Consider the following 115343-nt stretch of genomic DNA (forward strand, 5'->3'; position numbering starts at 1 on the left):
ACCTTGTCCGGCAGGCCAAAGGAGCCGGAATTTTCCATTTTAGACCGGTACTGATTTCGGGGGCGGGTCAGGAGCCGGAATTTTCCATTTTAGACCGGTACTGATTTCGGGGGCGGGTCAATTGAGTTGACGCATAGGTTCTCATATCAACTATTTAAGGGGCCTATCCCGGACGGAATGTTTGTCTGTCACACATGCGACAACCCATCCTGCGTTAACCCCTCTCACTTGTTTGTCGGAACGCACAATGATAACGCGGCTGATATGGCGCAAAAAGGGCGCGCAGCATGGAAGAATAGGTCAATACCGCGTGAGGTTAGAAATAGAATTGGAGAAACAAGAAAGGCAAGCGGTTGGAAGCCGTCTCGTGAGCAAATAGAGGCTTCTATAGCAGCAAGAGCAAAAAAAATGGCCGATCTCGAATGGCGAGAGGCCGTGTGTTCAAAGATGCGCGGTAAGAATAATCCAAATTACGGGAAGAGTTGGACTGATGAGCAACGCGCCAAAATCAGGAAACACTTGGATGCCAATGGAGGAAGCATGAAAGGCAAAAAGCATTCCGAAGAAACAAAGGAAAAAATGCGTGCAGCAGCGCTTGCAAGAATACAGCAAGCGAATAAATTGGAATCATGATCACAATGATTGCACAGATCAACGCTCTCTCGCGAGCGTTTTTTATTGACCATTCGGCGCGAAGCAGAATACCGGCAGTGCTTGACTCGCCGACTAGCTGCGAGATAAAAGGCATGGTTTCCGGGGGATGGCTTATTTAAAAATGATTGCCGGATACCGCAAAGTGATAAAGATGCTCACTTCCCTAGGATACACAGGAGTGAAGCTGGAAGTATTCAAAGATGACGGCACGTCATCCATCTGGGTAGACGGAAAGCGTCAATCTGCATAAAAACTCAGCGATTCTAAGGCGTTCTAAGCGATTATTTTACAAGCGTTAAGGATAACCATAGGCCGCAATAGCGGCTTTTTTGTTGCCTATCGTCTATTTATGCTGAATGACTGAAATAATTTATAAAACATACGAGAAATGAATCAGGTTATGGAATATCTGACCTCGGACATTCTGACCGGGTTAGTCGGCGTAACGATTATCGTCGGGCTCGCTGCTTATGCGCTGGATACGCTCATCCTCTGGATGGCAACTTTGTTTGGGGATAAAGAATAGTGGCAGCTTTCCGCATTGCTGGTTTCTCCGGTCTTGTGCCACGGCTGGCAAAGCATTTGCTCAACTCGAACCAGGCGCAAACAGCGACCAATTGCAACCTTGCCGCTGGCGATTTGCGGCCCCGAAACGCCCCGCTACTTATGTTTTCTCCACAGATAGATGGGGAAATTCGGTCGATGTTCAGGATGGAAAAGGATGGAAACGAGAAGTGGCTCGCCTGGAGCAAGGATGTGGATGTAGCACGTTCGCCTGTTGCAGGGGATACGCGGCAGCGGTTCTACTACACCGGTGACGGAGAACCACGCACCTCCAACTTTGAAATGGCAACAGCGGGCGCCAATGCTTATCCGTCCACCTGCTATGTACTTGGGGTTACACCCCCGGTTAGCGAGCCACTAGTGATGACGTCAGGTGGAAGTGGAGCAGTGACTTCCCGCGCCTATGTCTACACATTTGTCACGCAATGGGGAGAAGAGTCGCGGCCTTCTCCCGCTTCGATAGTGACCAGTGGAAAGATAGACGCAAGCTGGATAATTTCAAATCTGGACGCAGCACCCCCCAACTCCGGGGCAATTATTGCTGTTTTCAAGAATTCTCCAGTTGCCGGCCAGGCGGAAATCAGCCTTGATACCGTCTTCGGCTTAAGAGCGGATGAGGAAATCAGGTTTGAATCAGTATCAGGCATGACCGATTTGAACGGCCTATTTACCCTGATAAGCGTAGACCCGATAACGAAAAAAGTGGTCGTACCCCTCTCTACAGACCAGGTCTATACCGGGGGCGGGAGGTGGAAGCGCCAAGCGCCACACAATATCGAGGGGATGAGCAAGCGCATCTATCGGACGCTCACCACTTCGTCGGGGACCGAGTATCGCTATGTCGCAACACTTTCTGGGATTATAGAAAGTTACAGCGATACTGTTCCTGATACGGTTATTGCATCGGGAGAAATATTGCCCTCCACAAGCTGGGAAATGCCCCCGGCAAACATGAGAGGCATTGTTGTACTTGCGAATGGAATTGCCGCAGGATTCACGGGTAATGAGGTACTTTTCTCAGAACCGTTCAAACCTTACGCCTGGCCCACTTCGTATCGGCAAACATACGACCAGGAAATTGTAGCTATCGCTGCGATGGGCACAACATTGGTTGGGATGACCAAGGGCAACCCCTTCACCATAACCGGGGTTGAGCCTGCGACCATGGGCGGGGGAATGGAGAAATTGGGGGTGGCGTGGCCTTGCATGTCGAAACGAGGGGTGGCGAATTTTGCATTTGGCGTTGGATATCCCGCTCCGCAAGGGATGGTAATGATCGGAGCAAGCAGCGATATTGTCACAAAAGACCTGTTTACCCAGAAGGAATGGTCCGAACTGAATCCTGACACCTTTATCGCTACCTCTGCCGATAACCGCTACTACTGCGGCTATTCGGCTGGAGATAGCTCCCTCATGTTTGTGATCGATAAGGCGGAGAACGCATCCTTTTCAAAAATCAACCAGAACATCAGTTGCATCTGGACAGATCCCATAACTGGCAAGCTTTACATTGCCACAAACAAGAAAATCTACGAATGGGAAGGGGATACGGGAACCAAGCTTTTCTATGAATGGAAAAGTAAACGGTTCGTTACTGCGCCACCAGTTAATTATGGTGCAGGGAAGATTGATGCCGATTTTGAAATGACGGAAGAAGAAAGAGCAGCGGCACAATCCTCCTATAACGAGACTATCGCTGCCAACCAGACACTGATCAGTTCTTATTCCATGAACGACGGACTGGCAGATACATGCCTTGGTGAATACGAGATTGGGGGCGATGCGACACAGGATATTCCTCTCTTATCCATGGATTCCCTGCAATTTCAATTATGGGCCAATGGCCTGCCGAAATTTACCAAACAGGTCAAGAATAACAGGGCGTTTCGGCTTCCCAGCGGCTATAAGGCTGATAACGTCGAGTTTGTATTATCCGGCAATGTGAAAGTAAACAGCGTCGTCCTGGCTGAAACAATGGATGGATTGAAGCAGGCATAACTGCCATAAGCCTCAATTGAACGGCCGGATTGGCACTCTCGGTTAGATCTCTCGAACCGCTCAAGGTATTTCAAGCAGCTTTCTTCTTCCTGGTTTTTGTCACTCAAACGTGAGCCCCTCCTATTCGGGCGGCTTTTTTACTTTAAAAAGGAATTTTGTATGGCGAAATACGTTCATTCCGACGTTCTGGATGGTGGATTGAATTCGATAAAGAACAATGCGAGCCGCATGCTGCTGTTGAAGGCATATTCCTTTGCTGACAGCTATGCAACCGTTAATGCTAATGCAATTTGTGCGGTTGCAATGGCACCCGGAGACTATGCACTGTCAGGCGCTGACGGCGCAGCTCGCATTCTGACTGTCGCGGCCCGCAGTGGAACAGCCTCAGCCAATTCTGGCGCCGCTCCCGATCTTCATATTGCCTTCACGGACAACGCGAGCAAAGTTTTGCTGGTGACTGATGAAACCACCGACCAGGTGGTAACGAGCGGCAATACGGTCAATTTCCCGAGCCTGACTTACACGAGTTCCCAGCCCACCTAACCAGCCAACTGGCGATATTCCGGAAATTAAATTATGGCAACATTTACCCAAGCGCAGGGTGCGCGCAGCGCGTCCGTGCTCAGTCTGGGAACGCTGGCAAGCGGCGCCTACATAACTTCGTCAGCCATTGATCTCGGATCTGCCATTCCGCTGGACGTTACTTTAGAGGTTGAATGCGATCCTAACGGAACTCCAACCGGTAGCCGCCAACTCATATTATTCGCAAAACTATCGCTCGATAATGTGAATTTTGGGAGTGGACCGGAAAGCGGAACCGACGCCACCAATGAGGCTGACCTGCATTGGATCGGCACATTGGCGTGCAATGACACAAACGTGCACCGAAAATTTTTCAGCCTGCAAGGGCTGCCTGTCAGCCGTTACCTGAAGCTGGTCGTAAAAAATGAGATGGGTGTAGCGCTCAGTTCAGGGAGCGTTTACAGGGCAGATATTACTGGCCTTTCCACTTGACCTGATTCGCTGACATGTCCTCGATCATCCTGCGAAACAGGTTTGTAAGGCAACCTCAGCACGCTGCGCCCATTGATTATGCCGGCCTTGCCAAAGGGATACGAATATTGTGGAATCCCGCCGTTGGGCCGGTCGATCTGGTTACCGGGCGAATCTGGACAGCAGGCGGCGATGCGGCAATTGTTCCGGCACAAAATGGCAAGGTATTTTCGTTCGATGGCATCGACGACTATTACGCCTATACCGGCTACCCGGAGCTGACAGGCAATGTCGGCACCTTCTTTATGTGGTGTCCGATTGTAGGTCGCCCTGATACATATGGCCACGTTTCCTTCGGAGTTTCTTCTCCCAACGTTTGCGGATACCAGATTTATCCTGATCTAAAGGTAGCTATTGGGTCCAACAGCCCAAGTACCGGCACCCTTGCTTCCTGGTTCAACACAAAAAACCGCAGTATTGTTTTTGTATCCGGGGGTACCGCAGCGACCTGTAAAGTTTTTCTTGATGGGAAGGAAACCGGGCTGACCTGGACAGATCCGCCAAAAGCGTGGGGACCGGGAAACAAGAATTTCAACCTTGGACGGTACGTAGGTGGAAATCTATGGGAGTTTGATGGCGCCATATTGATAGCCGGTTTTTCTGATGCAGTCTGGGGAGCGGCTGAATCACGAGCCTTTCATGAGAACCCATGGCAACTATTCAAGGCGCCTGCAAGAAAGCTGTGGCCCGGCGGTACAAGGCTTGGATTAAGCGGTGTAGCTGCAATACAGGTAAATAGCGGCAGCGCGGTAGAAATTGCTCAACACCACGCGCTTGCTGTTGCGGGATCAACACAGGCAGGTGGCGTCAATACAGTCAAGGTCGAACAGAATCAAATCCTTGCGACGGCTGCTCCCGTTCAATCCAACCTTGGTAGCGCGGCTGGCATTACCAGAAGTATTGCCCTGGCGAGTGCCGTAATTGCGCCAGGCAGAACATTGAGCTCGGGGAAAGTAAGTCAGGCGCATATACTCGGTGGAAAGGGGTGGATACAGGGGAAGCCCCTCCCACGCGCGGCAATCACGCAAATTCACACCCTGGTTGAAGCCAGCCTGGCGCAGTTTAATGCGGGTAGCGTCCTCCCCATATCCGTTGGCAGTGGCACGCTTGGTGGCACGCCCTCCGCCCAAGCCAATGCTGGTGCAACGGGCATTGTTACCCAGATACACCTTCTTATCGCTACCTTTTGCAGCCAGATCAATAAAGCAAGCGCCAAAGCGATAAGTGATGGGGTTGTGATTGAATCCGCGCTTCTCAGCAAACCTGCCGAAGCAATCCATATCAAGAAGCCCGGCATCCCGGTTGGAACACCTCCCTGGCTGAAAATCATGCTTGAGATACTGACCGGGCGGCGTGGAAACCGAATAACGCTTCCCGCCTTTCGCACACTTACATTCTCAGCTCCTCCTACCCAGGCTGAATGCGAGGCGTTGTATGCGTACATAAATTCTGTTCGCGATTCTCTCGAACAGCTTATTTCACGTATGGATGGATGATGAATATTGAACTGATTTCGCTGCTCAAGGCAAATGTAGGCTCGACCCTGACATCTGATCTGGCCGCTGATATCTGCGTTGCCGCCAACCGCATGGAGACACTTGCGCAGCTGAGAGATATTGCACAGATCAAGCCTCGATATAACGGCCACCTGGTATTTGCTGTAGAGCGTGTCGAGAACATTACAGAAGAAATAAAGCATTTGCATCGCGCCCATTGGAATGAAACCGAGGGACACAGGCATCGGCTACCGTTTCAGCCGGATTACGAGACTTTTATCCGGTATGAGCGGGCAGGCCGCTACCTTCTTTTTACCGTAAGGAGCGAAGGGAAGTTATTGGGCAATTGCGCCATGTATCTGGACAAGAGCGCTCACACGCAAACACTTATTGCCACGGAAGACACGCTGTATCTTTTGCCCGAGGCACGACGCGGCACCATTGCCAAGCGTTTTGTAAGGTATGTCGAGAATGCCATGAAATTGCTTGGCGTTCGAGAAATCAATATTACCGTAAAGACAGTTAATAAGGCCGCACGATTTTTCCAATTGCTAGGCTACAGGCACGTAGAAAATGGATTGACCAAAATATTGGAGATTGAAAATGTGTAGTTCGAAGCCACCAAGACCGGATCCGCTCATTGGGCAGGCGGCAAAACAACAGGCTGGTATCGCCCAGCAACAACTGGATGTAGCAAAACAGCAGTTTGAATGGGAGAAGGAGAGAGCCAGAGTGCAGGACCCGCTGATCCAGAAAATTGTTGATCAGCAGATTGCGGCAAGCGAAGCCAATGCAGCGAGGGCCGAATCGCAATGGCAAGCCTACCGCAACCTGTTTGCGCCGGTAGAAGAGCGCATGGTAAGAGAGGCCAGCGAATTCGACTCAACCGAACGTAAAGAGCGGATGGCGGCCGAGGCGGGAGCGGATATCACAAAAAATTATGAGAGCGCCTTGGATTCGAGCCAGCGAGCAATGGCACGTATGGGGGTCAATCCCAATTCAGGCAAGTTTCAAGGCCTGGCCCACGAGATCAGCCTTGGGCTTGCCAAAGACACAGCGGGAGCAATGAATAAGGCCCGACGCGAGGCGGAATTACAGGGCATGGCCATGCGACAAGGCATGGCCCAATTTGGACGTAATATGCCCACTATGGGAATAGCTACCGATGCGGCAGCGCTCAATGCAGGTAACGCCGCCACTGACAATCTGGCAACGAAAGCCGGCTTGCATACCAATGGCATGAATGCAGCGCAACACTGGTATGACGGCGCTCTCGGCGCGAACAACTCTGGCGGCAACCTGATGCTGAACCAGTATCAGGGCCAATTGAATGCATGGCAGCAACAGCAGCAGAATAAAGTGGGAGGACTCGGCGGATTAGGCAATCTGATTGGCACTGTGGGCGGAGCTTACCTCATGAGGACACCCGGGTTGCGAACAGGCGGTGTTATCAGGAACTATAATGCCTATGGTTTATCCACATTGAAGCGCGAAGGCTATGCGGATGGTGGCATAGTACAAGGCCCCGGTACCGGCACCAGCGACTCCATTCCAGCTTCGATTGAGGGTATGCAACCCATCCGGTTATCCAACGGCGAAGCGGTGCTCAACAGGAAAGCGGTGGAACTGGTAGGAGAGGATTTCATTCACCGGCTCAATGGTGCATCAGAGTTGATGAAGCGCAAGGCGACAGTGAATAAACACAGCAGGGAGGGAGATGATGCTTGAAAGTTTGGGTGCATTTGCTGGCGGCCTTGCACAAGGTGTGCGCACAGGGCAGGATATGAAGCTGCGGCAGCAGGATGCCAACCGGCTGAAAAAGGTGGAGGAGCGCGAGGCGGAGTTGCATCAGGCGAGGATCGACAAGGCAGATTTTAACTGGGAAAAACGTGAGCGGCTTCGTGCCGCCAACGATGAGATAGCGATTCCATGGCAGCAGGATAGGCAGAAGCCATCTACTCCTGGTTACGCGGTGCCCGGCCTGGGTGCGGAAGTGGCGAAGGTACCTGCTGTCGTAGAAACTGGTGTTGGGGGACTTTCCAGTCTGAGCAAACCCGCAATACAAATTCCATCGGATGAAATGATCGCCAAGCGCATGTTGACTGGCAACCTGCTTGAAGATGCGGATGAACTGACGCGCATGGCGAACATTTACAAGAAATATGGCCTTCTGGAAGAAATGGCGCCCTGGATGAACAAAGCTTATGCAGCGAAGAAAAGGGGAATTCCTGATGCCCTGAACTCCCTGTTAACAGGGAACGCGAGTAAAGCCAGGGAAATCCTTGAAAAAGGCGGATTGGCGCTTGCAGATGATCCTTTGCGACTGGACTCAGACGAGCAACAGAACGTGTGGAGATTCCGATTCATGGATGGCGGCGAGACGGAAATCGATCTGAAGGAATTTGCGAGAAGGTTTTTTCCTTCGTCAATACTTCCTCCAACAACTCAACAGCGATCCCGATAAAAGTCTATGGGTTGGAATTACAGTCTGCATACTCTCGTCTGAACATCATCACTACAATAATCCCAAATGCATCAGCCCCAAGAAAATAAGCTTTCAGTTTTTCAAATACTGGTTTTTTCCAGCCTTGTCGTGTTCGCACTTTTTCTATGGCAGGGGCATAAAGGATTCTCACTATGGGATGAAGGTTTTCTTTGGTATGGGGTTCAACGTGTGATGCTAGGTGAGGTACCCATACGCGATTTCATGTCCTACGACCCCGGCCGTTACTACTGGTCCGCTACACTTATGAGGCTGTGGGGAGACAATGGCATAGTGGCCTTAAGGGGCAGCGTGGCAATTTTTCAGGTGATGGGATTATTCGTCGCTCTACTGTTAATTGCTCGAAATGCAAGAACGCCAAATTTTCCTTATTTACTTCTTTCAACCATCACATTGGTGGCCTGGATGTATCCACGCCACAAATTATTTGATATTTCCTTATCTATTCTGCTGATCGGAGTATTGGCCTTCCTCGTGCAGAACCCTACAAGGAGACGTTACTTTTTCACCGGTCTATGTGTAGGTTTGGTAGCTGTTTTTGGCCGTAACCATGGTGTGTATGGTGTCTTGGGCAGCCTTGGGGTTATGATATGGCTGACCATCAGGCAAGCGGATAAGCCTGAATTTATCAAGCGAGCTATGCTGTGGGCAATAGGGGTAGCAATTGGTTATGTCCCGATACTTCTCATGGTATTGCTGGTACCAGGCTTTGCTTCCGCCTTCTGGGAAAGTTTGCTCTTTTTCCTTGAAATTAAAGCAACTAATCTTACTCTACCAGTTCCTTGGCCTTGGCGTTTGGATTTTGATTCCATATCTGTGGGCAAGACGATTCGTGGGGTGCTGGTTGGTTTGTTTTTCATTGCTATAGTCGTTTTTGGCATACTTGCTACCATATGGGTTACTCAGCAGAAGTTTCACAAGAGAGCTGTTCCATCGGCGTTGGTTGCAGCTGCGTTCTTGGCACTGCCCTATGCACATTATGCTTATTCCAGAGCCGATGTAAGTCACCTTGCTAAAAGCATTTTTCCTCTATTAATCGGTTGCCTGGTGCTACTGGCCACAAAACCAGCGAAGATCAAATGGCCGCTGGCACTTGTGTTATGTGGTTCAAGTTTGTTAGTGATGGTGCATTTTCATCCCGCTTGGCAATGCCGGGCTAGCAAACAATGTGTGAACATCGTAATTTCCGACACCGAAGTGAGCGTTGATGCTCGCACAGCAAGTGAGATCGCTCTATTAAAGAAGCTGGCTGCTAAATATGCACCCGATGGTCAAAGTTTCATCACAACTCCTTTCTGGCCGGGGGCTTATCCGCTGTTCGAAAGAAAGTCTCCTATGTGGGAGATATACGCCTTGTTCTCGCGAAGTGAAAGCTTTCAACAGCTAGAAATTGAACGGATCAAGGTGGCAAACCCGGGTTTTATCCTGATATTCGATTTCCCCCTTGATGGACGGGAGGAGTTACGCTTCCACAATACACATGCCCTAATTCATAGATACATCTTGGATAACTTCGAGATGCTGCCCGATTCGCCAAACCCTACCTATCAAATATATACGGTCAAGAAGACAACCCAATCAAAGCATTTTGGATCCCGCTAAGTGTTGCTGCTGGGGGTACGCCTTAAAAACTCCCAAATTCCCTAAGTGTTTAGTCCCGTTTTGACATTGCTGGGGCTTCTTCAGGGTAGAGTTAGCGTAACAAATCTTTCCAAAAACTGACGGCCCCGAATGCGTATCGATGATAACGGAAGGCAGCAAGTTCACTTAGAGCTATGGGTAATCTCTGCCAGGGACTTTGAGGTAAAGCGGCGCGGTTTCGCAAAAAAATAAGCAATTCCTCAATCTTTTCTAGTTTCTGCTTAGCGACTGGAAAGCGCTTCATGTGCGTGAGGAGACGCACTCGGGTTAATTCATAGCGGAGAACTTGTGGTCCATATATTTCTGCGCAAGTCTTGCTGCGATTTCTACCTCTACGCGGAATTCCGAGTTGGTTAGAGTTATGCTGCCGGTAGGCGATCAACGGTGTTGGCAATGCCACAAGGCATGAAGTTGCTCCAATAAGTAGAGCAATCCAGGCATCGTGCCATGTATCGGGTAAAGGCAGAATAAGGTCCCGATAAATGGAACGAAAGGCCATTGTCGCACCTGTTACTACCGGATGCTTGAACAGAACTTCCAGTGCATCGCAATCATTAACTTGTGCCTGTTCTTTTGAATTGAATTTAAAAGCTTCCCAAAGACGTAGTCCAGATGGATTTAAGTTTTCGTCAACTACATCTGCATCGGTAAAAACGGCACCTGCGTCAGGATTATCGATAAAACCCGCTTCAATAAGTGCAATCTTATTTGGATACCAAACATCGTCCTGATCACATAAAAATATAATGCCATCATTACAGGCGCCTATAGCTGCTTGAAAGTTACGTGTGGAACCAAGACGTTCAGGATTCTGGAGGAGTCGCACGGGGAATGGTGCGTGACGTGCAAATTTCAATACGATATCGGTGGTGCTATCAGTGGAGGCATCATCCGAAATGACGAGTTCATCAGGTAGTCTACGCTGCTGAGCTATACTTTCCAGTTGCTCAGCAATATAGTGTTCTCCGTTAAAGCTTGTTAACGCGACAGACAGTAGCGACGGTCCTTTCATTCCCTTGAAATTTATCCCGGGTTAGTATCGCATCATCCACCCCCATAACTGCCAGTATCACTCAAGGGGTAATATATTTTGTAGAGTACAGCCGCTCCGATGTTTTGTGACAGGTAATACCAATAGCGGTGATTACAAGAAGCAGGTAAAAAGTTTGTCGAAAAAAAACCAGAGTGTCTGTTAAGCCGGACAGAAAAATAAAACAAAGTAAAGCCGCTGCAAGAACTACCAGTTGACGTCTCTTTAGCGTTTGAAACCAACTCCATAAAAAGAAAGCATAAGTCACTACCCCAAGCAATCCTAACTGCATTCCAATTTCAATCCAATCGTTGTGATAATGATAAGTATCTTGAAATTCTGGCAAATCCCGGTAAATACCTCCTTTATACGTCTCAACAGTTTTCTCGAAATACCTTGCTGCCGTTCCCGTGCCGTGACCGGCAAAGGGATGTTCGGCTATCCCATGGAGGCCGACATCCCACATAGCCAAGCGATACCCCAAGCTGGTCGTATATTTTCCTGCCCAGGATAATTGAATATCACTCTTCGCTCGCATTAATCTTTCTTGAAAACTCGTACTATTAGAAGCGAACAATGTGATTACTGTGATCATCAGCGCTATCACGATCAGAAGGGTTTTAGTCTTTGTCTTATACAGCAAAAACAGCAGAAGCAACGATGAAAAAAGCGTTGCTAAAAGTGCTCCCCTAGCGTCTTGATTAAACTGAATGAACAATAGAAAGGCAGAGAGAAACCACAAAAATAGTCGGACTCCATTATTTCTGCTTGTTTTTATAATATAGAGAGTCAGTAATACTCCAATTCCCAGTATTGAAGAAAAACTAGTGTAAGGCATCCCCAAAGCCGGGATACCTTGTACACCCATCACCATCCACTGATATAAACCGATAAACAGTGCACCAAAATAACCCACAAGCGCTCCACTGATTGCCCAAAGCAGACGTTCTTTATTTAAAAGACCCAGATAGGGGATAAAAACGAGAAAGGCAAAGTATCTTCGCCAGACCTTGAAGCCAAGATCAGGGCGATCGCTCCAAAGTATGCCAAGGGCGAGGACAAAGCATAACAGAAGCATGCCCATTACCAGAGGTTCCCTGGCTGTTTTTCCAAAGCGGCCCAGTCCTCCATCTATCACCCAGGCGAGCGGCAGCAGATAATAGGCATAAAAGCTCAACCCTTTGTACCAGAGCGCTATGCCAAAAAAGAATAGCACGGACTTTGCCAGCACATCGCGCCAGGCATTTGCAGTGGATTGCATAAGGCTGAGGGGATGGGCGGATGTTGACACGACTCGTACTTACCGTTTGCAAACTGGCTATATTAGCCTATAAGATGCTGGCGTATGTTCTTCAATTGTCAACTGACTGCAGCGATATCAGCAGGAATATAAGTTGCTCGCTTTACACATTCTCTGACTTGCCGCAACCTTTCCGATCCGTTCGGGCGAAAGAAGGAATTATGGCTGAGCCGGTACAATCACATTCTGTCAATCACGGGAGGCGCTATATGAGTCGAGTCATTTATATTTCAGTATCAGTTGCACTACTCATTACCGCGTTTGCCGCAAACGCGGGGACCTTCGAAAAAGGTGCCTGGTCCGCCAGCGGCTGCGGCGCGATGCCTGAAACGCCAGTGGTGGATTCAAGCAGTGTTGATACCTTCAACCGGAGTGTGGGGAAGATCAATGAATGGCAGAAACAGATACAGACTTACCATGACTGTATGATCAAGGAGGCTAATGCCGATAACGCCGCCATCAACAGGTCAGCCACTTCCGAGCAGTCCCGTATAAATGAGGCGGTAGAAAAAGTTAATAAAGAAGCAGCGGCGGGAAAGCAGAAGGTGGAACAGACTTCCTCCCGTTCATCGTCAGATTCTTCTTTTCCCTCTTTAGTTCCCCCTCCTGGGGGTGGCATGGGTGGTCAGCCGGGCTATTAAAAATAAGGATGATTCCCGTTTGATCTGGATTTGTTGATTAGCAGGAGAAGCTCAGTCAGCCTCTCGCTGCTTCTTCAATTGCCCGATGTCCCGACGGAAAGCAAAAACCGTTGAAAATCCTGAACCTTACGCTCGTTGCTATCGGGACTGGCTTGCCTAATCTCGTGCTTGCGTCGGATTCGCCTTCTATACAATCCAAGACTCCGACTAATACCGCGGCCGAGGCACAGCCAGTCGAATCATCAGGGAAGTCTTTGCCAGTTCTCAATCCAGTCGTTATTACCGGCACCCGCACTGAACAATCGAGTTTCTCCTTGCCGATGTCTATCGATGTAGTGGAGACAAAGGTTATTCAGGAGGCTCAGCCCCGGGTTAATCTTTCTGAGGCTCTCTCTCGCGTTCCAGGTCTCGTCATTCAGAATCGTCAGAATTACGCACAGGATCTGCAAGTATCCAGCCGTGGCTTTGGCGCGCGCTCCACTTTCGGCATTCGTGGCATACGCATATTCGTCGATGATATTCCTGCCACCATGCCGGATGGTCAAGGCCAGGCGGCGAATATCAACCTCGGTTCAACTAAACGCATCGAGGTATTGCGGGGCCCTTTCTCTGCCATCTACGGCAATGCCTCAGGTGGGGTAATACAGGCATTTACAGAGGATGGCCCAAACGAAACCACGTTATCCGGAACCCTTCTCGGTGGAAGCTATGGCACCTCTCGCGGCGAGATCAAGCTGGGAGGTACATTGGGTGGAACGGATGTTACAGCTGGTCCATTCAACTATGTGGTCGATCTTTCCCGCTTTCAGACAAGCGGCTACCGCGACCACAGTGGGGCAACGCGTTACCAGGCCAGCGCAAAGGCTACGTACAGGTTTGACCACGACGCGACACTCACTCTCGTAGCCAATGAACTGTATCAGAGCAGCACGAAGGATCCGCTCGGGCTCACGCATGCTCAGGTTATCGAGAATCCCCGCCAGGCGGATATCAGCGCTCACACCTTCAACACCCGCAAGAGCATCGACAATACTCAGGGCGGTGCGGTTTATGAACACAGATTCTCTGCTTCGAACAAGATCAAGCTGATTGGTTATGCAGGAACCCGGCAGATAGAGCAGTTTCTTGCTGTGCCACGTGGCGCGCAGATTCCTGCAACCAGTTCGGGCGGTGTGGTCGATCTTGATCGGCAATTCGGGGGAGCAGGCTTGCGATGGACTTATCGGAGCACGGGAGAACGTCCGTTCACGTTGACCGCAGGTATCGAGTACGAAATTTTCAAGGAGCGCCGCAAGGGGTTCGAGAATTTCTCTGGCGCGATCCTTGGCGTGCGTGGAGATTTGCGCCGTAATGAAAATAATACGGTCAGCAGTCTTAGTCAATACGGCCAGGCGGAATGGCATTTTACGCAGTCATGGGCGCTTTCGGCCGCGGTGCGTTACACTGATGTGAAATTCAAGTCTGAGGATTTTTTTGTCCGCCCCGGCAATGGCAATGATAGCGGCAGCTTGGCTTTTCGTAACGTGAATCCGGTGCTGGGTTTGTTATACAAGGCGACACCGACGCTCAACCTGTACGCCAGCGGCGGATGGGGGTTCGAGACACCCACCTTTACAGAGCTTGCCTATCGGCCGGATGGTGCCTCCGGCCTCAATTTCTCTCTTCGGCCCAGCGTGAGTCGCAATATCGAGGCGGGGGTCAAGTGGCTGGCTACGGATAATACACGCATCAATCTCGCGCTCTTTGAGAGTGTGGTTACCAATGAGATTCTGCCGGCAACCAATATTGGGGGTAGAGCTACTTTTCAGAATGCGAGCGATACCAGGAGGCGAGGCATAGAGCTTGCCGGGGTCCACCGCTTCGGTGCGGATCTTTCTGCATATTTGTCTTATACCTTTCTTGATGCCAGGTTTCGCGATTCCTATACCTATCAGCCACGAGCTGGCATTCCTTTCGTAACTGTAGCGGACGGCAACTTCGTTCCCGGTATACCGCGCAATACCGTCTATGCCGAGTTGGCCTGGCGGCGCGGCCTGCCAGGATTTTCGGCAATGATCGAGGCAATCTATCGTGATAGGGTTTACGCCAACGATACCAATACGGAAGCTGCAAAACAGTACGCCATGGCAAACATCCGCTTCGCCTATTCACATCAGTTGGGCCGTTTGAAACTCAGCGAATTCATCCGAATAGACAATGTAAGTGGCGCAAAATATGTCGGTGCGGTAATTGTGAATGAAGGCAACGGGCGTTTTTACGAACCATCGCCGGGGCGGAACGTAATAGTGGGCTTGAATACAAGTTATGTGTTCTAGGATAGACGGAGGAAGAGGCGGTGCAGGAGAATGAATTGTTCTATTCAGCAGGCATTATGGTGGGAAGCGAATAACCGCTATTTCTACGTTATTTCCTTGAGGGATCCTTGGAGAAGTATATTCATTAGCATTTTTAGCATATTGCTATAGCTCATTGCTGTGTGCCACCGTACGGACGAGTGTGAGGAAATATGCAATATTCTTAAATGGATATATTCCATTCGAAAGGGACGGTATGAAGAGATTGAGCGGGCATTTTTTAATTATTTCGGGTTTTGCTTTACTGGCAAGCACCGGGCTGCTTAACCCTGTGCAAGAGGTGTTCGCCCAGGAGTCCTCGGGACCCCATGCCAACCCAGGAGGTGAGGCAAAAACGCTCAAAACGAAAATTCTGGAAGCAGGCGCAAGGCTGTTGCAGAGCGGTTCTCCCTTGAAATCATTCGACATCTATCTGGTCGGTTTCCATCCAATGAAGGATTCCCCGGAAGATCAGATGGAGGCTCATCACTATTGCCAGCAGGTAAACGAGGATTTTGCGCAGTGCGCGTTATTCGATGGCAACACGGAGGATGCAAATCTGAACGGCATTGAATTCATTATCTCGGAAAAGCTTTTCAACACGCTACCCGAAGGGGAAAAAAAGTACTGGCATCCGCATAACGGCGAAATTCTTTCCGCGCAGCTTGTAGCTCCCAACATCCCCGGCATTGCGGAAAAAGAGTTGATGAAAGGCAAGATGAATAGCTATGGCAAGACCTGGCACGTCTGGAACACGGGCTACGAAGGTAAGCTCGGGGATGCGCTACCCCTCGGTCAGCCGATGCTGGGTTGGTCTTTTAATCATGAAGGAGAAGCAGCGCCTGGATTGGTCGAAAAGCGAGACAAGAATATGAAAATAGACAGCGGGGAAAAGCGCAGACAGCGTGCAGATTTAAAACAACTTGCCAAACCGCAGGCGGGCGTTGATGATCTTAAAGGCCGGTTTGCTCGGCCGACGAAGGATATACCCGGTGTAATCGACAACAAAGCTCAAGAAAAAAATCAATAGGCAGTATTCCTTTCAGAATTCATATTTTTATTGTAACCGCTCCAGTTCCGATTCAGAGGCAATTTCCAATGCGACAAATTGGGTGAATTGCATTCTGGAGAAATTGTTGTCAGCTACCAGCAAGATAGTGCGTTTGCCCTTGAATTCGGGACCAAAGGTGATGCCTTCTATGTTACCAATAGCCAGAGCCGAGCCATCCGTATTTTTCAGGTCTGACATATCCAGCAGGAGAACTTTTCTTAATGGAGAGATGCTTTTGCCCGCGATCGATTCCATTCCGGAAATGTTGGTGGCGTTCCTTGCATCGGCATAATAAAGCTGGACGGTATATCCTGTGTTAATACGGCCCGGCGTGATTGTGCCAAGGGATAAGGCGCGCTCGATAGTGATGAATTGGCGGTCACCGATGGCGAGGAAGTCGCTCACTCCGATGATAGCGAAACTGCTGAGCAAGGATGGTACGGGCGTAACAGGCTCAACATCGTAAGCATACTCCGCAACTGGTTTCCCAGTGGCAATGTCGAAGGCAAGGATACGTGCGCGTGAGCCTCTATAGGCGTTGGCAGGGGGAGAATCCTGAACCAGGCCATTTTCGGTAGCCGTATACAGAGTTGTACCGTCGGTGGAGATTGCCAGGCTCTCAAACCCCAAATTGTCGTAAACGCCCTTACTACCGGTAAATGTCCACACACGGGAGCCGCTGGGAGAGTAGTAAAGGGGAACAACGAAATCGCGAGAATGGCTGCCATCAGCATTCATTTCGCGTACCGCAGGGCTGCGGAAACCCGATATCTCCCGGCGGCCTTCTTCGCTCCAATAAACCTTGTTGCGGTTGCCGTCAAAGCGGAGACCTTCCGGATCAACAGAGTTTTTCTCGAACGCCCCCCCACCGGATTGCTGGATCGTGGTTACGGCATGAAAGGTCACGCCAGTCATCCCTGGCTCGGCCGAGCGCTGGAATTTAGCCAGATCCAGGGATAATTCGTAAAATCGCGCTGGATTCGTTCTGCTGCGATCATCGCTAATGGACAGGTAACGGGCAGTGCTTGCGTTGTAGTCCAGAGACGACAACCCGCCGACGGTCGTCCCTTTGAATTTTGTCTGATGGGGTACGATTTGCTGACCAATATAATTGAGAATAAAACTTGCGGAGTCAGCGGCGCGAAGTGGAGGGGTAAAGCTTATTTGCAGGACGGCAAGGGCAGCAAGGAGGAGTATTCTCATGAGAATCAGATACTTGAGGAAGATCGGGGAAAGCGCATATTATGCGCAGCCTGCAAAAATGCGTTCACCATGGCATAACTGCTTTTTGTCGCCAAGTCTCGAAATATACAAAACTCTCTGTTTTCCCAGCTAAGATAAAGGAATAACACATCGCTCCCGATAGAGCTACAGAATATGTGATGAACCGTTCTCTTGATGTCAACGTGATTGGTATACGCGGAAGCTTCTGGACAGCATTCGGCATATTCCTGCTTGTATCTTTTGTTTCCGGATGTGCCAGTTTCAGGGAAGTGAAAGTTTTTGCCGCTCTTTCTTCAGATGCGGCAAGTTATGACGCGCTTACGAGGGACTATGTGGCCGCACTTGATCGCCGCAAACAATACCAGCCAGAGAAATTCCACGGCGAGCTGGAAGCACAGAAAATACGACGGGAGGCGCAGCGAGCCAGCCTGGATCTGCTCCAGCAAACCGTGACAGACTATATGCAAGGTTTAGGCAACCTGGCCGCCGGTAACGCTCATGCCTATGATAAATCACTAAAAGAATTGAGTACAAATCTCAGCAGGGCAACACTGCTGACTTCCGAAGAGAAAGAGGCGGTGGGAGCACTATCTACGCTGCTCGCACGCGCCGCAACTGCGGGTTATCGACTCCATGAACTCAGGAAACTGGTCCGTGATGCAAATCAGCCGCTTCAGCATGTAATTCAGGCTACGCGAAAAATCGTGGAGAAGGGCATGATTGCCGATTTACAGGTAGAAACGGCGCTGCTCGGTAGATATTATGACAATTTCATGTATATGCCCGGTAATCCCATGGAACCTGTGGCAATGGCGCTTGCAAGAGAGGCGAAGGCCGAATCGCTGGGCCGTGTAAATACCCGGATCAGGGGTGCGCAGGGTTATATTGCTGTGCTGGATAAAATCGCTAATGCGCATCAGTATCTGTATGAGCACCACAAAAAGATCGGCAGTAATGAGTTGGACAAGCAATTCAAACCCTATGTCGCAGATCTTCGCATGGCTTACCGGGGTTTACTCGATGTTTCGCATTAAAAGCGACTAACGAAGAAAGAGAATAAACGCATGGACAATCTTTCGTCCGATGACGCTTTCGAATTGGGCAACCAGTTCCGGGATGCAGCAATTGCGCTCGGGGACTGGCGCATCCAGCATCGTGCCAGCTTGAGCAAGGCAGAGTGGGATGAGCTCGATAGTCAGGAGATTTTACTTCTGAATACCGCCTCCAGCCTTTATACCAGTGCAATAGGGCTGGTATTGGCAGATAGCCAGCTAGCGTTTGAGCGACTGCAGTCGAGCGTCAAGGAGGCAAAAGCAGCAGTAAAGCATATCACCACCCTGAAGCAGGCACTTGATCTGGCATCCGCACTGGTTCTTCTGGCTGGCGCAGTTTATTCAGGCAACGCGGCGTCACTTCCTTCCGCAATCGTTGCCCTGGAAGATGCGGCTGAAGCTATCGTTGACGGTACTGATTCGCGGACCGGCTGATCGTCCAAACAGGAGTTTTTGCGTCGGCAACCGTGCGGTTTCCATGCAGTCATCCGCTTCAGTAAAGTAGCGTAACCGCATCTGACATCATCGGTGAATAAAAAATTCGTCCTTATAGGAATAGCAGCAGTGCTTGCCCTGATTTTGGTGGGAACGGTAAGCTGGTTTTTAACCCATAAGGAAAGCAATGGCGAGTTCCTGACACTCTTTGGCAATGTGGATATCCGCCAGGTTTCTCTCGCCTTCAACGGAAACGATCGGATCGCTGAAATGCGCGTGGAGGAGGGAGATCGGGTTCAGACAGGACAGGTTCTCGCAACGTTGGATACCCGGATTCTCACGTTGCAAATCGCGCAAGCTGAAGCCCAGGTCGCCACCCAGAAGCAGGCCCTGTTACGGCTTGAGAATGGCACCCGCCCCGAGGAAATAGCACAGGCGCGGACTGAGGTTGCTTCCGTTCAGGCCGATGCCGACCTCGCCAAACAGTTTCTCGGCCGCTTGATGGAGATTGAAAGTGACTCGGATGCTGCCGTCAGCAAGCAGGATCTCGACAATGCCAGGTCTCGCCATCGAGTGGCTGTGGCGCAACTCGAAAATCGCAAAAAGGCACTGCAACTGGCATTGATCGGGCCGCGCAAGGAAGATATTGCGCAGGCGGAGGCGCAGTTGAACGTTTTTCGTGCTGAGCTGGCCTTGCTGCGGCACCAGCTTGACCTGGCCGAATTGAAATCCCCTATTGATGCTGTCATACGCTCACGTCTTCTCGAACCGGGAGACATGGCTTCGCCACAACGTCCGGTTTATGCGCTGGCCATAACCGATCCGAAATGGGTTCGAGCCTACGTATCCGAGATTGATCTGGGCCGCATCCAGCTTGGCATGAACGCAGAGGTTGTTACCGACAGTCATCCGGAGGAGCCCGTTCATGGTCGTATCGGCTATATCTCGTCGGTTGCCGAGTTCACCCCAAAGCCTGTACAAACCGAGGTGCTGCGCACCAGCCTTGTCTATGAGATACGAGTGTATGTGGAAGACGCGGAGGACAGGTTGCGGCTGGGCATGCCCGCTACCGTGCATATCGCTCTCGGAAATAATGGAAATTCCAGTGAAGTGAAGCATTGATGGAGCAAACGCAGCCCGCACTGGTAGCAAATGATATTTACAAGCGCTTTCCGGTCAAAAAAACCGGCCAGATCGTGCAGGCTGTCGCAGGCGTTTCCATGGAAGTGTCTCCAGGTTCGCTTACTGCGCTGGTCGGGCCGGATGGAGCAGGCAAGACTACTCTCTTGCGTATGTTCGCGGGTTTGATAAAGCCGGATGACGGACACCTCCAGGTATTGGATGTGAATGTCGTAACGGACCCGCAAACAGTGCAGGATCGCATAAGTTATATGCCGCAGCGCTTCGGCCTGTATGAGGACTTGAGCGTTCAGGAGAATCTCGATCTTTATGCAGACCTGCATGGAGTGCCGCAGGAGGTACGCGGGCAACGTTATCGTCGACTGTTGGAAATGACCGATCTCATCCGCTTCACAGGGCGCCCCGTGGGAAAACTGTCAGGAGGCATGAAACAGAAGCTGGGTTTGGCCTGTACGCTCGTGCGTTCTCCCGAGCTACTGCTGCTTGATGAGCCAACAGTGGGTGTCGATCCGTTGTCGCGACGGGAGTTGTGGGAGATCATCGGGCAATTGATCGATGAGGAGCAACTGACGGTGTTGATTACCACGGCCTACCTCGATGAAGCAGAGCGTTGCACCAGGATTCATGTGCTGGAGGAGGGCAAGCTGCTTGCCGAAGGCCCACCTGACGAGATACGGCAGCACGCACGCGATCTTTGCTTTGTCACTGCCCCACACCAGGGTCAGCCTTCACGAGTTCTGCAGGCACAACTTCTGGATGATTCCAGAAACATCATAGATGCCGTGCCCCAAAGTGGGGCAGTGCGTTTTATCCGCCGCCCTCATGCACGGCAGCAGGATATTGATGCGCTGTTGAGCGATATTGAAGTTATTCCGGTGGAAGCACGTCTTGAAGACGGATTTATGGTACTGCTGCGTGAACAGCACCAGATGATTCCGCCAGATACTCTCCCATTCGAGAGGCCGGCACTGTCTGCAACTACCTCCGGAGAAAACCGGCAGTCCGATGAAAAGATCATTGAGGTACGCGATCTGGTACGAAAATTCGGAGATTTTATCGCTGTCGATCATGTGTCCTTCTCGGTGCGGCGCGGTGAAATCTTCGGGTTACTGGGGCCGAATGGAGCGGGCAAGACCACGACCTTCCGCATGCTTTGCGGCCTTCTGCCTGCAAGCAGCGGTTTTCTCCAGGTGGCGGGGGTCAACCTTCGGTATGCACGGGCTCCGGCGCGCCGAAGGATAGGATATGTTGCGCAGAAGTTTGCACTTTACGGCGATTTGACCGTGAGGGAAAACCTGGAGTTTTTCGGCAATGCCTATGGTCTGTTCGGCGAACGGTTACATGAGCGTATTCAGGTTGTCATCCAGCAATTCGATCTTGCAGGGAGGGAACAATCTCCGAGCGGGCAATTACCCGGCGGCTTCCGGCAGAGGCTCGCAATGGCAGTTGGCCTGCTGCATGAACCTGAAATCCTGTTTCTGGACGAACCTACCAGCGGAATCGATCCGCTCAGACGAAGGGGATTCTGGCGTCACATCACCGCACTGTCGGAAATGGGAACGACAATCATCATCACAACCCATTTCATGGAAGAGGCTGAGTATTGCGATCGTATTGTAATCCAGGACAATGGCAGGTTAGTGGCCATGGGGACGCCACACGAGGTTCGCGGGCAAGCCGGGGGGAAGGAGGCCATGCTGACGATGGAAGAGGCATTCATTCGTATCGTTACCCGCGAGCGGGAACGAGATAAATCGACTGAAAGAGCACCGAGCTTATGAGTGGAAAAAACAGCCAATCAGGCCAGCAGGGTTATTCAGGCTTTCAACTACGGCTCATTTCCCTGATTCGAAAGGAAATACGTCAACTGTTGCGAGACAAAAGCAATCTTGCAGTTGGAATTGGTCTCCCCATAATATTGATCCTCATTTTCGGGTATGGCCTGTCACTCGATGTGAGGAATGCGCACATTGCAATCGTACTGGAAGATGCGTCCCCCACTTCGGTCGACGTTGTCTCAGGCCTGGAACTCTCCCCGTATATTTCACCTGTAAGAGTTCCATCCATGCAGGAGGCAGAGCGTTTGATGCGGGTGCGCGAAGTAGAGGGAATCTTCCGGATACCAAGCGATTTTTCCCGGCGATTGGGAGAAGGCAAAGCACAAGTCCAGTTTCTGGCCTATGGAACAGATTCCACCCGCGCAACAATCATTCGAAGCTACATCAACAGTATTGTTGGCCAGTGGACATTGCGGCAGGCGGAGCGAAAAGCAGCTTTGCAAGCCCCGACCGGGGGTGGAATCACGTTGGTGGAACGTTTGTGGTTTAACTCTGCCAACTCCAGTACATGGTATCTGGTTCCAGGCTTGATCGTTCTGATCATGACACTCATCGGAGCCTTTCTCACCGCTATGGTGATGGCGCGCGAGTGGGAGCGCGGTACCCTGGAAGCATTGTTCGTCTCGCCCGTGCGCCCCACGGAAATCCTGCTGGCGAAAATTATTCCCTATTTTCTGGTTGGTATGGCGGGTCTCGGGGTATGCTTGGCCGCGGCGCATTTTCTGTTCGAGGTGCCCATGCGCGGCTCCCTGCTGATCCTGCTGGGTGGCTCGATGCTCTATCTATTGGTGGCCCTGGGTTTCGGCCTGGTCATCTCGTCCATTACCAAAAACCAGTTCACTGCCAGTCAAATCGCAATTATTACCAGCTTCATGCCGGCACTCATGCTTTCCGGTTTTCTCTTTGACTTGCGCAACGTGCCTGTTGTCATTCAGCTGGTTGGAAAGATTCTACCGGCCACTTATTTCATGGAACTGATCAGGACGCTGTATCTCGCCGGCAATGTATGGCCGGTGATAATACGGAATTATGCGATTCTCACGGGCTATGCAGTGTTGCTGCTAGGTCTTGCGCGCTTTGTCACCCGCAAGAAACTGGATTGACCCATGCTCGACCTCGCGCGCCGCATTATCAGCCTGTGCCGCAAGGAGTTTCTGGCGATCCTGAAGGATCCTGCCAATCGTGTCATTCTTGTCGTCCCGTCGCTGGTGGAAAGCTTTTTATTCGGCTACGCTGCCACTTTTGATCTCGTCAATGTTCCCTATGCCTTGCTTGATCAGAGCCGCGGTGCTGCCTCCGTTGAATTGATAGCGCGTCTGGATGGAACCGGTGTTTTTCAGCGTGTCGCAACCTTGCAAACACAGCGGGATATCGCGGGAGTGATCGATTCGCAGCAGGTCCTGATGGTGATACAGATCGGACCACGCTTCGAGCAGCAAGTGAATGCGGGCGAACTTGCCCCGGTACAACTGATTCTCGATGCGCGCAACTCCAACAGCGCCGGCTCTGCTGCAGGGTATGTCGCCTCAATTATCGAATCATATAACACGACGTTAGGTGGCAACGCAAGGCAGCCCCTTACGGTTGAGGCACGCGCCTGGTACAACCCCAATCTGGAGACCCGGTGGAATATGATGCCGGGCTTGATCGCCTCGCTCAGCATGATACAGACAATGTTGCTGGCCGCGCTCACTGTCGCCGGTGAGCGCGAGAACGGCACGTTCGATCAGTTACTGGTAACACCGTTTTCACCCATGGAAATCATGGTAGGCAAGGTGATTCCAATCGTTGCAATAGGCCTGCTGCAATCCACCATCGTCCTCCTGGTGTCGCTCTACTGGTTCGAAGTGCCGCTTGCCGGCTCGCTGGCAACACTCTATACCGGTTTGACGTTGTTCACGATTGCCAGCGTAGGGCTGGGTCTGGCAATTTCAGCAGTTTGTACCACTATGCAGCAGGCCATGCTCTATACTTTCATGCTGGTGATGCCGCTCATAATGCTTTCAGGCCTAGCGACGCCGGTGCGCAACATGCCGGAATTTCTTCAGACTATTACTCTGGCCAATCCCCTCCGCTTTGCTGTTGACCTGATGCAGCGCGTATATCTGGAAGGGGCTGACTTGATGATGGTCGGCTATGATCTGATTCCGCTCCTGATCATGTCGACAGTTACGCTGCCTTTCGCCGCATGGCTGTTTCGCAACCGGTTGCTGTAACCCGAAATCAAGTGCGCTGCAGGCGCTGTGAGCAGAACACCTTTTCCTCTTCCAGTATGGCTCCTTCCGATGACCATTGTTCTGTGAAAGGTTATACAGACAATGCGAACGTGGTTGTTATTTTACTTTCCTTGGCTATAAAGAATGGCAGTAGCACAAACCGAGGCATTGCTGCCGCAGAGCGCTCCACTCATTTCAAATGACGGGGGAAGTCAAAAATGGAAAAAATTCTGGAAGTTCTTGATGTTGAGTTATTTGTTCTGGAAAATCATCCGCCTAAATTGCGAATTAGCGCGTCAGGAAATATACCTGGCGAGGGTTGGACAAATCCGCGGTTAGAACCTTTTGTCCTCATTCAGCCGCCGCCAGACGGCATTTATGATTTTGATTTTGTCGCTGATCCACCGCATCAGGAACCTGCCACAGACGCAATTACGCCTATCGGTGTCGTTCACCTCTGGGACCCCCTGCCTCCCGATGCCAGGGGAGTTCGGATACACGTCAAACACGATTCAAAAAAGGCATTGCTGGGCAATTCCGAACATTCGGAGAGAAATCCCAGCCTGGGCAATTCGGAACACCCGAAGAGAAATCCCAGCCGTTTTACATTTGTTGATCAGGAAGGTGTAAAACGCGTCGTTTTTTTTCCTCAAGCACTGGACCCGTTGGGTGCGAAAGAAAAGCCACAAGAAACCTCCTTCGAATATACCGGCCCGGAAGGCCATTTCGTATTTCGCGGAGCACAGATTACTCAGCAGCAAACAGTAGTGGGGACGCTTATCTCAGTAAATTTCAGGTCCGGCGCTGCGGATGAACCTTCTATAGATTTCGCGCTGGTTCTGCCGCCGGTCGAGCTGGGAGAAGAGTTGCGGCAGACCTTCAAGACAATGGGCATCCTGATTCACGGCCGTGGCTTTGTCGTAGATCACACCGGAGCCCAACTCACCTACGAAACCGTGAATCTTGAAGGTATCGCAGAATATATCCCCGTTCTTTGAATAAACTTGAAAGTCGTGCCAGCTGAAGATGGGCGTTCAAACGTTCATCTTCATTGTCATAGTTAAGGTTTAATCTGACACTGATTCGATACGCTTCCATCAAATTCGGAGTCTTGAGTCTCTAAAAATCATCTCTTGCTGGAGAGAAAATCATGAAAATTACCCGTAGCGAGAGGCCTGTCTTCAGGGTCGAACGGATGTTCAGCCGGGCCCTTTTGGCAAGATCAGGAGATGGCTTATCGAAAGATGCGAATATCGCTTGTATGGGATATATGCCGGCCATCATTTGACTTCGTGCTTGAACCCTGTCGAAAACGGTTTTCCCCGCGATCTGATCTATGATGAAAGCGGGCCCTGGAAGAAGCGAGGGGACAGCAAAACCATAAGTGTCACACCTTGGCTTGATTTTAAGGGGATATATGGAGCTGTACAGATGGGGCAGAAGCGGAAGACAGATATCATTTCATGCAGAGAGGCCCAGACGCTGGCAGGACTTTTTGCCATTCGGGTCAAACGTACCCCGCGATTGATAGCTTACCGGCAGTTTGATGCCGAGAGTGGGAAATGGCGGGGATACAGCTGGCAGGAAATCGATGGGCGGGTAGCGCGCTGGAAGCGGGCGCTGATGCGAGAGAAACTTGAACCAGGTGATCGTGTTGCGATCCTGTTGCGCAATTCCATTGAATGGGTCTGCTTTGATCAGGCTGCACTCGCTATCGGGCTCGTGGTGGTGCCTCTGTACCCCTCTGACGCGTCGGATAATATTGCTTACATTCTCGAGGATTCCGGAACCCGGTTACTCGTGGTAGGCACTCAAAAGCGCTGGGAAACGCTTGCTCCCCGGTGCAAAGATCTTGCTGGATTAGGCAAGATACTATGCGTTGAACACACGGCAGCCGATGGTAGCGAGGGCAGGATCCTGCAGGGTGTGGATGAATGGCTGAAGGAAGCAGATGAGCACGCCAGCGATCAGGAGGATAGGGGCAACTCTGGCAACAAGGATAATTTTCAACCGTCCGATCCTCACGCGCTTGCCACACTTGTTTACACTTCCGGAACCACCGGCAAGCCCAAGGGTGTCATGCTTTCACACTTCAATGTGCTTTGGGATGCGGAGGCAACGCTACAGGCTATATCCGGCTATCCGGAAGACGTCTATCTCTCGCTCCTGCCGCTCTCGCATATGCTCGAGCGCACTGTTGGCTATTACGTTCCCCTCATGGCGGGGAGCAGCGTAGCCTATGCCCGTTCACTGAAAGATTTGCCAGAGGATTTGAAATCCGTACGGCCTGGGATACTCGTTGCCGTGCCGCAGGTTTATGCGGGTATTCGCAATAAAATGAACCAGCAGGTGCAGGAAAGAGGACGGGTTGGCAGGTTGTTGTTCGATTGGACTGTTGCACTTGGCTGGAAACGCTTTACCGTCGTGCAAGGGCAGGAGAAGGAGAGACTATGGCACCGCGTTGCGTGGCCTATTCTGCGTCAATTGGTGGCTGACAAGGTGCTGGCCGCATTTGGAGGGAGGCTCCGGCTAGCCATAAGCGGAGGTGGCCCGCTCCATGCGGATATTTCCAGGTATTTCATCGGGCTGGGTTTGCCGCTTCTGCAGGGGTATGGATTGACCGAAGCTTCCCCCGTTCTGACAGCCAATCGCCTGCAGGACAATCTCCCGGAATCAACGGGGAGTGCATTGCCTGGCGTAGAGCTTCGTATAGGCGAGCAGGATGAACTATTGACCCGAAGTCCCGGCGTCATGCTGGGTTACTGGAACAGACCCGAAGAAACCCGCGCTGCGATTGATGCAGAGGGTTGGCTGCATACCGGTGATCAGGCACGTATTTCTGACAATCATGTTTTTATCAGCGGACGGATCAAGGAGATTCTGGTCACGTCCAGCGGTGAAAAAGTACCGCCTGCAGATCTGGAGATGGCTATCGTTCAGGAACCCTTGTTTGACCAGGTAATGGTGGTAGGCGAGGGAAGGTCCTATCTGGCAGCCTTGGTTGTAGTGGACAAGGGGGAGTGGCAGAACCTTGCCTCCACCCTCGGCCTGAAAGCGGACGAGCCCCAATCACTGGCACATTCAACTGCCCGAGCAGCCGCTTTGAAAAGGATCAAGGCAACCTTGCGCGGTTTCCCCAAATACGCTCGAATTCGGGCAGTACATCTCTCGCAGGAACCCTGGAAGGTGGAAGACGGCCTGCTGACACCCACCCTGAAACTGAAACGTTCAGAAATCGAAAAATGCTTTGCGAGCCAGATTACCGAGCTGTACGAAAAGGGATAACCCTGGTTAACGGCAGTTGAGTGCCGTTAACCAGGGTTAACCGTTATAACCATTATTTCTGCTCGCGCAGGCGATCGGCTTGATCTTCCAACTGGTCGGCACGATACTCAGAGGATTCACGTGCAGCGTCGGCGGCTCGATCCGTGCTCCTGGAATCCATACCAGGATCTTGCCTTTCGATCCTGTCCGCGGCTGCCTCCCCCTCCTTCCGCATCACATCCGCCTTATCTTCCTTTGTATCGGCCTTCTGTTCCAATGATTGTTCCCGCGCTGCTTCCTGTTTGGATTTACAAGCGGGAAGTCCCAGCGCTAGCGCCAGCACCGTTGCGGTAAGAACAGGTTTCAGATAGCTCATGATGATTACCTCCTCCGGTTATTTTCAAGGTGTCACTATAATCGCTACCGTTGTCGTTTTTCTGTACGGTGGCGCACGCGATTGAGTAAAAAGACAGATTATTTCACTCCTCCCCTATTTCATACCGGCATTTGCTTCCTTGAAGAGTACCGTATCATGAACGTGATAAGGCCGAGGCCCGCCAGCAGCAGAGCATAGGATTCGGGCTCCGGGATAGAAGGAACTTCGGAGACATAAGAAGCGCCGACTGAGGCGGAACTGACATTCGAAATATCCAGCGCCCAATGTGGATCACGACCGCTGAAGTTCACAGCAGCAGTGCCCTGGAAGCCATCAGCTAACAAGGGTCCATTGGCAAAGCTGTTATATTGAGTGACGGTCGCAGTATAATTTCCAGCCGAGAGATCGCGTGTCAGCAAAGAGTCCCAAGCATTTCCGCTGACGGAATCTGTCACCAGACCGCTGTCATCATTCTCACCAAGTAAATTTCCTGATGCATCAAATAGTGTGACGATGGGATCGAATCCTCCTCGGGCAACCTCCGCTCCAGCGGCGTTTGTTCCTCCCGCGTAAGACCAGGTACGCAAGGTAACGTCAGACGTCGGTGCGGTCACGGTAAAGTTGAACTCCTGTACCTCGTCATCGTGTTCAAAATTTCCGATAAAAGAAAAATCGGCCGCGTTTACGCTACCAGTAACGAATCCCACAGCAAGAACGGCAGCATGAATTGTTTTCATTTTTATTTCTCCTCAGGAAAGCAGCGGTGAATAACCAGATCTGAACCGGCAAGGGCGGTGTTAGCGTCAAAAAACGCCTAATAACCTCATCGGTGTTTTTAAATGTATAACAGAATTTAGACTTTTCAAGTTGTATGAGCCATTTGGACTATCGTTATCTCCGCTCAGAATCGCAAATAATTCGGGATTCATAACGAATAGGCGGCCAATTAACCGCCCAAGTTAAAATACCTCCATCCTCTCCCTGAATACTATGTTCGATAGCGCACCGAGCCGCGCAGAGATAGAGTGTATTTGTGCCCGTCTATAATCTCGTCTCGGATAAGCAATTCGCCAGGTCGCTGGATTGATGGGTTCGTGTCCGCGGCAATACCAACATCAGGATAAGTCCTTCCTTCACTTTGGACCACAACGATTCCGGGAAGCACATTTTGTTTTTATAACCGGAAAGAGCAAACGATTCGCGCAGTCTGGCGAGGCAGTGGAATAGAAGTTTTTTCGGATTTCTTTCAATTGCAGCAGTGCAGCCGGGCCTATTGGAAGGCTCATTTTCAGCCCTAGAGGAGGAGCGTATGCCGAAATGCGACGGATGCGGGAACGACTACGATAAAGCTTTTCAGGTAGTCTTTTCGAATAAAACCTATACGTTCGACAGCTTCGAATGTGCCATCAACCAGCTTGCGCCCACCTGCACGCACTGCGGTGTTCGAATCATTGGGCACGGCCTGGAGAAAAGCGGGGCAATGTTCTGCTGCAATCATTGTGCAGAAAAAGAAGGTGTGACGGAACTGCGCGACCGCTCATAGAAAACCTCCTTCTTTCATTCTTGCTCCATTTTTATCCGCGGCCTTTTGGCTCTCTTGGTTTGGGGCAAAGTGAGTTCTGCCAGCACGATCTGTTCGCTGCAATGCCTTAAATCCGGGAGGGTGCGGGATACGGGTGTGGCAGAATAGCAAAAGGAATTCGATCGCATCCCCGGATTAGAAATCATAAATGATACGTGAGGTCAATAGCCACTCGGTTCGCTCGCTGTTCAACTGCGATGGTCCGCCGCCCACCTGAATAATCGAGTGCTTGTTGAAGACGTATTGAAGCTGGGGAGTCAATCGATAGCGCCAGCGTCGTTCTTCTATTTCACTGTTCAACTCTATACCCAGGGCGAGATGTTTTGAATAACTGTAAAACAGGCTGTTATTGAGCAAGCCGACGAACTCACCGGATTTACCCAAAGCCGTGTGCCGTACTCCGAGCATGTTCATCATGCTCCACGTGTCAGAAAATTTATAATCATTCAAATAGAGGATTTCAGCCGCGAACACTTTTTCATCGTTTTTCCGTCGGCCGATAACCTGCCACCCATGCAGCATGCGACCTTGGGCTAATTTACCGAGAGAGCCTTGCAGGGAAACTTTATATTGCTGCAAAAAATCGTTCTCGATCGGTAGTTCCAACTCGATCGAGTGACCATCCATGTAGGTGTATTCAATCTCGGGCGACCAGCGTAACTGTTCCTCCCGCGGCGAAAGATTCAGCAAGGCATTGATCTCGAGTTCACCCTTCTTTGCGTCGATCGGATCGACCAGGTCAAAGACCATTGGCTCAGGTCTTCGGCTTTGGGAACTCTCAGACGCATCGTTGTCTTCGCAACGCACATCCTGCATGAGGATAAACCCCGCCAGAGTCGCGGGCAAAATGTGCCTCACACCTTGGTTGCCGTGGAATTGGCCGAAAAAAACTCTTCCACTTCAGCCAGATTGCGTGTGCGCTTCATGGGTGGCAGGCTCTGCCAGATTTTTCTGCCATAGGGCCTGCTGATCAGGCGTGGATCGCAAATCATCAGTACACCACGATCAGTCTCATCCCGGATCAATCTGCCGGCTCCCTGTTTCAGATTGATCACGGCGTGCGGCAATTGATACTCCATGAAGGCATTACGGCCTTCCTTGTTGATTTTTTCGATACGTGCGGCAAGCACCGGGTCATCGGGAGGAGCGAAAGGAAGTTTGTCGATCACCACCAGGGATAATGCTTCCCCACGCACATCCACGCCCTCCCAGAAGGATTGACTGCCGATCAGAATCGCATTGCCCATCTTCCGGAAGCGCTCCAGCATGTGGGAGCGCGAACCCCGGCCCTGCAGCAGCAGAGGGTAGTCGAGTCTTTCCTGCCTGAGTGCCTCCAGCAGCAGTTCATATGTCTTTTGCATGGCACGCAGGCTGGTGCACAGGAAAAATGCCCGCCCCCGGCTGGCCTTCAATACCGGCAGCGCTGTCTTCACCACTTCTTCTGTATATCTGCTGCTGTTCGGTTCCGGGATGCCTGTTGGAACATAGAGCAAAGCCTGATGGGCAAAATCAAAAGGACTCTCCCAGCACGCGGAATGCGAAGGGATGGTTCCCGTATTCAGCCCCATTTGATCATTGTAATGAGAGAAGTCACCCTTGACTGAAAGGGTTGCGGAAGTAAATATCCACGCACGCGGAGATCCGGCTAATTGCTTGTTGAATATCTCCGCAATGGAAAGCGGGGTGGCATTGAGTTGCAATGCCTGGCTGAATACTTCAATCCACCGCACGAAGCCTTCGGCTTCAGCCTGTTCTTGCCAGCGTTTTATGCAGCTGGCGATTTCCCGCGAACGCTGCCAGCAATTTTCCAGGCCATCCGAGCGTTCAGCCTGCTTTTCGAGCAGATCGACCAGATTACCCAGTTTTTCCTGCAAATCACTCAGCGCGCCAGCAAATTTTGCGTTTGCCTTGATTGCAGCCATGGGCAGGCGCGTATTCTCACCTTCCACAGTCAAGCGGAAATCGCGTGCGGCCTTTTCCATTGCCGCAATAGCAGGGGGTAGGGGAGCAAAATCTTTTGCGCTCCGCAGCGCTTCAGCCTCGCTGTCACGGGCCAACTCCAGCAATTGGCTGGTGCTGACCGATTCCCCAAAGAATAGACTGGCTGTTTCCGGTAACTGGTGAGCCTCATCAAATATTACTGTATTGCAGGCGGGGAGCAATTCCGATAGCCCTTCATCACGTAGCATGACGTCGGCAAAGAACAAATGGTGGTTTACCACCACCACATCGGCTGACAGGGCGTGTTTGCGTGCTTCCATGACAAAGCAGTCCTTGTAGTGCGGGCAATTCGAACCTAGGCAATTGTCGCGGGTGGAGGTGACGTACTGCCAGACGGACGCATTTTCTGGTACTTCACTCAGACCGCTCTTGTCCCCGCTCTTGCTGACCTTGGCATAGCGTTCAATCAAGTTCAGATACTTCACCTCTTCGCGGCTGGCGAGGGCAGGGCGGCTTTCCTGGAAGGTACGTTCCAGATGATAGTGACAAACATAATTTGCCCGCCCCTTCAATAAAGCCACGGTAACGGGAACCTCGAGCGCGCTGCGCACGGTAGGAATGTCACGGTTGAACAACTGGTCTTGCAGGGTTTTTGTCCCGGTGGAAATAATCACCTTTCCACCTGTCAGCAAGGCGGGCACCAGATAGGCGAAGGTTTTGCCTGTGCCCGTTCCAGCCTCGGCTATCAGGATCGTGTTGGAGGCAATGGTATCGGCAATTGCCTGAGCCATTTTACTCTGCTGTGAGCGCACTGTATAACCTGGCACACTACGGGCCAGAGCACCGTCGGCAGAGAAAAAAGAATTGATATCAGGCATGGAAGGTATCAATCGACCTTTCACCATGATATCGCAGTGTCAGGAATAAGGCATCCTGGCCTATGGGTATTGCAAGGGCAGGGGGCTATAACTGGAATGATTTATGAGAAGGCAGATCAAGGCAGGCTGAGGCAAACTAAATGACCCGCTGTAGAGAAGCAGGCGCACTCCCGCAGTGTTTCCTTATTGATCCGGCCAGAAAACACTATGAATCTCGTCATTCCGGGCCGACTCGAATCCAGCAAACCGGGATCCAGCCCAAACCAATAATGACGCTTTAAACGTGCTGCCTCCCGGCTTCCACCGGTATGACGCTTGTACTGTTTGCTCGCCGATTAATAGGTACGCCGCTTACAGTTATTTTATACTGTTGTTGACCTTGGTTCCGAATGGTTTGGGAAAATATTCAGGTCTGTGCGATAAGAGTCCCGCTTTTCATGAAAGCGCCCTTTCCTGATTACCTCAGGTTTTTCCGGTGCTCTTTCATGACGAGCATCCGGAGTGCCCTGATGGGTTTTATCCCAAAACGTCCAGCACAACGGATCGCTGTAGAAATCTCTTTTCTGCGCCATATTGCTCGCCAGCCGGTTAAGCGTTCCAATGCTGAGCAGCGCAAAGATAACCAGAATTATCAGCGGGAACCACCTTTTTAACAATGATACCTCCATGGCTATGCTGGACTGTTTTTATATCATCGATTGAAGGCCGGAGGATAGGATAGCACACAGGACTTCGTCACCGGGCCTTATTTCCTGCGAGTTACTCGCATACACAAAGGCAATGCCAAAAGATGCCTTGCGGTACCTCAATTACTCCAGTTATTGGTTTGTTGTGGATTGGAAATTCTACCGACTGCCTGGTGTGAGGATACAACGTAACCCTCCTGTTCGAGCCTTGCCGCTATTTGACGATGCAGGGCCGCTTTGCCAAGGCTTGCCTTGGCTGCATGCTCGTACCTCTGCATCAACGCCCAGGTATGCGATTGCTGATCCTGCGCCAATCGTCCGTATAGATAGCTTTTTTCCTGATAATGATCGAGCAGTTTTCGTTGCTCGTTTGCTCTCGCGCGCATCTCTTCAGCCAGATTCTCAAAGTGCTTTGTCAAAGCGTAATGATCCTTATATGTTCTGGCCTCCTTCACCGTTTTCAGGAGAGCAGGACTGTTGACCGCTTCATATGGACTCATGGGGGCGCATGAAGACAATAGCACGAGCAGGAATACAATCGCTGGAAAACTTCTTATTGTCATACGGACGCCTGATCTGAAGCTGAGTTGAACCGGGCAAGTGCGCGATACGGACGTTCTGCTTATGGAACAGGGTATCAATCGAAGGGTACTTTGTCAACTTCTTTATGTCTAAAGTGTCTCAACCCTCAAGGAAGATGTAAAGTAGAGGGGGCGGGTGAAACAAAAATAAAGACGAGCATTAAAGCCAGAACCCAGCATAGCTTTTGAAAGTCATAACTTGTTTATTGCGCGGGATATGCCCCTATAGAATGAGGGCAGTCAGACTGCGCAAATGAATGCGGTGGCGTCTCAAGGTCTTGAGAAGGCAGGGAGTGATTCCGCTGGTATTGCATCTGACGGGAGGAGATGCATCCCGGCCCCCTTTAACGGATCATGACGGAGAGACGCCGCCGCTCCCATTTGATGAACTCCCGGAGGGAGCAGCCCGATTGAAATGAAAGTGTTTCCTGAAAGGCTATGCGTACAATAAAACAGTACGCCTATGTCGCCAGCAGACCTTCCTCTATGAATGAGGCGGTAAATGTTGAGATGATTTGCGGATCCGGCAAAATCAGGTGCTCGTTCTTGTCTTTGTAATCCAGTCGGCTGAGCATGTCCTTGATAACATTCAGCCGGGTCAGTTGCTTGTCGTCCGCATGCACGATGATCCAGGGCGTAATCAAATTATGCGTATGCGTCAGCATCTTGTCGCGTGCTAATGTATATTCATCCCATTTTTCGAGAGCAAACTCGTCGAGCGCGCTGATTTTCCATTGCGCCAGAGGATCCTTTCTGCGCTGGCTCAGCCTTTTTTCCTGTTCAGGTTTACTGATATCGAGATAATACTTGAGGAGTTTGATACCGGAGCGTCTGAGCATGAGCTCGAACTCGACCACTGAACCCATGAATTCTTCATACTCGGTATCGGTACAAAAACCCATTACCTTCTCCACACCCGCCCGGTTGTACCAGCTGCGGTTAAACAGCACAAGCTCCTGCGCTGCGGGAAGGTGCTGGACATAACGCTGGAAATACCAGGTGTTGCGGTCGCGGTCCGAGGGTTTGCCGAGTGCGACAACGCGTGTTTCACGCGGACTCAGGTGTTCCGTGATCCGCTTGATCGTGCCGTCCTTGCCGGCGGCATCCCGCCCTTCCATGATGATCAGAATCTTGTCATCGCATTCGATGAGGTGCCGTTGAAGCTTGACAAGTTCAATCTGGAGTTTATATAGCGTGTCCTCGTAGTCTTCCTTGGATATTTCGGGCGCACGTGCTTCTTTTTCCTTCTTGTCCTCCTTCTTGCCTTCTTTTTTGCTCATGGTCAGGTATTTCTCCGTACAAAATCCGATCGCCAGAGGAAGCGAAGACACCGAATGCCGATAGGATAAAGTTCAAGTTGAATTTATCCAATCTTCTACTATGATAGATCAACAGTTGTTGAAGAATTGGAATGGCAGGACATGGATTTTCCTTTATAACACGTAACGCTTGTTCTGACAGGATAGATGCCTCATACTGGATAATAAGATGCTGCGCGTGCGCACATTCCTATCGATTCTGATCATATTCTCGCTGCCCCTGCAGAGTGCCTTAGCCGCTATCATGCCGCTATGCGCTCAAGCCAGAAATATATCTGTATCTGGGGGGCCTGAAAATCAAATTGATCATAAAGTCCCATCCATAGCTTGCCCCTTGCATGACAGTAGCGATCACAAACAGCCGGATAGACAGCCGGGTGGTGATAACGCAGAGGGTGGGGCGGATTTGACCCTTTCCTGCGATGGAGTCGTTTGCCACATAAGCGGTAATGGTCTGCCACCTGCGGCGTCTGCACTCAATCTTCCTGGTAGATTTTCTTACGCCATCTTGCCCATTTTTCGCCTTTCCTCGTTGGTCCTTCAGCAGCCGCAACGACCTCCTCTAGTTTAATCTCTTACTCGTATTACACCAGCAGCCCGACGGCAGGTCTTTTGCTGCTCAGCGTTTTTGTATGGGTCATTTGCACCTGACGAAAATTCCGCGGGCTAATTTTCTATTGCTGAATCGGTAAACCGCGGGGGTTATATGTTTTCAAGGAAGTCAGGATGATTACGCCACTCTTCGCTGTACTGCAACTGGCGCCAATACTTGCGTGCCTATCTGCCGAGGCACTTGGGGGTGGAGCCGCTCAAACCGCTCCGATTGATTCCAGGCAAATTGCCCTTTCGATGATGTATGAGCCCGTATTGTTTAACGATCGGCTATTGCACAAGCAGAACTTTGAACCGGCGAAAGACAAAAAAACAATAGTTGCGAGTGCGTCCGAGGCTACAAAGACAGCTACACCTGCGAATCTTGTTCCAAGCAGGGGAATAGTAGTGAAGATTGATCGGATCAATGCCCTCGTCAGCATAAACCATGATCCTATCCCCACCCTGGATTGGCCCAGAATGACAATGTCTTTTCGCCTGAGGGAGAGCGCTTTGGCTGAACAGGTCAAGGAAGGCGATGTAGTGGAATTCTTCCTCGAAAAATCAGGTTCAGATTACATCATCGTCAAATGGCGGAAGCTAGCTCAAACAGGACCGGTGAGCTCGCGATGATTCCGGTGGGAATCATCGCCCCCGTGCTTGCCGCTGTCATGGTTTCTACATTGGCCCACTCGGAAGTTTCATCCCGGGCAGATAGAGGAGCGTCTACACAGGCTGCTCCAGAACAATTTGCGGGAGCCTTTACGGCGGCAAATCCCCAAAACTCGGCTTCGCCGGATACCCTTCCTACCCTGTCTACCCTGATTGCGGAAGCTCTGGAGAATAATCCGGAAATCCAGGCCGCGCTGCGGGAACGGGAAGCAGCCCAGCAGAGAATCTCGCCCGCGGAAGCGCTGGATGACCCCGTTCTGGAAGCAGGGGTGATCAATGCCCCGTTAGCATCTTCCACTTTTAACCGTGAGGACATGACCATGAAAATGATTGGTCTGTCCCAGCGATTCCCTTTTCCAGGGAAACGTGGTTTGCGTAAAGATGTCGCCGCCAGAGATGCAGAGGCTATCGAATATGGGTATCAGGAGACTGTGAACCGTGTCGTGCGCGATATCAAGGTCACGTATCTCGATCTGGGCCTCACCTTTGAAATGACCCGTCTGGTCGAAAAAAACAAGCTCATCCTGGAAGAGCTTCTCCACATTGCTGAAGATCACTACGCGGTAGGGCGAGGAAACCAGGCCGATGTGCTAAAGGCCCAGACGCAGGTATCCAGAATGGGGGATGAACTGCTGAAGCTTGGAGGAGAAAGAACGGTAATCGAAGCCGAGCTGATACGTGCGCTCGGCTGGGTCGGGAATAGGCCGCTGCCAGTGCCCGCACCCCCGCAATTGCGCGAGGAAACCCTGAACCTGGAATCGTTGCTTGCGACCGCCCTGACCCAACGCCCGCAATTGCTGGCACTGCAAAGTCTCGTTGCCCGCAACGACAAAGCCCTTGAACTTACGCGCAAAAATTATTATCCCGATTTCGATGTGCGCATGTCTTATGGGCAGCGTGACAACATGCTGGACAACAGCCGGCGGCCGGACATGGTGAGTGTGACGGTGGCAATGAATCTTCCCGTGTGGCGTGCCAGCAAACTCGAGCCACGCGAAGCGGAGTCGCTGGCGATGCGTGATCAGGCGCTGAACACTTATGAAGCGCAACGCAATGAGGTGGCAGCAAGACTGCGCCAGCAGACAGCGCTGGCCGAGCAAAGCCTGAAGTCCGCGCGGCTCTATCAGACAGCCATCCTGCCACAGGCCCGGCTTACCGTGGAATCCACCCTGGCGGCTTATCGGGTTAACCGGGTTGATTTCATGACACTGCTCGACAGCCAGATGACAGTATTCAACTCCGAAATCAGCTTGGTGACGACCGTGGCAAGTTACAACAAGGCGCTTGCGGAGATCGATCTGCTCACTGGTAGATTACCAGACAACTTATTACCTATCCCCCGGGAGCTCATGTCAAAGGAGCGCATGTGAAGCTCGCCGTCAAATTAATAGCTTTTGTCGCCCTGGCTGCAGCCTTACTTGTCGCCGGGTACTGGTGGGGCGCAACCTGCCCTTTGACTTTTGCCACTAAGGCTTCGAGTGTGGTTTCAGCCGACGGTAAGCCTGAGAGGAGGATTCTCTATTATCGCAACCCCATGGGACTGCCGGACACTTCGCCGATACCCAAAAAAGATCCCATGGGTATGGACTATATGCCTGTTTACGAAGGTGAAGAATCTGCTTCCGCCAATGCGGCAGTCAAGATCAGCATCGACAGGATACAAAAACTGGGGGTAAGAACTGAGCAAGTCGGCATGCGCGCACTCACCCGCACCGTAAGGGCAGTAGCGACAGTGCAGGCGGACGAACGGCGGTTGCATATCGTGGCGCCCAGGTTCGAGGGATGGATCGAGCGGCTCCATGTCAATACGACGGGACAAGCGGTTAGAAAGGGTGATCCGTTGATGGACGTGTACAGCCCCGACCTGATCACAGCACAGCACGAATATCTCATCGCCCGGAGAGGAACAAGGGACGTGGAGGATGGCGGCCTTGAGGTCCAGGCGGGGATGGAACGGCTGACTGAGAGTGCCTTGCAGAGACTGCGCAACTGGAGCATATCGGAGGTTGAGCTACAGACACTCCGGCAAGAAGGTCATATTAGACAATATCTCACATTGCGTTCCCCAGTGAACGGCATTGTGTTGGATAAGTCCGTTATTCAGGGACAGCGCTTCATGGCGGGAGAGATGTTGTATCAGATTGCGGATCTCTCCAGAGTATGGGTGCTCGCAGACGTGTTTGAGCAGGATCTTGCCACGATACATCGGAGCCAGACTGCCACCATCCAGATTGAGGCCTATCCGGACAAGGTGTTCCGAGGCGAGGTGACGTTCATATACCCCACGATTAATCCGGAAACCCGCACTGCCAGTGTGCGCATCGAGTTGCCCAATCCGCAAGGGCTGCTGAAACCGGCGATGTATGGGAAAGTGGAGTTCGTTTCAACCCAAGGTAAAGACAGGGTGCTCGCCGTCCCCGAGTCGGCCGTACTCGATGCCGGTACCACACAGTCTGTGCTGATGGATCTCGGCGAGGGCCGCTTTGAACCGAGGCTCGTGAAGCTGGGCAAGCACGCGAACGACTATGTGGAAGTTCTGGATGGACTGAAGGCGGGGGAAATGGTTGTGGTGAAAGCCAATTTTCTCATCGATGCCGAAAGCAACCTCAAGGCTGCACTGAGCGGTTTTGCCCGGAGCAGTCAGGATTTAGTGTTTGGCGAAGCGGGGGAGAGAGGGCGGATCGCCTCTGGCTCATCCGGAATTGTACCTTTATCCCCGTCTCCCTCTTCATCGAGCCATCGCGGAGAAGGCATCATCGAAGCGATCGATGTGGCCAACACAACCGTGACTCTTGCCCACCGCCCGATCGCAAGCCTCGCGTGGCCGGCGATGGTGATGGATTTCAAGGTTCTGGACCCCGCATTATTACGAATATTGAAACCCGGCCAGAAGGTTGCTTTCGAGATAACGGAAGCATCGCCAGGCGAGTACGTTATTGTGCGTATACAGCCCCAGGCTGGGGCTGCCGCCGATCACGGAAAGAAGCACTGAGATGGTCGGCAATATCATCGAATGGTCGGTACGGCACCTCTTCCTGGTGCTGGTCGGGACATTCTTCGTAATAGTCGGGGGCGTATATTCGGTATGGAAGACACCGGTCGATGCGATTCCGGATCTTTCGGACGTGCAGGTCATCATTTATACGGAATATCCGGGCCAGGCGCCCCAGGTCGTCGAAGACCAGGTTACCTATCCGCTCACCACTGCCATGCTGAGTGTGCCGAAATCCAGGGTAGTGCGTGGTCTCTCCGGTTTTGGCGTGTCATTCGTATACGTCATCTTCGAGGATGGCACAGACATCTATTGGGCACGTTCGCGCGTATTGGAGTACTTAAGTTTTGCAGCTGCTCGCCTGCCCGGGAATATAAAGCCTTCACTTGGTCCGGATGCCACCGGAGTAGGCTGGGTTTATCAATATGCCGTGACCGCAAAGAATCGTACCCTCGACGAGTTGCGCGCCATCCAGGACTGGTTCTTGCGTTATCAGCTAACCGCGGCGGAGGGCGTGGCGGAAGTAGCCAGCGTAGGCGGGTTTGTAAGAAGCTATCAGGTTACGGTGAATCCGCAGCAGCTACAGGCTTACGGCATCCCGTTAAAGAACGTATCCCAGGTTATCGCTGCCAGCAATCGCGATGTGGGAGGGCGTGTGATCGAGCTCGCGGAGACAGAATATGTGGTGCGCGGCAAAGGCTATTTGCGCGGGATAGACGATCTCGAAAAACTCGTCGTCAAGGCGGAGAAGGGCACGCCGGTGCTGTTGCGCGACATTGCCCGGGTGGAACTAGTTCCTGAGGAACGTCGCGGCATAGCTGAGCTTGACGGCGAAGGAGAAGCTGTTTCGGGTATTGCGGTGGCGCGGCATGGCGAACATGCTCTCGATATCACACGCAATCTCGAAAAGAAGCTCGCCGAGATCATGCCGGCCCTGCCGGAAGGTGTTTCAATCCGGTCCCTCTACGATCGTTCGGATCTGATCCACCGCGCCATCACGACGCTGCGTGAAGTGTTGATCGAGCAGATCATTATTGTGGCGCTGGTTTGCGCAGTCTTCCTCATGCATGTGCGGAGCGCCCTGGTGGCGAGCATCATGCTTCCCATCGGCGTACTCATCGCTTTCATCGCAATGCGGTTCCTCGGCATCAATTCCAATATCATGAGCCTTGCGGGCATCGCTCTAGCGATTGCGGAAATGACCGATGCGGCGATCGTCATGATCGAGAATGCACACAAACATCTTGCGCGCGTTGGTCCGGAAGTTTCAAGTGCAGCACGCAAAGATGCCGTCATTGACGCCTGTAAGGAAGTTGGTCCATCGCTGTTCTTCAGCCTGTTGATCATCACGGTATCGTTTCTGCCTGTATTTACTCTTGAAGCGCAGGAAGGGCGCATGTTTCAGCCACTGGCCTATACCAAGACTTTCGCCATGGCAGGTGCCGCCTTGCTTTCGATCACCCTGGTTCCAGCCTTGATCCTGCTTCTGATCCGCGGTCGCATTCCGCGTGAGCAGGATAATCTGCTGAGCCGTTTCATGATCCGGGCCTATCATCCGGTAGTGGGCCGGGTGATGCATTGGAAAAAGACAATCATTCTGGCAGCGCTTGCTGTGCTTGGGATAACCGTTTATCCCGCACTCAAGCTGGGCACGGAGTTCATGCCGACATTGAACGAAGGCACGCTTCTTTACATGCCAGTGACCTTGCCGGGTATTTCCGTGACGAAAGCGGCTGAGATATTGCAGACGCAGGACAGGATCATCAAAAGCTTTCCGGAGGTGGCATCAGTGCTGGGCAAAGCGGGGCGGGCCAATACTGCAACCGACCCCGCGCCGCTGGAGATGGCTGAAACCATCATCAACCTGAAACCGGAGGCCGAATGGCGCTCCGGGATGACCGTGGATAAATTGATCGCTGAAATGGACCAGGCGCTCCAGATACCCGGGGTCAGCAATGCCTGGACCATGCCGATCAAGAACCGGATCGACATGCTTGCCACAGGCATACGCACGCCCATTGGCGTCAAAGTGTTCGGCAAGGATCTGGATGAAATCGAAATCCTTGCCCGACAAATCGAGACAACGGTAAAAACTGTGCCTGGAACGACGAGTGCCTATGCGGAACGCATTACCGGCGGCTATTACCTCGATATCGAGCCGGACCGCATGGCGCTCGCGCGCCATGGGCTGGCCGTAGGGGACTTGCTGGACGTAATCTCGGTGGCGCTGGGCGGCGAAACGGTAACCACCACCGTGGAAGGACGGGAACGCTTCGCTGTCACCGTGCGCTATCCGCGTGCATTGCGCAGTGATCCCCAGGCAATCGCTGCGCAAGTGCTGATACCTACCATGGATCAGACAATGATCCCGCTCGGGCAACTTGCGCAGGTGAAACTCCTCCAAGGCCCGCCGAGTATCCGCACGGAGAACGCGCTGCTGTCGGCTTACATCTTCGTCGATATCCGTGACCGCGACATCGGCAGCTATGTCGCGGAAGCCCAGCAAGCAGTACGTGAGCAGGTGCGGTTTCCGCCGGGATATTACGCAACCTGGAGTGGCCAGTTCGAATACATGGAACGTGCGGTCGAAAAGCTGAAGGTAGTCGTGCCGCTCACGATCCTGATCGTATTCCTGCTTGTATATCTGAACTTCCATCGACTCACCGAGACGCTGATCGTCATGCTTTCGGTTCCTTTTTCCCTGGTCGGCGGTATCTGGCTCATGTATCTGCTCGGCTACAACATGAGCATCGCAGCGGCGATTGGCTTTATCGGGCTCATCGGTATCGCGACTGAAACAGGAATGGTCATGCTCACTTTCCTCGATCGGGCGTTGGCGAGTATCACGGCGACGCGGGCAGCCGCAGGCGAAAAAGTTACCGTTGAAGATCTTTACGAGGCAGTGATCCAGGGCGCGGTATACCGGATACGTCCGGTGATGATGACCATCTCGGGAAGCGTCGTTGGATTGCTTCCCGTCATGTTCAGCACAGGGACGGGATCCGAGCTGACACGGCACATAGCCACTCCCATGGTTGGCGGAATGATTTCCACTACAGTACTGACGCTGGTCGTATTTCCGGCCGTCTTTGCTCTGGTCAAGGGAATCATTGTACGAGGCGACAGCAAAAGACACGCGCTTATGCGCGCAAGAACACAAAAGGGAACTCGAAGAATATAAAACACGTCCCTATTCCCTATTATTAGGCAAGCCCGGATCTCAAGGTGCATTGCCAAAGATTGATAAGCAGCTATGAGCAGGCTGCGGAGGCAAACCCTGGATATGACAAAGGATCACAGAAAGATGGCGGAGGAAATGAAACAAACATTGACGATGACGGGCGACGGTATCAATGATGCACCAGCGTTGACGCAGGCGTTTTATATCCAGCATTCAGACTTCTGCTATCACCCATGTTTGCCGGCGCCCCGAGAGTGATGAATCCTCTGTCTGTCGTCAGCAATCTTTACGGTTGAACCGTATTCAACTCTCAAATGAGTCTGGGCAGGAGTCTTAGGTACTACTGTACGGACCTTGGTTACGCCCCTTACAATGAGACCGAGAAGGGGCAAGCCCCGGATTCGTTCACCAGGGAGAGATGTCATGGAAAAGCCATTCTCGTGCAGCTTGATCGCTTTTGCTTTCCTCGCAGGATGTTCTACGATGGATTATGCTACAGATGAACATGAGGACAAGTCGCTTCAGGAATTGCGGCTGGCAGTCAGAAGCGCTGAAAATGAGGACTCAGGAGGCGTTATCACCCATACTGAAAAAGCGAAGAAACACCTGATCGAGGAAAACCACGAACATCCTTATACTCATCCGTTCATATCGATATATGGACAGTCTCCGAAAGCGGAACATGATATGGAGACATTCGAAGAAATGGATAAGGCGATCGGGGAAGCGAAAAAAGGGAACTTTACAAGAGCCGCGGAGGCTGCCAGAAGAGCTTCTGTTCATCTGAAACAGAAAGTCCGGTCGAAATAGCATGGAACGAGAAGAAGATCCGCTCTGGTACAAGGACGCCATCATCTATGAATTGCACGTCAAGACATTCTTCGACAGTAATGGCGACGGTATAGGAGATTTTTCGGGCCTGATCTCCAAGCTCGACTATCTGGCGGAACTGGGCGTCACCGCGCTCTGGCTTCTTCCATTCTATCCGTCTCCGGGACGGGATGACGGTTACGATATTTCCGATTATCACAGTGTCCACCCCGGTGTCGGTACCTTGGAGGACTTTCACCGGTTTATCGCGGAAGCTCATGGTCGAGGTTTGCGGGTAATCACGGAACTGGTGCTGAATCATACTTCCGATCAGCATCCATGGTTTCAGGCAGCCCGCCGCGCCCCGTCGGGGTCCGTCAAGCGCGACTATTACGTATGGAGCGACGACAACACCAAGTACAGCGGTGCGCGCAGTATTTTCACGGACACAGAGGGATCCAACTGGGAATGGGATGATGTAGCCAAAGCCTATTACTGGCACCGCTTTTTTTTCCATCAACCAGACTTGAATTTTGACAACCCCCATGTCTTTAACGCCATGATGCATGTGATGCAGTTCTGGCTGGATGCGGGTGTCGATGGTATGCGCTTGGATGCCATGCCCTATCTGTGCGAGCGCGAGGGGACCAACTGCGAAAACCTGCCGGAAACTCATACGGTGATCAAACGCATGCGTTCCGAACTGGATAAACACTACCGCAACCGGATGTTCCTGGCTGAGGCGAACCAGTGGCCGGAGGATGTACGCGAGTATTTTGGCGATGGCGACGAATGCCATATGGCTTTCCATTTTCCACTCATGCCGCGAATGTACATGGCTATTGCGCGCGAAGATCGTCACCCCATTGTAGAGATCATGGAGCAGACACCAGACATCCCCGAGAATTGTCAGTGGGCAGTGTTTCTGCGTAACCACGACGAACTGACATTGGAGATGGTCACCGATCGCGAGCGGGACTATCTTCACCAGACATATGCAATCGACCCTCAGGCCCGCCTGCATCTCGGTATTCGACGGCGTCTGGCGCCCCTGATGGACAATGACCGGCACCGAATTGAACTGATGAATCTGCTGCTCATGACCATGCCGGGGTCGCCCGTGCTCTACTATGGAGATGAGATCGGGATGGGTGATGACCTTCTCCTCGGTGATCGCAATGGGGTACGCACACCCATGCAGTGGTCAGGTGCAGTTAACGGCGGGTTTTCAACGGCTGATTCTCAACAGCTTTTCCTGCCGACCATTATCGATCCCGTATATGGGTTTGGTGCAGTGAACGTGGATTCACAGAGACGTAATTCGTCATCCCTGCTCAACTGGATGAAGCGCCTGATTGCGATGCGCAAGGCGCACCGAACCTTTGGTCGGGGCACGTTGCGTTTTTTGCGGCCTGGCAATCGCAAGATTCTTGCTTATCTGCGTGAGCATGAGGATGAAACGATTCTGTGCGTGGCTAATCTGTCCCGCGTCGCGCAGCCAGTAGAACTGGATTTAAGCCAATTCAGGGGACGGGTACCGGTTGAGTTGATGGGGCGCACGCCATTCCCGCCCGTGGGTGAGCTGCCGTATCTCCTTACCTTGAGCGCTCATGGCTTTTATGCTTTTCGCCTGACAGCCGACGTGGCCGCCCCTGCCTGGCATGAGGAGCGACAGGTATCGCCGGATCTGCCTGTCCTTGTGCTTGTGGAGTCGGGTTGGGGCACCCTGTTGAACCGGGGCGATGGTAACGGGGGCATGAAAGACCTGATGGCTCGTCGTGCCCGCCAGCAGCTCGAGGGGCAGATCATGCCCCGCTTCTTTTATTCCCAACCCTGGTTTTTGATGCGGAACCTTCCCGTCAGAAAATTTGAGCTTGGAGAAATGCACGAGTGGTCGACGGAGCAGGGAAGCTGGCTGCTGGTCACCGTCGTTTTAACGCTGGCCAATGATGAGTCTTATCGCTTTGCCGTGCCTCTGGCACTCGTGTGGGAGGAAGAGGATGAGGGGGTTGTGAGCACGCTGCTGCATGCCACGCTTGCTAAGGTTCGTCGCCGGGAGCGGACCGGTGTGCTGTTCGACGCATTTTGGGATGACAGCTTCTGTCGCGCCATAGTCTCCAGCATGCATGATGGTTCTGCACTCCTGTTTAAGCGTGGGCAAGTGTCTTTCCATGCAACCACCGCTTTTCCCGGTCCGGTGGTTTCAGGCGCATCAACAACGGTGACGCGGACAGTTTCGGAGAGAGGGCGATTGTTCGTGAACATGGGCGACCGGCTGGTACTGAAAGGATACCGCTGGCTTCTTCCCGGCGTGCATCCCGAGCTGGAGATGTCGCGTTTTTTGACGGAGACAGCAAAATTTACCCACATGGCGCAATTGGCGGGCACCGTGGAGTACACGGACGGTGAGGGATGCAATTCCACTCTGGCAATCCTCGAGCACTACGCCGAGAATCAGGGTAGCGCCTGGGCTTATACGCAGGACTATCTGCAACGCTACCTGGATGAGTGCCGCACACAACAAAAGCGTCCCATTGATTCGCGGCATATTGCCTACATGCCCCTCATCAATACGCTGGGATTGCGTACGGCTGAATTTCACCGGGCACTTGCGCAGGATGATGCAGATGGGGCTTTCGGCGTCGAGCCCATTACCCCCGAAGATCTTGCGGAGTGGGTGAACACTGCGCGCGCCCAGATGGATGAAATGTACAAATTGCTGGAAGTGAAATGGCCCGATGTGCCCAAGTCCGCGCAAGGGGCCGCCAATGATCTTTTATCAGCCCGGTCGAAATTCTACCGTCGTATCACCCGCCTGGCAGCCATACATCCCGAGGCCTTGAAGGCGCGCTGCCATGGGGATTACAGCCTGCGGCAGGTGTGGCTCTCGAACAATGATTTTCTGATTACGAATTACGGCGGCGGTCCCGAACGCGCATGGCGTGAGCGCCGCTGGAAACAGAGCCCCCTCCGCGATGTGGCAGGCATGCTGTTCTCGTTTTCCGAGGTGGCGGTAGCGGCACTGGAGCATGTTACGGATGAATATCCGGAATCAACCGTTATGCTTGCACAACAAGCTGATAAATGGCGGGCGCTTGCCAGCGCGGATTTCCTCAAAAGCTATCGCAGGGCGATGGAGGGAAATTCCCTGTTCCCCGCTGATACTGGAGTAATCGATGCTTTGGTTACGCTCTTCATGGTGGAGAAAGCTGTTGCCAGCGTGAGTAACGCACTCGCGCAACAGTCGAAGTCAGTCGATGGAACCATGCAGCGACTGATACGGCTGATGCAACGTAGAAGGTAGAATAAGGGGAAGAGGGAAAGGCATGCTGACACGACTTCATGACATGCCCTATGGCGCGCAAATTACGGATGGCGGAGTGCGCTTCCGTCTTTGGGCACCTGGGTGCAAACAGGTGGGATTGTACCTTGCAGACGGGCGGACGAATGAGCAACACGAACTGATACTCCCCATGACTCCTCGCGCAGGGGGATGGTTCGAGTCGACTGTAGCGGAAGCAGGCACAGGAATGCGCTATGGTTTCGACGTAAACGGTGTCCGCGTTCCCGATCCCGCCTCGCGCTTCAATCCGGATGATGTGCATGGTTTAAGTGAGGTGATCGATCCTTCTGCCTTCGCCTGGCGGGATGCGAAATGGCGTGGACGGCCATGGGAAGAAACCGTCATCTATGAGTTGCATGTAGGCACATTCTCACCCGAGGGAACCTTCAACGGCGTATCCCAGAGACTGGACTATCTGGTCGAACTCGGCGTGACCGCCATCGAACTCATGCCGGTTGCCGATTTTCCAGGCTCACGAAACTGGGGCTATGATGGTGTCCTGCTTTATGCGCCCGATAGCCGTTACGGACGTCCGGAGGATCTCAAGGAACTGGTTCAGGCTGCACATGAACGGGGCATCATGGTTCTGCTCGATGTCGTCTACAATCACTTCGGGCCGGAAGGAAACTATCTTCACCTTTATGCGAAAGAATTCTTTACCGAGCGCCATCACACTCCATGGGGCGCGGCAATAAATTTCGACGGGCCCGCAAGTCAGGAGGTACGCAATTTCTTCATCCACAACGCGTTGTATTGGCTGCAAGAGTATCACTTCGATGGCCTGCGGCTCGATGCGGTACATGCAATCATCGACCATTCCAGCCCGCACATCCTTATCGAGATCGCGGAGCGTGTACGTGCTGAGGTCGATGCAGAGCGCCACGTGCACCTGATCCTGGAAAACGATGCCAACAATGCACGTTACCTGACGAACGGCTGGTACGACGCCCAGTGGAACGACGATATTCACCACGCTCTGCATGTGCTTTCTACCCAAGAGTGCGATGGATACTATGTTGATTATGCCGACAATCCGGTACGCCATCTCGGGCGTTGCCTGGCGCAAGGGTTTGCCTATCAGGGAGAGATATCGGTTTATCGCGACGACGCGAAGCGTGGAGAGACTAGCATTCATCTGCCGCCCCAGGCTTTCATTTCCTTTCTGCAATCCCACGATCAGGCGGGCAACCGTGCATTTGGCGAGCGTATTAGCCATATTGGCGAGGAAGCGTTGACACATGCGGTGGCAGCCATCTATTTGCTGGCTCCTAGCATTCCGATGCTGTTCATGGGTGAGGAATTTGCCGCAAAATCGCCTTTCCTGTTTTTCTGCGACTTTGGAGGGGATCTGCGCGAAGCTGTGACACAGGGCCGCCGCAGGGAGTTCGCCCGCTTTGCGCATTTTGGACAAGGCATGACCGAGACAGCGATACCGGACCCGAATGCTGTTCAGACTTTTCTTATCTCGAAAATCGACTGGGGTTTACTCAGGGATGAAGCGCACCTTGCCTGGCTGGAGTATTACCGCAACCTGATGAAACTTCGCAGCGAAATTATCGTACCGCGCCTTCGCGGAATGAAGGGTAATTCGGCACATTTTGAGGTATTCGCCCCCAAATGCCTCCGGGTCCGCTGGCAGTTGGGGGACGATTCCACTTTGCGGCTATTGGCGAATTTTTCTGATACGAACGTGGCGGCTCCCGAGTCCGCCGGGCAGCTCGTGTTTGCATCCCCAAGTGCAATACCCACATCTTCCGGAACAACGAAAAGTATCTTGGCGAAAAATATCCTGACGCCTCGTTCGGTAGTTTGGATGCTCGAACCGGCTGCCGATAAAAGTAAAAGCAGTTTTACCTGATAACAGCCGCCGAAGCTGGAATGAAGGGAAAGCATAAGGGAATTCCTAGGGAGAAGCATGAGCAATCCACTTGACCAGCTGTGCGAATTATATGGCGTGCTACCCTGCTACAGCGATATCTGGGGAAATACCCGCCACACTTCTGAGGACGCAAAGCGCGCTCTACTCAGAGCAATGGGGGTTGCAGCGGCCACGGAAGAGGAAATTTCAGCGTCCCTGCACACTTTTATAAGGCGCAAATGGGAGCATGTGTTGCCGCCCGTACAAGTGGTGCGGGAGTGGATGCGACCCTATCGCATTGCAGTCGCGCTACCCGCTGCCGAGGGCAAAGGAGTCCATCACTGGCGGTTGTGCAGGGAATCCGGAGTCGAAGACCATGATGAATTTATTCCTGACGGCTTGGAGGAAGTCGAGCGTTATCGCTTCACCGCTCCCGGCGGGTTCGACAGTTTCGATAATCCTAGCGCTCAGGAATTCGTGCGGCGAATTCTGGTGCTGGATCTCCCTGTGGAACCAGGGTACCACCGGCTTTCCATCGAAAAGAGCGATGGCCTCGCTCTGGCTGAAATGCCGTTTATTGTGGCTCCTGCCATTTGTTATTGGCCGCCAGGTATCGAAGGTGAGAGGCGGGTGTGGGGTCCAGCCCTCCAGTTATATGGTATTCGTTCCCAGCGCAATTATGGCATCGGGGATTTCAGCGATCTTCGGCGCCTGGTCGAATTCTATGCCAGCGCGGGGGGAAGCACGCTGCTGCTCAACCCGCTTCATGCGTTATTTCCCGATGCTCCGGAACACACCAGTCCCTACAGTCCCTCCAGCCGCACCTGGTTCAACCCGCTTTACCTGGATGTGGAAGCCATACCCGAATTTGCGGGATGCGAGGAAGCACGCTCCATAGTGCTCGCGCCGGAATTCCAGGCGCGGCTGCGCGCGCTTCGTGCTACCGAACAGGTGGATTATAGAAGTATTGCGGAGGCGAAATCGGAAGTCCTCGTCTGCCTGTACCGGCATTTCCGTAGTACCCATCTGGCGCAAAATACTGGTCGTGCGCGTGCTTTTCGTGCTTTCCAGGCAGAGCACGGCGAAATTCTTCGCAAGCAGGCGCTGTTCGAGGCACTTCAGGAATATTTTCGGACAGGGGACAGCTCTGTATGGGGGTGGCGCGTATGGCCCAAGGCATACCGTGATCCTGCAGCTCCGGAAGTGGCCGCATTCTGCGAAGCTCATCTTGATCGCGTGGAATATTTCGAATATCTGCAGTGGCAGGTTTCCCTGCAATTGGGAGCGGTCGGCACACGCTCATGGGAAGTTGGTCTCAACATTGGTTTAATGTTCGATCTGGCGATCGGGGTAGCGGAAGGTGGCGGGGCAACGTGGTCCCGCCGTGAACTTTACGCACTTGAAGCCAGTGCAGGGGCACCACCCGATGACTTCAACCGTCTGGGGCAGAACTGGGGCCTGCCGCCCTGGATTCCTCATCAGCTCACTGCATCCGCTTATGCACCTTTCATTGAAGTTCTGCGTGCCAACATGCGGGACAGCGGCTCGTTGCGTATAGATCACGTAATGGGCCTGCGCCGCCTGTTCTGGGTCGTGCGCGGGCTGCCCGCAATGGAGGGCGCGTACATACGCTATCCCTTTGAAGATATGCTGGGCATTCTGGCACTGGAGAGCCAGCGCAACCGCTGCCTGGTGGTAGGTGAAGATTTAGGGACAGTACCGCCGGAAGTACGCGAAGCTTTGCATCCCGCAAACGTTATGTCCACACGGTTGTTATATTTCGAGCGGCGCGACGACGGGCAGTTGAAGCCGCCGCAGGAGTACCCGGCAAATGCCGTAGTGGCAGTAACGACCCACGACCTTCCGACGCTGGCGGGATTCTGGCAAGGGCTCGATATTGATTTGCGCGACCGTCACAATCTGTTTCCCGAGGATGAGATGCGGAACAGGCAAATCGTGGAGCGCGCGGCTGACCGCGCACAGCTTCTGGTGGCATTGGAGAGTGAAGGCGTATTGCCGTCGAGAGGGGGGCTTCATCAGGTCGGCTTCCCGGAAATGACGGCGGAACTCGCGGCAGCAGTGTACACCTATCTGGCCCGTGCACCGTCGAAACTTCTGCTGCTGCAACTCGAAGATGGCTTCGGGGTACTTGAGCAACCGAATCTGCCCGGTGCAACAGGAGACACTTACCCATCCTGGCGTCTCAAACTGCCCCTCAATCTGGAGGAGTGGCAGGGAAGCGCCTGGCTGCAGGGAATAATGCTGGCATTGCGCCGGGAGCGTCCCTTATCGCAAGCGCCCACCTCCTCAGAGGGCGAAGTCGCGCAGGACGTACAAGCGCAGATTCCCCGGGCAACTTACCGCTTGCAGTTGAATCGGGACTTCAATCTGAGGCAGGCAACGGAACTGATCCCGTACCTGGATGAGCTGGGTATCAGTCATTGCTATCTTTCGCCGCTCCTCAAAGCGCGCCCCGGCAGCGCCCACGGTTACGACGTGACCGACCATGGCAGGCTCAATCCGGAGATCACGAGCGCGCGGGACTTCGAACGGTTTGCTGCTGCCTTGAAACGCCATGGAATGAGCCAGATCATGGATGTGGTTCCCAATCACATGTCCATCACTGGGTCTGATAACGAATGGTGGCTGGATGTACTGGAAAATGGTCCGGCGTCCCGCTTTGCCAGCTATTTTGACATTGACTGGTATGTGATGGGAGAGCACCTGCCGGGCCAGGTGCTGCTGCCTGTTCTGGGCGATCACTATGGCGCGATTCTGGAGAAGGGCGAGCTCAAGCTTGTGTTCGACCTCGAACAAGGCTCCTTCAGTGTTTTTTATCATGAGCACCGGTTTCCCGTAGACCCGCGTGAATATCCCCGTATTCTTGGTCACGATCTGGGACGGCTCGAGATGCGACTGGGGGAGCAGCACCCGGAGTTTCTGGAACTCCAGTCTCTGGTCACGGCGTTTAACCATCTGCCACTGCGCGACCGCGTTTCCCCCGATGCGATCACCGAACGAGCGCGCGACAAGGAGATACACAAACGCCATCTGGCTTCACTGCTCGTGATGAGCGCAGACATTGCCCAATTCGTTCAGGAGAATGTGTCCGTTTTCAACGGGGACGCGCCGGGGGAGGGACCCAGGAGCTTCGATCTTCTGCATGAACTGCTGAGCCTCCAGGCCTACCGTCTGGCTTTCTGGCGTGCTGCAGCGGACGAGATCAATTACCGCCGCTTCTTCGATATCAACGATCTGGCGGCGCTGCGCATGGACAACCCGGAAGTGTTCGAAAGCACGCACCACCTGGTTCGCGAACTGATCGCGCGCGGGTATGTGAGCGGCTTACGCATCGATCATCCGGATGGCTTGTACGCGCCCAAGGAATACTTCGAGCGTCTGCAGGCAATGGCCGCCGCAGCATTGTTTCCGGGAACGATGAAGGAGGGAGCCAAGCCGATCTACATCGTGGCGGAGAAAATACTCGCCTCCCATGAACATCTTCCAAAAAGTTGGCCCATCCACGGCACTACCGGATACGACTTTGCCGCGGTTTGCTCTGGCCTTTTTGTCGACACTGGCGCTGCCGACCATTTCACCCGTATTTATGAGCGCTTTATTCGGACACGTTTGGACCTCGGCGCAATGATACGAGCGAACAAACACTTGATCATGGAAAGCGCACTGGTAGGTGAGCTTCAGGTACTGGCTATACAATTGGCACGTATTGCCAAAGGGGATCGCCGCACGTGCGATTTTACCTTCAACAGCCAGCGCAGTGCTCTCGCCCAGGTTATCGCCAACTTTCCTGTCTATCGTACTTATGTATCCGATTGCGAAAGTTCTGCTGATGATGTCCGCTACATCGACTGGGCGGTTGAGGTAGCCAAGAAGCGCAGCCAGGCCGTTGACACCACCATTTTCGATTTCGTGCGGGAGGTGTTGCTGGGTCGGCACGCCAGGGGTCAAAGCGAAGCATACAAAAACGCCATATGTGCCTTCGCCATGAAGTTTCAACAGTACACCAGCCCGGTAATGGCCAAGGCAATGGAGGATACGACCTTCTACCAGTATAACCGTCTGGTATCGCTCAACGAGGTCGGCAATGAGCCGCAACGGTTCGGTGTGTCGCTCGCAGCGTTTCACCGGGAAAATCAGGAGCGAGCGAGCCATTGGCCGCATGCCATGCTGTCCACTTCAAGTCACGACAGTAAGCGGTCGGAAGATGTACGTGCGCGCATAAGTGTTCTCTCCGAAATACCCGATCAGTGGGCACGAGCTCTTAAACGATGGAACAGGCTCAATCGCAGCAGCCGCCGGGAGTTGGGCAACACTTGTGCGCCGAGCCGCAATGACGAGTACCTGCTATACCAGATATTGCTGGGCATATGGCCTTTTGACGCACCGCACGGCGAGGAACTGGCAGCGCTGTCCGACCGCGTAGTTGCCTATATGCGCAAGGCCGCGCGAGAAGCGAAGGTGAGCAGCTCCTGGATCAACCCTGATAGCGAATATGAGGCAGCAATGCAGGACTTCGTGCATGCGCTTCTCTCCGAGCAGCCCAACAATCTGTTCCTGCGCGACTTTCTGGCTTTCCAGCAGCGGGTTGCATGGGTGGGCGCCTTCAACAGCTTGTCACAAGTGCTACTCAAACTTACGTCACCAGGAGTACCCGACATCTACCAGGGCAACGAAACTTGGGATTTCAGTCTCGTGGATCCGGACAACAGGCGTCCTGTGGATTATACGGCTCGCCGCAGGTCCTTGCAGGCCATCCGCTCGATGCATGCTGAAGAAGGCCCTGGTGCCTGCGCCCAGCATCTGATGGAGAACCTTCGGGACGGCCGAATTAAGCTCTATCTGACCTGGAAAGCCCTCACGTTCCGCCGGGAGCACGAACAGCTTTTCCGCGAGGGCGACTACCTGCCGCTAAAAGCGCATGGGGACTGTAGCGAGCACGTATGCGTGTTTGCACGGCGTCGGGAAAATGAAATTCTTGTTGTTGCCGTACCGCGATTGCTCGGCAGGCTTATCGGAGAACAACACAGGTTCCCCGTCGGCAAATCCATCTGGACCGACACCTGGGTGGAACTGCCTTCAGACGAGTTGCGCGAGAAGTGGGTCAATGTGTTGACTGGCGAGATTCTTGCCGCGCAGAGGACGGAGGAGGCGTGCAGGAGGTTTGGACTGGCTCCTCTTTTCGGGACGTTTCCTTATGCGTTGCTATCCCCTTTCGAGCAGACAACGGGATGAAGTGGGGATATTTGCAGAGGCTCATCCTGGATGAGTTTCACGCCTGCCGCTGCAAAAGCACCAGTGACCGGGGTGCGACTGCCAAAGCAGACCCAGCTTCGAGCCCGGGCTTATCTGCTGTATTCTCTACCCAGCCCTCGTTGGTGTCGAGTATTTTCAACCAGCGTAGCCCCCAGTGGTTTGGGGGCAGAACGAAATCGATCGCCTCGAAATGCGCGTTGAAAATCAGGTAGAAGCTGTCATCCTTCACCGGCTCCCCTCGAGCATTGGGATTCGGGAAACTGTCTCCGTTGAGAAAAATTCCCAGGCTTTGAATTCCCCCATCCCCCCATAATTCCTCGCTCGCCTGTTCTCCCATGTAATTGAACCACGCAATATCATCTTGGCCCCCGCCGTGGATAGGTTGACCCTGAAACCACCGTCGCCGGCGGAAGACCGGGTGATCATGGCGAAAACGAACAAGGCGCCTGGCAAATTCCTGTAAACCGGTATCCACCTTCCCCCAATCCACCCAGGAAATTTCATTGTCCTGGCAGTACGCATTATTGTTTCCCTGCTGGGTGCGACCCGATTCATCCCCTGCGAGCAACATGGGCACACCCTGTGACAATATCAGGGTAGCCAGGAAATTGCGCCGCTGCCGGGCGCGAAGCGTAAGCACTTCCGTGTCATCCGTAGGCCCCTCGACACCGCAATTCCAGGAACGGTTGTCGTCTGTGCCATCCCTGTTATCCTCGCCGTTGGAGAGGTTGTGTTTTTCGTTGTAAGACACCAGATCACGCAGCGTGAAACCATCGTGCGAGGTGACAAAATTGATGCTTGCAAAAGGATGACGCGAATTCCCCTCGTAAAGGTCTGAGCTTCCGGTAAAGCGGTAAGCGAATTCACTTAAAGTAGGTTCCTGAGTGCGCCAGAAATTCCGAATACAATCTCGGTACTTGCCGTTCCATTCAGACCAGCCTGACGGGAATTTCCCCACCTGGTAACCGCCTTCTCCCAGATCCCAGGGTTCCGCGATCAGCTTGACCTGATTTGTAACAGGATCCTGCTGGATAATGTTGAAAAATGCACTCAGCATTTGCACTTCATGCAGTTCGCGTGCGAGCGCGGATGCAAGATCGAAGCGGAAGCCATCGACGTGCATTTCCAGCACCCAATAGCGAAGCGAATCCATGATCAGTTGCAGCACATGCGGCTGCCTCATATTGAGGCAGTTGCCTGTGCCTGTGTAATCCCTGTAGTAACGCCGATCCTCCATAAGCTGGTAATAATAGGCGTTGTCGATTCCCTTCAGGCATAACACTGGCCCGAGATCGTTGCCTTCCGCAGTGTGGTTGTACACCACATCGAGGATAACCTCTATGTCGGCTTGATGCAGAGCCTTGACCATTTGCTTGAATTCGGCACTCGCGGCCCCCGGACGCTTGTCTGCGGCGTAGGCGCTATGGGGAGCAAAATAGGCAATGGAGTTATAACCCCAGTAGTTGCGCAAACCCTGATCCAGGAGATGTTTGTCCTGCACAAAGTAATGCACTGGCAGCAGCTCGACAGCAGTGACCCCAAGCTGTTTCAGATACTCGATGGAGGCGGAGTGTGCAAGACCCGCATAAGTGCCCCGCAGTTCAGGGGGTATGTCCGGATGTTGTGCCGTGAAGCCCTTGACATGCAACTCGTAAATGACTGTTTCGTGCCACGGGCGCTGGAGTTGACGATCGCCGGACCAATCGAAAAACGGTTGATGAACGATGCTGCGGGGCATGAAAGGCGCGCTATCCTTGTCATTCCGTGCATCGCGATCATCGAAAAGATAGGGGAATACAGATTCATCCCAGGTAATGTCGCCATCGATCCCTTTTGCATATGGATCGAGCAGCAGCTTCGCGGGATTACAGCGGTTGCCTTGCTCCGGCGCCCACGGACCATGCACCCGAAAACCATAACGCTGTCCAGGCTCTACGCCAGGCAGGTAGCCGTGCCAGCAGTATCCTGTCACCTCGGGCAAATTCACCCTGGTTTCGCGACCGGCTTCATCGAACAGGCACAGTTCGACGCGTTCCGCCGCCTCCGAAAACAGGGAGAAATTGGTTCCCGCTCCATCGTATGTCGCACCCAGAGGGTAGGGTGTGCCTGGCCAGATTTTCATTCGGGTACCTGCATGAAATTGCGGAATACTGCTATAACTTACAATGCTATATTATTTTTGGACCAAGCCAACAGTGAGGTAGTCCATGAAAATTCGGTGGTGTTTCATAATTCTAACAGCCCTGACTCTCATATCCTGTGCCCACGTCAATCCACATCCCATGGATATGACGAGTGCCATTCAGAGCGCAAAAACCAGTGAAGACCATTATGCCCTGGCTCGACACTACCAAGCTGCAGCGGAATCCATGCAGGCGAGGGCAGATGAGCAGAAAAGGTGTCTGACCGAATATCGGAAGCACGGATATTACTATGGCAGGAAAACCATTGATGTGGAAGAGCATGCTCAGGCACTCGCTCACATCTATGAGGAAGCTGCGGAGGAAAACAGGAGGATGGCGGAGTCTCACCGTCAGATGGCGGAGGAAGCGAAGCAGTAGAAGCGGCAGTAAACTGGAGGGCATGATGCCACAATTTTTTACCACTCCCGGGAATTCTTTTGACGAATAACACACCTCTTCTGAAATCGGAACTGACATGTCCTTACTGTAAGTACGTCAAGCGAGAGATCATGCCAGTTGACGCCTGCCAGTTTTATTATGAATGCGAAGGCTGCAAGGTACTGTTGCGGCCTCGTCCGGGTGATTGCTGCGTCTTTTGTTCCTTCGGGTCCATTAAATGCCCTCCGGTTCAGATGCAGGCGTGCTGTCCATCCTCCCCTTAGCTTGCCGAAGAGCTTGTCCTGAGTCTGTCGAAGGGTGAACCCAGCGCTATTATCGGTAAAATCGGTAAAGTTTTTTCAGATAATGCCTGGAAGAGCTAAGCTGATGGTATATATGATTTGGAAAAGAGTTCCAAATCGGATTTCAACATCCCGAAGAAGAGACAAGCAGGCAGGAAACCAATGAAAGTTGCCGTTTGCAGCGCTCAATCCTACGACTGCCAATTTTTACTGGCTGCCAATCGTGATGCTCATCATGAATTGGTATTTTTCGAGTCCCACCTATCCGAAGAAACGCGGCAGATGGTGACAGGTTTCCCCGTCGTGTGCGTATTTGTCAACGACACGTTGGACAATAGAGTGCTGGAAACGCTGGCAGCGCAGGGCACTCGTCTCATTGCACTTCGCTGTGCGGGTTTCAATAATGTTGATATTAACGCGGCCAACGCGTTTGGAGTCCGTGTGGTGCGGGTACCCGCCTATTCGCCGCACTCGGTTGCCGAGCATACAGTCGCGCTGATGCTTGCGCTCAATCGCCGTCTTCACCAAGCCTATAATCGTGTGCGCAACGGTAATTTTGCCTTGCAAGGTCTGCTTGGCTTTGAAATGCGCAATAAAACTGTCGGTATTATCGGCACCGGGCGCATTGGTACCGCAGTTGCGCAGATACTGCGCGGCTTCGGTTGCCGCCTGGTTGCTTACGACCTGCAGCCGAATTCCGCATGCGTTGAACTGGGCGTCGAATATGTTCCGCTGGAAATGCTCTATGGGGAGAGCGACATCATCACGCTGCATTGCCCGCTCAATCCGCAAACGCACCGGTTGATCGATGCCGCCGCGATTGAGCAAATGAAGCAGGGTGTGATGCTCATCAACACAAGCCGTGGAGCTGTTATCGACACACGAGCAGTGATTGTCGGATTGAAATCCTCGAGAATCGGATATCTGGGACTGGATGTATATGAGCAGGAAGGTGACTTGTTCTTTCAGGATTTAACCGGCCAGGTGATACAGGATGATCTGTTCGTACGTCTGCTCACGTTCCCGAATGTGTTGATAACGGGACATCAGGGATTCTTTACCGCTGAAGCACTATCGAGCATTGCGCAGACCACGCTGCGTAACATTACGGAATTTGAACGCGATGGATCGTGTTCGAATGAAGTGACGGTTGAATTGCTAAGAAGCGGCTGATCATGCATTCGTACTTCCTGACTGCTCCAGATTAAAATTCGCATCCAAGACTATGCGGTAGCGCGCCTTTCCGGCAGCCAGATGCGCAATCGCTTCATTGACCCTGTTCATGGGAAAACGCTCTACCTGGGGCCGAATGCCGTGACGGGCGGCAAAATCCAGCATATCCGATATTATCGCAGGGCCGCCAGTGGGTGACCCGGAAATGCTCTTCTGTCCACTCAGAAGCTCGAAAGCGGGGATGGGCAGGGGTTCGAGCACTGCGCCAACGAGATGCATGCGTCCTTTCGGTTTCAGCGTCTGGAGCAGCAATGCCCAGTCAAGCGGGACATTGACGGTCACCAGCAGAAAGTCGAGCGAGCGTGCTACCGAGCGAATTTCGTCGCTCTTACGGCTGGAGAGAACACGATGAGCGCCGAGGGTGCGCATTTCTTCCGCCTTTGAGGGATTGGAAGAGAAGGCCGTAACTTCACAACCCCAGGCATTCGCAAATTGCAGGGCCAGATGACCAAGGCCGCCAATACCGACGACACCTACATGATCGGTCGGTTTTACATGGGCCGCAAGGGGCGCAAATACAGTAATCCCTCCGCAGAGTAACGGGCCTGCGGAGGAACTTTCAAGCTTCTCAGGTATGGGAATCGCCCACGCCCAGTGCGCTCGCACTTTGTCGGCAAACCCCCCATAATGCCCGATGATTGTCGCGGTGGCTTTTGCACAAAGATTGTGATCACCGGTCATGCATTCATGGCAGTGCATACAACTACCGGCATTCCAGCCAACCCCTACCCGCTGCCCGATTTGCAATCCCTTCGCTTGTTCACCCATCGCAACGACCCGACCAATGGCTTCGTGTCCGGGAATAATCGGATACTGGGTGATACCCCAGTCGTTATTCAATATTGAAAGGTCGGAATGACAAAGACCGCAATGCTCCACTGCGATTTCCACTTCCTCCGGCGCGAGAGGTCCGGCGTCATAGGTGAATGGTTCGAGTTTCTGTTTTGGGCCGTGTGCCGCGAATCCAAGAATCTTCGTCATATTCTTTCCTTTTCTTTTCAGGTGAGCTGCGATGTGATTCCATGGAATTTTTCCATCAGCAACGCTGTCCTGCAAGGGCGATGCATCCATGCAACGCTTCCATCAGTCTTTTGAACTCGGGATCTTCGTTGAGTATTTGTTGCCCGACCTTCCGTAGTTTATCTACCGTTCCCCGGGGCAATTCCAGAGTGGTAGGAAGATTTTTGAACCAGTTTCGCTCGTCGGCGGCTTCGATATATTCAAACGCCACCTCGATCGGAAAGAATTCAATCTGGTGCGGTACGGGGATATCCAACTCGCATCGCGGGCCTTTGTTGGCAGCCAATTCCTTGCATCCGGATACCAGTCGCATCGATTCGTTGAACTCGTTTACCGTCTGCCGCAACAATTCAAGGGTATCGAATGAATAATTGCCCAACGGGACCACGGCCGCGGCAGTCAGGGTATCAACGAGCCCGGGAACCTCTGGAGTCTGATCCCGGCGGGTAGTGGGGTTTGTGCCCGCATTCACTACGATTACCACCAGTTTGTCCACTTTCTTCTGATTTATCAGGCGAAGCACGCTCCAGGAATTATTTAAACTGTTGATCGCCGTGAGCGGTTCCCGCAGCCCGATATTGTCGGCCACGCCGCCGTCGGTCAAGTGGATGTATTTACGCGGGTTGTGTTCGGTATCGGTATACGAAAGCCTGTTTTCCGCGCGTGCGGCCCGACGTATATTAATGCGCGATTTATGATCCCGAACGGCAAGATCCACCCATTCAGGCTGATGGTAGCCGCATTTGCCCGCATAGTTTTGAAAAGTGAGGGGCGTAAGTCCTCCCGGATATGCCGAGGATGCGGCTGCTGCCCGCCCCAGTGAAATTCCTGACAGGTCGGAGCATAAAAGGTCAAACTGGTCTTGGGTAAAGGGAAATTGGGTCCCCGTCGTCATATCCGTGGCATTCAGGATCACAAAAGGTCGGCGACCCCGGGCAATTACTTCCGCATAGGTGCCTGCTCCAAATACCTCCCGGTCGTAAAACTCCGCCGCCAGGTCACTGCGCCCGAAGCTCGCCCCGCCGAGCTTCAACAGTCCTGCTGGAGTCAACGTCGAGTCAATCAATTCGGATTGGATGGATCTGTAGAGGAAGCGATTCGGGAATTCGTCGAAAATCCGTAACCCATACAGGGCGTAATAGGCTGCAGGAAAGCTTCCCCCGGATATCGACGAAATTACATCCACTTCATCCAGCAGCGATATTCTCCGGTTTTCCCATTGGATTTGAGTGTCGCGGAGAGCCTCCAGCACTCCATAAGATAAAGCCGCCGCCCGGGTACCGCCTCCCGAGAAAACCAGAATGACAAACAGTTTATCGCTATTGCTTCCTGGCTCCAGTTTTTCGAAACGGTAACCTGAGGAAGGATCGTACCTGGCCAAGGGCGGATTTACCTGAAAGGAGCCACATCCGGCCAACAATAAGGATAAGGCTCCAGCAAGCACAGCCATGCATGTGCGAAGTCGGATACTCATACCTACCATTTCCTGATAAAGGCAATTTTCATGGGAAGCAGGACAGTGGTTCCCTTAACCATGACCTCGCAAAAGATGGGGTCGCAGTCTTCGGGAGGGGCCAGGGTAAATTTATGCGTGCCCGCATCCATCTGCAGGACTTCATTGGTATAGCCGGACAGATCGCCGTCGACATATACCGGCCTCCGAGTTGGGTAGCTAACTATTACGAACTCCACACGACTTATTCCTTTCAAGTAGATTGGAGTTATGCGGAAATTCAAGTCTTCGGGAGTGCCTTTATTAACGTATCGAGGAACAGGTATTAAAAATCTGAGAGAAGATATATCGTTTACTGTCCCATTTTCTCCCGCCATTTTCTTCTCATTTTCCGCATCATAGATGATACAGGGGCTTTGGTTCAGAGACTATAAGGATTAGACGGCATTTGCCAGGGGAAGCGAGGGGAATGGTGGCAGGCCACGATTTGAGCTTGAAAGATACTTTCCTGTGCATGACCGGAGACTTGGCCGCGTTCTTGAAAACGGGTTCTGCTCCAGCACGTCCTCATGATGTTATGATGTTATTCTGCGAGCGGAATTTGTTGATCGACCAGCTTCCGCCAAATCCGGCCCCTATCCTGCTTTTTCTGAATAGAAAGAGAAAGCGGTCAGGTTCTGGCCTGGCCCCGGGCCATAAGCCCATCGAATCAGGTTGATGCCTTCAGGGAGGGTATCCGGAGGATGCCTAAGAGGAGTGAAGCAAAGTCATTCTTCAGTTCGGGAGGCAGAGAAAAAACCAATGCTTGCAATCTGATCAGCAAGCATTCGTCTCCACTGAAGTCTGCACTGAATTTTTGCTTATAAAGGAAGAGAAGCGACGGGGCCTCCATAAGGCTCAACTGCTGATTTAGTCAGCTAGTCGACGAGCAGGCATGGAAGCGTGGGTTCAAAATCCTCCATGCCATGGCGGAATGTGCGGCAAAGGCCAGCCCTTATCGCTAGGGCTCTGGGTGCCTATGACCCGCGAGAAGATCTCCATTGCCTCACCCGCTTGGACTGCATGATCTTGTAACCAAGCAAAGTCAGCAGCAGAGCGGCTATCATCGGTCCGACCGCGGCGCGAAAAGTTTTTGCGTAATTGATCATTTCTACGCGCAACGGATATTCGTAGCGCACGGGAGGTACTGCCTCACCGGTTATGAAAACCGTATACTCCCCCTTGTCCAGGGCGGTTTCCCCCTTGATCACTCCATCGGGGTGATAGCTGGGCCTGACATAAGATACCGTTTCATCTTCTGTTTCATTGCTTCCTCTTACAATTCGCATTCCGATGGGAATATCCCGTAATGCGGGATCCACCAGGTCAACCACCAGAAACGTGTTTCCTCCTTTGGGAATTTCGGTGCAGTATTGATCTGCAGGCTCATACTGCGGCTGATAGGCGCTTAAATGAACCATGCTGCTGTCGCCAAGCCGTCGCATGCAGCTATCTTCCTCCATCGAGACTTTTCCGTGAGCGGTCGCCGAACCGCTGTACAACGTTGCTACCAGGACAAGAATCGAGGTACCGGCTTGTATCGCTTGCTTCATCATCTACTCCTCTTGATTTGTATTTGCTTGTCGCTGCCTTTCAGCCTCATATCGTCCATTCAAAAAGCCGTAACCTTCCCTGGACGAGCTATAACGGATTATCTGAGCCATATGAGAAATAAAGCCGTTCCGAGCTGAAAAAAATTGTATTAGCAACCACAGATAGAGTCTCAATCCTCGTATTTGGTTGCATATTGAAAGTATAATAAATGAATCGTATCGGAAAAATCAAACATAATGTGAGCATGATTAAAGACCAGAACAAGCGTTCTTCCTGTCCCGTTAGCTGCGCACTGGATATACTGGGTGACAAATGGACTTTGCTTGTTATTCGCGACATACTGTTCAAGGGCAAGCAGCATTTCCGGGATTTTCTCGCTTCACCCGAAAAAATTGCATCCAATATTCTTTCAGATCGTCTGAAAAAGCTGGAGGAGTGCAATATCATTTCAAGGCAGCGTGATCCCCTTAATGCAAGAAGAGTCATTTATACGCTCACGGAAAAAGGAAAGGATTTGTCCCCGGCTCTTCATGCGCTCATTCACTGGGGCGCCAAGTATGACCCCGAGAGCAATAAACAGCCATGCTCCTTGCAACATACCGATAGAATGTCCGAAACCTGACTGGAGTGGCAGTGCCGGGTGTTTCCTCGAGAAAGCTTTCTTTCTGCAGCTTCTTCAAACGCTATTAAATAGATGGCATGATTGATAAGACCGAAAAGCAGAAAATGCTGAGTGGGGAACTCTATCGCTCCAGCGATCGACTGCTGGTCGAGGAAAGAAAGCGTGCCAGAAGATTAGCGAAGACTTTCAATGACAGCCTTCCGGACGAGACCGAAAAACGATCTGCAATTTTGAGGGAACTGCTCGGAACATCGGGGTCAAACCTCCATATCGAGCCGCCGTTTTATTGCGACTACGGTTACAACCTCGTGGTAGGGGATAACTTCTACGCCAACTTCAATTGCATCGTGCTGGATTGCGCGCAGGTCATCATGGGGCATAATGTCTTTCTAGGCCCGGCGGTGCAGATCTATACTGCAACCCACCCCCTTGCGGCTAAGGACCGTGATACCGGCTTGGAAGCCGCTAAACCCATTACCGTGGAAGACAGCGTCTGGATTGGCGGTGGAACGATCATCAATCCCGGTGTTACGATCGGACGGGGCACGACGATCGGATCGGGAAGCACTGTTACCAGAAATATTCCCGCAAACGTTTTCGCTGCAGGAAATCCTTGCAGGGTGATACATCACCTTTCGTAAGAAGAAACTCTTCCTGCACAGCTTGCCACTAGCTTGTCACTTACCCTGCCTACCCACATCGGTAAATGTAGTACTCATAAAGGCTTGGGAATGGGAAGCTTCGCCGGAGATACCATGTCATACACTGAAATCCCTGATGATCTCATTTATGTCTATCGCTCGGCTTACTATCGGGCGGGCTTAGGCCATGAGGCAATAACATTGCATGTGGACCAGTATTCCGAGCCCCTGGCAAGGCTTTTAGCAGCATCTGGCCATCGGTGTGCCGCATTCATCACCGCCTGCAATCCCTTCGGTGCGGCGGAAAGTCATGAAATGAACATGAAGGCATGTCTGGATCTCCGGAAGAGCCTTGATCGGTATGTGGCCAGGCAGAGCCAGATTATCGAAGGCGAAGGCATCGATCCTGCCGGAGCGTGGGCGGCGGAAAAAAGCTTTCTCGTGCTCGGACTGAATCTGGAGACAACTAAGGCGCTTGGAAAGGAATTCGGGCAAAATGCGGTTGTCTGGATAGGTACTGAAGCAATTCCAAGGCTCATTCTGCTTCGCTGATCGACCTGCGTCAGCAGGTCGATCAGTATAAACAGCTGTTGATGACAAAACGTTCAGGTGCCATTATGATCCTCTTCTACAGGGCATCTCCAGAAGCGAATAAGGAATGAAATGAATATAGAAGAGTTGAATAAAAACCATGGGATCGACGGGCAGGTCAAATTCATGGAGGGGGCAGGAGGATTCCCCTTTATCATGGTCGATAATACCAAGGGCAGCGCAGTAATCTCTGTTTATGGGGGGCAGGTATTGTCTTTTCAGCCTGCAAATGAGCAGAACCTGATGTTCCTGAGCGAAGCTGCATATTATGAGGCAGGTAAAGGTATTAAGGGCGGTGCTCCCATCTGCTGGCCCTGGTTCGGCCCGGATCCGGAACAGCAAGGGCGTCCTGTACATGGTTTTGTGCGTAACCGGCTCTGGAACGTCATTAAAACGGAAACCACTGGAAATGGCGATAGCAAGGTGACGCTTGGTTTGACCGACACAGCGGAAACAAGGGCTATCTGGCCGCATGCGTTCAATCTGGATCTCGAAGTGACAGTAGGAGAATCGCTGAATCTTGAATTGATCACGCGAAATAAAGATACCGCGCCTTTTTCAATCACGCAGGCTCTGCATACCTACTTCAAGGTGGGACATATCGATCAGGTCACCATTCTCGGTCTCGAGGGAGGGGTATATCTCGATAAAGTCGACAATTACGCTCAAAAAACCCAGGCGGGTGCGATAACGATCAATTCCGAAGTCGATCGCATTTACCAGGATGTGCAGAAAGAGCTGGTGATCGACGATATTGCTTATGATCGCCGGATTCGTATTCGAGCGAGCGACAGCAGGACTGCTGTCGTATGGAACCCCTGGGCGAAAATTTCTGCCCAGATGGGCGACCTGAAGGATGACGACTACGAACGCTTTGTTTGCGTTGAAACCGCGAACGCTGGGTCAGAAGTAGTGGAAATTGCTCCCGGCGGGGAATGCAGAGTAGCTGCAAACTACTTGATAGAGCGGAATATTCCCGAGCTGAAACCGGCAGCTTAATTAAGTACTGCTTTGTGTACGCGTCAAGGAGATAGGGACCTAGCCCGTCAAATACCCGTCAAATTGTTAAAGGCTATAAACCAGGCCATAATTTATCAGTAGGTCGGCTCCGCCCGACACTACCACTGCCGTTACCACTATCACTGTGATTGCCATATTATGTCTTTGTCATTAATCCACCCCCGGCCCGCAGAGATTCATCCTGCCTCATATACTGACTTCCTCCCATAATTTCTGCAGCCGTTTGACCGAAACGGGGTAGGGTGTTTTCAATTCCTGGGCAAACAGCGAAATACGGAGTTCCTCGATCTGCCAGCGGAATTCAACGAGCTTGGGATCATCGGTTCCCGCCTTGCGATGTTTTTCAAGGCGCTGTTCATACCGGTTCCATAATCCGGCAACGGCAGCAGCGTGACGCGCGTCGCGCTCGGGATTGGCGCCATACTTATCCAGGCGGAGGATCATTCCTTTCAGGTAGCGCGGTAAATGCTGCAAGCGTTCCCAAGGGGTGGCGCTCAAAAATCCCGGATAAATGAGGTTGCGGAGTTGGATCATCAAGTCGGCCCCAGGGTTGCCAGCGCTACCGCCACTTGCTGCACCGGTTTTTTGCACGCCAACCTTGCCCCCTCCTCCGATTGAAGAAACCCTCGCCATCAATGACTGGGACTCGCTGGCAACGTTTTGCACGATGCGAACCAGAGCCTCAGCCACGGCAGGCAGTCGCGTGCGGGCACGCTGGCGCTGGGCGACAAATTCCTTTTCACTGCGGGGCAGCGCATCATCCGCGATAAAAGCGCGGTCCGTGACCGCATTCAATATATCTTCCTTGAGCTGGTCAGGCTTGATGAGTGTGTGTAGTTGAAAGGCTGCCTGCGCCAGATATCTGCCCTTTCCACCCTTTGCCTCCTGTCCTGACAGATCTTTTTCCAGCTGTTTCATTTGCTCCTTCAGTTCGAAGCGCAGCAATTGACGCACACCGCCACGCATGCTGAGCTCTGCCGCTTCGCGCGTGTCGAACAGGCGAATCGATACTTTTCCATCCTGTTCGGCGAGAGCAGGGAAGCCGCTCATGTTCTTGCCCGCACGGTTGAAGGTAATTTCCTGCGGCAGATCACCGAAATCCCAGTGTTTTACATCGTCGCGTTCAAGGGGGTTATGCTCTCCCGACTGGGAGCGGGAGAACATCAGTTGTGCCGCCTGGCCGAGTTGGGCTTTCAGTTGCCCAAGGTCGCGGCTCATTGCCAGCTCTTGCCCCGCATCGTCCACGATTCTGTAGTTCATCATTAGATGCGAAGGCAGTTTTTCGTCCTGCCAGACATCCGGCGGGACAGTAATGCCAGTCCTGGTCCGGATAACCCGAGCTAGTATCTCGGTCAGGGACAAGAGGAGGGATGCAGACGGCGAAATTGCTGCTGCATGTTCCGGGCTTTCCAGGAACTGCGTTACAAACTCCGGGACGGGTACAACATAGCGGCGTATCTGCTTGGGAAGCGCTCGTAGGTACCAGGTTATTTTTTCACGAATCAGTCCCGGGACGAGATTGTCGAATTGCGCCGCATCCAGCTTGTTCAGCAGCGGCAACGGTACGGTAATGGTGACCCCGTCCAACATGTGTCCGGGATCGAAGCGATAGGTGAGCGACAGGTGGAAGCCGTCTACAAGCATGGTATCAGGAAACCGCTCTTCCGTTACGCTCTGCGCGGTATGGCGCATCAGGTATTCTTTGGTAATGTAGAGCAGGCGGGGATTGTCACGCTCAGCCTGCTTGCGCCATTTCTCGAAAGCTGCGCCATTACTGATCCCCTCGGGGATCAGTCCATCGTAAAACGCAAAAATTTCCTGTTCGTCCACCAGCACATCCGGCCGGCGGGTTTTATGCTCCAGAGCGGCAACACTGGCAATAAGCTCGTGGTTATGCTCGAAAAATAGCGCCTGGGTAATGTATTCACCTGCTACGAGAGCAGAGCGTATGAAAATCTCACGCGCTTCTCTCGGATTGATGTTGCCATAGTACACACGCCGCTTCGGCATCACTGTCAAACCGTACAGTGTTACCCGCTCGAATGCCGATACCTGTGCTGATTTCTTCTCCCAGTGCGGATCGAAATAATGCTTTTTGCAAAGCTTTCCACCGATCCTTTCCACCCAGGCAGGATCGATTTTTGCTACACCTCGGCCATAAAGCCGGGTGGTTTCTGTCAGTTCTGCAGCGACGACCCATTTGGGCTTGGCCTTTTTCAGCACGGAACCTGGGAAAATCGAAAACTTGATGCCACGCGCTCCGAGGTATTCGTTATCCTCGTCAATCTTGAAGCCGATATTGCCGAGCAACCCCGCGAGAAGCGCCCGATGCATTTCATCGTAGTTCGCCGGTATCTCGTTGGGCTTCAATCCTGTTTCCACTACCAACGTATGCAATTGACCGTGGACCTCACGCCACTCCCGCATTCTGCGATGCGACAAAAAGTTTTCCTGGCATTGCTCGATCAACTTGCGGTTGGATTTTTTATGCTTGAGCAGGTCATCAAAAAAATCCCACAGCTTCAGATAGCTCAGAAAATCGGAGCGCTCGTCCTGGAAGCTCTGGTGGGCCCGGTCTGCGGCTTCCTGCCGCTCGAACGGACGGTCTCGCGGGTCCTGCACGCTCAGGGCAGAGGCGATGATGAGCACCTCGCTCAGGCAGTTTTCCTCCTTCGCTGCCAGGATCATGCGGGCAATCCTGGGATCAATGGGAAACCTGGCCAGCCGCCAGCCGATGCTGGTAAGGGTGTTACTCTCATCCACCGCGCCGAGCTCAGTCAGTAATTGATAGCCGTCCGCAATCATGCGTGGCAGGGGCGGTTCGAGGAAAGGAAAATTCTCGATTGATCCAATTTTGAGAGATTTCATGCGTAAAATCACCGCGGCCAGCGAAGAGCGCAGGATTTCCGGATCGGTAAATTCCGGGCGGGCAAGGTAATCCTGCTCGGAATAAAGTCGAAAACAGATACCGCTCATCACCCGGCCGCAGCGTCCCGCGCGCTGATTAGCGGAGGCGCGTGAAATCTTCTCCACCTGCAACTGTTCCACCTTGTTGCGATAGCTGTAGCGCTTGATACGTGCCACGCCGGTATCGATCACGTAGCGAATGCCGGGAACAGTCAGTGAAGTTTCCGCCACGTTGGTGGCAAGCACGATGCGCCGCAAGCTACTGCCCCCAGGCTTGAAAACCCGTTCCTGATCGGCATAGGGCTGGCGTGCGAACAATGGCAGAATTTCGGCATCCGCGCGGCCCGTGCCGGGCCCCCCAAAAGAATGCTTGCGCAACGCCTCCGCGGTATCGCGGATTTCCCGCTCGCCAGGCAGGAACACCAGCACATCCCCCGGCCCACAGCGATTGATTTCATCCACTGCATCAAGGATAGCCTGCTCCATGTCACCTTCATCCCTGTCCCTATCCTTTTGTTTATCCTTCTGCCTGTCCTTATCTTTATCCCTGGTCTTGTTTCCGGTTTTGTCTTCATTCCGATCTTCCGCAATGGCGGAAGCAGCGCGAGCCGGGGCCTCGATGGGACGATAACGTACCTCTACCGGATACATGCGGCCGGATACTTCAATGACAGGCGCGTTATCGAAATGCGCGGAGAATCGTTCGGCATTGATGGTCGCGGAAGTAACGATCAGCTTGAGATCCGGCCGGCGCAGCAGCAACTGCTTGAGATATCCGAGCAGAAAATCGATGTTCAGGCTGCGTTCGTGCGCCTCATCGATGATGATCGTATCGTAGGCAAGCAGATTCGGATCGCCCTGCGTCTCCGCCAGCAGAATGCCGTCTGTCATGAGCTTGACATACGTTTCCGGACTCACCTTGTCCGAAAAGCGCACCTTGTACCCCACTGCATGCCCCAAGGGACTCTTAAGTTCTGAAGCGATTCGTGCTGCCACGGTCCGTGCCGCAATCCGGCGAGGCTGCGTATGCCCGATCATCGCATGCACGCCCCGTTCGAGTTCAAGGCAGATTTTCGGCAATTGCGTGGTCTTGCCCGAACCGGTTTCACCGCTGATGATCACCACCTGGTTTTCCCGAATCGCCTGCGCGATCTCCTGCCGTAGAGCTACTACCGGGAGCTCTTCCGGATAAGCCGGCTTAGGCAGGTTAATCATGCGCCATTCAAAATTCCTGCTCTTGGCGCTAACGATAGGAGAACTCTTCATGACATTTAAATCAATTGATCTATTTTTCTGATGTGTTTTCGTAGAATAGGTGAAGCAAAGCGCAGTCCGTCAATAACGACGATTATGGCTGATTGCCCTCACCTCATCCGCAAATACTACGGATACCGATAAGACATGTAGGATATCGATAAGATATATATAAGTTCCAGTTTTAGATGCATAAGCAACAAAAAGCTTGATTTCTTATGCCCATCAGGTATGTTTAATGGTGGGAAGGCTATTCATTTAGATGCGAGAACATAACAGCCGCTATGCTTGCTGCAGCAACAGAAGATATTGGGAGCCCTGGATACATAAACTGCGGTACACTGTACTGAACCCGTTTTTCCATCGGCTCTTATGACAGGTTTGCGGAGAGGTCTTCCATGCCTGGAAGTCATTTCAGGCGCAAGGAACATCAGAAAGATCCTGCATGTGAGTTCTCCCTCACTTCGCTGCTTTCCCCGAATGGGCCGACCAAGTATTAAAAAATAACCGATAGCGGACATAGAAACCGACCCAATCATGCGAGCTACCATCCAGTTCAGTCAGCCAGACAAGAAATTCGACATTCTACAAAAGCTGTTCAGCTTCGTTAAAGGTTTCAAAAATCTGCGCCAGCACATTCTGGAGCAGGGCGTATTGCTGGAAAGGTTGAATTCAGGCGAAATAGAGAATGTGCACCGGGCGCTTGCAGGTATAAATTACCTGGAGGCCAGGGTCATAGACAACTCGGTGCGTATTTTCGTCACCGACGGGGAACTTCGCGCGCTGTTCGACCTGATGATGCCCGTTTCCCGCAAACAGAATGATTTTTCCCGAATCTTGTGGGAACGTGGCTTTACGATTGAAGAGCTATCGCAGGATCAGGCGGAAAACCTGAGGAATCAGTTTTCGGCCATCGCCACCGTGACCATCGGTCCGGATGTTCCACGGACCAGAATTTATACTGTTAGCGGGCAGATTTTTCAGGAAGATGGAGTGCCGCTGTGCGCAAGCGGCTTTACTGTTTGCGCATTCGATGCGCTCTCGGTCAATACATTTGTGCGGTGTGGCGCAATAGGGGCGGTTCAGGATGATGGATTCTACCGTATCGACTATGCCTGGCGCTCGAATGGACGAAAGGGTCCTAATCTGCTTGTGCGAGTATTCGATCCGGAGGGCGGCATTGTAGCTGAAGCAAGGAAGAACCGGGCTGCGATTCAGGAGTTTCTCGATATCACAGTTAAAACGCTTTGCATCGTTCGGGGCACAATTCGCCAAGTGGATGGCTTCCAGCTTCCTCATCTCCTCGTCCGTGCATTTGATCGGGACATGCGGTCAGAGACATTGCTGGGTCAGGCAATCACGGATGCGGAAGGAAGCTATCAGATTACATATAGCACAAACAAGCTCCGAATGAAGGACAAAGCGGATCTGATCGTGCGCGTTTTCGAACCGTCCGATAGCGAAGGCAAAGAAACAGGAGATGAGATCGGATTTTCAGAAATTATATTCAATACTCCACTACAGCAAGCAGTCGACCTGGAGATCAAATCGGGAAAATTCCGGGGATCATCCGAGTATGAGCGATATATTACTGCGCTGAAGCTGCTTATTGAGGGTGAGCCTGTTCACCAATTGACCGATAAGGATTTAAGTTTTCTTGGAGGTAAGACAGGCATTCCGCTGGAGCACCTGAATTATCTTCGGCTGGATGACCAATGGTGTTTTCATTACAGCATGGAACCAGCTGTGGTCTATAGCCTATTACGTCAGGGACTGCCCGCTGACCTGCACCACCTGTCGACTGAAAAACCAACCCGTCTGCAAGAGGCGCTCCAGGCCTCCCTGGCGCACAACATCGCCCCTGCAGCACTTGCTGATAAGGTTGATCAGGCCATAAAGCCACTTCTCTCCCTTGCTGACTCGATGGTCTTCGAGCTTGAAAGAAGGGCAAAATAAGCAACTCCCATAAACATAGACGACGGCCCGTTTAACCGGGTTCCATTCAGCTGGAGCTATATATACGAACTCCAGGTGCTCCTTCTCCAGCATTTTCGCGGCCAGGGTCTATAGTTATATTGTCTATATAAGGATAGCCGGTTATCTGCTTCAGCGGAATCTGCTTGCAGAAGACTGTGAAAAGGCTGTGTGCCATGACCCTTCGCATTCGCACCAAACGGATTTTGTCTATCTCATTTATGATATTAGGCGGAATACTGATGTTCTTTGCGCCGGAAGATATCTGGATCGGCGCACTTCTCTTCATCCTTGGTCTCGGCATTGAAATCGCGGGACTCGTCCTCGGGCACAACAAATAACAAACGAGTATTGAATGAGTGCTATCCAGGCTTCTGGAAAAGGAGCATGGATCTCGCGCACTCAGGCGAGTCCATGGCTAACAGAGGCAGATTGACCGGGACAGATCAAGTTCCAGAGCATAAAAAAACCCGAAGACGTTATCGACTTCGGGTTTAAAGTTTCCACTTACAAAGGAGGGATCACTTGTCCAACGGCTTATATGATAAAACTGTTACAAATAAAGTCAAGAATAAAGTGTATGAAATTGAGGCGGCGTGATCCCTCCATTCATCAAAACTTCATTCCAGTGTGCGGCGCCTGACCAGTAGCATCAGCGCCCCCAGTCCCGCCAGCATCATTGCGTAAGCGGAAGGCTCAGGGACGGGTGTGAGGACGCCAAACAAACCGTGGGTTTCGTCATCTGGTCCCGCCGTGAAGTACAGCAGATGACTGCTGCCTGCCATGGTATCGTTGCCCGGTGAAATGGACCACAAACCGTCAATCACTACGGGATGATCGTTGGCATCGAGCACCTGGCCGAGAAAAGTATGCGTATTGGGGTCGTAGATATTGATATGGCCATCACCGAAATTTCCTACCAGTAGATTACCGGCAGCGGAACCAAACGAAGAAGGCGCTACAGCCAATCCCCACGGGGCATTCAAGGTTCCGCCGGATGCAACCCGCCCAACGAAATCGCCGTTCAACGTGTATTGGTCGACAAAACCCAGCCCAGCCCCGGCTACTTCGTCATCCTTGTTTGCATTCTGCAGGGCATAGGTCACATACAGCGATCCGTTGAGATTCTGGATGTTGAAAGGAGCATATCCACTGGGAAGGCCAGGATCGGTAAACGAACCGTGTAGTGATGGCGCCGCTGTATCTCCCTTGTGAACATCCACCGTCCCGGCTTTGAAGTTGGCCGCATAAAGATAATCATACCCTCCAGTGCTGCCGATAGCTGCACCCTTATAGCTGTTGTCCGAAGATGCCGACACCAGCGTCTCTGCCGGTATCAAACCCGTCGTACCCAGGGCGGGACGCCAGCCTGAAACTGTGCCATCTTCGCTTACGAACAGAAAGCGATTGCCCCCAAATGATGACGTACTGTTGAATACCTGCCCGGTCACGCTACCCTCGCCCGGGATGGAAACTGTCAAGGGTCGCTGGACGGTCGCTTGTGTTGCTGGATTCACACCATACAAACGGACTGTTCCGCCATCAGTCGAAGAGACCCAGAAGGGCCCGTTAGGAGCATAGGACATTCCCCACGCATTCTTGAGCCCGGTGTCGGTAATCTGTGCAGCATGAGCAAGCTGATCATCGGTTACAAGATTGGTGGGTGTGAATGTAACCGCCCAGGCAGGAATGGTCAGCAGGGATGCCACAACGCCTGCTGCAAGTGAAGGCAAATAGAATCGAATCTGTCGCATGATATTTCCCCCTAAAATATTAATAAGAAAGAATTTCAGTGCTACCAGTCAGCTTCTGCCCCTCTTTGCCCCTTATCTGTCTCCTGTTCCTTTTTCCGAATAGACGTGGTGCGACGAGCCGGTACAACAACATATAAACTCCCCACGACGATCTATCATTCATAGGGCTCGATTGGATTTAACACAAATCGTGTGATAAAACTGTTTCTATTACATAAAGAATTCGTGAAATTGCAGCGTGGATAACTTTTTTATAGATCATCCACTTCCCGTCCGCCAGTGAGTTGCTCGACGTGCGGCTAAAACTTGACAACCGCCAAACCGGCCTATAACAACACTTGGAAAAATTCCTTTATCTGAAAAGTGAGATCAAGCAAAGGGAGCAAAGAGAAGGAGGAAGAGAGCAACGATTTTCACGGTACACTATTTTTTAATTATCGGAGATGGTAGTGTCTGTCTTTATGTGCAAAAAGCTTTTTTAGTAAGAAGGGGTCATGGTATGAGGTTGATTGATGAGATCACCTTTAACCTTGAGAGGATATACCATGAGTAACAAGAAGCATAAGACCGAAGTGAGGTTTTTGGAAAGGCTTGAAAGGAGTAGAACATGTCCGATCTGGTGGTAATAGGATTTGAAAACCCGCAAAAGGCTGAGGAAGTTTTATGGAGATTCAGGGCCCTGAGAAGCCAGAATTTATTGGATCTTGATGATGCCGTGGTTGTGGTTCGGGACGAAAAGGGTGAGATCAACCTCAAACAAAGCATCAACCTGACCCATTATGATGCATCCGCGGGTCTGCTTTCAGGGGGATTGCTCGGGGCAATGGTTGGACTTGTATTTCTCAATCCCGCAGCCGGATTTTTGATCGGCGGGATGATTGGTGCAGGTGCGGGCGCTTTGTCGGGCTCTCTTTCCGATTACGGAATTCCCGATGATTTCATAAGGTCGCTAGCCGAAACAATTCCTGTCAACTCATCGGCGCTTTTTATTCTCGCTCGCAAAGTACAACCGGAAAAAATTCTGGCTGAACTCCCGGATGTTAAAGGTAAAGTCCTCAGGACCACACTGTCGCCTGATCAGGAAAAAAGACTGCGGGAAGCACTTGCGGGCCCGACGACCGGAAGCGGGTAGTGAGATGAATGCGCTGACTTCACGGTTGTTCCGTGACGGGCAGGGAGTTCCCAGATGGTTCAATTTTCGAGCGTCCCTCGCGCCTTGCCCTGACCTCCTTGGTGCCCAGATCCAGGACACGCGGATCCCTGGCTGCTGAATCGGCAGCAGGCTGTTCCTCGATGCGGGGTTCGGCCTTTGCATGGCTCCCTGTATCCTTATCTTCCATACTCCTGGCTTTAGCCGATTTACTCACGTCAAGTTTCGCCTTCGCACCGCCAGTATCTCGGGCAATCTCTCCCCGGCTCCCTGCGGGCCCATCATATTTTGCCTTCAGGTCGTTGCTGATCGCAGCATAATTGCGATATTCGTTCTGCATCTGTGATTGCAGTTGCAAATATTGAACGCTATAAGCCACGCGGGCGCTTTCCAGTTGCTGTAACCGGATTTCCAGCTGGCGCCTGTTATGGGAATTGTCCTTGGCCTCGACGGTCTTTGCCGCCAGAGATACTTCCTGGATTTTTTGATTCAATAGCTTGAACAAATGCGCCATGTTATTTGCAGCCGCACTATAACGCCGATGGTGCAGTTCCATCTTCTCGAATTCAGTCAATGGTTGCCCCCGCGGACGCGAAGCAGACTCAGTCGTGTTCGTTGCCGGTCTGTCCTGCCGATTTCGTTCCACCGGCTGGGCAGCAGCGCTGGAAACACCCGGAATCAAGGGGCCGAGCATCAGTGCAAATAAAAGTGCCCAGGGTGCGAATAAGCTTCCTACATCATCAGTCATGAAATGAACTCCTGATCGCCTTTTGTATTTGCGCTTTCTGTGTGTTTTTGCACATCCTGCGAAACAGTATAACGCTTACTCATTCCGGTATGTCCGGCTTGCGATTTCTTTTTTCCAGCCCGGCCAAGCAGGCTTGTAACTACTACCTTCCATAAGTATAAGTTAAACTCGCCTTGAAGCAGGCTCTGTCCGGCACGCTTCTTTCCGGCTTACGAGCCAATGGTATTGCCAATATCGTCATTTTCAGGAACGACATCAAAATATGAGGGGCAAATTCATCACTCTGGAAGGCATTGACGGTGCGGGCAAGACGACGCATCTCCGCTGGCTGGAGCATTTCCTGAAGGAAAGAGGAGAAACCGTGATTATCACGCGCGAACCCGGCGGCACTCCCTTGGGCGAAGCATTGCGCGGCATCCTGCTCGATGATCGGCAGGTGATGCACGCGGAAACCGAGGCATTGCTGATGTTTGCCGCTCGGCGCGAGCATCTGGACAAGGTCATCCTGCCTGCTTTGAGCCGCGGCACCTGGGTAATATCGGACCGTTTTACCGATGCCAGCTTTGCCTATCAAGGCGGGGGGAGGGGATTATCCCTGCAGAAATTGAATGAACTCGAATGCTGGGTGCAGGGTGAGTTTCAGCCGGATGTTACCCTTTATCTCGATGTGTCTATTGCATCAGGAAGGCAGCGAACCAGCAACATCAAGCAGGCGGACCGGTTTGAAAAAGAACAGGATGAATTTTTCCGGAGAGTACGAGAGGCATATCTGGAGCGGGCAAAAAAATTCCCTGAAAGAATACGGGTGATAGACGCCAACCAGTCTCTGGAGGATGTCAGGAGGTCAGTTGAAAAAAGTATTGCAACGATTTGCGCATGAGTAATATTTATGGATGGCAAGAAGAAGTCTGGCGGAAACTTGCGGGCACGCTGGGCCACGCCCTGCTGTTACGAGGCAGAAAGGGACTGGGCAAGCTTGCGTTTGCCCGCTATCTGGCGAAATCCAGGCTCTGTGAAAATCCCTCTGTCGAAGGAAAGGCGTGCGAGGTCTGTGCAAGCTGCCACTGGTTTGAGCAAGGCAGTCACCCGGATTTCTACCTTGTCGAGCCCGAAGCAATCACGGCAACGTCCGGCTCGGGAGAGGGATCCAGCGAGGAGGGTGTGGAACCCGGAGATGAGCCAGAGGCTCAATCTTTTTCCAGAGCAGCGAATCAGGCCACCGGCAGCGGCAAGTCCGCAAAAAAACCCAGCAGACAGATAAGTATCTCGCAAATACGGGAGCTAGGCGACTTCGTCAATATTACCAGCCATCAGAACGGCTACAAGATCATCCTGATTCATCCGGCGGAGACCATGAATATGGCTGCTGCCAATGCCCTTCTGAAGAATCTGGAAGAACCGCCGCTCCAAACGTTGTTCATACTGGTAACGCATCAGGCACAGTACTTATTGCCGACCATCCGCAGCCGTTGCCGCCAGATCGCCATGCCAGCCCCCGATGCAGCCTCCGCAGCCCTGTGGTTAAAACAGCAGGGTGTCAAAGCGCCTGAAAGATGCCTGGCCTCGGCTGGCTACGCTCCCCTGACCGCACTGGAATTTGCGAACGAAGATTATCTTGTGCGGCACAGCGCTTTCATCCAGCAAATCAGCACTCCCTCAAGTTTCAACGTGTTGGCATTGGCAGAGGAAATGCAGAAATCGGACCTTGTCATGGTGGTCAGCTGGCTGCAAAAGTGGTGCTACGATCTGATGAGTTTTCGTATGACACAGAAGGTCCGCTATCATCTGGACATGCTCGCGCAAATAAAATCCTTGGCGCCTCAGCTTGATCCGTATTCAATGGCAACTTATTTGCGGGCCCTGGATAAAACGCAGCAGGTTGCCCGACATCCGCTCAATCCAAGATTATTTCTGGAAGAACTGCTATTTTCCTATGTGACGGTGTTATCCGGGGAATCCAGGAATCGGAGCAAGGCCGGCTGACAGAAAGGATCTGACAGAAGCCTGTCATGACTGCTTCTGGAATAGATCATGAACGATCATTGATATCCTTCTTATCCTTCCGCGGAAATATCGCAATCAACCTACAGCTCTTGAGTACTGCGCGGTAATTGCGTGATCGAATTACGTTATATCGTCCATCAAGTCTCAAAAGACAAAAGCTGGACTTTTCTCATAGCCTTTAATTCCGGGCTGTAACCGGGCAGGTAGAACAGCGTAATTTTTTCCTTGTGTTCGTCGATGACTTTCTGCCTTACTTGCGTCGCATCCCGGACAATATTCATGCAGCCTTGATCTTGCGCGAACCGAATGGCTCCCCGAATGTCGGGGCCAATTTGGCATGAGCGCATTCCCGTCATGCCGATCTTGCCGACTTTACGCTGTGGCGGCTGAACCGGTAAGAGCGGCCAATTTCTGTTCGGCCGACAACAAACGCTGTTCGAGCGCGCCCCGATCCTGCAGCCAGGTGTGCTTTTCCTGCGCCAAATGATCGGCGCGCTCTTCGGCACGGCGCACTTGGTCGGTCAGCATACTGGATGCTTGTTCTTGCACTGCCAGCGCTGCCCGCATGTCGCTTAGCTGCTGTTGTACGGCTGTCAATCGCGCGAGCAAGTCGTCTTTCGCTGTCATCAGATCCCGAACCTGGTCGCTTAGCTGCTGCTGCACGGCTGTCAATCGCGCGACCAAGTCGTCTTTCACTGTCATCAGATCCCGAACCTGGTCGGTAAGACGGTCTCGCGCCGAGCGCACCGCTGTCAATTCCTCTTGTGTCGCCTGGAGGGTCTGATCCTGGCGGTCACACTCGGCGGTAAAATTGGCGATGCGCATTTCCTGCTGGCCGATTGTCGTTTGCTGTACAGCGGTCTGTCGGTTTGCGCTGTCCAAATCCTGTTCGAGGCGAGCGATACGTTGCTCGTACGCTTGGCGTTCTTCAGCGCGTCGGGCTGCAGTCGCTTCCTGATAGTGCTCGAACTGCGCGCGTGTCTGTGTCAATTGATGGTCTAGGGTCGTCACCTCGCTGGCGCGGTCGGCCAAGCGCTGTTGGAAGCCGGCGTTCTCCGCCTGAGCCGTAGCGAGCGACAGGCTCTGAGCGTGATGCGCCTCCTGTAACTGTGCTAGTGCACGGCGCGTTTGAGCGAGATCCTCCGACAAATTTGCCTTGGTCTTCAAAGCGGCCTGCAGTTCATCATTGAACTGCTGTTCGCGTTCGCCTGCAGCGTGAAGCTCTTCGGCGTGCTGCTGCTTGGCTTGATCGAGCTTGCACGTCAGTTCGGCTTGCATATGTTCGTACAGTCCCGTGACCGCCTGGAGAAGCGACGCCGGCAAGCCGGATTCAACGGCCGCCATGGTGTCTTGCTGCTCGGCTTTCCAGCGCTTGAGAAAAGGCGCGATGGTACTTTTGCTGCCGGTGCCGCCCAAAGCTTCGCGGACGCTGTCGACGGTGGGATTTTTGCCTGCCCCTACCAGTTGGGCCGCGGCTTGGGCGACATGAGAATACAGAATACCGGCACGGGCCATGGCGTCTTCCTCAAATAAAGTAATATAATACGTTGTACGTAATATTACGATAAATTACGTTAAAAATATATGCATAAATTTATAAATAATAATTACGATAATTTATGTTATCGTGACTTAATGATGAATTCTGCATCACTCTTGGCGTAACGCAGCCAAAAACCGCGAAAGTGAGCGACAAAAATGGGTATGGAAGAAAAGAAGCGGGAAAATGTCGTTTTGTCGGGAAATCTGTCAAAACATAACGCCGGTACGCTCGTTTCCGAACACGAAATGCGGGAGCGCCACCAGCGTTTTATCTCGGCGGCAACCTCGGAAAACACTCGCCGCACCTACCGCTCGGCGATCCGGCATTTCTACGCCTGGGGCGGAGCACTGCCTTGTGATTCAGGGGCAGTGTTGCGGTATCTGCTGGCTTATTCCGACTCCCTGAACCCGCGCACGCTGGCGCTGCGGCTGACGGCGCTAGCGCAATGGCATGCGTTCCAGGGGTTCCCGGACCCAACCGCCGACCCGAGCGTGCGCAAGACCTTGAAGGGCATCACGCGCACCCACGGCAAGCCGAAGAAGAAGGCGAAGGCGCTGCCAATTGAGGACTTGGAAGCGATCGTGGCCAAGCTGGAGCCGGACACCAGCCTGATTGCGATACGGAATAATGCACTCTTGCAGATCGGCTTTTTCGGCGCGCTGCGCCGCAGCGAGTTGGCCGCGCTGATGGTGGAGGAATTGGCTTGGGAAATGGACGGTTTAGTGATCACGCTCGCGCGCTCGAAGACCGACCAGGAAGGGGAAGGTGTCAGCAAGGCGATTCCCTACGGCGCTCCGGATGGAATATGCTGCCCGGTTCGCGCCTTGAAGCGCTGGCTGGAAGCGGCAAACATCATTTCGGGGGCAGTGTTCCGGCGCGTCACTCGCTGGGGTGCCATCGGCATCGATCCGCTGAGCGACGGCAGTATCAACGATATTCTGGAGGCGTGTGCCAAAGCGGCGGATCTAGCATACGTCCCGGAACTCAGCAGCCATAGCTTGCGGCGCGGCTTGGCCACCAGCGCACATCGATCCGGGGCTAATTTCAAGGACATCAAAAGGCAAGGTGGCTGGCGACATGACGGCACGGTGCAAGGATACATCGAGGAAGCTGGGCGGTTCGAGGCCAATGCCGCATTGACGCTGCTACGCCGGAAGGGGAAAAAATGAGGCATCAAAACCTTAGCGTACGATTTTTTCCGAATTCTGCGGCGTCCCCAGTATTCGAGAATTAAAAGGTGTTGCAAGCCTCAATTCCTGGAAGTCCATTTGTGATCATCTGGAAATAGAAACAGCAGGAGATTCTGCACGGAGAAGGCTTCAAAAATGGGTTGAAAGCAATCAGCCGTTATGGCTGCGAGTACCGGATACAGGTTAGGACCTGTGGCGTCATTTTTGCACCTGAATACTGCTGCTGAGGCGGGGTGAGAGTGATTTACCCACCGGCAGTGATTGGGGGCGTTAATATACAGAGCCCACTATCGGGATTTTTTTCCCTGTGATATGTTCGATTAAGCGACTATCTGGAATCAATAGCGGCGATAATCAACTGACGCCCATAAGCCAGTATCCCTGGATCAGGGGAATAATTGTTGTTGTCGTCATGTCTTCCTTTCTCCTTTTTGACCGGGTTCCATCATGTTTGTCGATTCCCATTGTCATCTTGATTTTCCCGATCTCGCGAGCAGGCTGGATGAATTGCTGGCACGAATGCGGGAAAATGACGTCAGTCATGCACTCTGCGTGAGTGTCAATCTCCAGGATTTTCCCCGAGTCCGCGCTCTTGCCGAGAACCATCCCAATTTATACGCCTCGGTTGGCGTCCACCCCGATTATGAAAATCTCGCCGAACCGCAGGCGGCACAATTGGCGTCTTTGGCTGATCATCCAAAGGTGGTGGCGATAGGTGAGACCGGACTGGATTATTTCCGCCTCAAGGGCGATCTCGAATGGCAGCGGGAGCGTTTCCGTCAGCATATCCGCGCTGCCCGCCAATGCTCGAAACCGCTCATCATCCACACGCGTGAAGCCGCTGCCGATACACTGAGGATCATGGCGGAGGAGGGTGCGGACAAGGTGGGAGGAGTCATGCACTGCTTTACGGAAAGCTGGGAAGTAGCGCGGCAGGCGATGGAAATGAATTTCTATATATCGTTTTCAGGCATTGTCACGTTCAAGAATGCCGTTGCGTTGAAGGATGTGGCCAGAAGAATCACCCTGGACAGGATATTGATAGAAACGGACTCACCCTATCTTGCTCCCGTGCCCCATCGTGGCAAGACAAACGAACCCGCGTTTGTGAGAAACGTCGCAGAAGAAATAGCGGCACTGCGCGGCATCCCTATCGAGGAAATCGGCAGGATCACGACCGATAACTTTTTCAACTTGTTCAAGGCGGCCTGAATTATGAGTTCATCCAGAAAATTATTTATGGTTGGTCTGGTGCTTGCTGCCAGTCTCTCTCAGCAGCCTTATGCAATGGGTGGGGTTTATGAAGATTTGCGCTGGGCGGCTGAAGACAATAATACATCCGATATCAGCAAACTGCTCGCAAAGGGCGCTGATCCGAATACACCCGATGAGCAGGGAAATACGCTTTTAATGGCCGCTGTCCGTCATAAAAATGCCGATCTTGTCGATCTGCTCGTTCAGGCCGGCGCCCGACTCAACCTTCGCAACCGCTATGGCGAAACAGCGATCATGCTCGCAAGCCTGCACGGCCTGGAAGATATTGTCCGGAAACTGTACATCAAGGGAGCGGAAATCAACCATGAGGGATGGAACCCGCTGATTTATGCCGCAACAGGAGGCCACCCCCGGATCATCCAGCTCTTGCTGGAAGGAGGTGTGCCGATCAATTCAACATCCGATAATGGAACGACTGCGCTTATGATGGCCGCAAGAGGCGGGCATGTTGAAGCCGCAAAAGTTCTTCTGAAAAACGGCGCCGACCCCAATCTAAGGAATGAGTGGGACAAAACCGCGTTGCAGTGGGCGTTGAGCAAAAACCACAGTAACGTGGCAGAATTATTGAAAGCAAGCGGAGCAAAGGAGTGAGCCGTGGGAGTCATCGATTTCAATCACTATAATCTGCGTGCCCCACGAGAATTGCTCGATAGCCTCAAGGCTTTTTATTGCGATGTAGTGGGACTCGCGCAGGGTTTTCGCCCTCCATTCGACAGCTTCGGGTACTGGCTTTATGCCGGCGATAAATGCGTACTTCATCTGAGTGAAGCGGCCGTGGATGAAGTGCGGCATACTCATATATCGACTACTTTCGATCATGCCGCATTTACCTGCACTGGGCACCCTGAAATGGAGGCACGGTTGAAGCAGCACGGCATCCTGTTCAGAAAAGGCCAAGTACCTGCGCTAGGCATTACTCAGTTATTTTTTAAAGACCCCGCCGGAAACGGCATCGAACTGAGCTTTATCGATCAATCCGCAGAATAGATCCCGGAATTTTTCCCTGCAGTTTCAATTGCGGAATAAGCGGGCAGACGGGAATCAGGCTACCGTGCAAGAGGAAACAGAAGAAGAGGGGGGCGCCGCGTTCATCCGTAACTATTGATCCCAGCCAGAAAATGCTATGAATCTCGTCATTCCAGACCTGACTCTGAATCCAGTAAACCGGAATCTAGTCCAAACCAATAATGGCGTGCTCTGAACGTTACTGGATACCGGCTTCCGCCGGTACGGCGTTTGTACTGTTTGCTCGCCGACTCAATAATCAAAGAATGAAATGAACAAACCGCTACACAATAAAGTCGCTATCGTCACGGGCGCATCACGCGGCATCGGTGCCGAAATAGCGCGCACATTAGGAGGTGCGGGCGCAAATGTAGTCGTGAACTATACTAAAAATAAGGAAGCGGCCGAGGCAGTCTGCACTGCGATCCAGCAGGCAGGCGCAGAGGCAATTGCCATCAAGGCGAATGTCAGCAATTCAGCTGAAGTTTGCAGGCTCTTCGATGCCGCAATCGAACGTTTTCAGCGCCTGGATATCCTTGTCAATAACGCAGGCGTGCTCCTGTCCAGAAAAATGTCTGATATCAGCGACGACGAATTCGACCGCGTTCTGGATGTCAATGTGAAAGGCGTTTTTTATGCTCTACGAGAAGCTGCTGTCCGGCTCGAGGATGGAGGCCGCGTGGTGAATTTATCCAGCACTGTTACACGATTGATGCTTCCCAATTATGGCGCCTATGCGGCCAGCAAGGGTGCTGTCGAACAACTCACGCGCGTCTTCGCAAGAGAAGTTGGGAATCGCGGCATCACTGCAAATATCGTTTCGCCAGGGCCGGTCAATACGGAAATGTTCACTACGGGAAAAAGCGAAGAAACGATAAGACGGATGGCAGCGATGTCTTTCCTGGGGCGCGTAGGAGAGCCGGAAGATATAGCGCGAGTTGTCCTTTTTCTGGTGAGTGAGGAGTCCGGCTGGGTTACCGGACAGAACATCAGCGCCAGTGGAGGCGCGGCATAAATCTGTTTCTCTGGTTGGAGATCCGGCACTGCAAATTGATTCTCCCGGGATCGACCCCGAAAACAGAAAAACTTTATGACAGGAGAAAAATATGTCTGAGCTGGGGGTGGTGGGTTTTAAAGAGGTCGAAGAAGCCGATCGTGTTTTACTTAGACTTGCCAAATTGAAAAAGGAACACCTGATAGATCTTGAGGATGCCGCTGTCGTCATCCGCGACGAGGCCGGCAGGGTCCACCTCAAATAGAGCATTAATCCTACCATTGAGGGAGCGACGACTGGCTTCATTCTCGCTTCCGGGAGCTTATGGGGAGGGGCTGATCGGACTGCTATTCATGCATCCGATTGCCGGCTTTGTATTGGGCGGTGCAATCGGCGTCGGGGTAGAGGCGCTGTCCGGTTCTCTCGCCGACTACGGCATCAACGATGATTTCATCGTTGAGCGAAGCCATCCCCGTCAACTCGTCGGCGCTTTTCATTCTCGTGCGCAAGGTGCAACCGGAAAAGGTTCTGGCAGCACTCACCGACGTTAAAGGCAAGGCCCTGCGAACGTCACTGTCTCCCGAGCAGGAGAAAAAACTCTAGGAAGCCCTGGCAGATTCGACACTCCCCTCACAACATAGCTGAGACGTAGAAACGTAGGGTGCAATAAGCAAAGGGCCTTGCACGTCTATTGGGGAATTTTGACGGTGCCCGATTCACCGACAGGGGAAGACCTAACGGCTTCTGAACGACTTCTGGTTAGCTTGACAAGAAAACACGGAGGGCGCCGCTCCTTCTCGCCGATGCGGCTTCCGGTCTCTATAACGCCCCTCGCACTTTTTCACCTTTCCCCCTCTGTCATCTTTCCCCGAACGGGTTTAATCATCCCTGTCATTTTCCTGTGTAGAACCTGGTATCCATCAAGCGGCATCACGCTCAATCCTGCCAATTTGACAGGACCTGTCCTTCTCATCACTGCCCCCAATTTACTGCGCACACAGTTACCTCAGTTTACCCCTCAGTCATGCACAACCTGGATATATTCCCTATTTTTTTAGTGTAATGGAAATATACTCCTGGCATTAACGTGAAACATGCCTTGATGAGAGAGGGGAGGGGCGGCTGAAGCGATTTCGGTTTACTATGAAGGGTTAAAAGGAGGAAGGATTCTGGAAGCTATAACGAACGCGGATGATTCCGTCACCATTGCTATTCATCTTTTGGCGGCAGTTCTGTCGGGCGGCGCTATCGGTCTTGAGCGAAGCCTGCACGGCCACCCCGCCGGTTTCAGAACGCATGCACTGGTTTGCCTTGCATCCAGTCTGCTGATGCTGGTTACGCTCTATCAGTGGAAGTGGCTGCCGCCAAACATAACAATCGAGGCCGTGCGAATGGACCCTACCCGAATGGCGCAGGGCATCATGACGGGTATCGGTTTTCTTGGAGCCGGAGTTATTTTCAAGGAAGGCCTGAGTGTTCGCGGCCTGACCACTGCCGCTTCCATCTGGATTACAGCCGGTATCGGCATACTGATGGGTATAGGCTTTTTCCTTCCCGGTATTTTGGGAACCCTGCTGACCCTCGGGATACTTTCGCTTTTCCGTCTGATTGAAGATCGGGTGCCGCGGCAGTTATACGCTCAGTATCACGTAAGCTTTGACCGCCACAAGGTGATGCCGGAAGATCAGGTTCGTGCCCTGGCGATCGACCATGGGTTTGAGATTGCAACCATGAGTTACCATATTACCCAAGCGGGCTTGTTCGAGTACCGTATGGATGTCAGGACGACGAATGCCGGCAGAGCTGCGGGGCTTGCAAAAGCGCTGCAAAATATCGAATCTGTACGTGAGTTTCGTGTCTCGACCACAGGTACATAGCGTGCCATAAACGTTCCCTTGCGGGAGAGATTGAATTCCGCCTTGAATCGTCAACCAACCGGAGGAGTTTCCCATGCAGCTGAACCCTTATCTCAATTTCAACGGCCAATGCGAGGCCGCTTTCAAGTTCTATGAAAAATGCCTCGGAGGAAAGATCAACGCGATGCTCACCTTCAGAAGTTCACCCATGGCGGAAGAAACGCCGCCGGAATGGCATGACAAAATCATGCATGCGCGCCTGACGGTAGGCGAAGCTGTCCTGATGGCCTCAGACGCGCCGCCCGGACATTATGAAAAAACCAAGGGGATGTCGATAGCCCTGAATACGGACAAACCGGAGGAAGCTGAACGCATATTCGCGGCATTGTCGGAAAATGGAACCGTGCAGATGCCGATCCAGCCTACCTTCTGGGCTGCCCGGTTTGGCATGCTGATCGATCAGTTCGGCATACCGTGGATGATCAATTGTGAGTAAAGACTATGAATTTGGCCAGTGCCATTCTTCCTGAACCCCTTCGATAGGCCCGGAACGGGCTTGCCGGGGCCGAAGATACCGTAGGGGGTGGGGACAGTTACTCAAAGGCGCGCTAAAAGCTCAGGAAGGCTTTCCGCTTCCCGCTTTCTGAAACGACTCTTAAATTGCTCCTGTCGTCAAAACGATTTTTCCGATATGGGCGCCTGATTCCATCAGTGCGTGCGCCTCGGCAGCTTCCTCCAGCCGGAACGTTTTGAATATTTGCGGCTTTATTTTTCCCTGATGCAATAACGGCCAGACCTGCTGTTCCAGTTCCTGCGCAATCTGAGCCTTTTCAGCCACGGTGCGAGATCGCAGGGTCGAGCCGGTATGCGTCAACCGCTTTGCCAGCATGGGCATCAGGTTTAGTTCCCTGGCGGCGCCGTTCTGGATACCGATCTGGAGAATACGGGCATTGAGCGCAGCCGCCTTGTAGTTTCTCGCCACATAGTCTCCGGCGACGATATCGAGAATGACATCGACTCCTTTGCCATCCGTAAACTTCCGGACTTCCTCGACGAAATCCTGCGTGCGGTAATTGATGGCGAAATCAGCGCCCAGGGCAACGCATGCCCGGCATTTTTCCTCCGAGCCTGCTGTTGTTAGGATAACGGCGCCGAAAGCCTTGGCCAGCATTGTGGCGGTGGTGCCAATGCCCGAAGTGCCCCCATGAATGAGTACAGTCTCGCCCGATTTGAGCTTGCCGCGCTGAAACAGGTTGGTCCAGACGGTAAAAAAGGTTTCCGGCAATGCCGCTGCCTCGATCATGTCAAGGCCCAATGGTATCGGCAGGGCGTTGTTTTCGTGCACCGCGCAGTATTCAGCATAGCCACCCCCTGCAACAAGCGCGCAAACCTTTTCGCCCAGCTTGAATCGGGTTGCGCCTTCGCCTGATCCAACGATTTCCCCCGCGACTTCAAGCCCGGGTATTTCCGAGGAGCCTGGAGGGGGAGGGTAAAGCCCCCGGCGCTGCAGGATATCGGGACGATTTACCCCGGCCGCTGCCACCTTGATCAGGATTTCACCAGGGCCAGGCTTGGGAACCGGATGGGACGCGGGCGCCAGCACCTCCGGTCCTCCCGGATGTTGTATTTCAATTACCAGCATCGTTGGTCGATTGTCGAGTTTGAAAGCGTTGCCAATACCTGCTATAGATTAACTGTTCCAATTTTCCGTTGGTGTTTCAATGTTTTTCACAAAGGAGATGAACATGAAAATTCTCATCGTTCTGACATCCCATGATCAACTTGGCGACACTGGAAAGAAAACCGGCCTCTGGCTGGAAGAATTCGTTGCCCCCTATTATGTGTTCAAGGATGCAGGAGCGGAAATCACGCTGGCTTCGCCGAAAGGCAATATGCCACCGATCGACCCGAAAAGCGATCTCCCGGAAAACCAGACTCACCTGACGCGCCGCTTCCGGACAGACGGCGCCGCACAGGCTGAGCTTGCGCATACGAAAGAGCTGACCTACATCTCGGCAGCCGATTACGATGCGGTCTTTTATCCCGGAGGGCATGGCCCGATGTGGGAGATGCCGGATAACCGGATATCCATTTCACTGCTGGAGGATTTCATAGAAGCCGATAAACCGATTGCCGCAGTGTGTCATGCTCCCGCTGCGTTGGTCAACGTGCGAGGAAAAGACGGGGAGTATCTGATCAAAGGGATGCGCGTGACCGGTTTTTCAAATACCGAGGAAGAAGCGGTGGGCCTGACCTCGGTTGTTCCATTCCTGCTGGAAGATCGGCTGAGGGAGCGCGGCGCCATATACAGCAAGGCAGACAACTGGATACCCTACGTCAAGGTTGACGATAAGCTGATAACCGGTCAGAACCCGGCTTCTTCCAGGCCTGCGGCGGAAGAGCTGCTGCGAATGCTCCATGTCGTCGCCGCCTAGAACTGCAGAACTGCCGGACATCCAGCGGCAGGAGCCTATCGAGAGGACAGGCAGGAGAAGCGCTCCCTGCTAACCAGGACGCAAGATAAACAGGAAAGGAAATGCCGGGCGTGGACAAAAGTGAATGGTATTTTCAGGTCGGCTATGTGGAAATATTGTATGCAGCAATGGTGGTCGGCATTGCGGTTGCATTGTATTTCTTCCGTAAATCTGGCGAGGTTTCGGGCCTGATCGCAGACAGGATGGAGGAAAGTGGCAAGCTGCTGGGATTGCTGGGACTGGCGGTGGTGCTTTTCATACTCAACAGGGTGCTCGGGGATCTGTGGTAGGGCCGCAGTGGTTGACTGCACGGAGCTACCAGCCCACGAGGCTTAACACATAACATAATCTTCGAATCGGGGTTCTCGAAGCTGCTTTGCATACTGAAAAGAGAATCCCGGATAAATTCCGATGATTTTTCCGGATTCTGTCTTGTACCAACTCCGGCATCCTGCAGCCCATACCGTTGTCGATAAAGTCCTTTGCAATTCCTCGTTATACCGATTCATGGCTTCAGGTTTCACTGAAAGAAAGCGCTTCCGCTGCCTGGCAACCTCCTGGATGCATTTCAGCGCATAGCTCACCTGGGTTTCTATAAAAAGGATTGCGGAAGTATGTCCTTGCCCCGTGTTTGGCCCCAGAAGTATGAAAAGGTTGGGGAAGCTAGCCACTGTGACTCCCTGGTAAGCCTTGGGTTCACCTGCCCACACCTCGTTCAGGGTATCGCCATGCAAACCCTGTATTTCTACCGACAACATATGTTTTACATTGAAGCCGGTCGCACAGATAATCGCGTCCACTTCACGTTTCTGCCCGTCGCCCGTAAGGATACTGGTGCGGTTGATTTGCTGGATGGGAGTATCGATCAGCTCCACGTTGGAGCGTATGAGGGTAGGGTAGTAGTCGTTGGAAAGCAGGACGCGCTTGCAGCCGAAGGGATAGCTGGGACGTAACACTTCCCGCAGGCGCGGATCGATCACCTGCTGCCTGAGATGCCATTCTGCAAGCCCGCGCCCGATCCTTGCCATGAAACCGCCGGGATTAAAGGAAAGACGGTTCATTTCGTGAAGCCAATAGAGCAGAAAGCGGTTGGCTTTGATGACCGGCCTTAACCGAAACAGGGCTTTTTCCCATGGGGCGTACACATGATTCAGCCTGGGGATGACCCAGTTAGGGGAGCGCTGGCAGACGTAAAGCCTTGCAGCAAGGGGGGCAATGCGGGGAATGATCTGGACCGCGCTCGCCGCCGTGCCGATAACCGCGACCCGCTTGCCATCAAGGGAATAATCGTGATCCCATCGGGCAGAGTGAAACAGGCGGCCTTTATAGATATCCATGCCCGGGATATCGGGGTATCGCGGCTCGCTCAGCGGCCCCGCGCTGCAGATGAAGAAATTTGCCTTCAGTTGCTCCCCGTTTTCAAGCCGTAACAGCCAGAACCCCTGTTCGGGATCAAAGCGCGCGCTCGTCAGCGTGGCATTGAGCCTGATGTGAGGCAGGAGATCGAACTTCGTGGCAAAGCGCACCAGATATTCACGGATTTCAGGTTGTGGAGCGTAAGCCTGAGACCAGTCGGGGTTGAGGTCGAAGGAGTACGAATAGAGGTGAGAGCGGACATCACACTCGGCTCCGGGATAGGTATTGTCCCCCCATGTGCCTCCAATTCCTCCAGATTTCTCGATAATGAGAAATGAGGTGATGCCGGCTTTACGCAAGGTCCTGCCCATACAGAGACCCGAAACGCCAGCACCGAGAATTACAGCGCGATAGGTTTCCCCGTCAGCTTGTTCTGGGACAGGAGGTGTGTTCGACATTCAGCAGTTTCAGCAGGCAGGGAACAAATTCATATTTAATGTCATTTATTACAGTAGCATCCTCGTATTTTGTTTATCAATAATAAAAATTAATTTATCTCTTCATCTATTTTAGAGATATCTGCTCAAAAGCACCGGTGCGCACAAAGTCAAACTCAAGGAAGCGGCCACTAAATATATGCTGATATTGGAGCAACCCCCTGATCGGGTGAAGAAATATTTTCAGGATCCTTACGTCAAATAGGCAGTGTGAAAAATTCAAACTTCACTTGGTCGGATCAATAGATTCAGCAAAGGAGGAAATGGTGGCTCGCCGACGCCAAGAACCGTGCCCGGAAAGTGAAGGTAGCAGAGCTGGACCGCGAAGCCGAGGCGATTCGCCTCACCTCGCCGCTGTCGGATGATGGAAAGGTCGGACTCGCTGAGCGTGTAGTACCGGATCGGGTAGGCGTGGTTGTCGGGCAACGCCAGAAGGCTTTGCCGCTCGGCGGCGGAGAGGATCGAACGGCGGGGCATGCAAATTCCTTCTTCTTATAAACGAGGGATTTCGAGAAACTAGGCCAGCATGTTGATACGGGGCGCAAAATTAAGGCATTGCTATTCTCGAAAATAGTTCTTGAAATTCTATTCTTGATTGGCTATCATCTCAACGAGTTTCGATAAGGAAGAATACCGATGCGACCCTCCGTTGCGCTTGACCTCAAGCGAAGTACAGTACGCGAAGCGACAAGTCGCTTTTGTGCGGCGAACCCACGTGTTTTCGGCTCGGTGCTGCATGGCACCGACCAGGACGGCAGTGATATCGACCTCCATGTAGTATGGGATACCGTGCAGATCGTGCTACCGGTGCTGCTCAAGCAACTGCCTGCCGTGCAGCAGGATGTCGAAGACGAAGAGCGCAACGATGACCATTCGGGAGACAAGTCATGTTGATTGGTTATGCGCGTGTCTCGACGCAGGATCAGAACCTTGAGTTGCAACGGGAAGCCTTGACCAAGGCCGGGTGTCAAAAAGTCTTTGAGGACAAGGTGAGCGGCAAGAGAACCGATCGTCCTGGCTTGACCAAGGCGTTTGAAATGCTGCGCGAAGGCGACACACTGGTCGTCTGGAAACTGGATCGACTGGGTCGCAGCGTCAAGCAACTGGTCGATCTGGTCGGCGAACTGCGCAAGCAGGGCACTCAGTTCAAGAGCCTCACCGATGCTATCGATACCGGAACCCCCTCCGGCCGGTTCTTCTTCCATGTCATGGCCAGCCTCGCCGAGATGGAACGCGAACTGACTGTCGAGCGCACCCGCGCCGGGTTGGAGATCGCCCGGCAGCTCGGCCGCAAGGGTGGGCGCAAGCCCAAGATGACGGACAGTAAGATCGAGTCGGCCAGGAAGCTGCTGGCCAGCGGTGTCCCCCCCAAGGACGTGGCCAGGAACCTCGGCGTGTCTATTCCGACCCTGTATCGCTGGGTGCCGGCTTCGACCCACGATTAGCGTGACGATTTTTCCGTTTCGTGAACTAATCCCACCCAGCGCAAGACCTTGTCAAAGGGGAGGGGAATGCGCACTTTGGTGTTATTGCCCGTGACAGGTTAGCGCCGCCCATCGTACCAGACTGACAGGTGCTTTTTGTCTTGCAGAGACCGGCGGGGACTCAGCATAACGCGTGCGATCTGCCCAAAAATCTCTCCCGCGGAGTAGAGCTGGACCTTTCGCGGCGAGGACTCCAGCGGATGTTTCGTCAGGATCGGGAATTGCAGGCCGCGCGTCCGTCCCCATTTTTTCAGTTTTTCGCTCAGGGTTATTTCATCAGCGGCATAAAGTTCCTGGTCGAAGCCACCCACATCACGGAATGCATCAGCGCGGCTGACGACAAGTGCGCCGGCCGCCCAGCGAAAGAGGACGGATGTTGCAGTCCAAAGTCGCAATACCCCACTGGCCCACCACGGCAGGTCCTGCATTTTGATAGCGCTCCCGCAACCTACAATTCTGCCTTCTTCTATCAACCGCAGAATATCGCCAAATAATTCGGGATTCAAAATACTGTCGGCATCCACAAATAATAGCCAGCCTCCTGTTGCCACGGCAGCTCCGGTATTTCGCGCCCGGCCAATCTGATTGACTGGCTCGAAAACGACCTGCGCACCAGCCTGCCTCGCAAGCTCAGCCGTTTTATCCGTGGAGTTGTTGTCGACTACAATAATTTCCGAGGTAAAGCCAGGCTTGGCATTCGCTGCGAGCGATGCATGAACAGATTTTAGACAGGCTTCAATCAGAAGCTCTTCGTTAAAAGCGGGAATGATTATCGAAAGATGCATTGAACAGACTCGATCTTATTTGTTGTGACTGAAATCACGATTATCGCGGAAAATATGCAGGGGAAGCCAGATATCGACGATAGGTGGAACATAAGACCTTATGCTACGTTTAGGACTGGGAGGGAGTAGAAACAAGGCGATAAATAGTTTAAAAGCTTTTTTGAAAAAACTGCCATCAGATATAGGGACAGGTAAAATTGAAAAATAGTGAAAGGGTTCTTGTGGTTGAAGCCGCAAGAGTCATATTGAATAGTGGGAGGTAAGATGAGTGAATTTGCGATCCTGCAATGGCTGATAGTATCCGCACTCTTTTTCGTCGTTCCATTTTGGAGAATCTTCGAAAGAGCAGGTTTCAAACCAGCATTATCCTGGATTGCCTTGATCCCTGGGGGCATCCTGATTCTTCTATGGATTCTTGCGTTTGCCAAATGGCCGATACTGACGGGAACAGAAATAAAGAAGGAATAACCTTCCGTCTAAAAAGCCAATCTTTGAGCCAGGACGATGCAAACTATTCAACATCCATCTGCTACCGTGTCGCGTCTCCTGCAGAGTGCCCAGGTGCCGGATGTGCCTTGACCAGGTTTTTAAGTTCCATTGCGCCCTAAACCAAGCCTCCGGCAAATTGACAATATTCGAGCATGATGAGATTGTTATCGTGCGCGAAGCCTGTGACGAAATCCCAGACTCGCTTCTCCAGGTCGCGCAGACGCAGGTCGACGATCACGCAAATGACACCGCTAATGATGGCAGGCCGTACGTGGGAAGAACAGTAGAAACCAGGGCGAGCTGCTTGATGCGCACGGATTGGCACTATCGCATCTGAATCCAGTAGCGCCGCGACGCCACATAATCGTTCGGCCCAGTCGCTTGGGCGAAAGGTCGATCCATCGTGCCGGATGCCCTTGATTAGCAGTTCTTTGATGGGTTCGATCGGCCTGGCAAGGATTGCGGGGCGGCTCTTGCGCCCCACGGGAGGATCATAACCCCCCCGTACTTCATGTCGGCAAACTGCTCTGATGTTTCATCAGGGTCATTGTGCAGAATGGGATGACTCAGATATTCTACATACCACCTACATACAACCTTGAGACAGGTAACACGACTGCTTGTTCAACTTTTATATGGGTAAAGCAGGGTAATTAATCATCGAATTCGAAAGCAAGATCCGGAGTGCGGTGGGCTTGCGGCATTGGTAAATTGGCGGTCGTTATCAGCATATAAGCGAATGCGATCATGAGTCCGAATACATCAATGAAAAAAGCACAGCTTGCCGATGCAACGCTCAATGACCCGCGTTGGGCCACTGTCAAGGCGCGCAGCACTGAAGCGGACGGCAATTTTTATTACGGCGTGCGGACCACTGGGGTTTACTGCCGTCCTTCCTGCGTAGCTCGTCCAGCACGGCCGGAGAATGTCAGTTTTTACAGGACGCGCGAAGAAGCCGAGCAGGCCGGTTTAAGGCCCTGCAAGCGCTGCCAGCCGGACCGGCCTACGTTGGCCGAGCAATATACGGCCAAGGTCACCCAGGCCTGCCGCATCATTGAGGGAACGGAGAATATCCCGATCCTCGACGTCCTTGCCAGGCAAGCGGGCATGAGCACTTATCACTTCCATCGCGTGTTCAAACAGGTGACCGGATTGACGCCGAGACAATATGCCGTTGTGCAACGTGAGAGAAAGGTGCGCGATGAACTGGGACGTGGCGGGTCAGTGACGGGTGCCATTTTTGATGCGGGATACAGTTCCAATAGCCGTTTCTATGAAAAGTCGAACAAGATTCTGGGCATGACACCCACTCGCTATCGCGCTGGCGGCATCGATACGAAAATTCGCTTTGCCATCGGGGAGTGCTCCCTAGGATCAATCCTTGTTGCGCAAAGCGACCGTGGCATCTGTGCGATTCTCCTGGGGGAGGATGCGGAAAAGCTGGTGCGCGATCTGCAGGACAGTTTTCCTCGTGCCGACCTGATCGGCGGCGATGCGGATTATGAACAATTGGTGGCGCAGGTTGTCGGCTTTATCGAGGCGCCGGGTATCGGCCTGGATCTGCCGCTTGATGTGCGCGGCACTTCGTTTCAGCAGCGTGTGTGGCAAGCCCTGTGCGAAATTCCCGTGGGGCAGACGGTCAGCTATACAGATATTGCAAGACGCATCGGCTCGCCCCGTGCAGTGCGGGCAGTGGCGCAGGCCTGCGCGGCCAATCGGCTCGCGGTGGCCATCCCGTGCCATCGGGTAGTGCGCAACGACGGCGCCTTGGCAGATTACCGCTGGGGGGTGGAGCGCAAGCATTCTCTTCTGGAAAAGGAAGCGGGCGAGGAGGTGCAGGCATGAACACCAGGTTGGGAACGGATAGAGAACGACCTGGAGGCACAGGAGTCTGCAGTCATCGAAACTCTCCTTATGCCGGTGGAGTGCAATGCACTGGCCGCTCTTATTCGAAGTTCATGACGCAGCCTGATAAAATTATGTGCCTGACGCATGTCTTGATCTGATTTCGGGGTGTGTATGGAGAATTGGGTCGATGATTTGAACGGGCGCGGCGCCAGGTATAAACCACTGCTTGAAGCAGCGGAAAAGCGTTACGGAATACCGTCCGGTATGCTGGCGCGTCTGGCGTGGCAGGAGTCACGTTTTCGGGATGACATTGTTTTCGGGCGCACAGTATCCAGCGCCGGGGCAATGGGAATAATGCAAATCGTGACGCGCTGGCATCCTGGCGTAGACCCGCTTAACCCGGCCCAAGCCATCGATTATGCCGGGCAGTTTCTGGCCAGGCTGTATAAGAAGTTTGGTACGTGGGAACTCGCGCTTAAAGCCTATAACTGGGGTGAAGGGAACCTGGCCAAGTGGTTACGCGGGGAGAAAATAGAGCCGTTGGAAACCCGGCTGTATTCCGCGCAGATTTTGAGTGATTTGGGGATGGCTTGATAGATAAGAGGGGAAAATATCATGGCGGGGGACTGTGGTTGTTGGCCCAATGCGGCGCATGCTCGCGCTGTCGATAAGCCCGCGAGCCAGTTGTGTCCGTCAACGCAGATTCAGCTTCCAAACTACCATGATAGCCATGAGCGGAGGCCACGCCTGCCCTTTAATGTTTCTTATGATTAAATTTAACATAATATACATTATACGCAAATCAAGAAAATAGAGATGATAGAAATAATCGCGATGCCATCGTTTTCCGCCGTGACACTGTCAGCAGTACTCAATCAATAGTACGAGCCTTATTGCAAGTTCAATATCCTGCGGCATCGAAGCATCAAAACATGGCCCCATACATTAGACGATGGGTGTGACTGGCAATGGCGTCACCTCCCGAATGGCAGCAAGCAGCTGTTCACCACGGCCTTCAAGCGCATCAAAGAGAAGCACACAAGTTTCACCAACATAATAGCCCCGATCAGTAAGGTGCTGAAGAATGTAAGGATGCTTCAGATTGCGGACAAACAGATGATCAATTTTCATTCCGGGCTTGATTGTCATTCGGGCGGAGGGTTCGACATAATTGGCATTGGTGGTCGAGGTGCTTCCGTTATATCCGCTGCCTGGACCAGGACGGGCAGCGTTACCAAGCGATACTGGCTGCCAGAACATTTTTCATGCTTTCTCCTTGTGAGCGAATGCCAGAGCAAGAAAATTCAATTTTATGTGCGCCTGCGCACAGAAACCATAGTCAGACTAAGGGAAAATGATCCTCAGGCATCCGCTTTTTTCTCCCTCTTGTAGTGGATGCCACTGACCCGGTAAAGGCCGAATACTCCTTGCCGGGTCTCTTTTTTGTATCCTTCACTTTCCAATCCTTCCTGATATCCCTGATCTCATGCTCCGCTCAGATGCTTGTGGCACACCTGTGCTGTGCACGCCTGTAGAAGAAGCTTGTAAAAGAAAGAAGCGCTGTGGCGTGATAAATGGAAAAGTAAATACCTAAATTGCGGCGGGTTTTTTTTCTGAAATCATCATTCTATAATCCCTCAAAAATTCCATTCACTGAAAGGAGCTGATATGCGACTCATCGTTGTGGCTATCTCCATGGTGTGGATTACAAGTGCTTTCGCGGAGGATGTGCCCCTGACATTTCAACAATCCGACCCTCAGAGTAAATTCCGTGATGCACAACTTCATGTAAGAGAATTGATGAAAGCCGGCCGCTACAAGGAAGCCTCGGAATACATGCCGGAATATCAAAAACTTTCCTGCGAGGCTTCGGAGCAGAAAGCGGGGCGCAGCATAGTAGAAGGCGCTGCTATCTGTGCTCGCAAATACGATCATGAGGGAATGAGCGCCGGCAATGTGCTGCAACAGCAGGATCAATCCGTGGCAGGATCATTATCCTCAAATACTGTAGCGCCCGGAATTACGGTGATGCAGCGGCCTGTTCCCGGTACTCCCACAGTGCTGGATGGCTCGACACCTTCCCTTTTTCTTTTCGATCCCCGGAATGCTCCCGCAACGGGCAGCCAACATCGCGATGATGCGCCGACAGATCCCTGGACGGGGACGCGCTGAAGCCCGTTCCTGAAAACCCAAAAAGTCTGCATCCGCTTTTTCCCGGAAAATTTTCCGTTGGAACCGGGGAGATTGAGGTGTATTATTGCGCGGCTATTATTTACTGAGGAGAGTCGTTTTGAAGACAGCATATCTTGCGACAGCTTTTTTTATTGGCATCCTATTTTTCAGTCCCCTGTCCGCCCTTGCGGAAAATGCCGGCGCCAGTGCGGGCGCCTCGGCAGCCGGCTCAGCGACAGGAATGCCAGCCAATGAAGGCAAGGTTCTCTCCACGCTGGATGCTCCAGGCTATACCTATATGGAGTTGGCGAATACCGAGAAACGTTTCTGGATCGCGGCGCCAACGATGCGGGTTAAAGTGGGTGACCGAGTACGTTTTGATCAAAGTCTTGTCATGAAAAACTTCAACAGCAAGACCCACAATCGCACCTTCAAGGAAATTATTTTCGCGAACTCGGCCACGGTGATCAATTAGCGCAGAAAAAGCGTGTTGACGCTTCCTGGCATTCAATCTGCCTATCTCACCGCTCTTCGCAGCTTCCCCCGGGATTTCGCCGCGCCCGTCCCTTTCTCATCCTCGGGTTCCACAAATCCTACAAAGAGCTTGTTTTTTAATCTTTTTAATTCATCTCTATATTCCGCCGCCTTCTCGAATTCGAGATTTTTTGCTGCCTCGTGCATCTGTTTTTCCAGTGATTTGATTTCTTTTGCCAGCTGCGTTTCGCTCATGGCTTCATACCGCGCCTGCGTTTGCGCTGCCTTAAGCTGCTGCTGGGCTGTTTCCATGCTGTAAACACCGTCAATCAAATCCTTGACGCGCTTATGCACGCTTCGCGGCGTAATACCATGCGCCTGATTGAACAGGACCTGCTTGTTGCGCCGTCGCTCGGTCTCATCCATTGCAAGCCGCATGGAGTCAGTGATCCTGTCCGCATAAAGAAGTGCGGTGCCATTGATGTGACGCGCCGCGCGACCGATAGTCTGTATCAATGATCGCTCTGAACGAAGAAAGCCCTCCTTGTCCGCGTCGAGTATGGCTACCAGTGATACCTCCGGCATATCCAGACCTTCACGCAACAGATTGATGCCGACCAGTACATCGAACTTCCCCAGTCTCAGGTCACGCACAATTTCCACCCTTTCCACCGTATCGATATCCGAATGCAGATACCGTACTCTGATGCCGTGATCGGCAAAATAGTCGGTCAGGTCCTCGGCCATGCGTTTGGTAAGTGTCGTTACCAGCACCCGCTCGTCCTTAGCTGTGCGTAGCCTTACTTCCGACATCAGATCGTCCACCTGGGTGCTGGCCGGTCTAACTTCGATCTGCGGGTCTACGAGACCTGTGGGTCGCACCACCTGCTCGACAACCTGTCCGCTGTGTACCTTTTCGAATTCCGCCGGCGTCGCGGATACAAACACCGTTTGCGGCATGATTTTGCTGAATTCATCGAACCGGAGGGGACGGTTATCCAGCGCTGAAGGCAGGCGAAATCCGTAATCGACAAGATTTTCCTTGCGAGCTCGATCACCCTTGTACATTCCTCCGACTTGCGGAACCGTCACGTGGCTCTCATCGATTACCATCAGCGTTCGGGGCGGCAGGTAATCCATCAAAGTAGGCGGCGGCTCCCCCGATTTTTTTCCTGACAGATGGCGCGAATAGTTCTCGATGCCTTTGCAGAAACCCAGTTCGTTGAGCATTTCCAGATCGAAACGGGTGCGCTGTTCGATGCGCTGCAGCTCCACCAGCTTGTTGTGCTGCTGGAAAAAATCCATGCGCTCCCTCAACTCCGTCTTGATTGTCTCGATGGCGCGCAAGGTGGTGCTCCTTGGCGTCACGTAATGGCTGGAAGGATAAACGGTATAGCGCGATACCTTTCTCGAAGTGCGACCGGTAAGAGGATCGAACAATGTCATGCTTTCCACCTCGTCATCAAACAGGGAAACACGCACGGCGGTTTCCGAGCTTTCCGCGGGAAAGATGTCGAGCACATCTCCCCTCACCCGGAAGGTTCCCCGGCTGAACTCGAATTCGTTACGCTCGTACTGCATTTCTGTCAGACGCTGTATTGCCTGCCTTTGCGTGATCTTTTCATGCTCCCGCAGATGGAGGATCATGCCGTGATAATCCACAGGATCGCCTATCCCATAGATGCACGACACCGTGGCGACGATGATGGCGTCGTCCCGCTCAAGCAGCGCCTTGGTAGCAGACAGGCGCATCTGCTCGATATGCTCATTGATGGCGGAATCTTTCTCGATAAAAAGGTCCCGCGAGGGGACATATGCTTCCGGCTGATAATAGTCGTAATACGATACAAAGTACTCGACGGCATTTTCCGGGAAAAATTCCCGCATTTCCGCATACAACTGAGCTGCCAGAGTCTTGTTTGGCGCCATGATAATGGCGGGACGTCCCAGCCGCGCAATGACATTGGCCATCGTAAAGGTCTTGCCGGAGCCCGTCACCCCCAGCAGTGTCTGGAATGCTAGCCCGTCCTCTATTCCCTCCACCAGTTTTTCGATCGCCGCCGACTGATCGCCTGCGGGCTGAAATAGCTGGTTGAGCTTATAAGGGCTATTGGGAAAGGTAATAATCACGGGTATAATCCAAATTCATCATAGTCTACTGTTTTTCAGTTAATTCCATGACTTGCAGCATTGTTTCTGCTTCGCCTGACTCCTCGTCAAACTGGAGAAGCGGATTGCGTATTTTTCGCAAGTATGCGCGGTGCAGGCGGTCAGATGGAGCTTTCCGGGAATTACAGGAGAGAACCGGTTACCCTGCCCCACTTCATCATGTTTCAAATCTCCGCCTCATCAAAAGGTGGGCGTTTTTCCATCTCCTCCAACCAGCGCATGTAGCATCATTCGCGACTTGATGGCTGATTTTATCACGCAGCACAAGTGCCATTAGCATAAGGACATTAGTAAGGATATTATTGTGGAACTCTCAAAGCGCGTTCAGGCCATCAAGCCCTCCCCTACTCTGGCTGTCACTGCCCGAGCCGCACGCCTGAAAGCGGAAGGCAAGGATATTATCGGGTTGGGCGCCGGCGAACCCGATTTCGATACCCCACAGCACATCAAGGATGCCGCAGTTGCCGCGATTCAGCGCGGTTTTACGAAATATACGGCTGTCGGTGGAACACCTGGCCTCAAGAATGCAATCATCGCCAAGTTCAAGCGCGAAAATGGCTTCGACTATACTGCGGGGCAAATCCTGGTTTCGTGCGGAGGCAAGCAAAGCTTTTTCAATCTAACACTGTCTGTCATCAATCCAGGGGATGAGGTCATCATACCGGCGCCCTACTGGGTCTCTTATCCTGACATCGTCCTGCTCGCCGAAGGCAAGCCAGTCATTGTCGAGGCGGGTATCGAGCAGGGTTTCAAAATTACAGCAGATCAGCTCGAGCAAGCCATTACACCGAAAACCAGAATGTTCGTTATCAACAGCCCCAGCAATCCCTCCGGGGGGGTTTATACTTTGGACGAACTCAAGGCATTGGGAGAAGTTTTACTCAGGCATCCCCATATCCTGATTGCCACGGATGACATGTACGAGCACATCCTGCTATCGGATGGCAAGTTCGTCAATATTCTGAATGCATGTCCGGCCCTGTATCCCCGCACGGTGGTGCTCAACGGAGTTTCGAAGGCGTATGCCATGACGGGCTGGCGGATTGGTTATTGCGCAGGTCCCGCCCACATCATCACCGCAATGGAGAATGTCCAGTCGCAGAGCACTTCAAACCCTGCCTCTATTTCCCAAGTCGCGGCTGAAACAGCGCTGAATGGCGATCAATCCTGTATCACACCGATGGTGGAAGCGTTCCGCCAGAGGAATCGTTTCGTGACTGATGCCCTCAATGGTATCGCCGGCATCCATTGCCTGCTGTCCGAGGGAGCGTTCTACGCGTTTGCCGATGCACGGGAAGCAATCGCACGTTTGCACGGTAACGAGATGATCAAGGATCGCAGCGATATCGCATTTAGCGAATATCTGCTGGAACAGGGGGGGGTCGCGGTAGTGCCAGGCTCCGCGTTTGGGAGCGAAGGTTATATCAGGCTCTCCTTTGCAACTGCAATGTCCAACCTGGAGAGCGCACTGGGCCGCATGGCAAGGCTATTGGGCTGAAAAAACGCCTTGTAGCTGATAAGCGCGACAAAAACTTTCCATTTAAACGATTTCTCGCTGAATCGGGAAAGTGAATCGGTAGGTCGGGTTCCGTTTCGCTCCGACCTAATATCTTGAGCGTCGCCTTCACCTTCTTCGCCTGGAGTTTTCTTACCAATAACCGGGTGGAATCATGTAAAGCCCTGTATCCCACGCCCACTGGCGAACAGGGTTCTCGGTCATCGCGTCCCTGTCATCCGGCTGCGCCTTCCAGTGGAAATCGCACACGCTCCCGTTATGCCCTACGAAGGTATGCAGACCGCCATTCGCCACTCCTACGAAGAATGGCGACTTCTCCAGTTTTTCCAGTAACGTTTCGGTTTTACTGTCCGGCGTTACTCCCCGATAACCGGAAACGACTGCATCGCAGCGAACACCGGTAGATCCGGAAACAGGGGATTTCCAGATGCGCGCACCCGCCTTTGCCATATTCAGCGCGCCGAGTTTCTCGCGCTCATCCGCAGCAGAAAGGTCTTCGGCTGTTCGCGGGCTATAAAATACGGCGGTCCACCCATCATCTTGCAGTTCTTCACAAAGGACAGTACCGCGCAAGTCCGCCTCCTTTACCCGGGCGTTTATTTCTGCAAAACGCGTTCCCTGGTTAGCCCCCTCATAGGCGGCCTGAACATTCTCCATCACCCATCCGATACACGAACTTTCACGTAGACGCGTTGCTTCCCCTGAAGTTTTTTCTATCGTGATATATCCGGGTTCAATCGATCCCATTCGCCAGTTGCCCATGCTCATGGCGTCAATCTGTGTCCGTAGCGCGGCCTGGTTTCCCCTTAGAATGTCGTCATGGAATTGGGAATGGTCGCCATAATACAAGCCGATGCCCGTGCGCTCGATCGCCGTTTTATGCGCGTTGCTATTGTTCGTGATACTCCTGTCACCCAGTTCCGCAAGCATTTTCCAGTTTATCGGCTCACCCGTCCCAGGCTCAGTGCCTCCTGTTCCGGCAAACAACCACTCGGCAATCGCCACGGCGGGAGGATCGGAAATGGTATTGACGTTCCCATCGTGATCATAGTTATCGATAATTTCCCAGAGCCTCTCGAGGTTTGGAAGGCTGCCTTCCATCGTCCCGTCGGCCGGCAATCCTCTCAAGTTCAAATCGGGGTAAGACTGCCTCAACGCACTGGTGTTGATCGATTTTCCCTTCAGGCGATTAATAAAAGTGGCATGATCAAGTATAGTCATTCCTGACTCCCGTTGATTATACTCAAACGAAAAATTGACGGATTGGCAAAGGTATTAGCACATTCCTGCAATTTTCCCTATATCCACTTTCACTTTAGCAGCCACTGCCAAAACTTCAACACACTGCTAATCATATTGAGGCCTATATAAAGTATGAATCACAGGAGGCGGATCGTACCAACTATCGAATACGGCAAGTCTTTGTCTGCCTTGCGTGCATGGTGGTCGCGCCCCCCAATGTCTCGTCTAAAGACGGCGATCCCAGCGCGACCCCGATCCTCAAAATTACTGACTGGGCATACAAATCTCACCCTGGAATTTCATGTCAATTGCAAATTGGCAATTCATGGTACCGTCAACTGCGATTCTACCCACAGTGACCCCCTGAAACATCCCTCGCCCGGTTCCGGGTACGGGGACGGACGTTTCCTGGAATGTCCCATAAGAGCCTCCTCCTAGGGAATTACTGGGATCGCACGCCTGGAATGCACTTGTACCAGTGGTATTCAAGGTAAGCTGGGAATGGACAGTTTCCCCCCGGCTGGTCAGAAGGCTGTCATCACACACAAAGGTGTGCGTGAAGTTGATCGAGCGATCGGCTCCCACGCCACCAGTGCCGATGATACCGCATTTAACTTTGGGCCCATTACCAACTTCGAGCTGGACGGTCCCCAGAGTGCCCGAAGTGGCGCCGAGGTTGACAGCATTATTGAATATTTTACCCTTGACTGCGGTAGCGGCTGTACCTGCCGGGCATGAGGCGGCTTCCGCCGACCCGGCGACTGCAATCAGGACCGATATTGCAGCGGAGAATATATAATTGTTTTTAATCAACATGAAAATACCCCTATATCGAATAGTAATAAATGAATTATCTCGCCAAGCGCGAGTGTGAAGAGAGGTCAGGAGCGGAGATCGGTCTGCCATACCATCGTTCCCGGGTCACTCCCCGCATGGCAGTTTACTGGATTTGTTCGGAGATCGCTTTACTCCGTTGTAATCAGCCTAAGTAACTAATAGTCTGGAATTCGGCGTTAGAGTGACTATTTCCAATCAGAAGGTTGACGCGGAAAGTCGCGCATTATAGATTGGAGATCGAGTGAATTTTTTTACCCTCTCTTTGACGTGAGATTTCAATAATTGATGCGCTAATGATTATTAAAAGGAGCTTAAATTGAAAGTAGCTCGCATAACGCTGATAAAGCGCTCTATAGCTTCAATCACCGCCGGTATGGCGACCCTCGCGCCCATTTCTGGCATCGAGGCAGCACTTTTCACGGTAAGCGCAGCCATACAGGAACATATTCAGCCGGAGCCTGGATGCGCCCCCTTCCCGGGAGGCCCGATTTTACCGGGAGGCACGATCATCGGCAGCGGAATTTCGTCTTTTGGCGCGGTTTCCCTCGCCGCCAAGGACTGCATCACGCCCGCAGCAGATTTCAGTTATTTTTCCTTTCAAGGAAAAATGACATTTACCTTTTTCGGTGGAGACCAAATTTTTGCCGATTACTGGGGGCAGTTCGTTCCTTCCAGCCCATCCATATTTACGTTAAAGAGCTCCTTCTTCGATATAACAGGCGGAACAGGACGCTTCCGGAATGCAGATGGAGGTGAGAATCTAGGAAGGCTATACGGGACAGAAGTTATCTCCTCAGACTTTTCAAGCGGCTGGGGCCTTATCCAGGTCATAGGAGATATACCCTTTCCCATAAAAAGCAAGAAAGGAACGGAATCAAGTCTCGAACTTCTCGATCTTGCAGATCCTGCCAATGGAAACGCTATTGTTGCAATCAACGAGCTTCCGGAATCAGATTCCCTAGCCCTGCTTGGTATAGGTCTTGCCAGCCTTGCCTTCGTTCGTCGTAAGGTAAGCCGCTGAGCTCAACGGGCGTTTTGCGCCACCTCGAGCATGGTTTGCAGTCCTTCAGTAATCAATCGCTCGATCACTGGGGTAAAGTGCGGAAGCGACAGCATGAGCGCTGACATTCCAACCATCAGGGTAATCGGAAAACCTACCGCGAAGATGTTCAGTTGGGGCGACGCGCGTGTCAGAATGCCCAGCGCGAGGTTGACAATCAACAATGCCGAGACCACCGGCAACGCAAGTTGCAGGCCGACGCTAAAAATAATACTCCCCCACTCCGCCAAGCTTTTCCATCCCATATTTGAAAAGGGTTCGGTGGAGATCGGGAAGGCGTTGAAGCTGTCGATCAGCGCAGACAGCATCAACAGATGGCCGTTGAATGATAAAAATGCGAGCGTTCCCAGCAGACCCAGGAAACGCCCTAGAACAAGACTGCTGCCATCGCTGTGAGGCGTAAAGAACGTAGCAAACCCCAGGCCCATCTGCAAGCCTGCAATTTCTCCCGCCAATTCAATCGCACTGAAGATGATGCGCATGGCAAAGCCCATTGCCAGCCCGATCATGATCTGCTGACCGAGGACCAGCAGGCCGGGAGCGGAAACCAGCTCGATCTCTGGCATGGGTTCGAGGCTGGACGCCACGACCAGCGCAACGAAGATACCCAATCCCACCTTCACCCTGACAGGAACTGCAAGATTTCCCAATACCGGCGCTACCGAGAGGAGCGCCAGAATACGGGCGGCAGGCCAGAAAAAGGAAATGAGCCACGCATTGAGATCGGCCGAGCTGAGCGTGATCATTTAACAATAATGAAATTCTGCTTTATCTCTCCGGTCCAGCGAGCACTGGAGGGCGGATGTTACAGGCAAGATGCCCTCTCGCCTGTCTTTTTCCGGGTAGTCCTGACAACTATCCGATCACTCCGGGAATTCCTTCCAGTACCTGCCTCATATAATCGAGCAGCACCGAAAGCATCCACGGCCCTGCAAGCACCAGCATGGCAAACAGGACCACGAGTTTGGGAATGAAAGACAGAGTCATCTCATTGATCTGGGTGGCAGCCTGAAAGATGCTGACCAGCAATCCGGTGACCAGCGCGGCCAGTAACAAGGGAGCGGAAACCATCAAGGTAACTTCCATTGCCTTCTGGCCGAGTGTCATTACGCTTTCAGGTGTCATGGTTCTTTTCCATCATTTCATCCGGTGGATAAACATGTTGCATCCTCAATAAAAACTCTCTGCCAGCGAACCGATCAGCATATGCCATCCATCGACCAGCACGAAGAGCATGATCTTGAAAGGCAGCGCGACGAGAGCCGGCGATACCATCATCATCCCCATCGACATGAGCACCGATGCCACGACCATGTCAATAATCAGAAAAGGAATGAATACTGCGAAGCCAATTTGAAATGCGGTTTTCAACTCGCTGGTAACGAAGGCCGGAACGAGCACCCGAAGGGATACTTCTTCCGGTCCGTTCAGCTGGGGCCTGCCCGAGAGTTTGACGAATAGCGCAAGATCGGCCTCCCGGGTTTGTTTCAGCATGAAAGCTTTGAGCGGCACGGTGCCCTTCTCCAATGCCTGCTCCATCGTCATCCTGTTTTCCACATAAGGTTGGTATGCGTCCTGATAAATCTTGTCGAATACCGGACTCATGACGAAAAAGGTCAGGAACAGCGCCAATCCGACGAGCACCTGGTTGGGCGGGGAGGATTGGGTGCCAAGGGCCTGCCGCAGCAGCGAAAGGACAATGATGACGCGGGTAAAACCTGTCATCATCAGGAGCACTGCTGGCAGAAATGTCAGCGATGTCAGCAGCAGCAGTGTTTGCAGGCTCAATGAATAAGTTTGTCCACCCCGGGGTGCAGGCATGCTGCTAAAGGCAGGAAACCCTCCCTTTGCCTGTGCCAGCGCAACCACGGAAGTAGTCAGCAACAAGGCTGCGAGCACTGCTCCGTAGGCAATACGTATGTTGGATCGAAATTTTTTACCTGACACCCTATCCACCATGTTTTTCTGCCAACCGTTTCAGCCACCCTGAAAAATTCGAATCTTTTTCGACATGTCCTGGCGTCCCGGAGAAATGGAGCATACTTGCGCCAATGTCGCCTTTGGGCATGCTATGCAATACGGTTACATGCCCGGGTGCGACGCCAATGACAAGCCAGGTTTCGGCCACTTCGACCACAACGACGCGCTCGCGCTGTCCCACCGCTGATCCCCCGATTATCCTGACCACTCCTGCATGTCCACTGTATGCCCCCCCCATACGCTTGAGCAGCCATGCGCAACCTGCAATCACAGCGAGCACCACTCCCAGACCGAGCATGACCTGCAAGGGGCTGCCGCTGGAAGTAACTGTGCTGTCGCTCGCCCCAGCCGCCATGATCGGTGAAGCGAAATGCCAGAGCGCTGCTGCTGAAAGGAGACTGCGGAACACCGCCCGAGGCAAAAACGGGTTCTGATATTTTCTTTTCACGATTAGCGGTTTAATTTGCGTATCCGTTCACTCGGCGTGATGATATCGGTCAGGCGTATACCAAACTTCTCATTGACTACGACAACTTCGCCCTGAGCAATCAGATAACCGTTTACCAGAACATCCATCGGCTCCCCTGCCAGCCCATCCAGTTCCACCACGGAACCCTGCGCCAACTGCAACAGGTTCTTGATGGCGATCTTGGTGCGCCCCAACTGCACAGTGAGTTGAACGGGTATATCCATGACCAGATCAATGTCATTCTGGACCTGTACCTTCTGCGTATTCTGGAATTGCTCGAATATCTGTCCCGAGGCAGTATCCCCGGCCGCAATTGTCTCATCCTGGTCCGCTGGCGCTTGAGCTGCAGAATTGGCTGGTGTTACAGACACTTTCATCTCCTCAGTTTTATTCATAAAGGGCCGCCTGGACAGATCGCGGCGTTCAACTTCACTCATTCACTGCTCCCGGAAGCAAGCATTTTTTCCATACGCAAAGCGTAGCGCCCATTCGAAATTCCATATCTGCATTCCATGACCGGTACTCCATCCACGCTTGCAGTAACGAATTCCGGAATATCCAGGGGAATAACATCCCCGACCTTCATATTCAGGATCTGATCGAGTCTGACCTGGGCATGCGTCAGATTTGCCAGTAGTGTCACTTCAGCCGACTGCACCTGTTTTGAGAGGCGACCGACCCAGCGTTTATCCACCTCCAATGCCTCGCCTTGCAAGGCGCTCGACAGCAGATCGCGGATCGGTTCGAGAGTGGAATAGGGCATGCAGATATGCATTTCCCCAACTACGGAACCAAAATTGACCTCGAAGGTGGTTGCAATCACGACTTCATTCGGTGTCGCTACATTGGCAAACTGGGTATTCGTTTCTGCCCGCAGGTATTCGAATTCGATCGGATAAACCGGTTGCCAGGATTTGCCGTAGCTGTCGAAAACCAGGTTGAGCAAGCGCTGGATAATGCGCTGCTCCGTCTGAGTGAAATCGCGACCTTCAGTCTTGGGAAGAAAGCGCCCATCGCCGCCGAACAGGTTGTCAACCACAAGAAATACCAGTGTCGGATCGAATACAAACAGCGAGGTACCGCGTAAAGGTTTTATATGCACGAGATTCAGGTTGCTTGGTGCAGCGAGGTTGCGCACGAATTCACTGAACTTGATAACCCTTACCGGTCCTGCGGTGACATTTGCGCTGCGGCGCATGAAATTGAACAGTCCGAGACGCAGAAGGCGCGCAAAGCGCTCATTGATGATCTCGAGAGTGGGCATGCGCCCCCGCACGATGCGTTCCTGCGTCGCCAGGTTATAGGGGCGGAAACCGGGATTGGCCGTACTCTTTTCAATTGCCGTGGATCCACTGCTCACTCCCCTGAGGAGAGCGTCCACCTCCTCGCGCGAAAGGAAATCATCTCTCATGGAGCTACTGAATCACGAACGAAGTAAAAAGCACGTTCTCAACCGATTCTGTCACATGCCCCTCGCTGAACTGGCGATTTATCTCGGCAGTGAGTTCAGAAGCGAGCTTCTTTTTTCCCTCGATACTCGAAATCTGCATGGCTGTCTTGCCCGAAAGCAACAGCAGCACGCGGTTGCGCACTTCCGGCATATGCAATTTGATTAAATCCACCACGCTCTCATCTTCGACCTTCAAGGTAAGATTGGTCTGGAGATGGTGTTCGCTGTGCTCCGGCTGGAGGTTGACAGTAAAGGTTTCCAGATTGAGAAACACAGGAGGTTTAGGCTTCGGCAGCGCGCCCGTCCCGTTGTAGACCTGGCTGAAATACCATCCTGCGCCGCCGCCCCCTGCTCCCAGCAATAGGGCGCACGCCGTGATAATCAGAACGAGCCTGCCTTTCCCAGGTTTCTGCTCCAATTTAACTTCCCTCGGGTCTTTACTTTGTTTATTTGGTCTGACTGCCATGTTTGTGCCCTGTTAGCCGTTTTACGTTTGCGCAGGAGGCATTATTGAACTGATGCCCTGCCTTCAATGTGAGAAACAAACGGGAAAAAACAGGTTATCTCGAAATTTGGAGATTCCAGCCTGCGGCGTCATAAACAGGGATTCTCTATACCTGGCCGGCCACAAACCGCGCTCAAACTATGCAAAGGTATCCACGAGCTGGTGTCCGCGAATATCAGCAGTACTGCGGCTCATTCCGAGGCTTATCCCTGCCGAGGCTATCCGGCTTTCTTCCTGCCGATAATGAGACCTCCCACTATTTTGCCTTTCGAAATCTCCTTGCTGCCGGGATCCCTGGTCGCTGACTGTTGCATTGCCCAGATTGATTCCGCTTTCCGCCATCATTTCCTTCAGCCGGGGCAGGGCCGCTTCGAGTGCTTGCCGAACCTCAGGGTTCTGGGATACAAATGCTGCGCTGGCCTGATCGCTGTTTACGGACAGGACGACTTGCAGCGGTCCCAGCTCAGGTGGGTTCAGATTGAGTTCAGCGATCTGATGTTGGTGAGATACCATCCAGAGTACCCTCTGACCCAGGGCATTATCCCAGCTCCCTGTGCCCACGCGGGGTTCCAGCCTGAAAGAAGGATCACCCGGATCTGCGATGCCAGGCACTGCACCTGGCTCGACTATCAGATGCCGTGGAGATGGGAACGAAGTCAGGAGTTCGTGGGGCACGACGGGTGCAGTTAATGTGGAGAGCGAAGAAGTATCGCTTCCTGCGGCCGAGGCTGGACGCAGATGTCCAGCATCCGGCAGGAAATCGCCAATGCTGCTGGAGATTCCGGCGCGCCTGCTCTCTGAGAAGGCCGAATCAGAATGAGACATCTCGTGCGCTGCAACCCCTGTAAACTTCATATCTTGCGGCAGTTTCCCGCCTGCCGCGGGGGCAGATACGATTCTGGAGGAAGCGGTTCGAACAGTCGTCTGTCCCTCCTGAGAGCCTCCCGCAATAGCAGAACTCAGATACATTCCGGCCCCCATGACCTGCCCTATGCTGATAACGTTCTCTCCCGGTGTCAGTCCTGAGGGATCGGATAACTTTGCGTCTCCCCCCGCCCGCGCCTCGCGTCCTACCTCGTGTCCTATCGAGGCCGCAGCTGAAGTGATCCGTCCGACAGCAGACCGATGCGGATCGTTTGCATTCCCTTGACTGAATGCAGCGTCAGGCTGCTGCTGGACCGGCATATCCGCAGGGATTCGAGTTTCAATTCCGCTTACGGTATCCGGAGTTCGGCCGGTACCAGGGAGGTGTAAAGCATCTGTGATACCTGGTATCGCTGTGACCGTGACAGGGCGAGAGAGCTGGAACCCGCCGGCCAGCATTTCAGCTGTCATATTCCCTTCTTTGCCGCTGCAATCCTCCTTAGCCCCTGTCTCACCGTCCGTGTCTTCAGAATCTTTCAGGGACGGATTTCCGGGTATGCCAGGACCGTTTCCGGTGGTATCCGCCGCCATGCCCACTTGCGGATCGCTAACGCCTGCATCCGGTGCTTTATCATCACCGCCTACTTCGGCAGCAAGCAGTTTGCGGAAATCGGGCGCGGATTCCTGGGTAGCGCTTCTCGATTCGGTCAAAGTATCCTTGACGGGATGCAAAGCAGTGCTCGATGATACGGATAGCATAGGTTGCTCTCGGAATTCGATTTTTCAGGAGTTTATTATCTTGTATGGCTCAACTATATCGAACCGGGCCGGATAGCCGCACTGCTCGCCCACTCATCTGTTTCCCGCTGCTCGCGCCTTGCCTGGTGGACCAACTGGGTCTGCCTGTGACGCTGCGCCAAAGTGTCATAAGAGTTAAGAACACGCCGCTCCGATTGCCACGCGGCTTCACTGGCAGCGACACGCTGCCGCATGTTCGCCAGGGCTTCCTGTTGCTGGGAAATCGCAGCGTCGAGCTTGTCGATGAATTCATGATAATTTCGCCACCCCGACGCCGTGAGGCCTTGCTGCATGGAAGCCCGAAAGCGGGCCCGGTATTCGTCCGAATACTGGGTCAGCAAAACCAGCTTCGCTTCCATATCCAGGCCTTGAGCGTTCAAAAATCCCAATCTTCGCGCCGCATCATCCGTGCGGGTCTGTGCCAGTTCGATGAGGGTTTCCAACGCAGAAGTTTTCGGCATGATCAGGCAACGGCTAATTGAGATTAATTGAGGTTTGACGCCAGCAGAGCCTCCAGGCTTCGGGTACTCTCTTCATACCCCGCGCGCTCCACCATGGTTTGTTGAAGAAAACGTTCGAGTTTTGGATACAAGGCAATCGCTCGATCCAGCAACCTGTCATTCCCCGGAGAATACGCTCCTACGCTGATCAGGTCGCGCGAACGCTGGTAGCGTGAAAAAAGCTGCTTGAAATTACGCACCTGCTCAAAATATTCGGGCGGGATCAGGCTGGTCATGGCGCGACTGATGGAGGCTTCGACATCGATGGCAGGATAATGCCCGCTTTCCGCCAGTTGCCGCGAAAGCACGATGTGGCCATCCAGAATCGCCCTTGCCGCATCAGCGATGGGGTCCTGCTGGTCGTCCCCCTCGGCTAGCACTGTATAGAAAGCCGTGATCGAACCGCTGCCCTTGACTCCATTCCCCGCCCTTTCCACCAATTGCGGCAGTTTGGCGAATACGGAAGGCGGATACCCTTTGGTCGCGGGAGGCTCCCCGATCGCAAGCGCAATCTCACGCTGCGCCATTGCATAACGGGTGAGTGAGTCCATGATCAATAGAACATTTTTTCCCTGGTCCCGAAAGTATTCAGCGACAGAAGTCGCATAGGACGCACCCTGCAATCTCATCAGGGGCCAGGTATCTGCCGGTGCTGCCACTACCACCGAACGCGCCAATCCTTCAGTACCCAGGATTTGCTCGATGAAATCCTTGACCTCTCTTCCGCGCTCACCGATCAATCCCACGACAATGATATCGGCGCTGGTATAGCGCGCCATCATACCGAGCAGGACGCTCTTTCCCACGCCGGATCCGGCAAAAAGGCCCATGCGCTGACCGCGCCCCACCGTAAGCAGGGCGTTTATCGCGCGCACCCCTACATCAAGGACCTCGCTGATCGGTTCCCGGTCGAGCGGGTTGATGGGCGAACTTGCGAGCGGAGCCGAACGTTCCACCTCTAATGGGCCAAGGTCATCCAGGGGCCGCCCCGTGCCATCCACCACCCTTCCCAGTAGCGCTTCTCCCACTGGAAACCGGCTGATCTGATCAGATGCCCGGCGCCGCTGGCGGGACGCGCTGACCGGATTAGAAAGCACGCCGGCGTGGTCCCACGGCACGACCTTGGCGCCGGGAGCCAATCCGAACATGCCATGGGCTGGCATCAGGTAAAGCCTGTCACCATGAAAACCCACTACCTCAGCCTCCATACTGTTGCCGTTGGGCATCAGTATGGTGCATCCACTGCCCACAGCTAGCTTGAGGCCCGTTGCTTCCATTATCAATCCGGTAACACGCGTGAGACTTCCGGAAACCTGGAAGGGCGGCGACACTCCCGCGAGCCCGCCGCAGTTTTTGAGAAATCCTTGCCATCGATCGGCATGGGATAAGGCTTCCATCACTGACCCTCCAGCCAGTCATTATGTTGCCCCAGCGCCTGGGTTATGCGGCGCCAGCGGGTGGACACGGTGGCATCGATATCGCTGGGTCCCACCTTGATCCGGCACCCTCCCCGCTCCAGGCGAGGATCGAGGCTGATGGCGCAATGTTCGAGCTCCTGATTCAGGTGCGTGCGTACTAGGGCAGCATCTTCCGGGTGCAAAAATAGTTGTGCCGGCTGCCCGAGTACCGGCTCAGACTGGATACATTCGCGAACGACCGCGAAAACAAGTTCCGGTTTCACCCGCAACGCCTCACGCACCATTTCTTTGGCGACATCGAGTGCAAGGGAAAGCAGAGCATTGCAAATCTTCTGGTCAGCACTTGCCAAGGCTTCCTGGAGACCGCGAAATACAGCCGTCAATTGCCCAGCTTCAAAGCTGGCGCACTCGCGGCCGGCATCGTAACCGGCTTTCATGCCAGCCTCCCTGCCAGTTTCATAGCCTTCCTGCCGGGCCTCCTGATGTATTTTTTCGATTTCCTCGACTGTAGGCAGCGCAACCTGTATTTGCTCAGGCACTGTCTCGTCTTTGGCGTCAGCTGAAGCGTCCACCGGCCCTTCGAGCATTGCGCCTTGCTCCAGGACATCCATTTCCCAGCGACGATAGGTCGACAAATCTTCCTTGAGAATGAGCTGGCTTGCCTGAGACGTCATTCTTGGTCTTTCGCCGCGACTTTTTGCCTGCGCACCAACTTTACTCATACGTAGCTTTCTTCGTTCTTGCTGCCGAACACGATTTGCCCCTCATCTGCGAGTCGTCGGACGACCTGTAATATCTGCTTCTGATGGTTTTCAACTTCGCTTACCCTTACGGGTCCCATCGCTTCCAGGTCTTCACGCAGGATTTCAGATGCCCGTTTCGACATATTCTTGAAAATTTTTTCACGCAGATCCCAGGCTGCGCCTTTCAGCGCGATCACCAGGATGTCAGATTGAATTTCCCGCAGTAGCGTCTGAATTCCACGGTCGTCAATATCCATGAGGTTCTCGAATACAATCATCTGGTCCATTATTTTTTGCGCCAGATCCGCGTCGAATTCCCGCAAATTATCAAGCACCGAGGTTTCCGCGGCGCTACCCATGAAGTTGATGATTTCCGCTGCGGTACGAATGCCGCCCACCGAGCTTTTGTTGATATTTTCACTACCGGACAACAAATCGGTCAGCACGGTATTAAGTTCGCGCAATGCGGAAGGCTGAATGCCTTCGAGCGTGGCGATACGCAGCAGGATGTCATTGCGAAGCTGCTCGCTCAGTTGCCCGAGAATTTCACTGGCCTGATGGCGGGCGAGGTGGACGAGAATGGTAGCAATGATCTGCGGGTGCTCCCCCTTGATGAGTTCCGCGACTGACTGCGAATCAATCCACTTGAGTCCCTCGATCCCGCTCGTGTCGTGTCCCTCGAGAATGCGGCTGATGTTGTCTGTTGATTTACCTTCATCCAAAGCTCTTTCGAGCACCGTACGCGCGTAGTTTTCCGGATCGACATCCAGAAAAAGCGACTCACGCATGACTCGGCCGCAGAAATCGCCCAGAACACTATCGACCTGTTCCTGGCTCAGGTTCCGGAGCTTGGCCATCGCAGCGCCGAGTTTTTGTACCTCCAGTTGATTAAGATGCTTCAGTACCTGCACCGCCTCGTCTTCGCCCAGTGACAGGAGCAGGACTGCGCTCTTGTAGATGCCCTCCTCATTCATGACCGGCCACCCATTGCTTGACGACGTTTGCCACCAGCTTCGGCTCTTTTTTTGCGAGCTGGCGCGCGAGCGTCAGTCTTTGCTCGTATTCGGAAGGTTGTGGCGCGGGTTTCAGTGCGGGAACAGGCTGCACATGCTGCTCATCGGTCTCGGATTCGGATAGAAGTGGAGGTTCTGGCTGGTTGATACGCTTGAGCGAAGGACGTAGCACACCCAGTACCAGATAAAGAATCAACCCGCCAATCAGAAGCGTTTTTCCGATCTGTTGAGCCAGTTCAATGACCTCGGGCTGTTTCCACAATGGGAGCTCTGGCACTGCTCCCCGTTCCACACCTGTGAAATGACTGTTGACCACGTTCAGTGTATCCCCGCGTTCCCTGCTGAATCCCACAGCCTCTTTCACCAGATCGGTAATCTGGGATTTCTCCACCTCGCTCAGCGGCTTGGCGCTGACGACACCATTCTCGTCCACGAGTTTGCGGTGGTTGACCACGACTGCAACAGAAAGTCTTTTTATACCGCCGACTGGTTTGCGCACATGCTGGATTGTTTTATCGACTTCGTAATTGATGGTGGCATCCTTGCGCGTGCTGCCTGGGGCGCGGGATTGGGACGCGGTTGCTCCGGGTGACTGCCCGGAATTTGCTCCGGGAGGTGCTGGCGGCGGCGTGGTAACCGGAGCGGTTGCCGGAACCGGAGGCTGATTGGAAAGCGCGCCCGGAACGCCGCCTTCATTCTGGGTGCCAACAGCCATGGATTCCGAAGTCTGCTGGCTCCGGATCGTGGAGCCTGCAGAGTCCTGGTTGGGTCTGTACGTTTCGCTGGTTTGTTCGGAGTGTGCAAAATCGACCTCAGCCGCGACCTGGGCACGGACATTTTCCTGTCCCACAATGGGAATCAGAATCGCCTCGATCCGCTTGATATAGCTTTGCTCCAGCGCATGCAAGTACTTGAGCTGGGCTGGATCCAGTCCCGTATTGGCGTTCGATTCATCGATCCTGGTCAACAAATCGCCTTGTTGATCCACTACCGTCACATTCTTCACGTGCAGATTGGGGACGCTGCTGGAAACGAGGTGAACAATCGCATTGACCTGCTGGGGATCGAGTGTGCGGCCGGGGTAGAGGTTCACCAGCACGGATGCGCTGGGCTTCTGTTGCTCCCGCATGAATACCGATTGCTTCGGGATCGCCAGATGGACTCTGGCGCTGTCGACAGCTGCCAGCACCTGGACGGAACGGGCCAGTTCACCTTCCAGCGCGCGCTGGAAATTGACCTGCTCAAGAAACTGGCTGGTACCGAACTTCTGCTTTTCCATCAGTTCGAAGCCCACCAGGCCACCCCTTGGCAACCCCTGGGACGCAAGTTTGAGACGGGTGTCGTGCACCTGATTCGATGGGACGAGTATCGCTCCACCGCCTTCGGCAAATTTATAGGGCACATTCATCTGCTGAAGGGATGCGATGATTGCGCCGCCATCACCGTCAGAGACATTGCTGAACAGCACCTTGTAGTCCGGTGCCTGAGTCCACATCCATCCGGCCGCCAGCAATGCAACCACAGAAGAAACGGTCAGCATGAGCACGATTTTCTGCTGGCTGGATAATCGCGTCAGAAAGCTTTGCAGTCGACCCTGAATGCTGCTTACCGCGCCGTTGGCCGCGTTGCTTGCGGCACTGTTCATTGCGCCGTTCATTGTTACGGCATCCGTACCCGCTGTCACCTGTTTCTCCCCAGTCCTGCACTCCAGATCGAATCGCGTTTATTTTTCTTTGTCATATATGGATAGGCATATCTTGGCAAACCTCTTGGCAGTCGCCATTATCACCATGGCTGCAGCTTTCAATACGGGAAAAAGAAACTGGTTTTACGGCCTTTTCAAAAAACGGAATACAGGAGAGAGTGCTATCTTGTATGTCTTTCAAAAGTACTTGCCGGAAACCATGGACATTTCAAACATAGATTCGATACTCACCCAGCTACGCGCGGGCGCTGCGCTTGCTGGCGGCAAAGCGGGTTCAGCCGGGACAATAGCGAATGGAGACGATAATGGAAGTGAAGCGGGACGTGTCGATTTCGCAACCGTATTCAGGAGATCGCTGGATCAGGTCAATAACGTTCAGCAGCATGCATCGAAGCTTGCCAGAGATTTTGGATTGGGCGCGCCCGAAGCCAATCTGACTGAAGCCATGATCTCGCTGCAGAAAGCATCCATCTCGTTTCAGTACACAGTGCAAGTACGCAACAAGCTGGTCGCAGCCTACCAGGATATTATGAATATGCCGGTTTAGGAGCTGAACGGGATTGACGGGGGCTCCTCGTTGTTCTGATCCCCGGCTTCCATCTTGTAAAGCCATGCGAGCAATTCCGCCACCGCCCGGTAGAGCTGCGGGGGAATGTGCTGATCCAGATCCACCTGCATGAGCAAGGACACCAGTTCCGGGGATTCGTGAACGAAAACTCCGTGTCTTCGTGCTTCCCGGATAATATTTTCGGCAATCAGACCGCGTCCCTTGGCAACAACCTGCGGCGCATGATCGCCGGTGCGATACGCCAGCGCAATGGCGGCCTCAGACCGATTCAGCCTTTTCATCCGCCTCGATACCCATACTCGATAATCTGATTCCTGCGGAATTCAATCCTGCGAAGAGGTGTTCTGCCCCCGCCCGCAGGATCGCGGCGGACGATTCGGTTGCAGCAAGACGAACCTCGACTCCGGACTCACCAAGCCTCAGAACCGCGCTGATAAATCCCAGATTCGGCAGCGAAAGACGTACACTGGTTTTCCATACGGGATATCGAGTGGTGCTGTCACCTTCCGATTCATCCATCTTCTCCCCGACTGTATCCCACTCGATAGTCTGGCCGGGCCAGATTTCGCCTTGCCACTGAAGATGCCCGTTTTCCAGAACATCCAGTTGCTGCCGCAAGAGCGCTTGAATATCGCGATGCATGGGATTCGAGTAATCCTCATGCGGGGGAACTGGTAAACGAAGCTCGCCTCCCGGTGAAGCCGGGAGCGAAGCAGTACC

At 52.8% G+C, this 115343-nt stretch carries 104 protein-coding genes and 3 pseudogenes (1 of these 107 running past the window's edge); 64 read left to right on the forward strand and 43 right to left on the reverse strand.

What is annotated here, in order from left to right; translation table 11 throughout:
- Nucleotides 1-126: 126 nt before the first annotated feature.
- From AC52W5_RS09180 to AC52W5_RS09230, 11 genes and pseudogenes are all read left to right on the forward strand, one after another.
- Nucleotides 127-246 (forward strand): annotated as a pseudogene (locus tag AC52W5_RS09180) (HNH endonuclease signature motif containing protein); the annotation flags it as partial.
- Nucleotides 247-264: 18 nt separating this feature from the next.
- A complete protein-coding gene (locus AC52W5_RS09185; protein WP_495670877.1) occupies nucleotides 265-633 on the forward strand; it encodes an NUMOD3 domain-containing DNA-binding protein in 369 nt (122 codons plus the stop codon).
- A 409-nt stretch (nucleotides 634-1042) separates the two neighbouring features.
- A complete protein-coding gene (locus AC52W5_RS09190) occupies nucleotides 1043-1180 on the forward strand; it encodes a hypothetical protein (RefSeq protein WP_495670775.1) in 138 nt (45 codons plus the stop codon).
- A complete protein-coding gene (locus AC52W5_RS09195; RefSeq protein ID WP_495670776.1) occupies nucleotides 1180-3216 on the forward strand; it encodes a hypothetical protein in 2037 nt (678 codons plus the stop codon). The genes AC52W5_RS09190 and AC52W5_RS09195 overlap by 1 nt, the downstream gene beginning before the upstream one ends.
- A 159-nt stretch (nucleotides 3217-3375) precedes the next feature.
- Nucleotides 3376-3759 (forward strand): hypothetical protein, encoded by a 384-nt coding sequence (locus AC52W5_RS09200; protein WP_074975185.1) that lies wholly within the window; start codon nucleotides 3376-3378, stop codon nucleotides 3757-3759.
- Between the two features lie 33 nt (nucleotides 3760-3792).
- Nucleotides 3793-4230: a hypothetical protein gene (locus AC52W5_RS09205; protein ID WP_107762705.1), complete on the forward strand. Its 438-nt coding sequence runs from the start codon at nucleotides 3793-3795 to the stop codon at nucleotides 4228-4230.
- Between the two features lie 14 nt (nucleotides 4231-4244).
- Nucleotides 4245-5765 carry a hypothetical protein gene (locus tag AC52W5_RS09210; RefSeq protein ID WP_495670777.1) on the forward strand — a complete coding sequence of 507 codons (1521 nt, stop codon included), beginning with the start codon at nucleotides 4245-4247 and terminating at the stop codon, nucleotides 5763-5765.
- The gene (locus tag AC52W5_RS09215) at nucleotides 5762-6376 is read left to right on the forward strand and encodes a GNAT family N-acetyltransferase (RefSeq protein WP_495670778.1); all 615 of its coding nucleotides are present in this window, start codon (nucleotides 5762-5764) and stop codon (nucleotides 6374-6376) included. Before AC52W5_RS09210 ends, AC52W5_RS09215 begins: the two co-directional genes overlap by 4 nt.
- Nucleotides 6369-7493 (forward strand): hypothetical protein, encoded by a 1125-nt coding sequence (locus AC52W5_RS09220; RefSeq protein WP_495670779.1) that lies wholly within the window; start codon nucleotides 6369-6371, stop codon nucleotides 7491-7493. Before AC52W5_RS09215 ends, AC52W5_RS09220 begins: the two co-directional genes overlap by 8 nt.
- Nucleotides 7483-8229: a hypothetical protein gene (locus tag AC52W5_RS09225; protein WP_495670780.1), complete on the forward strand. Its 747-nt coding sequence runs from the start codon at nucleotides 7483-7485 to the stop codon at nucleotides 8227-8229. The genes AC52W5_RS09220 and AC52W5_RS09225 overlap by 11 nt, the downstream gene beginning before the upstream one ends.
- A 66-nt stretch (nucleotides 8230-8295) precedes the next feature.
- A complete protein-coding gene (locus AC52W5_RS09230) occupies nucleotides 8296-9870 on the forward strand; it encodes a hypothetical protein (RefSeq protein WP_495670781.1) in 1575 nt (524 codons plus the stop codon).
- A 91-nt stretch (nucleotides 9871-9961) separates the two neighbouring features.
- Here the strand turns inward: AC52W5_RS09230 and AC52W5_RS09235 are convergent, their stop codons facing one another.
- Together AC52W5_RS09235 and AC52W5_RS09240 are read right to left on the reverse strand one after the other, a co-directional pair.
- Nucleotides 9962-10921 (reverse strand): glycosyltransferase family 2 protein, encoded by a 960-nt coding sequence (locus AC52W5_RS09235; protein ID WP_495670782.1) that lies wholly within the window; start codon nucleotides 10919-10921, stop codon nucleotides 9962-9964.
- A 61-nt stretch (nucleotides 10922-10982) separates the two neighbouring features.
- Nucleotides 10983-12230: an O-antigen ligase family protein gene (locus AC52W5_RS09240; protein WP_495670783.1), complete on the reverse strand. Its 1248-nt coding sequence runs from the start codon at nucleotides 12228-12230 to the stop codon at nucleotides 10983-10985.
- Between the two features lie 218 nt (nucleotides 12231-12448).
- Between AC52W5_RS09240 and AC52W5_RS09245 the strand changes: the two genes are divergently transcribed.
- From AC52W5_RS09245 to AC52W5_RS09255, 3 genes are all read left to right on the forward strand, one after another.
- Nucleotides 12449-12880 (forward strand): hypothetical protein, encoded by a 432-nt coding sequence (locus tag AC52W5_RS09245; protein WP_495670784.1) that lies wholly within the window; start codon nucleotides 12449-12451, stop codon nucleotides 12878-12880.
- A 110-nt stretch (nucleotides 12881-12990) separates the two neighbouring features.
- Entirely contained in the window at nucleotides 12991-15195 is a 2205-nt protein-coding gene (locus AC52W5_RS09250) for a TonB-dependent receptor family protein (protein ID WP_495670785.1), read from the forward strand.
- Between the two features lie 235 nt (nucleotides 15196-15430).
- Nucleotides 15431-16243 (forward strand): OBAP family protein, encoded by an 813-nt coding sequence (locus AC52W5_RS09255; RefSeq protein ID WP_495670786.1) that lies wholly within the window; start codon nucleotides 15431-15433, stop codon nucleotides 16241-16243.
- 27 nt (nucleotides 16244-16270) lie between these two features.
- Here the strand turns inward: AC52W5_RS09255 and AC52W5_RS09260 are convergent, their stop codons facing one another.
- Nucleotides 16271-17467, reverse strand: a complete 1197-nt coding sequence (locus AC52W5_RS09260; protein WP_495670787.1) for an esterase-like activity of phytase family protein — start codon at nucleotides 17465-17467, stop codon at nucleotides 16271-16273.
- Nucleotides 17468-17646: 179 nt separating this feature from the next.
- Between AC52W5_RS09260 and AC52W5_RS09265 the strand changes: the two genes are divergently transcribed.
- From AC52W5_RS09265 to AC52W5_RS09300, 8 genes are all read left to right on the forward strand, one after another.
- Nucleotides 17647-18522 (forward strand): hypothetical protein, encoded by an 876-nt coding sequence (locus tag AC52W5_RS09265; RefSeq protein WP_495670788.1) that lies wholly within the window; start codon nucleotides 17647-17649, stop codon nucleotides 18520-18522.
- 30 nt (nucleotides 18523-18552) lie between these two features.
- A complete protein-coding gene (locus tag AC52W5_RS09270) occupies nucleotides 18553-18975 on the forward strand; it encodes a hypothetical protein (protein WP_495670789.1) in 423 nt (140 codons plus the stop codon).
- 129 nt (nucleotides 18976-19104) lie between these two features.
- Nucleotides 19105-20097 (forward strand): HlyD family secretion protein, encoded by a 993-nt coding sequence (locus AC52W5_RS09275; RefSeq protein ID WP_495670790.1) that lies wholly within the window; start codon nucleotides 19105-19107, stop codon nucleotides 20095-20097.
- Nucleotides 20097-21896 carry an ATP-binding cassette domain-containing protein gene (locus tag AC52W5_RS09280; protein ID WP_495670791.1) on the forward strand — a complete coding sequence of 600 codons (1800 nt, stop codon included), beginning with the start codon at nucleotides 20097-20099 and terminating at the stop codon, nucleotides 21894-21896. Before AC52W5_RS09275 ends, AC52W5_RS09280 begins: the two co-directional genes overlap by 1 nt.
- Entirely contained in the window at nucleotides 21893-23056 is a 1164-nt protein-coding gene (locus AC52W5_RS09285; protein WP_495670792.1) for an ABC transporter permease, read from the forward strand. The genes AC52W5_RS09280 and AC52W5_RS09285 overlap by 4 nt, the downstream gene beginning before the upstream one ends.
- 3 nt (nucleotides 23057-23059) lie before the next feature.
- Nucleotides 23060-24169 carry an ABC transporter permease gene (locus AC52W5_RS09290; RefSeq protein ID WP_495670793.1) on the forward strand — a complete coding sequence of 370 codons (1110 nt, stop codon included), beginning with the start codon at nucleotides 23060-23062 and terminating at the stop codon, nucleotides 24167-24169.
- 218 nt (nucleotides 24170-24387) lie between these two features.
- Nucleotides 24388-25167: a hypothetical protein gene (locus AC52W5_RS09295; RefSeq protein WP_495670794.1), complete on the forward strand. Its 780-nt coding sequence runs from the start codon at nucleotides 24388-24390 to the stop codon at nucleotides 25165-25167.
- Between the two features lie 433 nt (nucleotides 25168-25600).
- The gene (locus AC52W5_RS09300) at nucleotides 25601-27454 is read left to right on the forward strand and encodes an AMP-dependent synthetase/ligase (protein ID WP_495670795.1); all 1854 of its coding nucleotides are present in this window, start codon (nucleotides 25601-25603) and stop codon (nucleotides 27452-27454) included.
- A 52-nt stretch (nucleotides 27455-27506) separates the two neighbouring features.
- On the opposite strand, the gene AC52W5_RS09305 is transcribed toward AC52W5_RS09300, so the two are convergent.
- Together AC52W5_RS09305 and AC52W5_RS09310 are read right to left on the reverse strand one after the other, a co-directional pair.
- Nucleotides 27507-27809 (reverse strand): hypothetical protein, encoded by a 303-nt coding sequence (locus AC52W5_RS09305; RefSeq protein ID WP_112892345.1) that lies wholly within the window; start codon nucleotides 27807-27809, stop codon nucleotides 27507-27509.
- Between the two features lie 119 nt (nucleotides 27810-27928).
- Complete coding sequence (locus AC52W5_RS09310) at nucleotides 27929-28546, reverse strand: DVUA0089 family protein (protein ID WP_495670796.1); 618 nt, start codon at nucleotides 28544-28546, stop codon at nucleotides 27929-27931.
- A 572-nt stretch (nucleotides 28547-29118) separates the two neighbouring features.
- Between AC52W5_RS09310 and AC52W5_RS09315 the strand changes: the two genes are divergently transcribed.
- Complete coding sequence (locus tag AC52W5_RS09315) at nucleotides 29119-29352, forward strand: metallothionein (protein ID WP_074975206.1); 234 nt, start codon at nucleotides 29119-29121, stop codon at nucleotides 29350-29352.
- 174 nt (nucleotides 29353-29526) lie between these two features.
- Here the strand turns inward: AC52W5_RS09315 and AC52W5_RS09320 are convergent, their stop codons facing one another.
- Together AC52W5_RS09320 and yoaA are read right to left on the reverse strand one after the other, a co-directional pair.
- Nucleotides 29527-30249, reverse strand: coding sequence for a hypothetical protein (locus AC52W5_RS09320; RefSeq protein WP_495670797.1), 723 nt, complete (start codon nucleotides 30247-30249; stop codon nucleotides 29527-29529).
- Complete coding sequence (gene yoaA / locus AC52W5_RS09325) at nucleotides 30246-32210, reverse strand: DNA repair helicase YoaA (protein ID WP_495670798.1); 1965 nt, start codon at nucleotides 32208-32210, stop codon at nucleotides 30246-30248. The genes AC52W5_RS09320 and yoaA overlap by 4 nt, the downstream gene beginning before the upstream one ends.
- Before the next feature lie 509 nt (nucleotides 32211-32719).
- On the opposite strand from yoaA, the gene AC52W5_RS09330 reads away from it, so the two are divergent.
- Complete coding sequence (locus tag AC52W5_RS09330; protein ID WP_177219748.1) at nucleotides 32720-32863, forward strand: hypothetical protein; 144 nt, start codon at nucleotides 32720-32722, stop codon at nucleotides 32861-32863.
- Between the two features lie 152 nt (nucleotides 32864-33015).
- Here AC52W5_RS09330 and AC52W5_RS09335 read toward each other — a convergent pair whose 3' ends face one another.
- The gene (locus tag AC52W5_RS09335; protein WP_074975208.1) at nucleotides 33016-33459 is read right to left on the reverse strand and encodes a hypothetical protein; all 444 of its coding nucleotides are present in this window, start codon (nucleotides 33457-33459) and stop codon (nucleotides 33016-33018) included.
- A gap of 479 nt (nucleotides 33460-33938) precedes the next feature.
- On the reverse strand, nucleotides 33939-34757 hold the full coding sequence (gene ppk2 / locus AC52W5_RS09340; protein ID WP_495670799.1) for a polyphosphate kinase 2: 819 nt from the start codon (nucleotides 34755-34757) through the stop codon (nucleotides 33939-33941).
- Nucleotides 34758-35522: 765 nt separating this feature from the next.
- On the opposite strand from ppk2, the gene AC52W5_RS09345 reads away from it, so the two are divergent.
- From AC52W5_RS09345 to AC52W5_RS09380, 8 genes are all read left to right on the forward strand, one after another.
- On the forward strand, nucleotides 35523-36020 hold the full coding sequence (locus tag AC52W5_RS09345) for a copper-binding protein (RefSeq protein WP_495670800.1): 498 nt from the start codon (nucleotides 35523-35525) through the stop codon (nucleotides 36018-36020).
- Nucleotides 35978-37429 (forward strand): TolC family protein, encoded by a 1452-nt coding sequence (locus tag AC52W5_RS09350; RefSeq protein ID WP_495670801.1) that lies wholly within the window; start codon nucleotides 35978-35980, stop codon nucleotides 37427-37429. The genes AC52W5_RS09345 and AC52W5_RS09350 overlap by 43 nt, the downstream gene beginning before the upstream one ends.
- On the forward strand, nucleotides 37426-39051 hold the full coding sequence (locus AC52W5_RS09355; RefSeq protein WP_495670802.1) for an efflux RND transporter periplasmic adaptor subunit: 1626 nt from the start codon (nucleotides 37426-37428) through the stop codon (nucleotides 39049-39051). The genes AC52W5_RS09350 and AC52W5_RS09355 overlap by 4 nt, the downstream gene beginning before the upstream one ends.
- Before the next feature lies 1 nt (nucleotide 39052).
- Entirely contained in the window at nucleotides 39053-42232 is a 3180-nt protein-coding gene (locus AC52W5_RS09360; protein ID WP_495670803.1) for an efflux RND transporter permease subunit, read from the forward strand.
- A 423-nt stretch (nucleotides 42233-42655) separates the two neighbouring features.
- Nucleotides 42656-43042: a small metal-binding protein SmbP gene (smbP, locus tag AC52W5_RS09365; RefSeq protein WP_495670804.1), complete on the forward strand. Its 387-nt coding sequence runs from the start codon at nucleotides 42656-42658 to the stop codon at nucleotides 43040-43042.
- Nucleotide 43043: 1 nt separating this feature from the next.
- Entirely contained in the window at nucleotides 43044-46346 is a 3303-nt protein-coding gene (gene treS, locus AC52W5_RS09370; RefSeq protein ID WP_495670805.1) for a maltose alpha-D-glucosyltransferase, read from the forward strand.
- A 22-nt stretch (nucleotides 46347-46368) separates the two neighbouring features.
- Nucleotides 46369-48243, forward strand: a complete 1875-nt coding sequence (gene treZ / locus AC52W5_RS09375; protein WP_495670806.1) for a malto-oligosyltrehalose trehalohydrolase — start codon at nucleotides 46369-46371, stop codon at nucleotides 48241-48243.
- 57 nt (nucleotides 48244-48300) lie between these two features.
- Entirely contained in the window at nucleotides 48301-53496 is a 5196-nt protein-coding gene (locus AC52W5_RS09380; RefSeq protein WP_495670807.1) for a malto-oligosyltrehalose synthase, read from the forward strand.
- 37 nt (nucleotides 53497-53533) lie between these two features.
- Here the strand turns inward: AC52W5_RS09380 and glgX are convergent, their stop codons facing one another.
- Nucleotides 53534-55639, reverse strand: a complete 2106-nt coding sequence (glgX, locus tag AC52W5_RS09385; RefSeq protein ID WP_495670808.1) for a glycogen debranching protein GlgX — start codon at nucleotides 55637-55639, stop codon at nucleotides 53534-53536.
- A 166-nt stretch (nucleotides 55640-55805) separates the two neighbouring features.
- On the opposite strand from glgX, the gene AC52W5_RS09390 reads away from it, so the two are divergent.
- From AC52W5_RS09390 to AC52W5_RS09400, 3 genes are all read left to right on the forward strand, one after another.
- A complete protein-coding gene (locus AC52W5_RS09390; RefSeq protein ID WP_495670809.1) occupies nucleotides 55806-56078 on the forward strand; it encodes a hypothetical protein in 273 nt (90 codons plus the stop codon).
- 59 nt (nucleotides 56079-56137) lie between these two features.
- Nucleotides 56138-56362, forward strand: coding sequence for a GDCCVxC domain-containing (seleno)protein (locus AC52W5_RS09395; RefSeq protein ID WP_074975225.1), 225 nt, complete (start codon nucleotides 56138-56140; stop codon nucleotides 56360-56362).
- A 180-nt stretch (nucleotides 56363-56542) separates the two neighbouring features.
- Nucleotides 56543-57553 carry a 2-hydroxyacid dehydrogenase gene (locus tag AC52W5_RS09400; protein ID WP_495670810.1) on the forward strand — a complete coding sequence of 337 codons (1011 nt, stop codon included), beginning with the start codon at nucleotides 56543-56545 and terminating at the stop codon, nucleotides 57551-57553.
- Here AC52W5_RS09400 and ahr read toward each other — a convergent pair whose 3' ends face one another.
- From ahr to AC52W5_RS09420, 4 genes are all read right to left on the reverse strand, one after another.
- Nucleotides 57554-58594, reverse strand: coding sequence for an NADPH-dependent aldehyde reductase Ahr (gene ahr, locus AC52W5_RS09405; protein WP_495670811.1), 1041 nt, complete (start codon nucleotides 58592-58594; stop codon nucleotides 57554-57556).
- A gap of 55 nt (nucleotides 58595-58649) precedes the next feature.
- Nucleotides 58650-60107, reverse strand: coding sequence for a patatin-like phospholipase family protein (locus AC52W5_RS09410; protein ID WP_495670812.1), 1458 nt, complete (start codon nucleotides 60105-60107; stop codon nucleotides 58650-58652).
- A gap of 2 nt (nucleotides 60108-60109) precedes the next feature.
- The gene (locus AC52W5_RS09415; protein ID WP_143104351.1) at nucleotides 60110-60325 is read right to left on the reverse strand and encodes a hypothetical protein; all 216 of its coding nucleotides are present in this window, start codon (nucleotides 60323-60325) and stop codon (nucleotides 60110-60112) included.
- A 777-nt stretch (nucleotides 60326-61102) separates the two neighbouring features.
- Nucleotides 61103-61681, reverse strand: a complete 579-nt coding sequence (locus AC52W5_RS09420; RefSeq protein WP_041352450.1) for a hypothetical protein — start codon at nucleotides 61679-61681, stop codon at nucleotides 61103-61105.
- Between the two features lie 242 nt (nucleotides 61682-61923).
- On the opposite strand from AC52W5_RS09420, the gene AC52W5_RS09425 reads away from it, so the two are divergent.
- From AC52W5_RS09425 to AC52W5_RS09440, 4 genes are all read left to right on the forward strand, one after another.
- The gene (locus AC52W5_RS09425; RefSeq protein ID WP_074975268.1) at nucleotides 61924-62301 is read left to right on the forward strand and encodes a winged helix-turn-helix transcriptional regulator; all 378 of its coding nucleotides are present in this window, start codon (nucleotides 61924-61926) and stop codon (nucleotides 62299-62301) included.
- 77 nt (nucleotides 62302-62378) lie between these two features.
- Nucleotides 62379-62942 (forward strand): sugar O-acetyltransferase, encoded by a 564-nt coding sequence (locus AC52W5_RS09430; RefSeq protein ID WP_495670813.1) that lies wholly within the window; start codon nucleotides 62379-62381, stop codon nucleotides 62940-62942.
- A gap of 114 nt (nucleotides 62943-63056) precedes the next feature.
- Nucleotides 63057-63494, forward strand: coding sequence for a DUF3293 domain-containing protein (locus AC52W5_RS09435; RefSeq protein WP_074975269.1), 438 nt, complete (start codon nucleotides 63057-63059; stop codon nucleotides 63492-63494).
- A gap of 111 nt (nucleotides 63495-63605) precedes the next feature.
- Entirely contained in the window at nucleotides 63606-64532 is a 927-nt protein-coding gene (locus tag AC52W5_RS09440) for a D-hexose-6-phosphate mutarotase (RefSeq protein WP_495670814.1), read from the forward strand.
- A 207-nt stretch (nucleotides 64533-64739) separates the two neighbouring features.
- Here the strand turns inward: AC52W5_RS09440 and hrpA are convergent, their stop codons facing one another.
- Nucleotides 64740-68675 (reverse strand): ATP-dependent RNA helicase HrpA, encoded by a 3936-nt coding sequence (gene hrpA / locus AC52W5_RS09445; RefSeq protein ID WP_495670815.1) that lies wholly within the window; start codon nucleotides 68673-68675, stop codon nucleotides 64740-64742.
- 576 nt (nucleotides 68676-69251) lie between these two features.
- On the opposite strand from hrpA, the gene AC52W5_RS09450 reads away from it, so the two are divergent.
- On the forward strand, nucleotides 69252-70670 hold the full coding sequence (locus AC52W5_RS09450) for a hypothetical protein (RefSeq protein ID WP_495670816.1): 1419 nt from the start codon (nucleotides 69252-69254) through the stop codon (nucleotides 70668-70670).
- Between the two features lie 638 nt (nucleotides 70671-71308).
- On the opposite strand, the gene AC52W5_RS09455 is transcribed toward AC52W5_RS09450, so the two are convergent.
- Nucleotides 71309-72442 (reverse strand): TIGR03118 family protein, encoded by a 1134-nt coding sequence (locus AC52W5_RS09455; protein ID WP_495670817.1) that lies wholly within the window; start codon nucleotides 72440-72442, stop codon nucleotides 71309-71311.
- A 607-nt stretch (nucleotides 72443-73049) separates the two neighbouring features.
- On the opposite strand from AC52W5_RS09455, the gene AC52W5_RS09460 reads away from it, so the two are divergent.
- Nucleotides 73050-73574: a DUF1269 domain-containing protein gene (locus tag AC52W5_RS09460; protein WP_112892856.1), complete on the forward strand. Its 525-nt coding sequence runs from the start codon at nucleotides 73050-73052 to the stop codon at nucleotides 73572-73574.
- A 19-nt stretch (nucleotides 73575-73593) separates the two neighbouring features.
- Here the strand turns inward: AC52W5_RS09460 and AC52W5_RS09465 are convergent, their stop codons facing one another.
- On the reverse strand, nucleotides 73594-74340 hold the full coding sequence (locus tag AC52W5_RS09465; protein ID WP_495670818.1) for a hypothetical protein: 747 nt from the start codon (nucleotides 74338-74340) through the stop codon (nucleotides 73594-73596).
- A gap of 262 nt (nucleotides 74341-74602) precedes the next feature.
- Between AC52W5_RS09465 and tmk the strand changes: the two genes are divergently transcribed.
- Both tmk and holB read left to right on the forward strand, forming a co-directional pair.
- Nucleotides 74603-75220: a dTMP kinase gene (gene tmk, locus AC52W5_RS09470; protein WP_495670819.1), complete on the forward strand. Its 618-nt coding sequence runs from the start codon at nucleotides 74603-74605 to the stop codon at nucleotides 75218-75220.
- Nucleotides 75217-76323, forward strand: coding sequence for a DNA polymerase III subunit delta' (holB, locus tag AC52W5_RS09475; protein ID WP_495670820.1), 1107 nt, complete (start codon nucleotides 75217-75219; stop codon nucleotides 76321-76323). Before tmk ends, holB begins: the two co-directional genes overlap by 4 nt.
- Nucleotides 76324-76481: 158 nt before the next feature.
- Here the strand turns inward: holB and AC52W5_RS09480 are convergent, their stop codons facing one another.
- Nucleotides 76482-76700 (reverse strand): hypothetical protein, encoded by a 219-nt coding sequence (locus AC52W5_RS09480; RefSeq protein ID WP_074975241.1) that lies wholly within the window; start codon nucleotides 76698-76700, stop codon nucleotides 76482-76484.
- Between the two features lie 16 nt (nucleotides 76701-76716).
- A complete protein-coding gene (locus tag AC52W5_RS09485) occupies nucleotides 76717-77859 on the reverse strand; it encodes a DNA-binding protein (RefSeq protein ID WP_495670821.1) in 1143 nt (380 codons plus the stop codon).
- 183 nt (nucleotides 77860-78042) lie between these two features.
- On the opposite strand from AC52W5_RS09485, the gene AC52W5_RS09490 reads away from it, so the two are divergent.
- The 9 genes and pseudogenes from AC52W5_RS09490 (at nucleotide 78043) to AC52W5_RS09530 (ending at nucleotide 84703) form a co-directional block, all read left to right on the forward strand.
- Nucleotides 78043-79056, forward strand: coding sequence for a site-specific integrase (locus AC52W5_RS09490; RefSeq protein WP_495670822.1), 1014 nt, complete (start codon nucleotides 78043-78045; stop codon nucleotides 79054-79056).
- Nucleotides 79057-79524: 468 nt separating this feature from the next.
- The gene (locus tag AC52W5_RS09495) at nucleotides 79525-80289 is read left to right on the forward strand and encodes a TatD family hydrolase (RefSeq protein WP_495670823.1); all 765 of its coding nucleotides are present in this window, start codon (nucleotides 79525-79527) and stop codon (nucleotides 80287-80289) included.
- Nucleotides 80290-80292: 3 nt separating this feature from the next.
- Nucleotides 80293-80943 carry an ankyrin repeat domain-containing protein gene (locus AC52W5_RS09500; protein WP_495670824.1) on the forward strand — a complete coding sequence of 217 codons (651 nt, stop codon included), beginning with the start codon at nucleotides 80293-80295 and terminating at the stop codon, nucleotides 80941-80943.
- Between the two features lie 3 nt (nucleotides 80944-80946).
- On the forward strand, nucleotides 80947-81339 hold the full coding sequence (locus AC52W5_RS09505; RefSeq protein WP_495670825.1) for a VOC family protein: 393 nt from the start codon (nucleotides 80947-80949) through the stop codon (nucleotides 81337-81339).
- Between the two features lie 289 nt (nucleotides 81340-81628).
- A complete protein-coding gene (locus AC52W5_RS09510; RefSeq protein WP_495670826.1) occupies nucleotides 81629-82372 on the forward strand; it encodes an SDR family oxidoreductase in 744 nt (247 codons plus the stop codon).
- A 91-nt stretch (nucleotides 82373-82463) separates the two neighbouring features.
- Nucleotides 82464-82616, forward strand: coding sequence for a hypothetical protein (locus tag AC52W5_RS09515; protein WP_495670827.1), 153 nt, complete (start codon nucleotides 82464-82466; stop codon nucleotides 82614-82616).
- Nucleotides 82617-82704: 88 nt separating this feature from the next.
- Nucleotides 82705-82954, forward strand: a pseudogene (locus AC52W5_RS09520) (DUF1269 domain-containing protein).
- A 617-nt stretch (nucleotides 82955-83571) separates the two neighbouring features.
- Entirely contained in the window at nucleotides 83572-84228 is a 657-nt protein-coding gene (locus tag AC52W5_RS09525) for an MgtC/SapB family protein (protein ID WP_081363600.1), read from the forward strand.
- A gap of 73 nt (nucleotides 84229-84301) precedes the next feature.
- Nucleotides 84302-84703 carry a VOC family protein gene (locus tag AC52W5_RS09530; RefSeq protein ID WP_074975248.1) on the forward strand — a complete coding sequence of 134 codons (402 nt, stop codon included), beginning with the start codon at nucleotides 84302-84304 and terminating at the stop codon, nucleotides 84701-84703.
- A 159-nt stretch (nucleotides 84704-84862) separates the two neighbouring features.
- Here AC52W5_RS09530 and AC52W5_RS09535 read toward each other — a convergent pair whose 3' ends face one another.
- Nucleotides 84863-85849 (reverse strand): NAD(P)H-quinone oxidoreductase, encoded by a 987-nt coding sequence (locus AC52W5_RS09535; RefSeq protein WP_495670828.1) that lies wholly within the window; start codon nucleotides 85847-85849, stop codon nucleotides 84863-84865.
- A 103-nt stretch (nucleotides 85850-85952) separates the two neighbouring features.
- On the opposite strand from AC52W5_RS09535, the gene AC52W5_RS09540 reads away from it, so the two are divergent.
- Nucleotides 85953-86642, forward strand: a complete 690-nt coding sequence (locus AC52W5_RS09540; protein WP_495670829.1) for a type 1 glutamine amidotransferase domain-containing protein — start codon at nucleotides 85953-85955, stop codon at nucleotides 86640-86642.
- A gap of 101 nt (nucleotides 86643-86743) precedes the next feature.
- Nucleotides 86744-86971, forward strand: coding sequence for a hypothetical protein (locus AC52W5_RS09545; protein WP_495670830.1), 228 nt, complete (start codon nucleotides 86744-86746; stop codon nucleotides 86969-86971).
- Between the two features lie 42 nt (nucleotides 86972-87013).
- On the opposite strand, the gene AC52W5_RS09550 is transcribed toward AC52W5_RS09545, so the two are convergent.
- Together AC52W5_RS09550 and AC52W5_RS09555 are read right to left on the reverse strand one after the other, a co-directional pair.
- Complete coding sequence (locus AC52W5_RS09550) at nucleotides 87014-88495, reverse strand: flavin-containing monooxygenase (protein ID WP_495670831.1); 1482 nt, start codon at nucleotides 88493-88495, stop codon at nucleotides 87014-87016.
- A 279-nt stretch (nucleotides 88496-88774) separates the two neighbouring features.
- Nucleotides 88775-89011, reverse strand: a pseudogene (locus AC52W5_RS09555) (DUF4158 domain-containing protein); the annotation flags it as partial.
- Between the two features lie 159 nt (nucleotides 89012-89170).
- Between AC52W5_RS09555 and AC52W5_RS09560 the strand changes: the two are divergent.
- A complete protein-coding gene (locus tag AC52W5_RS09560) occupies nucleotides 89171-89428 on the forward strand; it encodes a hypothetical protein (protein WP_081363601.1) in 258 nt (85 codons plus the stop codon).
- Nucleotides 89422-89979, forward strand: coding sequence for a recombinase family protein (locus tag AC52W5_RS09565; protein ID WP_074975252.1), 558 nt, complete (start codon nucleotides 89422-89424; stop codon nucleotides 89977-89979). The genes AC52W5_RS09560 and AC52W5_RS09565 overlap by 7 nt, the downstream gene beginning before the upstream one ends.
- Nucleotides 89980-90077: 98 nt before the next feature.
- Here the strand turns inward: AC52W5_RS09565 and AC52W5_RS09570 are convergent, their stop codons facing one another.
- Complete coding sequence (locus AC52W5_RS09570) at nucleotides 90078-90803, reverse strand: glycosyltransferase (RefSeq protein ID WP_074975253.1); 726 nt, start codon at nucleotides 90801-90803, stop codon at nucleotides 90078-90080.
- Between the two features lie 264 nt (nucleotides 90804-91067).
- Here AC52W5_RS09570 and AC52W5_RS09575 point away from each other — a divergent pair, with 264 nt between their 5' ends.
- Nucleotides 91068-91271: a hypothetical protein gene (locus AC52W5_RS09575; protein ID WP_074975254.1), complete on the forward strand. Its 204-nt coding sequence runs from the start codon at nucleotides 91068-91070 to the stop codon at nucleotides 91269-91271.
- Nucleotides 91272-91407: 136 nt separating this feature from the next.
- On the opposite strand, the gene AC52W5_RS09580 is transcribed toward AC52W5_RS09575, so the two are convergent.
- Nucleotides 91408-91776, reverse strand: a complete 369-nt coding sequence (locus AC52W5_RS09580; protein ID WP_495670832.1) for a DUF3579 domain-containing protein — start codon at nucleotides 91774-91776, stop codon at nucleotides 91408-91410.
- 281 nt (nucleotides 91777-92057) lie between these two features.
- Here AC52W5_RS09580 and ada point away from each other — a divergent pair, with 281 nt between their 5' ends.
- Together ada and AC52W5_RS09590 are read left to right on the forward strand one after the other, a co-directional pair.
- On the forward strand, nucleotides 92058-93137 hold the full coding sequence (ada, locus tag AC52W5_RS09585; RefSeq protein WP_495670833.1) for a bifunctional DNA-binding transcriptional regulator/O6-methylguanine-DNA methyltransferase Ada: 1080 nt from the start codon (nucleotides 92058-92060) through the stop codon (nucleotides 93135-93137).
- 174 nt (nucleotides 93138-93311) lie between these two features.
- Entirely contained in the window at nucleotides 93312-93734 is a 423-nt protein-coding gene (locus tag AC52W5_RS09590; RefSeq protein WP_495670834.1) for a lytic transglycosylase domain-containing protein, read from the forward strand.
- A 351-nt stretch (nucleotides 93735-94085) separates the two neighbouring features.
- Here AC52W5_RS09590 and AC52W5_RS09595 read toward each other — a convergent pair whose 3' ends face one another.
- Nucleotides 94086-94400, reverse strand: a complete 315-nt coding sequence (locus tag AC52W5_RS09595; RefSeq protein WP_495670835.1) for a hypothetical protein — start codon at nucleotides 94398-94400, stop codon at nucleotides 94086-94088.
- A 408-nt stretch (nucleotides 94401-94808) separates the two neighbouring features.
- Here AC52W5_RS09595 and AC52W5_RS09600 point away from each other — a divergent pair, with 408 nt between their 5' ends.
- Together AC52W5_RS09600 and AC52W5_RS09605 are read left to right on the forward strand one after the other, a co-directional pair.
- Nucleotides 94809-95312: a hypothetical protein gene (locus AC52W5_RS09600; protein ID WP_074975258.1), complete on the forward strand. Its 504-nt coding sequence runs from the start codon at nucleotides 94809-94811 to the stop codon at nucleotides 95310-95312.
- Between the two features lie 118 nt (nucleotides 95313-95430).
- A complete protein-coding gene (locus AC52W5_RS09605; protein WP_256210505.1) occupies nucleotides 95431-95787 on the forward strand; it encodes a cupredoxin domain-containing protein in 357 nt (118 codons plus the stop codon).
- A 41-nt stretch (nucleotides 95788-95828) separates the two neighbouring features.
- Here the strand turns inward: AC52W5_RS09605 and uvrB are convergent, their stop codons facing one another.
- A complete protein-coding gene (gene uvrB, locus AC52W5_RS09610; protein WP_495670836.1) occupies nucleotides 95829-97916 on the reverse strand; it encodes an excinuclease ABC subunit UvrB in 2088 nt (695 codons plus the stop codon).
- A 343-nt stretch (nucleotides 97917-98259) separates the two neighbouring features.
- Here uvrB and AC52W5_RS09615 point away from each other — a divergent pair, with 343 nt between their 5' ends.
- Nucleotides 98260-99453, forward strand: a complete 1194-nt coding sequence (locus tag AC52W5_RS09615; protein WP_495670837.1) for a pyridoxal phosphate-dependent aminotransferase — start codon at nucleotides 98260-98262, stop codon at nucleotides 99451-99453.
- Nucleotides 99454-99603: 150 nt separating this feature from the next.
- Here AC52W5_RS09615 and AC52W5_RS09620 read toward each other — a convergent pair whose 3' ends face one another.
- Together AC52W5_RS09620 and AC52W5_RS09625 are read right to left on the reverse strand one after the other, a co-directional pair.
- Nucleotides 99604-100692 (reverse strand): hypothetical protein, encoded by a 1089-nt coding sequence (locus AC52W5_RS09620; protein WP_495670838.1) that lies wholly within the window; start codon nucleotides 100690-100692, stop codon nucleotides 99604-99606.
- Between the two features lie 285 nt (nucleotides 100693-100977).
- Nucleotides 100978-101529 carry a hypothetical protein gene (locus AC52W5_RS09625; protein WP_495670839.1) on the reverse strand — a complete coding sequence of 184 codons (552 nt, stop codon included), beginning with the start codon at nucleotides 101527-101529 and terminating at the stop codon, nucleotides 100978-100980.
- Nucleotides 101530-102157: 628 nt separating this feature from the next.
- Between AC52W5_RS09625 and AC52W5_RS09630 the strand changes: the two genes are divergently transcribed.
- Nucleotides 102158-102571: a hypothetical protein gene (locus AC52W5_RS09630; RefSeq protein ID WP_495670840.1), complete on the forward strand. Its 414-nt coding sequence runs from the start codon at nucleotides 102158-102160 to the stop codon at nucleotides 102569-102571.
- A 2-nt stretch (nucleotides 102572-102573) separates the two neighbouring features.
- On the opposite strand, the gene fliR is transcribed toward AC52W5_RS09630, so the two are convergent.
- From fliR to fliF, 13 genes are all read right to left on the reverse strand, one after another.
- Nucleotides 102574-103356: a flagellar biosynthetic protein FliR gene (fliR, locus tag AC52W5_RS09635; protein WP_495670841.1), complete on the reverse strand. Its 783-nt coding sequence runs from the start codon at nucleotides 103354-103356 to the stop codon at nucleotides 102574-102576.
- 109 nt (nucleotides 103357-103465) lie between these two features.
- Nucleotides 103466-103735, reverse strand: coding sequence for a flagellar biosynthesis protein FliQ (gene fliQ, locus AC52W5_RS09640; protein WP_074975681.1), 270 nt, complete (start codon nucleotides 103733-103735; stop codon nucleotides 103466-103468).
- A gap of 45 nt (nucleotides 103736-103780) precedes the next feature.
- Complete coding sequence (gene fliP / locus AC52W5_RS09645; RefSeq protein WP_495670842.1) at nucleotides 103781-104569, reverse strand: flagellar type III secretion system pore protein FliP; 789 nt, start codon at nucleotides 104567-104569, stop codon at nucleotides 103781-103783.
- Nucleotides 104559-105038, reverse strand: coding sequence for a flagellar biosynthetic protein FliO (gene fliO / locus AC52W5_RS09650; RefSeq protein ID WP_133669241.1), 480 nt, complete (start codon nucleotides 105036-105038; stop codon nucleotides 104559-104561). The genes fliP and fliO overlap by 11 nt, the downstream gene beginning before the upstream one ends.
- 2 nt (nucleotides 105039-105040) lie before the next feature.
- Complete coding sequence (gene fliN / locus AC52W5_RS09655) at nucleotides 105041-105496, reverse strand: flagellar motor switch protein FliN (protein ID WP_133669240.1); 456 nt, start codon at nucleotides 105494-105496, stop codon at nucleotides 105041-105043.
- Nucleotides 105493-106470, reverse strand: a complete 978-nt coding sequence (fliM, locus tag AC52W5_RS09660) for a flagellar motor switch protein FliM (RefSeq protein ID WP_495670843.1) — start codon at nucleotides 106468-106470, stop codon at nucleotides 105493-105495. Before fliM ends, fliN begins: the two co-directional genes overlap by 4 nt.
- Before the next feature lie 4 nt (nucleotides 106471-106474).
- Entirely contained in the window at nucleotides 106475-106927 is a 453-nt protein-coding gene (fliL, locus tag AC52W5_RS09665; protein ID WP_495670844.1) for a flagellar basal body-associated protein FliL, read from the reverse strand.
- Between the two features lie 225 nt (nucleotides 106928-107152).
- Nucleotides 107153-108637: a flagellar hook-length control protein FliK gene (locus AC52W5_RS09670; RefSeq protein WP_495670845.1), complete on the reverse strand. Its 1485-nt coding sequence runs from the start codon at nucleotides 108635-108637 to the stop codon at nucleotides 107153-107155.
- 53 nt (nucleotides 108638-108690) lie between these two features.
- A complete protein-coding gene (gene fliJ, locus AC52W5_RS09675) occupies nucleotides 108691-109137 on the reverse strand; it encodes a flagellar export protein FliJ (protein WP_495670846.1) in 447 nt (148 codons plus the stop codon).
- Between the two features lie 23 nt (nucleotides 109138-109160).
- Nucleotides 109161-110573, reverse strand: coding sequence for a flagellar protein export ATPase FliI (fliI, locus tag AC52W5_RS09680; protein ID WP_495670847.1), 1413 nt, complete (start codon nucleotides 110571-110573; stop codon nucleotides 109161-109163).
- Nucleotides 110573-111316, reverse strand: a complete 744-nt coding sequence (locus tag AC52W5_RS09685) for a flagellar assembly protein FliH (protein WP_495670848.1) — start codon at nucleotides 111314-111316, stop codon at nucleotides 110573-110575. The genes fliI and AC52W5_RS09685 overlap by 1 nt, the downstream gene beginning before the upstream one ends.
- Nucleotides 111313-112311 (reverse strand): flagellar motor switch protein FliG, encoded by a 999-nt coding sequence (gene fliG / locus AC52W5_RS09690; RefSeq protein WP_074975690.1) that lies wholly within the window; start codon nucleotides 112309-112311, stop codon nucleotides 111313-111315. The genes AC52W5_RS09685 and fliG overlap by 4 nt, the downstream gene beginning before the upstream one ends.
- On the reverse strand, nucleotides 112304-114034 hold the full coding sequence (gene fliF, locus AC52W5_RS09695) for a flagellar basal-body MS-ring/collar protein FliF (RefSeq protein WP_495670849.1): 1731 nt from the start codon (nucleotides 114032-114034) through the stop codon (nucleotides 112304-112306). Before fliF ends, fliG begins: the two co-directional genes overlap by 8 nt.
- A gap of 220 nt (nucleotides 114035-114254) precedes the next feature.
- On the opposite strand from fliF, the gene fliE reads away from it, so the two are divergent.
- Complete coding sequence (fliE, locus tag AC52W5_RS09700; RefSeq protein WP_495670876.1) at nucleotides 114255-114602, forward strand: flagellar hook-basal body complex protein FliE; 348 nt, start codon at nucleotides 114255-114257, stop codon at nucleotides 114600-114602.
- Here the strand turns inward: fliE and AC52W5_RS09705 are convergent.
- Together AC52W5_RS09705 and fliK are read right to left on the reverse strand one after the other, a co-directional pair.
- Nucleotides 114599-114904 carry an EscU/YscU/HrcU family type III secretion system export apparatus switch protein gene (locus AC52W5_RS09705; RefSeq protein WP_495670850.1) on the reverse strand — a complete coding sequence of 102 codons (306 nt, stop codon included), beginning with the start codon at nucleotides 114902-114904 and terminating at the stop codon, nucleotides 114599-114601. The two genes, fliE and AC52W5_RS09705, sit on opposite strands and share 4 nt — an antisense overlap.
- On the reverse strand, nucleotides 114882-115343 hold the 3' portion of the coding sequence (gene fliK / locus AC52W5_RS09710; RefSeq protein WP_495670851.1) for a flagellar hook-length control protein FliK. The gene runs 414 nt beyond the window's last position; the window shows 462 of its 876 coding nt (coding positions 415-876); its start codon lies beyond the right edge, outside the window — the gene reads right to left on this strand; it ends in the stop codon at nucleotides 114882-114884. Before fliK ends, AC52W5_RS09705 begins: the two co-directional genes overlap by 23 nt.

The organism is Nitrosospira sp. CT, assembly GCF_059489795.1.

Coding starts and splice junctions, on each gene's coding strand:
- AC52W5_RS09185 (WP_495670877.1), top strand. CDS start 265: ATGGCGCAAAAAGGGCGCGCAGCATGGAAGAATAGGTCAATACCGCGT.
- AC52W5_RS09190 (WP_495670775.1), top strand. CDS start 1,043: ATGAATCAGGTTATGGAATATCTGACCTCGGACATTCTGACCGGGTTA.
- AC52W5_RS09200 (WP_074975185.1), top strand. CDS start 3,376: ATGGCGAAATACGTTCATTCCGACGTTCTGGATGGTGGATTGAATTCG.
- AC52W5_RS09205 (WP_107762705.1), top strand. CDS start 3,793: ATGGCAACATTTACCCAAGCGCAGGGTGCGCGCAGCGCGTCCGTGCTC.
- AC52W5_RS09210 (WP_495670777.1), top strand. CDS start 4,245: ATGTCCTCGATCATCCTGCGAAACAGGTTTGTAAGGCAACCTCAGCAC.
- AC52W5_RS09215 (WP_495670778.1), top strand. CDS start 5,762: ATGATGAATATTGAACTGATTTCGCTGCTCAAGGCAAATGTAGGCTCG.
- AC52W5_RS09220 (WP_495670779.1), top strand. CDS start 6,369: ATGTGTAGTTCGAAGCCACCAAGACCGGATCCGCTCATTGGGCAGGCG.
- AC52W5_RS09225 (WP_495670780.1), top strand. CDS start 7,483: ATGATGCTTGAAAGTTTGGGTGCATTTGCTGGCGGCCTTGCACAAGGT.
- AC52W5_RS09230 (WP_495670781.1), top strand. CDS start 8,296: ATGCATCAGCCCCAAGAAAATAAGCTTTCAGTTTTTCAAATACTGGTT.
- AC52W5_RS09235 (WP_495670782.1), bottom strand. CDS start 10,921: ATGAAAGGACCGTCGCTACTGTCTGTCGCGTTAACAAGCTTTAACGGA.
- AC52W5_RS09245 (WP_495670784.1), top strand. CDS start 12,449: ATGAGTCGAGTCATTTATATTTCAGTATCAGTTGCACTACTCATTACC.
- AC52W5_RS09255 (WP_495670786.1), top strand. CDS start 15,431: ATGAAGAGATTGAGCGGGCATTTTTTAATTATTTCGGGTTTTGCTTTA.
- AC52W5_RS09260 (WP_495670787.1), bottom strand. CDS start 17,467: ATGAGAATACTCCTCCTTGCTGCCCTTGCCGTCCTGCAAATAAGCTTT.
- AC52W5_RS09265 (WP_495670788.1), top strand. CDS start 17,647: ATGAACCGTTCTCTTGATGTCAACGTGATTGGTATACGCGGAAGCTTC.
- AC52W5_RS09270 (WP_495670789.1), top strand. CDS start 18,553: ATGGACAATCTTTCGTCCGATGACGCTTTCGAATTGGGCAACCAGTTC.
- AC52W5_RS09280 (WP_495670791.1), top strand. CDS start 20,097: ATGGAGCAAACGCAGCCCGCACTGGTAGCAAATGATATTTACAAGCGC.
- AC52W5_RS09285 (WP_495670792.1), top strand. CDS start 21,893: ATGAGTGGAAAAAACAGCCAATCAGGCCAGCAGGGTTATTCAGGCTTT.
- AC52W5_RS09290 (WP_495670793.1), top strand. CDS start 23,060: ATGCTCGACCTCGCGCGCCGCATTATCAGCCTGTGCCGCAAGGAGTTT.
- AC52W5_RS09295 (WP_495670794.1), top strand. CDS start 24,388: ATGGAAAAAATTCTGGAAGTTCTTGATGTTGAGTTATTTGTTCTGGAA.
- AC52W5_RS09300 (WP_495670795.1), top strand. CDS start 25,601: ATGGGGCAGAAGCGGAAGACAGATATCATTTCATGCAGAGAGGCCCAG.
- AC52W5_RS09305 (WP_112892345.1), bottom strand. CDS start 27,809: ATGAGCTATCTGAAACCTGTTCTTACCGCAACGGTGCTGGCGCTAGCG.
- AC52W5_RS09310 (WP_495670796.1), bottom strand. CDS start 28,546: ATGAAAACAATTCATGCTGCCGTTCTTGCTGTGGGATTCGTTACTGGT.
- AC52W5_RS09315 (WP_074975206.1), top strand. CDS start 29,119: ATGCCGAAATGCGACGGATGCGGGAACGACTACGATAAAGCTTTTCAG.
- yoaA (WP_495670798.1), bottom strand. CDS start 32,210: ATGCCTGATATCAATTCTTTTTTCTCTGCCGACGGTGCTCTGGCCCGT.
- AC52W5_RS09330 (WP_177219748.1), top strand. CDS start 32,720: ATGGGTTTTATCCCAAAACGTCCAGCACAACGGATCGCTGTAGAAATC.
- AC52W5_RS09335 (WP_074975208.1), bottom strand. CDS start 33,459: ATGACAATAAGAAGTTTTCCAGCGATTGTATTCCTGCTCGTGCTATTG.
- ppk2 (WP_495670799.1), bottom strand. CDS start 34,757: ATGAGCAAAAAAGAAGGCAAGAAGGAGGACAAGAAGGAAAAAGAAGCA.
- AC52W5_RS09345 (WP_495670800.1), top strand. CDS start 35,523: ATGATTACGCCACTCTTCGCTGTACTGCAACTGGCGCCAATACTTGCG.
- AC52W5_RS09350 (WP_495670801.1), top strand. CDS start 35,978: ATGGCGGAAGCTAGCTCAAACAGGACCGGTGAGCTCGCGATGATTCCG.
- AC52W5_RS09360 (WP_495670803.1), top strand. CDS start 39,053: ATGGTCGGCAATATCATCGAATGGTCGGTACGGCACCTCTTCCTGGTG.
- smbP (WP_495670804.1), top strand. CDS start 42,656: ATGGAAAAGCCATTCTCGTGCAGCTTGATCGCTTTTGCTTTCCTCGCA.
- treS (WP_495670805.1), top strand. CDS start 43,044: ATGGAACGAGAAGAAGATCCGCTCTGGTACAAGGACGCCATCATCTAT.
- treZ (WP_495670806.1), top strand. CDS start 46,369: ATGCTGACACGACTTCATGACATGCCCTATGGCGCGCAAATTACGGAT.
- AC52W5_RS09380 (WP_495670807.1), top strand. CDS start 48,301: ATGAGCAATCCACTTGACCAGCTGTGCGAATTATATGGCGTGCTACCC.
- glgX (WP_495670808.1), bottom strand. CDS start 55,639: ATGAAAATCTGGCCAGGCACACCCTACCCTCTGGGTGCGACATACGAT.
- AC52W5_RS09390 (WP_495670809.1), top strand. CDS start 55,806: ATGACGAGTGCCATTCAGAGCGCAAAAACCAGTGAAGACCATTATGCC.
- AC52W5_RS09400 (WP_495670810.1), top strand. CDS start 56,543: ATGAAAGTTGCCGTTTGCAGCGCTCAATCCTACGACTGCCAATTTTTA.
- ahr (WP_495670811.1), bottom strand. CDS start 58,594: ATGACGAAGATTCTTGGATTCGCGGCACACGGCCCAAAACAGAAACTC.
- AC52W5_RS09410 (WP_495670812.1), bottom strand. CDS start 60,107: ATGAGTATCCGACTTCGCACATGCATGGCTGTGCTTGCTGGAGCCTTA.
- AC52W5_RS09420 (WP_041352450.1), bottom strand. CDS start 61,681: ATGATGAAGCAAGCGATACAAGCCGGTACCTCGATTCTTGTCCTGGTA.
- AC52W5_RS09425 (WP_074975268.1), top strand. CDS start 61,924: ATGATTAAAGACCAGAACAAGCGTTCTTCCTGTCCCGTTAGCTGCGCA.
- AC52W5_RS09430 (WP_495670813.1), top strand. CDS start 62,379: ATGATTGATAAGACCGAAAAGCAGAAAATGCTGAGTGGGGAACTCTAT.
- AC52W5_RS09435 (WP_074975269.1), top strand. CDS start 63,057: ATGTCATACACTGAAATCCCTGATGATCTCATTTATGTCTATCGCTCG.
- AC52W5_RS09440 (WP_495670814.1), top strand. CDS start 63,606: ATGAATATAGAAGAGTTGAATAAAAACCATGGGATCGACGGGCAGGTC.
- hrpA (WP_495670815.1), bottom strand. CDS start 68,675: ATGATTAACCTGCCTAAGCCGGCTTATCCGGAAGAGCTCCCGGTAGTA.
- AC52W5_RS09450 (WP_495670816.1), top strand. CDS start 69,252: ATGCGAGCTACCATCCAGTTCAGTCAGCCAGACAAGAAATTCGACATT.
- AC52W5_RS09455 (WP_495670817.1), bottom strand. CDS start 72,442: ATGCGACAGATTCGATTCTATTTGCCTTCACTTGCAGCAGGCGTTGTG.
- AC52W5_RS09460 (WP_112892856.1), top strand. CDS start 73,050: ATGTCCGATCTGGTGGTAATAGGATTTGAAAACCCGCAAAAGGCTGAG.
- AC52W5_RS09465 (WP_495670818.1), bottom strand. CDS start 74,340: ATGACTGATGATGTAGGAAGCTTATTCGCACCCTGGGCACTTTTATTT.
- tmk (WP_495670819.1), top strand. CDS start 74,603: ATGAGGGGCAAATTCATCACTCTGGAAGGCATTGACGGTGCGGGCAAG.
- holB (WP_495670820.1), top strand. CDS start 75,217: ATGAGTAATATTTATGGATGGCAAGAAGAAGTCTGGCGGAAACTTGCG.
- AC52W5_RS09480 (WP_074975241.1), bottom strand. CDS start 76,700: ATGACGGGAATGCGCTCATGCCAAATTGGCCCCGACATTCGGGGAGCC.
- AC52W5_RS09485 (WP_495670821.1), bottom strand. CDS start 77,859: ATGGCCCGTGCCGGTATTCTGTATTCTCATGTCGCCCAAGCCGCGGCC.
- AC52W5_RS09490 (WP_495670822.1), top strand. CDS start 78,043: ATGGGTATGGAAGAAAAGAAGCGGGAAAATGTCGTTTTGTCGGGAAAT.
- AC52W5_RS09495 (WP_495670823.1), top strand. CDS start 79,525: ATGTTTGTCGATTCCCATTGTCATCTTGATTTTCCCGATCTCGCGAGC.
- AC52W5_RS09500 (WP_495670824.1), top strand. CDS start 80,293: ATGAGTTCATCCAGAAAATTATTTATGGTTGGTCTGGTGCTTGCTGCC.
- AC52W5_RS09510 (WP_495670826.1), top strand. CDS start 81,629: ATGAACAAACCGCTACACAATAAAGTCGCTATCGTCACGGGCGCATCA.
- AC52W5_RS09515 (WP_495670827.1), top strand. CDS start 82,464: ATGTCTGAGCTGGGGGTGGTGGGTTTTAAAGAGGTCGAAGAAGCCGAT.
- AC52W5_RS09530 (WP_074975248.1), top strand. CDS start 84,302: ATGCAGCTGAACCCTTATCTCAATTTCAACGGCCAATGCGAGGCCGCT.
- AC52W5_RS09535 (WP_495670828.1), bottom strand. CDS start 85,849: ATGCTGGTAATTGAAATACAACATCCGGGAGGACCGGAGGTGCTGGCG.
- AC52W5_RS09540 (WP_495670829.1), top strand. CDS start 85,953: ATGAAAATTCTCATCGTTCTGACATCCCATGATCAACTTGGCGACACT.
- AC52W5_RS09545 (WP_495670830.1), top strand. CDS start 86,744: ATGCCGGGCGTGGACAAAAGTGAATGGTATTTTCAGGTCGGCTATGTG.
- AC52W5_RS09550 (WP_495670831.1), bottom strand. CDS start 88,495: ATGTCGAACACACCTCCTGTCCCAGAACAAGCTGACGGGGAAACCTAT.
- AC52W5_RS09560 (WP_081363601.1), top strand. CDS start 89,171: ATGCGACCCTCCGTTGCGCTTGACCTCAAGCGAAGTACAGTACGCGAA.
- AC52W5_RS09565 (WP_074975252.1), top strand. CDS start 89,422: ATGTTGATTGGTTATGCGCGTGTCTCGACGCAGGATCAGAACCTTGAG.
- AC52W5_RS09570 (WP_074975253.1), bottom strand. CDS start 90,803: ATGCATCTTTCGATAATCATTCCCGCTTTTAACGAAGAGCTTCTGATT.
- AC52W5_RS09575 (WP_074975254.1), top strand. CDS start 91,068: ATGAGTGAATTTGCGATCCTGCAATGGCTGATAGTATCCGCACTCTTT.
- ada (WP_495670833.1), top strand. CDS start 92,058: ATGAAAAAAGCACAGCTTGCCGATGCAACGCTCAATGACCCGCGTTGG.
- AC52W5_RS09590 (WP_495670834.1), top strand. CDS start 93,312: ATGGAGAATTGGGTCGATGATTTGAACGGGCGCGGCGCCAGGTATAAA.
- AC52W5_RS09595 (WP_495670835.1), bottom strand. CDS start 94,400: ATGTTCTGGCAGCCAGTATCGCTTGGTAACGCTGCCCGTCCTGGTCCA.
- AC52W5_RS09600 (WP_074975258.1), top strand. CDS start 94,809: ATGCGACTCATCGTTGTGGCTATCTCCATGGTGTGGATTACAAGTGCT.
- AC52W5_RS09620 (WP_495670838.1), bottom strand. CDS start 100,692: ATGACTATACTTGATCATGCCACTTTTATTAATCGCCTGAAGGGAAAA.
- AC52W5_RS09625 (WP_495670839.1), bottom strand. CDS start 101,529: ATGTTGATTAAAAACAATTATATATTCTCCGCTGCAATATCGGTCCTG.
- AC52W5_RS09630 (WP_495670840.1), top strand. CDS start 102,158: ATGACATTTACCTTTTTCGGTGGAGACCAAATTTTTGCCGATTACTGG.
- fliR (WP_495670841.1), bottom strand. CDS start 103,356: ATGATCACGCTCAGCTCGGCCGATCTCAATGCGTGGCTCATTTCCTTT.
- fliQ (WP_074975681.1), bottom strand. CDS start 103,735: ATGACACCTGAAAGCGTAATGACACTCGGCCAGAAGGCAATGGAAGTT.
- fliP (WP_495670842.1), bottom strand. CDS start 104,569: ATGGTGGATAGGGTGTCAGGTAAAAAATTTCGATCCAACATACGTATT.
- fliN (WP_133669240.1), bottom strand. CDS start 105,496: ATGAGTGAAGTTGAACGCCGCGATCTGTCCAGGCGGCCCTTTATGAAT.
- fliM (WP_495670843.1), bottom strand. CDS start 106,470: ATGAGAGATGATTTCCTTTCGCGCGAGGAGGTGGACGCTCTCCTCAGG.
- AC52W5_RS09670 (WP_495670845.1), bottom strand. CDS start 108,637: ATGCTATCCGTATCATCGAGCACTGCTTTGCATCCCGTCAAGGATACT.
- fliJ (WP_495670846.1), bottom strand. CDS start 109,137: ATGCCGAAAACTTCTGCGTTGGAAACCCTCATCGAACTGGCACAGACC.
- fliI (WP_495670847.1), bottom strand. CDS start 110,573: ATGGAAGCCTTATCCCATGCCGATCGATGGCAAGGATTTCTCAAAAAC.
- AC52W5_RS09685 (WP_495670848.1), bottom strand. CDS start 111,316: ATGAGTAAAGTTGGTGCGCAGGCAAAAAGTCGCGGCGAAAGACCAAGA.
- fliG (WP_074975690.1), bottom strand. CDS start 112,311: ATGAATGAGGAGGGCATCTACAAGAGCGCAGTCCTGCTCCTGTCACTG.
- fliE (WP_495670876.1), top strand. CDS start 114,255: ATGGACATTTCAAACATAGATTCGATACTCACCCAGCTACGCGCGGGC.
- AC52W5_RS09705 (WP_495670850.1), bottom strand. CDS start 114,904: ATGAAAAGGCTGAATCGGTCTGAGGCCGCCATTGCGCTGGCGTATCGC.